Source organism: Phyllobacterium sp. GQ127 (genome assembly GCF_059758635.1).
On sequence record NZ_JCAXDZ010000006.1, the window covers coordinates 1 to 115343 of the forward strand.

Below are 115343 nucleotides of genomic sequence, written 5' to 3' on the forward strand. Positions count from 1 at the left end.
CCAAAGCACAGCCCAACAAGCCAAGTAGCAAGCAACCAGCAGTAATCCAGCTCTATAAGCTGCCAAGTTGCGACACATCACCAGTAACCCCAAAAGACTTGCATAAGAGAACAGTTGACATTTTAATTCTGGATTACGATCCTTGTGGTTCACAACCATAAAGGGAACCCCATGAAATTTCTCAAGAACGTCCAGTCGTTGGCGGTAGGGGCCATTGTCGGTTCACTATGTTTTGCCACTGCGATCGCTGTTGCACAGACACCAGCCTTCTTTCGTATAGGCACTGGCGGGACAGCCGGTACATATTATCCGATTGGGGGTCTGATAGCGAACGCCATATCCGGCGCTGGCGACAAGGGCGTACCGGGATTGGTTGCCACTGCCGTTTCATCCAATGGCTCCGTCGCAAATATCAATGCAATTCAAGGCGGAGCTTTGGAATCAGGCTTTACCCAGTCCGATGTTGCCTATTGGGCGCATAGCGGCACGGGCCTTTATGAAGGCAAGAACAAAGTAGATGATCTGAGATTGATCGCAACGCTCTATCCTGAAACAATCCATTTAGTGGCCAGAAAGGATGCAGATATAAAGTCTGTTGCCGATCTGAAGGGTAAGCGCGTTTCATTGGACGAGCCAGGATCCGGAACAATTGTGGACGCACGTATTGTGCTTGCTGCATATGGCATTACCGAGAAGGACATTAAAGCCGAACACCTGAAGCCCGGTCCAGCAGGAGATCGTTTGCGCGATGGTGCATTGGATGCCTATTTCTTCGTGGGCGGTTATCCCACGGGAGCTATATCCGAACTGGCAACCTCGAGCGGTATCTCGCTTGTACCGATCAACGGCCCCGAGGCTGACAAGCTGTTGTCGGAAAACAGCTTCTTTGCGAAAGATACGGTACCGGCCGGTGCCTATAAGGACGTTGCCGAAACAGAGACGATCTCAGTTGCTGCCCAATGGGTAACGAGCGCAAAACAACCAGAGGAACTTGTCTATAATATTACCAAGGTAATGTGGAATGACGCTACCCGCGCATCACTTGATGCAGGCCATGCAAAGGGAAAGCTGATAACCCTGAAAAATGCAACGACCGGACTTGGAATACCTCTTCACCCAGGTGCCGAACGCTTTTACAAGGAAGCAGGCGTTCTGAAATAGAACGGACACTTCAGTTGCTGCGCATGCGGCTTTAAGCCGTATGCCATGACCTGCCACAGAAAATGCGACGGAGCACGGGATGCCCATTCCTTCGGCTGAGAGACCACCTTTATCTCCAATGGAGCTGGACGAGGCCAAAGCACGGGAACTTGAAGAACAGTTCGATTCTGAGATTCGGTTTCGGCCGCTTGCTCCAATCGCGGCGCGGCTCGTCGGTGGGCTTTTGGTGGCACTGTCGCTCTTCCACTATTATACGGCTGGTTTTGGCCTTCTTTCTGAAATGGTGCACAGGGGCATCCATCTGTCCTTTGTGCTGGGTCTGGTTTTTCTGGTTTTTCCCTTCTCCCGCAAAGGTTACGACAAACCAGTTAGCGCTTCACTGTGGCGCCCGCTCGGTATTTCTGTACTAGACTGGCTTCTTGCTATCGGCGCGGTAGTCGCGGTTGCGCATGTTCCTTTGATACCGCTCGATGATCTAGCATTTAGAGTAGGCAACCCAACCAAGACAGACGTAGTCCTCGGAGCCCTGCTTATTGTGGTACTCCTTGAAGCAACGCGCCGCTCCGTCGGATGGCCGCTGCCAATCATCGCGCTTCTGTTCATGGCGTATGCGCTATATGGGCCCTCAATGCCTGGCATTTTGATACATCCGGGTGCAACCGTTTCCCAGCTTGTCGATCACCTATATCTGACGACGCAAGGTATTTACGGTATCGCCCTCGGTGTCGTCGCCACCTATGTCTTTCACTTCGTGCTTTTTGGCGTATTCGCTACACGAATTGGTCTCGGGCAACTTTTTCTGGATTGCGCGGCGTGGGTTGCCGGCCGCTATGCAGGTGGGCCAGCGAAGGTTTCGATTTTTGGCTCGGCGCTTTTCGGCATGATCTCCGGTTCCTCCGTCGCCAATACCGTAACGGTTGGTTCGTTGACGATACCCGCAATGATCCGTCTCGGATACAAGCGGCACTTCGCAGCCGCCGTAGAATCGGCCTCCTCAACAGGTGGGCAAATTACGCCACCCATAATGGGTGCGGCGGCTTTTCTGATGATCGAATTTTTGGATTTACCCTATACAACGATCATTCTCGCCGCGATTGTGCCTGCATTTATGCACTTTTTCGGGGTTCTCGTTCAGGTACATTTCGAGGCAAAGCGTACGGGTCTCCGCGGTATGCGGGCCGACGAAATGCCCGACTTAAAAGAAGCCTTCAAGAGGGATTGGCCGACGGTCATTCCACTCATCGTCCTGATAGGAATACTTCTGGTAGGATATACGCCCTATTTGGCAGCTTTCTGGGGCATAACGCTGTGTATTCTCGTTGGTCTTTTTAACCCGCGCAAAAGAATGTCGGTGAGCGAGGTTCTGGAAAGCCTTCGCGATGGAGCAAAATATGCACTGGCAGTTGGGGCCGCCGCTGCCACGGTCGGTATAGTCGTTGGTGTCGTAACCTTAACCGGCGTCGGGTTCAAAATATCGTTCATCGTCACATCAACAGCTGCAGAAATGGCAAGCTGGTTCGGTACCGTGTTGCCAACGATGATGTTCGCCCCCCAGTCCCTAACGCTGCTCTTCACGCTCGTCATGACCGGCATTGTTTGCATCCTTATGGGATGCGGAATTCCGACCACTGCCAATTATATTATCATGGCGACCATTGCGGCCCCAGCACTCGGAATACTTGGCGTTGAGCCGATAGTGGCTCACTTTTTCGTCTTCTATTACGGAGTTCTGGCCGACATTACACCGCCAGTCGCGCTGGCGGCCTACGCTGCAGCTGGCATGGCGGGCGCAGATCCGTTCAAAACAGGAAACACCGCGTTCCGGCTAAGCATGGGTAAGGTGTTGGTACCCTTTGTCTTCGTCTTCTCACCCTCGCTGCTGTTGGTTACGGCCAATTTTACCTGGAGCGCTTTTTTCACGGCCTTCCTTGGCTGTATGCTCGGAATAACCTGTCTCGGCGCTGCACTGTCCGGCTTTATGCTGGTCCGGACAAAATTATGGGAGCAAGTATTGCTTATCCTTGCGGCAATCCTGCTCGTAGTACCGGAGCTCTACTCCTCCCTTATCGGGGCCTTGCTGATCGCGCCCGTGCTCGTAAGGCAAATAAGAGATCTCAAACGATCGCCTCCCATGCCAGTTTCTGGTTAGCATACGCGCTCACGCGTATGCAGGACTGGCTACAATTCATGCTTCTTCTTTGCCTGCAAAGTAATTGGCGAGCAGCGCTCCGGAAATATTGTGCCATACGCTGAAGATGGCACTGGGAACTGCGGCAACCGGAGAAAAATAGCTGCTGGCGAGTGCGGCGCCCAGGCCGCTGTTCTGCATGCCAACCTCAATGGCAATTGCCTTGCGTTTCGACAAGGAAAGCCCGCTGGCTTGGGCCGCAAAAAAACCGAGCAGGTAACCCAGTCCATTATGAAGGACAACGACTGCAAAAATCATGAGGCCAGATTGGAGGATGGCGCCCTTGCTTGCACCAACCACCGCTGCAACGATCAATACAATGCCCACCACGCTAACGAGAGGCAATACCGGCACCGCCGATTTGACAATCGATGGAAGAAGTCTTTGCATCAGGAAGCCCAACGCCAATGGCAACAGGATAACCTTGAGAATGCTGATAAACATGGCCGTGGCGTCAACGGGTAGATATTGACTGGCAAAAAGCCAAACGAGAAATGGCGTGACAAGGGGTGCGGTCAATGTTGTGACGCTTGTGCAGGCAACGCTCAGTGCAACGTCGCCCTTGCTCAAATAGGTCATAACATTGCTTGACGTGCCGCCAGGACAACATCCTACCAAAATGACGCCGGCTGCAATTTCAGGGGACATGGGAATAATTCTAGTCAACAAAACAGCCAGCAAGGGCATTATGATGAACTGGGACATCACGCCGATAAGAACTTCAAAAGGACGTTTTCCTACTTCCTTGAAATCGTCCAATGAAAGGGTAAGACCCATGCCAAACATGATGATGCCGAGCAGGGTTACGATATAAGGCGTCAGCTGCTTAAATGTATCGGGAAACAGAAAGCCGAGAACAGCAAATATTATGACCCATAGCGCAAAGGTCTTGCCAATGAATGCCGAAAAATTTGCAAGAATCTTCAAGGTTGCCTCCCGTGATCTGAGCGAAGGCGTTTAGACGTGGAACGCGTTAAGTTCAATACATCGAGATCACAATTTACAATATTCAAAGGATGAAAGCAGATCCTGACCCAAGCGGGGTGGCGACCGGCACCGAGTGCCGGGTCGCCTTGATTATTTATTTACCTGATGCCTGAGCCGTATAAACATAGCTATCATAACTATATTCGGCCACGCGGAACCATTCAAAAGATTCATCACGGAATTTCTTCCACGCAGGATATATTTTAGCCCATGCAGGATTACTGGCGTTGTATTCTTCATACAACTCGAAGGTCGCCTTGTAGGCAGCATCCATCACATCGCGTGGAAGAGGGCGAAGTTGGACGCCCTTGCCCACTAGCGAGCGAATGGCCGTTGTGTTCTTTACATCATACAGCGCCTGCATGTTGATGTTGGCTGCTTTGCAAGCAGTGTCTAGCGCCACTTTATATGGTTCAGGCAGTGCCTCATATTGGCCCTTGTTGATGTAAAAATGGATAGTCAGTCCGCCTTCCCAGTAAGCTGGATAATAATAATAGGGTGCGATTTGATAAAAGCCCAGGCGCTCGTCGTCGTATGGGCCGACCCACTCGGCGGCATCGATCGTGCCACGCTCCAGAGCAGGATAGATATCGCCTCCCGGGAGCTGCTGAGGCACGACGCCCAGCCTTGACATCACTTCCCCGGCCACGCCTGCAATGCGCATTTTGATGCCCTTAAGATCGGCAACGCTGTTGATCTCCTTGCGGAACCAGCCTCCCATCTGGGCGCCGGTACCGCCGCCGGGTTTCCCGACAACGCCGTAATCCGCGAGGAATTCATCGTAAAGTTCATTGCCACCACCATGATAGAGCCACGCGTTTTGTTGTCTTGCGTTCAAGCCGAAAGGAATTGTCGAACCGATAGCAAATGCTGGATTCTTGCCTGTAAAATAATATCCACATGTATGCGCGATCTCGACCGTGCCTCCCTTGACGGCATCAAGTGCCTGTGCGCCAGGGACCAGTTCGCCGGCTTGGAAAACTTGAATTTGGAATCTACCTTCCGTGATCTTGGACAGCGCCTCTGCCATAACAACAGCGCCGCCATAAATAGTATCGAGATTGTTTGGAAATCCTGAGGTCAGGCGCCAACGCAACGTGGGCAATTCCTGTGCGATTGCTGGAGCGGCAAGAGTGGCCGCGGCCGCCGTGGCAGCGCCGCCAATTGCTGTTTTAGTCAAAAAGCTTCTGCGATCTATTTTATGTGTCATGATGTTCCTCCTGGATTTTGCAGATGTTTTTCACAAACGCGCTGCCAATTAATTACTGGGGAGCGTTGGCTGGTGGTTTGACGGGTTGACCAAAACTTGGCGTGGGCGAACCAAAGGCAGGGGGCGATGGGGCTTGTGGCGAGGGCGCTTGGCCACCGAAAGACGGGGCAGGTGCGCCAAATGGTTGAGGTGGCGTTCCAAATGGATTTGTAGAACCGGCACCGGGCATAGGAACATTCAATTGGATACTCGCCGGATCAACCGCTAGCGCATTGGACTTGTAGTGGGTCACAAGCTGTGGAAACACCATGACGAGTCCGACCATCGTCAACTGAATACCGAGGAAGGGCAGTGCTCCCCAGTAAATCTGTCCTGACGTGACGGGCTGAATTGTGGCTCCCGTAACCCTGTCCTTATAGGCGCGCGACGGTGCCACCGATCGCAGATAAAACAGCGAGAAACCGAACGGCGGATGCATGAACGAGGTCTGCATGTTGATCGCCAGCATGACGCCGAACCATATGAGGTCGATGCCCAACGCATCAGCGACCGGTGCCAATAGCGGGATGATGATGAACGCCAATTCGAAGTAGTCAAGAAAGAACGCCAGGAAGAAAACTAAAAGGTTAGCGATGATTAGAAAGCCAATGACGCCGCCGGGCACGGACGTCATCAGGTGTTCAACCCAGATATGGCCGTTCACACCATAGAAAGTAAGCGAAAACACACGCGCGCCAAGCAAAATGAAAATAACGAAAGAAGAAAGCTTGGCTGTTGCATAGAGCGCAGACGTTATCATCGGCATGTCTAACCTTCGATTGAGGCCAGCGAGTGCCAAAGAACCCACTGCTCCCATGGCTCCGCCTTCGGTCGGGGTTGCCAGACCGATAAATATGGTCCCCAGGACCAGAAAAATCAGCACCAGCGGAGGCACCAGAGACGTTATTACCTTTTGAAGTAGCTTCCACCCGCGCAAGGTTCGTGCCTCGGCAGGCAATGCGGGCACTCGTGTCGGATGAATGAATGACATGACAATGATGTAGGCCGAATAGGCGGCGACAAGCATCAATCCGGGGACCAATGCACCCTTATACATGTCCCCTACGGAGCGGCCAAGCTGGTCGGCAAGAATGATCAACACAAGGCTTGGGGGAATGATTTGAGCCAATGTTCCCGACGCTGCAATAGTGCCTGCCGCTACGCGGCGATCATATCCATAACGGAGCATGATTGGCAGCGATATAAGCCCCATGGAAATAACAGAAGCTGCTACCACGCCTGTGGTTGCTGCGAGAATTGCTCCAACGAAAATGACTGCAAATGCAAGGCCGCCACGGACCGGGCCAAAGAGTTGGCCGATAGTGTCCAGCAATTCTTCGGCCATACCGCTTCGCTCCAGTACCAGTCCCATGAAGGTAAAGAAGGGAATTGCCAGCAAAGTCTCGTTGGACATCTGACCAAATATACGGTCGGGAATAGCGCCGAAAAGATTGATGGGTAGAAGACCCATCTCAATTCCGACAAAGCCAAAGAGAAAGCCGACAAAGGCGAGCGCAAAAGCCACCGGATAGCCCAGCAACAATACGACAATCAGTGACAGGAACATGATTGGCGCGAGATTTTCCGCGATGATGGCAAACATGATTGTTCCCGGATTAGAGTATAGCAGCGTCAGCGTCGGCAATTGCCACGGCGTCAGGAATGTGACCCCTGAGGATCGCGATGCGTTTTATCAGCTCGGAAAGCCCCTGAAGAGCAAGAAGGCCGAAGCCCGCGGGTATCAACGCCCATACCGGCCACAAAAGCAGGCCGCCAGTATTGTTTGAGACTTCGCCGCTGGCTAGTTTTGAAAGAACCACAGGCCAGGAGAGGTAAATCGTGATGAGGCAGAAGGGAAAGAGAAAGAAAAGCGTTCCAAAAACCTCAATCCAGAGTTGCGATCTTCGTTTTATCTGACCGTAGATCAGATCGACCTTCACATGTTCATTGTTAAGCAGAGTGTAGCCGGCAGCAAGTAAAAAGACCGCGGAAAATAAATACCACTGCGCCTCTAGCCACGCATTTGAGCTGACATTGAAGAGTTTACGGGTTGTTGCGTTGATCGCACTGATGAGAACTGCGGCGAGAACAAGCCATGATACCGCCTTGCCGACAAAGGTGTTGATCGCATCAATGGCACGCGACACGGACAATAATACTGACATTGGCATCCTCCCGTGACCGAGCGCTTCCCTAGCGTGTTCCGGCCTGGCGAACTCGTATGTCGCGATGTCAGTTGGGACAAGCCATCTAAATAAACAAATGGACTTGTCTACCCACTAATGGGTATCCGGACCCGACTGGCTGACGAGTCCATTCTCAATGGCGTAACGGGTCAGACCTGCCGTGGAGGTAATATTCAATTTTTTCTTGATGTTCTTGCGATGCGTTTCAACCGTTGTTGCTGAAATCCCCAGAGCAAGTGCGATATCGCGATTGCTGTTGCCTGCTGCTATCAACAGCAGTACGTCATGTTCCCGTGTTGTTAAAGGCAGCGCGTTTTCGGCAGTTCTGCGCTCAAGCAGTACATCCGCAACGCCAGATGAAAAATAGGTTTTTCCAGTCGCCACAGCTTCGATGGCCGAGACTATTTCGTCAGTGGAAACGTCTTTCAAAATATAGCCAGAAGCTCCGTGCATGACCGAAGTGGAGATATATTCGCGGCTGTCATGCATGGAGAGCATCAGAATGCGGGTATCCGGCAATTGTTCTTTGAACAATTCAATAGCTTCGATACCGTTTATTTGTGGCATGTTGATATCCATCAAGACCACGGCCGGTAGGGTCGATTGCGCGATTTCCAAACCTTCTCGTGCAAGCCGCGCAACACCCACAACAGCGATATGCGGATAGGTCTCCAGCAATGCGCGCAGACCGTCCAAGACAAGGGGATGGTTGTCAACCAATAGTACTTTGATTGGGTGGGTCTTGTTCATGCAGCATTTGCCGCAGGCTTGGATTTCAGCATGGCGGATCTTGGCAGCATAGCAGTAAGAGTGGTTCCCTCGACATCTGATTTCACCAGGAGCAAACCGCCAAAGTGGGCCATTCGCTCTTGCATGTTGCGCAAACCGAGTCCGCCAAGACGCGGAGACTTGTCTTTGCCGGGGGGCTGACTGAAGCCGTTTCCATTATCGGAAACGACCATTTGTATACGGCCAGCGTTCGTGGAAACAATGATGTCAACGCGCGTTGCGGCAGCGTGACGCTCGACATTGTTCAAAGCCTCCTGTGCCACACGATAAAGTGCCGTGCTCGCCTCCGCTTTAAGCATGTTTTTATAATCGATCGACGAAAAATTCGCCTCGATGCCAGTCCGTTCAGTGAAATTGTGCACCAGTGCCTGGAGGGCAGGTGCCAGGCCAAGATCGTCAAGAACACGAGGGCGCAAATCATGCGAAAGCCTTCGAACTTCTTTGATAGCGCCATTAAGTGCTTCGGCTCCGCGGTTGATTGCTGTTGCCGCATCAAGGCTTTGACTGTTAACCTTCCTGCTTGCCAGATCAATCGCATACCGTACGCCGACAAGATTTTGCGAAATACCATCATGTAGCTCCCGGGCAAGTCTGGAGCGCTCTTCTTCCTGGGCGTTGATGACACGTTGGGTCAACTGCTTGAGCTTGCTGTCAGCCAGCCGCCGTTCTCGAAGGTTCAAGAGCATGCAAGTGGCAAAAACAATAAGCACTGCTGGCAAGGCGATAAGGGCAACGGTCCAAAACGTATTGCCGATACTGCTGCGAAGATCAGCTTTGGCCGCGGCAGTTTGGGTAAAGACATCATCCAAATAAACCCCTGTGCCAACCATCCACTTCCATTTATCAAGGCCAACGGCGAATGAAAGCTTGTCGGCCATGATTCCGGCAGAAGGTTTCTCCCATTTATACTGGTGCAATCCACCCCCCTGCTTTGCTTTCTCGATCAGATTGGCAATCACCTGATCACCATCGGGGTCTAGCAACCTGAGCCAATTATGGCCGGGACGGAATGCTTGGCGCGGATGAACAACGTTGTTCCCGTCATAATCATAGACAAAGAAATAACCGTCCTTGCCGTAGTCCAAACCCGTGAGGATAGCCCGGACCTGCTCCTTGGCATTCTCGTCATCCGGGCCAGCCGACTGATAAATGTTCTGAATTGCTGAAAGAGCGAGATTGGTAAGATTGAGTAGTTCGGTTTTTTTTGCATCAAGCATATTGCGCTCAAATGTATCGATACTGCTTTGCACTAGGTTCGTTGATTGCAAGGTTAGCAGTGTCGTTACTGATAATATGGCCAGAACCAGCGGAACAATTGCCAGTGCGACGATCTGATGCCTTAAGTTCAAGGTAAGTATCTCCTTGCCGGAAAATGAAAGACAGTGATGTCTTCGTAACTCACAACAACTGTAACATATTTTCGCAATTGGTAAGTCTTTGACAATCAATAGAAGTTGCTACGTCCGCTGATCATCGCGGTCATTGAGCTGGTTTCGGGCGCCTAAAGCCCGTGTCTACTTGCCGGTCTCGCAGCGAGCACGTCGGCTTGCTTCATTAGACCGCCCCCCGGGAACCGCGCATTGTGCGGAAGCACATTCCACTGTCTATGTAACGTGGTTGACATGCGGATGGGCTTCTGGTTATTTGCTATTACAAATGTGAATTATTTTCACTTTTGTTGTTTTTAGAAGAGTTCTGGGGAGGAACACCATGCTCAACCGTCGTCGTTTCGTTACGAAAACCGCTGCTTCTGTTTTTACGCTTGCTCTCGCATTTGGTTTGGGAATGCCCGTGCTCTCGGCTCGCGCCGAGGGTTTGAAGATTGGATTTAGCCAGGTAACTCTGCAATCTCCGTTTTATGTTCAATTGAAAACCGGTGCGGAGGCCGCGGCTAAGGCGGGCGGAGATACATTGATATTTCTTGATGCAAACGGAGATGTCAGCAAGCAGAACAATGATATCCAGGATCTGATTACACAGGGCGTCAATGCGCTCATTATCAATCCGGTCAACCCGGATGCGGTCGTTCCATCACTCGAAGCAGCTGTGGCTGCTGGTATCCCGGTGATCACGGTGGATCGTAGCGTTAACGGTACTGGTGTAACTGCTCATGTGGGTCGCGATAACAAGAAAATGGGCCAATTGGTCGGTGAAGCTGTCGTAGCCAGATTGAAAGCGGACGGAGTTGAAAAGGCCAAGATTATTGAAATTCAAGGGGATGCGGGCGGCGCTGTCATGATGGATCGCCGAGATGGCTTTCATGCGGCCCTGGAGGGTACTGGCCACACCATCGTCGAGGGGCCTTATGCTGAATATATTCGCGCCAATGCGGTAACGGCTATGCAGGATCTGTTGCAGGCAAACCCTGATGTTAAAGTTGTCTATGCCCATAATGACGATATGGCGCTTGGAGCTTTGCAGGTACTCAAGGAGAATAACCGGAATGATGTTCTCGTTGCGGGTGTTGACGGCTTGTCTGAAGCGCTGAGCATCATTGCCGATGGTGGCAACTATATCGGTTCAGCTCTCAACGATCCGAAATATCTCGGGGACGTTACGATTCAGGTCGCGCGGGAGGCATCTGCCAAGAAGGAAGTGGCGAAATTCGTCGATGCAGGTTCGACACTTGTCACCTCCAAAAATGTTGCTGATTTCCCGCGTCAGGGACTTTTTGCCGAATATCGCCCGAGCGTTCTCGGTCAGTAATAGCCTCTCCCAAGGCCTGCGGGGCAGGGCACATCCTGCCCCGCGATCTCTTTATCAATTCCAAGGATTACCAGATGCGTGCTGCAGTACTTTATGCCCCAGGCGATATTCGTCTTGAAAATGTCCCGGTTCCACAATTGCTTTCCGGCCATGTGAAAATACGGGTTGCAGCTGTTGGTGTTTGCGGCTCTGACATGCCGCGTATGCTGATCAAGGGCGCACACAAGATGCCGCTCATTTGCGGTCATGAGTTTTCCGGTCATATCACCGAAATTGGCGAGGGCGTTGAAGGTTTCGAAATTGGCGAACTTGTGGCCATTCCACCGATGCTGCCATGCTATAAATGTGACCAATGTCAGCAGGGACAGTTTTCGCGTTGCCGGGACTATGATTATTTCGGTTCACGCCGTGATGGGGCCTATGCGGAATATGTCTGTGTTCCGGTATCCAATTTGTTGAAGACGCCAAAAAATATAGATCCGCGAGCGGTGGCAATGACCGACCCTGCTTCAATTGCGCTCCACGCGATTTGGAAAGCAGGCGGAATGACGATGGGTCAGCGTGGCGGTGTCATCGGTTGCGGTCCCATTGGTCTGTTCGCTATCCAATGGATGCGGCTGATGGGAGCCAGCGAAGTTGTAGCAATTGATGTTTCCGAAGAGAAACTGGCGATGGCGCGGCGTGCAGGCGCCAAGCATACGTTTCTTGCCGGTGCTGAGATTCCAGCTGATTTGCTCTGCGATACAATTGTCGAAGCTGCAGGGCATCCTTCGTCAGTCAATATGGCGGTGAAGTTGGCAGCGCCAAGCGGGCATGTTGTTTTCATTGGGATACCGGTTGCGGAAGTGGCTTTGGAAAACAAAACTTTCCAGCATTTTCTCCGCCAGGAGATATCGCTGCACGGTTCATGGAATTCCTTTGGCTCCCCATATCCTGGTCGCCAGTGGACCGTTACATTGGACAAACTCGGCTCTGGCCAACTCGAATGGGAGTTTATGATCACCCACGACCTTGATCTCGCTGAATTGCCAGGCATGTTTGAAAAATTCCGGACCGACAAATCCATGTTCTTCTCGAAAGTGATGTTCCGCCCATAATGGTGTGGAAAGGGAGGATACAAGAGTGACATTGGTTCTGAACTTTGATCTCGGCACGGGAGGTGTCAGGGCTGGAGTTTACGATGTAGAGGGCAGAGTAATGCTCTCTTTGTCGGAAGCCAGTTATGACACAACCTATCCGCGTGCTGGCTGGGCAGAGCAGCAGGCTGAGGACTGGTGGGCTGCGGTGCTGACAGCCGGGCGTGAGGCAATCGCTCGATGCGGCTCCAACGAAATTGCAGCTGTATGCGCGGCCACAACGGCTTCTTCGGTTGTCGTCTGTGACAAGGAAAGCAAGCCGCTTTATCCGGCAATTCTATGGATGGATTGCCGTGCCAGCGAAGAAGCCCGAGCCACTGAAACAGTAAAACATCCGGTTATGGATTATAGCGGCGGTGGCGACGCTGCCGAATGGCTGGTGCCCAAGGCGATGTGGCTTTCTGCCAATGAGCCTGCGATTTTTGAGAAAGCGGACGTCATCTGCGAAGCGCTGGATTTTATCAATTTCCGGCTCTGTGGGGAGTGGTCCGGCTCGCGCATGAATGCCGCCTGCAAGTGGAACTATGATTCCAAAAACGGCAGTTTCGTTCCGGAAATTTATGATGCGCTTGGCATTTCCCGATTGCAGCAAAAACTACCGCAGCGGATTATTCCAGTAGGCGATGTTATCGGAAATTTGCAACCAGGCATTGCGGATGCCTTGGGTATTTCCGGACAGGCAATCGTTGTGCAGGGCGGTATCGACGCCCATATAGGATTGCTCGGTGCCGGTACAGTTGCCGCTGGCGGAATGCTAATCATTGGCGGAACATCAGTTGTTCATTTGACCCATTTGAATGAACAAAGTGACGTAAGCGGTTTCTGGGGTCCTTATCCAAATGCGTTGGTGGATGGGCTTTGGCTGGTAGAAGCCGGGCAGGTGTCGGCCGGTTCGATCCTTAACTGGTTCAGCCAGAAGCTATTCGGCCTTGATGAGCAAGGACATACCGATCTGATCAAGAAGGCCTCCAATGCATCTGGGGGCGGTTCGGGTTTGTTGACTCTGGACTACTGGATGGGAAACCGTACGCCATACCGCGACGCTGATCTACGCGGTGCCGTACTTGGACTGTCCCTTGGACACGACCGGGCAGACCTATACGCTTCGGCCGTCGATTCCATCGCATTAGGCTCAGCCAATATCGTTGCTGTCCTTGAACAGCGCGGTGTCAACGTCGAGCGGATTGTCGTTGCCGGCGGCATTTGTAAAAATCCACTATGGTTGCAAGCAACAGTGGATGCTCTGCAGCGTTCGGTACATGTTGCGTATGACGATAATCTTTCGCTTGTCGGTACAGCCGTCTGTTCTGCCCATGCTCTCGGTCTGTTTCCGGATTTGATCACTGCGTCTGAAGCCTGTGCTGCTCCGACCAAAGAAATGCTTCCGGATGCGCAACGGTCAAAACGCTATCGCGAGACGATGGAACTTTATAGAAATGCAACGGAATCATTGACACCGGTGCTCCACGCCTTGAGTGCACGGCAAAGGGCAGGAGCCGAACGATGAACGATGCACGTCAAAACCCGTCCGTACGATTGCCCTCCGATGAGCAGCGTGAACATCTCATGGTTCGCGTAGCCAAGCTTTATTATGATCTCGACAAAACCCAGAGCGAGATCGCCAAGGAACTTGGTCTGACCCGCTGGCAGATCGCCCGCCTCATGACTGAGGCGAAGGAATTGGGTGTTGTCCGTATTGAGATAACGCCGCGTGCTTACCGGAAGACGGAACTCGAGGTGAGGTTGCAGCAGGAGTTTGGTCTTCGCGATGCAATTGTCGTTCCTTCGGGCGGTTCAACCGATTCAGCTCTGCTTATGGAGAGTGTTGCCCAGGCTGCCGCGCGGTATTTGGCAGGACTTAATCCAAAGGCAGAACTGATCGGCGTTTCATGGGGTCGCACAATGTCGGCCGTGGCGCGCTTTCTGCCCAATAATTGGAATCCTGGTGTGCATGTCGTGCTGGTTAATGGCGCGACCAATTTGCGCTCGACGGTAACACACACCAGTGCCGTGGCAGAAGAGTTCGCCAAGGCTGGCAATGGCACCGCAACGCTTTTGCCTGTTCCTGCTATTGTCGGGAAAAAGAGCACGCGCGAGGTTCTTGAAGAAGATCCAATTATTGAACGTGTACTGAAGCTAGCCATGCAGGCTGATATTGTCTGCTTTGGCATGGGCGGAATTACCCATGAATCAGTGCTGCTAAGTTCCGGCTATCTGGATGAAGCAGATATAGACCGGCTTAAAGATGCCGGCGCTGTGGGTGATATTCTCGGACGCTTCGTCGATAAGGATGGCAAAATCGTTGATACAGCGATTGATGACCGTACCGTTGGCATGCGCCTTGAACTGCTGAAAAACAAGCAGTGGTCAATTGGTGTGGTCGCGGGAGAGGAAAAATTCAAGATCGCAACCTCGGTGTTAAAAGCCGGCTACGTATCAGTCATTGTTACCGATGAGGCCACCGCCCGTTATGCATTGGGGATAAGCGATGATACGTGACGTTCTGACGGTTAAAAACGTTTCAAAGACATTTCTGCCGAACATTATCGCACTGGAATCGGCATCGCTTGAAGTCCGTGCAGGTGAGGTCCACTGTCTGCTCGGGGCAAATGGTGCCGGGAAGTCGACGCTGCTCAAAATCATAGCGGGAGCTTTTCGGCCAACAGGCGGACAGCTTGCGCTGGAAGGTAATCCTGTAGAATTGCGCAGTCCGGCAGAAGCATCGCGACTTGGCATTTCCATGATCTATCAGGAGTTGGATCTTGTCCCGCAACTAACTGTCGAACAAAATCTATTTCTCGGTCATGCGCCGGGCAAGTTTGGTCTGATTGATCACAAGGCAAGGCGCAAGCGCGCCCACGAAGCTTTGCGGCGGGTTGGTGCAAATTTCGCCGCCGATGCGCGTGTTGAAACTCTATCTGTTGCCAACCAGCAGCTGACCGCAATCGCCCGCTCGCTCACCATGGATGCGAAAATCATTATCATGGATGAGCCTTCGGCATCGCTCAATGAGACTGAGCTGAAGAGCATATTCGAAGTTATCCGCGATTTGGTGAAGCATGGCGTCGCAATTGTTTATGTCAGTCACCGGCTTGGTGAATTGCGTGAGATCGGTGATCGGGTTACGGTTTTGCGCGGCGGCAAGACTATCGGAACGTACGATATTGCTGACACCACCGATGAGCAACTTGTTACCGCCATCATAGGCAAGGAGCGTTCGCTGATTGAACGTAAGGTCCGCAAGCCGGTTACAGGCAAGGTAGCGTTGAAAGTCAACAGGCTGCGTGGTGCAGAGGGTCTCAATATTTCTGGACTTGATGTGCGCTGGGGTGAAGTTGTCGGCCTTACCGGACTTAACGGATCAGGCCGCACGTCGTTTCTGAAAGCTTTGTTTGGAGCGCACCATTTCGAAGGTGAGATATTGCTGGAAGACAAGAACTTCCGTCCACGTCATCCGGCAGACTCTATTCGATGTGGTTTGGGCCTCGTACCGGAGAACCGCAAGACCGAGGGTTTGATACTACACGCGCCCATCTACAAAAACGCGACGTTACCTTCCATGCGCCAGAGCTGGTTGACGCGCCATTCGCTCCAAAAACAGAAGGCAACACCGGTCCTTCAAAGTCTTTCCACCAAGTATGGCAAGCCGGAACAGGCTGTGGTGCAGCTTTCCGGTGGCAATCAGCAGAAAATTGTCCTGGCGAAGTGGATCATCAATGGCGCCCGTGTACTTCTGCTGGATGAGCCAAGCCGTGGTCTAGATATTGGGGCGAAAGCCGATCTCTATAATCTGGTGGATAAATTGGCAGAAGATGGCGCAGCGGTAATTGTTGCCAGCAGCGAACTCGAAGAACTCTATGCTGCCTGCGATGCAATCTGGGTCTTCCATGAGGGCCGCAATATTGGACGATATGATCCGTCCATCACCGACCGCGATACAATTCTGCGGGCTACAATATTGGGTGAACACCATGTCTAAAACAGCAATATCCGCCGCTCAGCTGCCTTCGCCGGGGTTGGGTAAACGGGCCATTGATCTCGGTATCGAGTATAATTTCATTGTCATCTTTTTGGCGGTGGTAGCGATCGCGACAACGTTGTCTGATAATTTTCTGACTTTCGCAAACATAGCCAACCTCTTCCAACAGGCAGCCGTGGTAGGCGTCGTTGCCATTGGGATGACCTTTGTCATTCTCACAGGGAATATTGATTTGTCTGTGGGTAGCATTGTAGCACTGTGCGGTATGCTGGTGGCAGTGCTCATGTCCAACGGTTTCGATCCATTCATCGCAGTTGCAATAACGGTTTTGGCGGGAACAGCCTGTGGCGCAGCCATGGGTGCGACGAGCGCTCTGGCACAAGTGCCGAGCTTCATTGTAACTTTGGCCGGCCTCGTCTCTTTCCGGGGCATTACCTATCTTCTGACCGATGGCGTGCCAGTCAGCGGGCTGCCGCAAGGTTTTGCCGCCATCGGCTCAACGATGGTGCCAATCTTTCCCGGCTTTGCCATTTCGTCCATGGGGCTGATCTTTATAGGCCTTTGCATTGTGGCAGGGCTTGTGCTGCGGCTTACAGTCTTTGGTGAGTATGTGTTTGCGACAGGTGGCAATCCGGAAGCTGCCCGTCTTTCCGGTCTACCCACCCGCTTGATTGTCACGGCCGTCTTTGCTGTTTCCGGCTTCATGGCGGCTCTCGGTGGAATTCTTTTGACATCGCGTTTGCGCATCGGTCAGCCAACAGCAGCGCAAGGCCTGGAGCTTGACGCCATCGCAGCGGTTGTCCTTGGCGGTACAAGCCTTTTTGGCGGTCGCGGTGGTGTTCTCGGCACATTCTTTGCCGTAATGTTGCTTCAAGTTCTTAGAAACATATTCAATCTTCTGGGATTGGGCTCCTTCTATCAGATGACCGTCACCGGACTCATCATAGTTGCAGCTATTTTGCTCAATCGCTTCATAGATCACAGGAAGGGTCGTGGATGAACACGCAAGACTTATCGGTTGCCAAGGGCACGCACTTAGCCGTGCAGAAAGCTCATGCGCGCAACACCGGCACTGAACTGAAACCTGAGTGGTTTGAGGATATTGCTGTCAACCGTTCTGCCACGGAACGCCGTGCTGCCACTCTGACGACACGCCGGACCGTAAAGAAGGAATATCAGGCTGCTTGGCTGGTAAAAGCGATCACATGTATTGACCTCACCACACTGGCAGGTGACGACACGGCAGGGCGTGTTCAGCGGCTTTGCGCGAAGGCAAAACGTCCGGTTCGCATAGACATACTTGAAGCGCTTGGCCTTGGCGATGCCAATATTACGACGGGCGCGGTGTGCGTTTATCCTACTATGGTTGGGCACGCTGTTAAGGCCTTGCGCGGAACGAACATTCCTGTTGCATCGGTTGCGACCGGCTTTCCCGCTGGCTTGACGCCATTGCCGCAGCGCCTTGCCGAAATCAAATATGCGGTAGGCGAGGGTGCCAAGGAAATTGATATTGTTATCAATCGCGAGCAGGTTCTTACGCAGAATTGGGAAGCGCTCTACGACGAGATCGTGCAGATGCGCGAAGCCTCTGGCGAAGCGCATTTGAAAGCAATTCTCGCAACTGGCGACCTCAATACGCTACGCAATGTTTATCGTGCTTCCATGGTCGCAATGCAGGCTGGTGCCGATTTCATTAAGACATCCACAGGCAAGGAAGATGTCAATGCAACTTTGCCTGTCAGTTTGATCATGTTGCGTGCCTTGCGTGATTTTGGCGAATATTCGGGCCAGATCGTTGGATTCAAGCCTGCCGGCGGTATGAAGACTGCCAAGGACGCCATGAATTGGCTGATCCTGATGAAGGAGGAATTGGGCCTGCCCTGGCTGCAGCCGGATCTTTTCCGCCTTGGTGCCAGCTCGATGCTTGGAGATATCGAACGGCAACTCGAACATTATGTGACGGGCCGTTATGCCGCGTCTTCGCGCCACGCGCTCGCTTAAGGAAACAAACATGGGACAGATCAAGGATATTCTTCGCACCATGGAATATGGCCCGGCACCGGAAAGTAATACTGACGTTCAAGCCTGGCTCGATGCCAATAACCAAGGTTTCGGACATTTCATCAATGGTAAGTTCACCAGCATTGAAGGTCGCGATCTGATTGCCGTTATGAACCCTGCAAACGGTTCTCCGTTGGGAAAAGTGGTGCAAGGCACGACCGCTGATGTGGATGCGGCGGTAAAGGCTGCTCGCGCAGCATTCGGAAAATGGTCGGTATTGCCCGGGCATGAGCGGGCCAAGTATCTATACGCCATTGCACGGCATATACAAAAGCGTGAGCGCTTTTTCTCCGTGTTGGAAACAATGGATAATGGCAAGCCTATCCGGGAGACGCGGGATATTGATATTCCGCTTGTCGCCCGTCATTTCTATCATCATGCCGGTTGGGCAGAAATGGTCGAGACAGAATTCGAAGGATATTCTCCGGTCGGCGTTTGCGGTCAGGTCATTCCATGGAACTTTCCCTTGCTTATGCTGGCATGGAAGGTCGCTCCGGCACTTGCTGCCGGTAACACCGTTGTCCTTAAACCTGCCGAACTGACGCCGTTAACGGCTATCGCTTTCGCGGAGATCTGCCATGAGGTGGGTCTGCCTGCGGGTGTGGTGAATATTGTTCATGGCGATGGCACAACTGGTGCTGCTATTTGCGGCCATAAGGATGTGGACAAGGTAGCATTTACCGGCTCCACCGAGGTTGGCCGGATCATCCGCGAGCAGATTGCCGGATCGGAAAAAAAGCTCTCCTTGGAACTCGGTGGCAAGTCGCCCTTCATTGTTTTTGAAGATGCGGATATTGACGGCGCCATTGAAGGGGTTGTTGATGCAATCTGGTTCAATCAAGGTGAGGTGTGCTGCGCTGGATCCCGTATTCTTGTGCAGGAAGGTGTTGCCGAGCGCTTTTACAACAAGCTGCGCAAACGCATGGAGACGCTGCGTGTTGGAGATCCACTCGACAAGACAATGGATATAGGTGCTTTGGTTTCGCCAGGTCAGTTGAAACGCGTGACGTCGCTTGTTGAAAAGGGCAAGACAGAAGGGGGCACACTTTGGCAAGCGCCCGTGAAACTCCCGGCCAAGGGTAATTTCTTTGCTCCAGCTTTCTTTACGGATGTGGATCCGGCATCGACTGTCTGCGAAGTCGAAATATTTGGTCCTGTCGCGACGACGACTACTTTCCGTACACCCGACGAGGCAATTGCCTTGGCGAACAATACAAAATACGGGCTTGCCGCTTCAATCTGGTCCGAGAATATCAACCTGGCCCTTGATATGGCTGCACGGGTGAAAGCTGGTGTTGTCTGGATCAATTCAACCAATCTTCTCGATGCCGGCGCAGGCTTTGGCGGCTATCGCGAATCCGGCTTTGGTAGGGAAGGTGGTCGCGAAGGTCTTTATGAATATCTCACCGCTGATTGGGAAAAGCGCTTGCCGCTAGCAAAGGCCGAACAGCCTTTGAAACTATCGGCGGCCCCGGACGGAGATGCAAAGGTTGCTCAGGGTGGATCCATTGACCGTACGGCCAAGAACTATGTCGGCGGCAAACAAGCTCGACCGGACGGAGGCTACTCCTATTCCGTCCTTGGCAAAGGCGGTCAGATCGTCGGCCATGCCGGCATCGGCAATCGGAAAGACATTCGTAATGCGGTAGAAGCGGCAACCAAAGCTGGAGGCTGGGGAAGTGCAACTGCACACAACCGCGCTCAGGTGCTTTATTATCTTGGCGAAAACCTTGATGCCCGCCGTGCGGAATTCGAAGCACTTTTGGTCGAAAGCACCGGCGTGTCGGCCAAGGCGGCGGCAGAAGAGTTTGATACGGCGCTGCGACGCATCTTCTATTATGCTGCACAGGCCGACAAATATGATGGTGCTGTCCACGCGACCAAGTCACGCCATGTGACGCTGGCTATGAATGAGCCCTTTGGCATTGTCGGTATAGTTTGTCCGGATGAAAACCCACTTCTGTCCTTTGTTTCGCTGGTGCTTCCGGCCATTTCGATGGGCAATCGTGTAGTGGTCGTGCCGTCTGCTCGGCATCCGCTGCTTGCAACCAATCTGTATCAGGTGCTCGACACATCCGACGTGCCCGGCGGGGTTATTAATATCATTACCGGTGAACGCGACGTTCTTGCCAAGACGTTGGCCGAACATGATGAAGTTGATGCGATCTGGTATATCGGCTCCAAGGAAGGCAGTGCCATGGTGGAGCGAGCCTCATGTGGAAATTTGAAGACCACATGGGTCAGCAATGGCCGTCAGCGCGACTGGCTGGGCGGCAAGGCGCAAGGCAAGGAATATTTGCGCCGGGCTGTACAAGTCAAAAATATATGGGTTCCTTACGGCGAGTAAGAAACTTACATAGGCGGACAGTACTGTCGGTAGTGATAGGATAGGAGCCGAATGTTCACATTCGGCTCCCTATTTCAATCACTCGGATTGTTTTGGCCTGTTTATTTACGGCGATAGAGCCAAAGCGTGAGCGGCGCGAGTGTGATGGTCAATAGGACGGGCGCGATCAATGCTGCGCCAATTTGAACCATTGTCGCATTACCAGCCATAAGACCGCGCATAGCTGTCGTCATCAACGATACAGGATTGACCTCGACGAATGCCCTAAGCAGACTGGGCATTGTTGCTGGATCAACCATGATGTTCGATGCGAAAACCAACGGCATGATGCCGGTGAACGCCATTGTCATGACCGTATTGGGCGTACGCATGACCAATCCCAGCACCAGAAATATCCAGCCAAAGCCAAAACCTATAACAATAAGCAACAGCAAAGCCTCGACGATACCTATAATCCCAGCTTCCGGCCGATAGCCAAGAATAATCCCTATTATCAGAATAAGCAGGGACGCGATGAGATGGCGCAGGATATCGCCGACCATCAGACCGGCGAAAGGCGAGAGAGACCAAATTGGCAATGAACGAAACCTGTCAAACAGACCCTTGCCAAGATCTGTACTCAGACCCATTCCCGAGTACATTGAATTGAACACCACGGTCTGTACGAGGATGCCTGGCAAAAAATACTGCAAATAGGCTGATGTTGACCCTGAGAGCGCGCCGCCGAAGACGAAGGTGAAGAGCAGGGTGAACATGATCGGCGTCATCACCAGATCAAAGAGCTGCTCAGGGACATGTTTAAATTTCAATACTGCCCGCCAGCCAAACACAAGCGCATTGGAAAATGCTGAAGGTTGAGGAGGGCGGGCAGCATGGATAAGTGCAACCGTTGCCTTATTATCGTCCATCACGCTTCTCCGTCAGTAATCTGAGGCTCGGTAATCTGGCCAGTCAGAGCGAAAAACACTTCGTCAAGGCTTGGCGCACCCATAGAGAAATCAGCAAGTTCGATGTCGGCTTTTATTAAAGCGGCCAGAGCACGATTGGCATTTTGAGGCGTATCAATCATCAATGATAAGGCCGCACCTTCCGAGCTTCGCTGGGGCTTGTTACCTGTTATTTCTTCAAGCACCTGCTCCGCTTCGTCAATGCGTGAATGCTCAACCAATGTCAGGTGCAGAAAGCCGGAGCCAGTTGCAGCTTTCAATTCGCGGCTGGTGCCCTCGGCGATCTTTTTGCCATGATTGATGACAGCTATGCGAGCAGCGAGCTGGTCAGCTTCCTCAAGATACTGCGTGGTCAAAAGTATCGTAACGCCCGCCTCGGAAAGAGAGCGGATCATACGCCAAACACTCTTGCGTGCCATCGGGTCGAGACCGGTTGTTGGTTCATCGAGAAAAAGAACCCCGGGAGTAACAACAAGCGACGCGGCGATGTCCAGCCTTCGGCGCATGCCTCCAGAATAATCCTTTACCTGCTTGGTAGCCGCCTCCATCAGGTCGAAAGCTGTTAGCAAATCATCGGCACGTTTCTTGGCGTTGCGTCCGCGGAAGCCCCATAGTCTTGCAAGCAAGATCAGATTCTCACGTCCCGTCAGATCTTCGTCAAGCGAGGCAAATTGACCGGTCATGGCAATCGATCCGCGCACCTCGTGAGGCGAGTCCTTCAAATCAAAACCCAGCACCTTTGCCGATCCCGCATCTGCCGGCAGCAACGTCGCCAGCATGCGCAACAAGGTGGTCTTGCCAGCACCATTTGGTCCGAGGATGCCAAAGATCATGCCGCGCGGCACGGTAAGATCAATACCGTCCACGGCGCGGACATTGCCAAAATTTTTGGTTAGCCCATGCGCTTCGATTGCTAAAGATGAAACGCCATTGTTCGGCGCAGCGGTGTCGGCCATCGTCACAGTCCTTAAATTGGCGAAATGTCAGGTAGGGATCAGCGGCGGCAAGAGCGAACAGATATCAATGCCAGCATTTTCTGTCAAAGTTGCACGAGCTGCTCACAATTCATTCCTGACAGATACTGCCAAGTCTTTTTGCAAATCATTCGCACTTGCAATAATTGATGATCCTCGCTAAGGATGCAGTTGCAACTCAATTGCAATAAGGAGAGGCTATGCTGGATGGAGTGAGGCGGTCCGTGTTGACCGGAATAATGGGCGCGTTCTTCGGAATGATCTTGGCGATCATTCCCGCAGCGGCACAGGACAAATTCAAGGCGGTGACCACATTTACGGTTATTGCCGACATTGCGCGCAATGTTGCTGGTGATGCGGCGATTGTTGAATCTATTACCAAGCCAGGCGCGGAGATTCATAATTATCAGCCAACGCCGGGCGATATCCAGAAAGCGCAGGGTGCCCAACTTATTTTATGGAATGGCCTCAATCTCGAGCTCTGGTTTGAAAAGTTCTTTGCCAATTTAAAAGACGTTCCAGGAGTCGTTGTTTCGCAGGGTGTGGTGCCGATGGGCATTGCTGAAGGGCCCTATACGGGTAAACCAAATCCGCATGCCTGGATGTCCCCGACAGCGGCGCTGATTTACGTTGATAATATCCGCGACGCTTTTGTAAAATATGATCCGGCTAATGCTGAAACCTATGAGGCAAACGCCGAGACCTACAAGGGACAAATCAAGGCAGCGATTGATCCGATTAAGGACGAGCTTGCAGCCATTCCAGCAGACAAGCGCTGGTTGGTGTCCAGCGAGGGCGCGTTCTCCTATCTGGCTCGCGATTTTGATCTGAAAGAAGTTTATCTCTGGCCTATCAATGCAGATCAGCAAGGCACGCCTCAACAAGTACGCAAGGTGATTGATGCGGTCCGGGCGAACAAGATCGGCGTGGTTTTCTCGGAAAGCACGATCTCGGCTGATCCTGCCAAGCAGGTCGCACGGGAAACCGGCGCAAGTTATGGCGGCGTTCTTTATGTGGATTCGCTTACCGACGCGAGTGGTGAAGTCCCAACCTACATAGATCTCTTACGCGTCACATCCAGCCGGGTTGCGGAAGGCCTTGCCAAAGGTATCACGCAATGAACGCCCAATCGTTTCAATCGGCTCGCAGATATTCACCCGTGTCGTCTGACGCGGGTGGGGGCATTTCAGTAAAGGGCGCTACGGTAATCTATCGCAACGGTCATACAGCGTTGCGCGATGCGACGTTTGAAATCCCTACAGGCACTATCACTGCGCTGGTGGGAGTTAATGGTTCCGGCAAGTCAACGCTTTTCAAGGCAATCATGGGTTTTATAAAGGCTTCCGAAGGAACGATTTCAGTTCTTCGTCAGTCAGTAAATGAAGCCTTGAAAAAGAACCTTGTTGCCTACGTTCCTCAAAGCGAGGATATAGACTGGAATTTTCCGGTCTTGGTGGAAGATGTTGTCATGATGGGCCGTTATGGCCACATGGGCATGATGCGTATCGCCAAGGCTGCAGATCGGCAGGCAGTATCGGATGCCCTCGCGCGCGTGGGAATGACCGATTTTCGCAAACGCCAAATTGGCGAGCTTTCGGGTGGCCAAAAGAAACGGGTATTTCTTGCTCGCGCATTAGCACAAGATGGACGGGTCATTTTGCTGGATGAGCCATTCACCGGCGTGGATGTGAAAACGGAAGAGGCGATTATTATATTGCTGCGTGCCCTGCGCGACGAGGGGCGGGTAATTTTGGTTTCAACGCATAATCTTGGTAGTGTCCCGGAGTTCTGTGACCGCACTGTTCTACTCAATCGCACCGTACTTGCTTATGGTCCGACAGCCGAGACATTCACACAGAAAAATCTGGAACGGACATTCGGCGGCGTGCTGCGTCATTTCAAGCTTGATGCCCCGCACGCAGGTGAAAGACGTCCTGTCGGCGTGATTACCGATGATGAGCGGCCCTTCGTGCTCTACGACAATACCGTAAATCCCAAAAGCAATGGACCACTTTAGATGACATTGCTGCTCGAACCGTTCTCTTATCAATATATGATCAATGCCATGTGGGTTTCGGCGTTGGTGGGCGGTGTCTGCGCCTTCCTGTCGGCCTATCTCATGCTGAAAGGTTGGTCTCTTATCGGGGATGCGCTTTCGCATTCCATCGTTCCGGGTGTGGCTGGTGCCTATATGCTTGGGCTGCCTTTCTCAATTGGTGCATTCTTTTCGGGAGGACTGGCCGCCGCTGCGATGTTGTTTCTCAACCAGCGTACGAAGCTCAAGGAAGATGCCATCATCGGTTTGATCTTCTCATCCTTTTTTGGTCTCGGCCTGTTCATGGTGTCACTCTCTCCGACGTCCGTGAATATCCAGACAATTGTTCTGGGGAATATCCTGGCGATTACACCGGAAGACACACTCCAACTTGCTATTATCGGTTTCGTTTCGCTGGCTATTCTGCTGGTAAAATGGAAAGATCTTATGGTTGTTTTTTTCGATGAGAGTCATGCACGCTCTATCGGTCTCAATCCAACAGCGCTCAAAATCATGTTCTTTACGCTTTTATCGGCGTCGACCGTAGCAGCTTTACAGACAGTCGGCGCATTTCTGGTTATTTGCATGGTCGTGACGCCCGGCGCCACCGCTTATCTTTTAACGGATCGATTTCCGCGGCTGCTCGTCATCGCTGTTGTCATCGGTGCAATGACAAGCTTTGCCGGTGCCTATATTAGCTATTTTCTCGACGGGGCTACCGGCGGAATCATTGTCCTGTTGCAGACGCTTATTTTTCTGGTCGCTTTTATCTTCGCGCCCAAACATGGACTGATCGCAGCCCGGCGCCGCGCTGCAGAAATGCAGGAGGTCGCATTATGAGCGTCTTTGAAACCCTGCTTTTGCCCTTTCAGTTCGAATTCATGATCAATGCGTTGATCATCTCAGTACTCGTAGCAATTCCGACAGCTTTGCTCTCCTGTTTCATGGTGCTAAAGGGCTGGTCGCTGATGGGCGACGCCATTTCGCACGCTGTTTTTCCAGGAGTAGTCATCGCTTATATTGTTGGTTTGCCCTATGCGGTCGGAGCCTTTGTGGCAGGCATGTTCTGCGCAATTGCCACCGGGTTTTTGAAGGAAAACAGCCGTATCAAGCAGGACACGGTTATGGGCGTCGTTTTTTCCGGCATGTTCGGCCTTGGTCTCGTGCTATATGTGAAAATCCAGTCAGACGTTCACCTCGACCATATATTGTTTGGTGACATGCTCGGTATCAGCTGGAGCGATATCGCCCAGACGGCGATCATCGCAACGATCACAGCCGGAACTATCGTGTTTAAATGGCGCGATTTCTTGCTTCACGCATTTGATACGGTGCAAGCCCGCGCAGTTGGATTACGTGTGGGATTGCTGCATTATGGGCTGCTTTGCCTGATTTCCCTAACGATTGTGGGCGCTCTAAAAGCTGTTGGCATCATATTAGCAATTGCCATGTTGATCGCGCCGGGAGCAATTGCTTTTTTGCTTACCCGGACATTCAGTAAAATGCTTCTCGTCTCCGTCTTCGTTGCGGTATTGGCCTCTTTCTTAGGTACTTATTTTGCTTTCTTCATTGACAGCGCGCCGGCGCCGACCATCGTTCTGTTGATGACGGGAACTTTCATCGGTGCGCTGGCGCTGGTGTCCTATCGGCAAGCTCGAACCGAGACGCAGCCGATGTAAATCAGTGCATTGGGCTGGGAAATATTAGCGATTGATGTGCTGAAACCCCCGCCCTAGCGCCGTCGCCCACGGCAAAGGAGACCGAACCGGCCATAAGGGCTGTATCACCGCAGGCATAGACACCAGGAACCGACGTTAGTTTGCTTGCGTCCGTTTGAATGAATGTTCCGAGCGGTCCATCTTCCAGCGCGCACTTCAATTGTTGCGGGAGTGGACCAGTGACAACGGTGCGCGAAAGAGTAAACAATCCGGTAAGCGATAGGGCACGACCATCAGAAAACTCTACAATCGGCTGTGCCTCTTCGCCCGATATGGCGGCAATCGTCCCATAATCGAGCGTCACATTACGCGCAGCCAGAGCCGCCAATTGGTCGTCACTAGGCTCAAACATGTTGTTGACAAAAAGCTTGGTGTTGCCCCAGTCGGCAAGCATTAAAGCTTGATGGGCAGACAAGGAACTTGTCGCCAACACGCCGATATCGCCGCCACCTGCTTCATAACCGTGGCAATAGGGACAATGAAAAACGCTCTTGCCCCACCGTTCGCGAAGACCGGGTATTGTTGGCAATATGTCCGTGACACCTGTTGCCAGAATAAGACGCCGGCCCTTGTAATCTGCTCCGGATGAGGTGCCGACAGTGAAGGCATCGAGGATACCTTCGGCATTTTCCGCACGGGCATCAACCCAGGTGACATTCGGATAAGCCAATAGCTGCTCGCGCCCGACATGCGCAATCTGTACAGCCGAACTGCCGTCTTGTGTCAGGAATCCGTGAGAGGTTTCAGCAAATCGGTTGCGACGCTCGCCTGCGTCCACAACAAGTACATTGCGACGTGAACGGGCGACTTGCAACGCTGCTGCAAGACCGGAATAACTTCCCCCAACAACAATAACGTCATAGGTCATGGGATTTTCTCTCCTTTCGGATCGCATCAAAACGCCGGTGAAAATCAGCGGCGAGATCGGCGAGTGTTATCGTGCCGAGCCGTTCAATGATAAGGGCTTCGGCTTCTTGAAATGCAGTGTCGAGCGCATGATTGACCGACTGTTCCACAAGGCAATCGGGTGCGTCGGCTCTATTGCCCAAAGCAAAGAAGTCAGGGGAGCCAAGCGCGTCGTAAATGTCGCGAAGAGTTAAAGTGTTGAGGTCGCGTGCGATAATCCAGCCACCACCATGGCCCTTCTCGGATCGCACAAATCCGGCATCTCGCAATCCCGCCATTGTCCGGCGGACGACAACGGCATTTGTATGCATATGTTTGGCCAATTCCTCCGATGTCATGGGTTTGGCGCGCTCTGCCATGTGGAGAATGACGTGGAGGACGGCGGAAAGGCGGCTGTTTCTTTTCATGTAACAGAATATGATACGTGACATAGCGCACGTCAAGATTGCGTGAAATAAATTCGTCAACTCATCTTGGACAGTGAGCAAAAGCGTCTACATAAGGTCAAACGGTTATCCGGAGATGTGCATGTTGATCAATCCGCCCAACTTACTTCTGCTGCGGAGCGAGCAGACATGAACAGATACTCCGGAGGATTTTGGATATTCATTCTGTGCGTCGTTTCCATAAGCGGCGCACTTTTTAGCTGGGCCTTTTACGGAGAACCATCAATTGTAGGTTCCGTTTTTGCGCTTTTTACTTGTGTACCCATTATCGCACTCGAGCGTGGGGCATTGTTTCCTCGACTCTATGCAAGAATTGCCGCGCTTTCGACCCCGCTTTATCTGATTTCCATGCTCATCGTTACATACATATTGATGTATGTAGGCTCCGCATTATGTCGACTCCTGTTGGGATTTATAGGTTACCAAACTTACGAATCCTGGCGTGAAATCGCAATTTTGCCCGCTAGCGCCATGTTCGCCGCGCTGGGTGTTTCGCTCGTCGTCAGTTTCGTTGCGCGGGTACGCGAATTGTTGGGGCGTGACGTCTTTTCAAGTCTTCTTATCGGGCGTTACCGCAAGCCCATCGAAGAGGAGCGGGTATTCCTGTTTATCGATCTGGTTGGGTCGACTTCCTTTGCCCAGGAATTTGGTGATCTGCGGGCCCAGCAGTTCCTTGGAGCGTTGTTCGCAGCCTTTGCCGAGCCAGTACGCAGATATAGGGGGACCATTGACGATTATATTGGCGATGCCGCCATTATTACTTGGCCAATGGCGAGAGGCACCAAGAATGGCAATAGCGTAAAATGCGTCTTCGCTATTCTCGATTCCATTGAGGCAGACCGGGAAAAGTGGCTGAAAAATTTTGGACGTGTTCCACAACTTCGCGCAGCCCTTCACGGTGGTCCCATCATTACTGCGGAAATAGGGGTCGATCATCACAAGATTACCTATTTTGGTGACACGGTGAACACCACTGCGCGGCTGGAAACGCTTTGTCGGACACTTGATGCACCAGTATTGATTTCCGGAGATCTCGCAAAGCGAGTGGAGTTCGAAGGCGATATTCAGCCGGAATTTCTTGGAATGCATGCCGTAAAGGGTAGGGGGCAGACGCTGGGAGTCATGGCGTTGAAGCGTGCGGCAAATATCCCCACTTCGACAAATTTTGTTCATTAAGCGCCAAATTTGCCATTTGTGCGGATGACAGGGTCGTTGTGCTAGGCTATGGTCCGGGCTTGTCGAGGGCCTTGGGATTGAAGAATCATAAGGCCCTGTCAGTTTGCGGGAGAGTGTTCTGTGCAGTGATGTGCAGAGCCACCGAAGGGGAAATCGCCCGAAATCTCTCAGGTATCAAGAACCGCAAACGGGTAAGGCAACTCTGGAAAGTCGGGGGAAACCTCGCGCCGAAGGTGTAAGTTCAGCTGGGACCAAGGTCCCGTAACGGCTGTGCGAGTCTCTCAGGCTTCCGACAGAGGGGCAAAGAAACATTCCGTCGTTGTGGCGGAGGTCTTTGCGCGACTCTGGAGAAGTAATGGGCAACGAAGAAGAACAACTAAAATCACTACCACTTGATGATCTGCATAAAGCTGCCGGTGCGCGCTTTGGTGGATTTGCCGGATGGTCAATGCCTATCACCTATCCGCTGGGGGTGATGAAGGAACATCTTCATGCGCGCGAAAACGCCGGGCTTTTTGACATTTCCCATATGCAATTGTTCGATGTTTCGGGTCCAGGCGCAACAGCGCTTTTGTCACGTGCATGCCCGCTGGATGCAGGGGCATTGCAACCGGGACAATCCAAATACACGTTTTTTCTCGACGAGCAGGCAGGCATACTCGACGATCTTATCGTAACCCGTTTGGGTGCCGCTCATTACATGGTGGTGGCCAATGCCGGCAATGCGGCGGCCGACGAGGCGCACCTGCGCGGTGTCGCAAAAGATTTTGACTGCAAGATCGATGCGCTAGACCGTGTTTTTCTGGCCATTCAAGGCCCGCAAGCAGCCGATGTTCTGCATAAAGCAGGGATTTCGGGGACCGAGCTAGCTTTCATGCATGGCTTTGAGCCGAAGCCGGGCTGGTTCATGAGTCGCTCAGGCTATACGGGTGAAGATGGTTTCGAAATTGCACTGCCTGCGCCCGATGCCGGTGAGCTTGCAGAGACGCTCTTCAAGGATGAGAGAGTGGCTTGGGTCGGACTTGCGGCCCGTGACAGTCTTCGGTTGGAAGCCGGTCTTTGTCTGCATGGTCACGACATTACCCCTGACTTTAACCCGGTGGATGCAGGCCTTACTTGGGCAATTGGAAAAGCTGTCCGTGAGAAGGCCGGGTTTATCGGCGCCAAAGCTCTGCTTGAAAAGATTGCCTCGGGTAGCGCGCGAAAGCGGGTTGGCTTGAAACCCGATGGTCGCCAACCGGTTCGCTCTGAGACTGTCCTCATTGATGCAGACGGAAAACATGTCGGCATTGTCACTTCGGGCGGGTTCGGTCCCTCCGCTGGTCATCCGGTGGCGATGGGATACGTCAATAAGGACATTCTTGCCGCAACGGTGCCGATTTTTGCTGAAGTGCGCGGAAATCGCATTCCGGTCCACATTCATCCACTTCCCTTCGCGCCACATCGCTACCACAAAGGATAATACAAATGGCAACCACTTACTTTACCGAAGATCATGAATGGGTACGCGTTGATGGCGATATCGCAACGGTCGGTATTACGGATCATGCACAGGATCAGCTCGGCGATCTCGTTTTTGTTCAGTTGCCCGATATCGGCACCAGCCTTTCCAAAGGTGATGCAGCTGTTGTTGTTGAATCTGTCAAGGCTGCCTCCGATGTATACGCGCCGCTGGATGGTGAAGTCACAGAAGTGAACGAAGCGACCGCAAGTGATCCGGCCCTGATCAATTCTGCCGCTACCGGCGATGGCTGGCTTTGGAAGATGAAGCTTTCCAACACTGAACAATTGACAGGCTTGCTTGATGAAGCCGGTTACAAAGCGATTATTGGTTGAACATCATGAACAAGAGCATATTCCCATTTGCCGACAGGCATATCGGCCCTAGTACACAAGGCTCGCGCGCCATGTTGGCTGCGCTTGGTATTCCTTCACTCGATACGTTGATTTCACAGGCTGTTCCAAAGTCTATCCGGCTCGAAAAACCCCTTGATATTCCCGAGGCGGTTAATGAAGCCGAAGCACTCGCCGAACTGGCCGCCAAGATGGGCCACAACAAGACCTTCAAAAGTTATATTGGCCAAGGATATCACGGTACCCATGTTCCGACAGTGATCCAACGCAACCTCTTTGAGAATCCGGCGTGGTATACGGCCTACACGCCATATCAGTCTGAAATCAGCCAAGGCCGTCTTGAGCTCCTGTTTCACTTCCAGACGCTGGTGGCCGAGCTGACAGGACTGCCCGTCGCTTCCGCGTCGCTCCTTGACGAGGCAACCGCTGTTGCGGAAGCCGTAGGGATTGCCTATCGTCATCACCGCGAAAAGCGTACGCGAATTGTCCTTGCCGGAGATGTTCATCCGCAAATCCTGGACGTGGTCAGAACTCGTGCTGAACCCCTGGGCATGACGGTCAATGGCGGCGAGATCGATAATACTGCAGCCGCTGTCATCGTACCTTGGCCGGATACTTACGGGGTCTACAGGGATCACTCTGCTGTTATCAAGGCTGCGAAGGCTGCAGGCGTACTTGTTATTGCAGTTGCCGATCCGCTTGCTCTGACGGTCACTGCATCACCTGCGTCGCTGGGTGCCGACATTGCTGCGGGTTCCATGCAGCGCTTTGGCGTTCCCGTAGGTTATGGTGGGCCCCATGCCGCTTACCTCGCGGTGACTGAAAATCTAACCCGGCTTATTCCAGGTCGGCTGGTCGGCCAATCGGTCGATAGCAAAGGCAGGGCGGGATACCGTCTCGCATTGCAGACACGCGAGCAGCATATTCGCCGCGACAAGGCTACGTCGAATATCTGTACAGCGCAGGCACTGCTTGCGAACATGGCGGTATCCTATGCCATCTGGCATGGTCCGCAGGGGCTTCAGGCTATTGCCAGCCAAGTTCACGCAAAGGCTGCAAGATTGGCGGCTGCACTTGAGGCTGTGGGCCTTGAATTAAGTGGGTCGCAATTCTTCGATACGGTCACGGTCAGCGTTCCGGGTAGAGCAGATGCTATTGCGGTCAGCGCCGAAAAAGGCGAACGACTGCTCCGCCATATTGATGCGGACAGACTAGGTATCACTGTAGATGAGACAACGACGGACGAGGATCTGGTAGCGCTTGCCGGTTTGTTCGGTGCCAAGGTGCTGAATGATCCCGGCTCAAAGTTGCCAAGCTCGCGGCCTGCCGAGGGTTTCATGACCCAGGCTGTCTTCCATCAACAGCGTTCGGAAACCGAGATGATGCGCTTCCTTCGTCGGCTTGCCGATAAGGATCTGGCGCTTGACCGTGCGATGATTCCGCTCGGTTCCTGTACGATGAAGCTGAACGCTGCAGCAGAAATGCTTCCCGTAAGCTGGCAAAGCGTTGCCAATGTGCATCCTTTCGCACCGGCAGATCATGCGCTGGGCTATAAGTCGCTGACCGATGATCTTGAAGCTTGGCTCTCAGAGATCACAGGCTTTGATGCCGTGTCACTGCAACCAAATGCCGGTAGCCAAGGCGAGTATGCCGGTCTTCTTGCAATCCGTCGCTATCATTTGGATCGCGGCGATGATCATCGCGATATTTGCCTCATCCCTGAATCGGCCCATGGCACCAATCCTGCCAGTGCGCATATGGCGGGGATGCGGGTGGTCGTTGTTGCTTGCGAAGAGGCAGGCGACATTGATCTCGATGATCTGAAAGCAAAGGCTGAACTACACAGCGCCAATCTTGCCGCATTGATGATTACCTACCCGTCAACACATGGCGTATTCGAGGAGGGGGTCAAAGATATTTGCGCTGTCGTTCATGAACATGGCGGTCAGGTCTATTTTGATGGCGCCAATTTGAACGCGCTCGTTGGGCTTGCACGTCCCGGTGATATTGGCGCGGATGTCTGCCACATGAACCTGCACAAGACCTTCTGCATTCCGCATGGAGGCGGGGGACCCGGTGTCGGCCCGATTGGTGTTAAGAAGCATCTGGCTCCATTCCTGCCTGGACATGTGATGAATGGCACCGGCAATGCGGTTTCCGCCGCACCATTCGGCAGCGCATCAATTCTGCCAATCACATGGATGTATATCCGTATGATGGGTGGAGCAGGCTTGAAGCGCGCAACCGAAATGGCGATTCTCAATGCCAATTACATTGCTGAACGATTGAAGGATTATTACCCTGTGTTGTTCAAGGGCCGTAATGATCGCGTGGCACATGAGTGTATTCTTGATACTCGGGTACTTAAGGAAAGTGCCGGAATTGGTGTTGAAGACATAGCCAAGCGTCTGATTGATTATGGGTTCCACGCCCCTACAATGTCCTGGCCAATTGCTGGAACGCTGATGGTTGAACCTACGGAATCAGAATCGAAGCGCGAGATTGATCGTTTCTGCGATGCGATGATCGCAATCGCGGGTGAGGCTGCAAAAGTTGCGAGCGGAGAGTGGCCGAGAGATGACAATCCACTTGTCAACGCTCCGCATCCATCGGGCGATGTTCTGGCTGATGACTGGTCGCACCCCTATAGCCGCAAGGTAGCAAGTCTGCCCGGCGGAGAATCGGAGGATCTGCTGAAATATTGGCCACCGGTTTCCCGGATCGACAATGTTGCAGGCGATCGCAATCTGGTTTGTTCTTGCCCGCCCATGACGGCGTATAATTAAAGAAAAAGAGCGCTGGCATGTCCGGCGCTCTTTTTTGCTACCAGTCAGGTGTCAGGCTTGGAGGTGCATTTTTAACTGCAGCCGAGTCGAACTCCGAGGCAAGCTGGCATAGGGCAAATGGTAAAGCCTGTAGGTCGCTCGATTGGAAGGAGAGGTGGGCAAGGTATTTATTGATAAGCTCGGCAACGACACGTGCCTGCTGCTCATCCCGCAAACGTTTGGCTGCATCTCGATCCGAACGACGTGAAAGCCACAATTTGTGGAGTGCGAAGGCTCTAGGGTCGGGACAGGAGAAACTGACTGGATATCCTCGTTCGTCTATCACTGTCTCGGATGCTTTGGGACTGTTAACCAGCCAAGAAAGCCCCTCAATCTCTATCGCCTGCAAATCTTCGGCATCGGCGCTGAAGCGGTTTTTCTCGTTGGAGGAGAGAATATCTTTTGGCATAGGCTTGATAAGGTCAACCAGAAACCCATCACGGTTTGCCGCCCGGTATCCATTTTTGGCAAGAGGGCGAAAAGAGTGATCAATTTTCTGCAATAGTCCGATCAGGCCTTTGTTAGAGAAATCCTTAACGATGAGCCTTAAACTGAAATGCGAATCCATCAACAAGTCGACGTCCTGTGTTGACAATAGCCCGCTGCTGATATGAACAGCAGCCATGCGTTCATAGAGGAACAGGGCGTTGGTGCCAACAACGTCGACTGCTGTTCCGATAAGGCCAAGTTTGTCGAGCGCCCGAATAATACGAGCTGTCAGTAGCGGGACGCGCCCAAGGGACATAGCCCGGTTCACGGGCGCAAGCTGGTCAAGACGCTGTGCCAACCGCGACATACGATCCTTCGAGTCGTCGCGACCCGAATGAAACTGGTTATGTATCAGTTCTGTTGCGGCTGATTTTGGACCCAAAGATTTCCAGATGCCATTGGTCTTCTTGTAAAGATAAGTCTTGTTATTGGTGCTTTTCTTCCATGACATAGACCCAGAAAACCGCTGTTCATAGTCTTTCGCGCTGGTTCGATAAACATCATAAACCTGCGCTGTATCAACCTGTTGGCGAATTTGTTCTGATGATAACGTTTTGAATTTAATCATGTTATCCCTAGAATGTTCGATGAACTTTAGAATAGGGATAATAGCATATTATGCAAATTTAAAACTATGAAAATAAACGAATTATCCCTTTAATGATGTTTTCTTGGTGCGCAAGGGATAATGGTAGTTCCATAACTATTATTACGTGATTTTCTGCTTTTAGCGGGTGGGTTCAAGGATGAAGTGCGACTTGCAATAGATAACAGTGGCTTATCGCTTGCAAGGAGTTGCCCATGAAATGCACCTACTCCCAGATTGATATGGATGAACGCCGTAAGATCGCTCGAAGGACTGAACCCCTACAAAAATGATAACCGGTGGGCAAAAGCAGGAATCCCAGTTTGACAGTCGACGCGGCGCAATAATGGCGTCAGATTTACGAAGTTGCCAAATCAAATGCGGAGGCGCATAGGTTGTGAAAATGACTACAGGCGTCCAGACCTGGCTCGATCAAGGGTAAAGAGCTCCTGGGCACGTCCCACTCCCCGCAACGCATAACGCCCGACGGAGACGAGTTGGTCTCGCAATTCGCTTGGCAAAGCTTCGGCAAAACTATCGGAAATCAATATGTCCTGGTCAACCGAGCGACACATTGATGCGATGCGACTGACTTCGTTTACCGCGGGACCGACAACTGTAAAGTCGAGGCGCGTATCACTCCCAATATTACCGTAAAATACCTCTCCGATGTGAAGGCCAAGATAGACATCGGTTGCTGGAGCACCATCCGCGTGGCGAACTTGGTTAAGCGTGACAAGGCGTTTGCGTAGCAAATATTCAGCTTCTAGCGCTGCTGCACAATCCTGAGCAGAGTTGCCGTTGGTAAAGATTGCAAGAATACCGTCTCCCATAAGCTTGAGTACGTCGCCGCCCGTTTCGTGTATCGAGGATATGACTGCTTCCGCATAATCATTCAGCATGGGAATGATTGCATCGGGCGATGCTGTATCTGAAATGCGTGTATAGCCTCTCAGATCCGAATACCACAGGACCGCTTCAATACGCTCCGCGGCACCTCGATTGATGCGTCCGGCAAGGACACGCTTAGCGGCATCATGACCTAGATAGACATCGGCCAAGGTCTGGACGATACGGGTCAGCGAGGCGCACTTTATGGCCAATCCCAGTCCTCGCACCATTCGACGGATCGCCACCAGATCCTCTGCACGGAAACCCTGTGGGTCATCGGTAGACCAGGAGGAATAAAAGCAATCCATTTCGCCGATAGTGCCTTCAGAAGAGAAGCGATTTATGAGCGCGAGATAATCAGTGCAGCCTTCGCCTTTGAGCGTGAGTAAATGCGGGAATCCCAAGTCTTTTTCCCGTCCCAGCTGCACGCGCATTTCATCGTCGCCCGCATTCAACATGCTGTAAAAGGTTGATGTCTGCCAGTTGCTTGCGCTTTCACCCTCCTGCGAAGAACCATATTCAATGATGGCGCGCTCGACCTGCCCTTCCCTGCGCCATAGAAAAACTCGGCCTTCGTAGATGGGGTGCAGCGTGTCGACAAATGCATTTGCTCGCTCAAGCCGGATTCCAGCATCAAGACAGCGCTGGCAAAACCCATTCATAAGTTCTGTTTCGCTGGTGCCGGAGAGCCCTTGCATGTCCAGCCAGGTTTCAATTTCTGCGATCTTGGCTTCGTTCATTGCCATACCTGCCTACGAGATGCGCGATGGTTAGCACTGTTACGCGATTTTGACAAAGACAGACCTGCTTTTGAACTGATTTATGGGCAGCTACATGCGGAGGCCAGCACAGGTGAGGTTCAGGGCAGAAAAGCCGCGGGTATCAGGGATAGCAATTGTCAAATACTCAACCTGCCTTGGCAATTGACCCAATCAAAGCTTTTTGACGTGTCAGACAATCCGTAAGTTGGAAGCGATGTTCGACTGTTCTGCGGGCAGCGATACGCAATGGCATATAATCGTCTGGCTTGTGCAAAACACGTAAAATGGTGTCGGCCAAAGCGTCGGTATCATAAAACGGCACAAGTAAGCCATTTTTCCCCGATCGAATGATCTCCTGCACCGGAGGAGTGTCCGAGCCAATGATCAGAGCGCCACAGGCCATGGCCTCCACCACGGACCAGGAGAGAACGAACGGGTAGGTTAAATAGATATGCGCTGTGGAAATTTGATACAGCTGACGAAGAAGATCATGTGAGATTGGACCAGTAAACAAGACTCGGTCAGCCGGGACATTGTGCTGCGCCAGCATAACCTCTTTCCATGTACCTCCACCTGGCGGCGGCTTGCCATAGCTTACGCCATCGCCGCCCACAAAGATAAAAAGAGCGTCGGAATTCTTGGCCAGAACCTTCGATGCCGCTTCAAGTGCTTGCGGGAAGCCGCGATAAGGTTCCAGATCGCGGGCGACGAATGTGATGATCGGCGGATCCCCTGCCCGCAAAACGCGCCCGTCGGGAAGACGCAGCGAGGCGTTGCGGTCTGGACGAAAGCGTTGAGTGTCAACGCCTTCGTGGCAGACCGCGATGCGGTTTTGTGCAGACGCGGGATAGAGGCTCTTTTGCCATTGTGTAGGGCTAATGCCGCCATCCAGGGCTTCGAGCGAGATGAGCTGGGCGATATTGCGCAGACGCAAGCGCTTGCGTGTATCCGCGTCGGGTAAGTCGTCGGGTGCAAATCCGACATCAGCACCCTCTGCCCTGTAGAAAAACTCGCAATATCCTATCGCAGGTACCTGTGGCAGCACGTCTTTTACAAACATCATGCTGCCCCAGCCTATGTGACCGACAACAATGTCTGGTCGCTGGTCATGACGTATCATGGCCTCAAATGTTTCAGCAACCCGGTGCCCGATCCGAACATGGTGATCCGGTATACCCAGATGTTTTGCCATCTGAGTATCCGATCGAGGGCCGGGTTCTGCCCTGTGTCTGACTACGCGGACCGATGGGAGGCGTCGGTCTACAGTTTCACAAACGAGGCTGACATCATGCCCACTGGAAGCAAGATTTTCAGCCAGAGCAGAAAATTGACCAAAGCCACGTCTGTGCACGAATGCCACATGCATGATTTCAGTCCTTTCCGACCGTTACGGCACACCACTTGATTGTTAAATGCCGTAACGTGCAGCATTACCCCATACCAGTTCAAGCCGATGCAATGTTTGAAATGCAATCTCTAGATTGCGCAGGTCACTATCATCCCGCGCAAGAACCCGATTATAAGCACCGCCAGCGTCGCGCAAATTGGCGCAAAGCTGTTCGCCTTTTTCAGTCAAACGAATCCTTGCGGATCGCTTGTCGCGCTGTGATGCTACCCTGTCGATATATCCACCATCGGCAAGCTGCTTCAGGTAATAGGAGATGTTGGAGCCGACATAATGGCCGCGGTCCAGTAGTTCTCCAACCGAAAGTTCAACGTCGCCGATGGCAAGAAGAACCATTGCCTGAGCTGGCCCAACATCTTCAACGCCGAGTTTTGTCATCTCTGTCCTGAGCAGACTCGCGAACCTCCGATTGACCCTCTCAATCATTCTTGCCAGTTCAAAATGCGTTACAACCACTGTATGAACTGGATGTCTATGTCCCTGTTTTTCTGCGGTAATTTCGGGGAAATTGGCGGCATCATAGCCGTCAATAGATGTTTCGACTTCCACTTCTTCGTGCAGAAGTTTTTGTATCATCTTGGTCTCCATGATCAAGTTTACTTCAAAATTTGAAGTAAGTTACAAGTATGTTTTCGGTTCTCCTTCGAATATTTCCCCACCGTAAGAACTTTTTTCTGTCACATTCTGCGCAGTATTACTTTACTAGTCTATGGCCTTAGACCAAGGTCGTAGGAGCTAAACCGCGGCTGTGTCATTTCCAAGGCAGAAGTGTATGGTAGATACTCGTCAAATCAATGAGAATGGCAATAGCAATGTTGGAAAAAAAGCGATGACACCTACGGTGCCCACGCCTCAAACCCTTATTTTCAAAGCCCGCCGGGTATTCTTGGCGGGGCTGCTTTATGCTGTTTTGCTCAGTGCATGCATCAACATTTTGCAGCTGACAGTACCGCTTTATATGCTGCAGGTTCATGACCGTGTATTGAACAGCCGCAGCACAGATACGTTGTTGATGCTAACGATTCTTGCGATTGGCGCGTTGATTGTTTTCGGTATTTTGGAGTTCATCCGCGCTCTCTCATTTCAGGCAATGGGCAGCGCATTGGTTCGTCGGCTCAACCTTCCGGTTTTAACCGCAGCGGTACAAGCCTCGGTTGATCAGGGGCTTCCAAAAGCAACGCAATCCCTGCGTGACTTGACCGAGTTGCGTTCGTTTCTGACATCGTCAGCGGTAAGTGCTCCGCTTGATGCAGCTTGGTCTCCTATTTTTCTTGGAGTCCTGTTTTTGCTGCATCCCGTCTTTGGCATTATTGGTATTGTGGCGGTCATCATTCTGATCTGCTGCGGTGTCGTGACAGATTTGATGACACGCAATCTGGTGAAAGACGCCAATCAGGCGAATATCGAGGCAATCTCCAAGATCGGTGCAACATTGCGCCATGCTGAAGCGATTGAAGCCATGGGTATGCTACCTGCTTTGGCCCGTCGCTGGCGTGGCCTGCAGATGAATGCCCTGGATTTGCTTGACCTTGGCGGCAGCCGCAGCCGTGCCATGACATCCATCACTCGCACATTACGGTTCATGATCCAGGTGGTAACGCTCGGCGCCGGCACATTGCTGGCCATGGAGCAAGAAATTTCGCCTGGCGCGATGATCGCCACCAGTATCATTGTCGGACGACTTCTCATGCCGTTTGATCAGGTCGTTGAGACCTGGCGGCAATGGGTAAACGCAATTGGAAACTGGCAGCGGATTCAATCCTTGCTGGCCCAGAATCTCGCAGTGCGACAAACAATGCCGACCCCCAGGCCCCATGGAGATCTTATCGTGGACAGGCTGGTCTATGCCGCGCCTGGTGTCGAAATGCCAATTATCAAGGGCATCTCATTTGCTCTTTCACCCGGAGAGGTTCTCGGTATTGTCGGGCCTTCGGCTGCCGGCAAGTCGACGCTTGCCCGGCTGATGATCGGCATCGTGAAGCCCACGTCAGGAGGCGTCTTCCTCGATGGCAACAACGTGTATTTGTGGGAGCGCGGCTCATTTGGCGAAATTGCCGGCTACTTGCCGCAGTCAGTGGCGCTGCTTGAAGGAACGATCAAGGACAACATCGCACGCATGGGCGACAGTGACCCCCACCGTGTTCTGGAGGCCGCCAGGCTTGCAGATGTTCATGAGATGATCGGAAGACTGCCGCTGGGTTATGATACGCCTGTGGGCGACGGGCGTTTAACGCTGTCAGGTGGTCAACGCCAGCGGATTGGCCTCGCTCGCTGCCTTTACAACCGCCCCCGCCTTATCGTGTTGGATGAACCCAATGCCAATCTTGATGCCGTGGGCGAGAGAGCATTGATGCGGGCCATAGAACAGGCGCGCGATGATGGTGCGATCGTGATCATGATAGCTCATAGACCCACGATTATGCAGGTGGCGGACAAGCTTCTCGTCCTTGAGGACGGCCGTATTACCCAGTTCGGGCCGCGCACGGATGTTGTTGCCTCGATAACACCGACCGGTCCTAAGAGAGCGACTGCATCATGACCGACAAAATCAATCTGCCCAAACGGGTTTCCCAATTGCTTGCCCCGCGCGCCGCATCGACCGGCGACAATCTGCCTACGAAATTTGGCACGGTTCGCCCTGAATGGGTCACCGACCTCGAGCAGGAAGATGCAAAGAGCCCTCTACGCAGGCTGATCATTGCCGGTGTTGCAACGATAGCCATCGCATTTGGTGGTTTTTTTGGCTGGGCTTACTCGGCTGAGCTTGGCAGCGCTGCTGTTGCGCTTGGAACGGTAATCGTTGATTCAAAGCGTAAAACCATCAGTCATTTTGAAGGTGGTATCCTTGATCGCTTGTTGGTCCAGGAAGGCGACGTCGTCAAAGTTGGGCAGCCGCTGGTAAGGTTGGACAACACAAAGGCCCGCTCGGAGTTGCAATCTCTGCAAAGCCGCCGCGTTGGATTGATCGCGAAGCTTGCTCGCCTGCGGGCGGAGCAGGCGGGCGCTACTGAAATCGAGTTTCCAAAAGATTTTGGTGCAGCTGATGATGTCACGGCACAAAATGCCATGAAAGCCGAGCAGATATTTTTCCAAAAGCGCTCGTCCCAAAAGACAAGTCGCATCGATGTTCAGCAAAAAACCATTGAACAATATACCGAGCAGGCAAAGGCATCAGAGGCACAGATCGTAGCCACAGATCGACAGATTGCCCTTATCACCGAACAGCGCGATGCAATCGCCAGCCTGGTCAAAAAGGGTTTTGCCCAAAAATCCAAACTTACGGAGATCGATACCCGGCTAAGCGAACTTGCCGGCCAACGTGGTGAATATGCCGGCGATAAGGCCAAAGCGGAACAGGCCAAAGCAGGTGCCGAGTTTTCGCTAACCGGCATTGAAAGTGATGTGCAATCAGAGATTGCAGGTGAAATTACCACCAGCCAGACTGATCTTGCTGACACCGAAGAGCGAATTGTCGCTGCCAAAGATGTCATGCGCCGGGTCGAGATACGTTCGCCACAGGCCGGTATCGTCGACAATATTCGTCTGCGTACACCGGGCGGTGTTGTTGCAGCCGGCGAAGCAATTCTTGATATTGTTCCGGAAAACGAGCCGATGGTGGTCGAAATGAAGATCAGTCCACGCGATATTGATGGCGTTGCTGTGAATTCTGCAGTTCAGGTCAAATTGACGGCGTTTAATCAACGATCCCTTTCGCCGCTTGATGGAAAGGTGACCTATGTTGCCGCTGACCAGCTTATCGATGAAAAAAGCGAAACGGCCTACTTTGTGGCACGGGCGGAAATTTCTCCCCAGTCGCTGACAGCCAATCCGTCCATCAAGCTCTATCCAGGCATGCCTGCAGAAATCCTGATTGTGCACAAGTCACGTCGAGCGATTGATTACATCGCTGGCCCAATCACCGATAGTTTCAACCGTGCCTTCAGGGAAGATTAGCCGGAAAGCGCTGGTACAGCTGATGTTTTTGAGGGTACTTCAAAATTAAAAATAATTTACGCCTAATAAGGATGCATAACTAAAGTATATTGAGTTTAAAGCGCAATTATAAGTCTAATATAAATATGTCGTAATACATTCATGTAATAAATTGTTACTATAGATTGCCACATTTATATTCATAACATATGTTGCATTTCGATTTGGTGCAGCGCACAATCGTCAAAGCACTCGATCGCCGGGGTATTTTTCCGGCAATGCATAAACTCAATGCAGGACAACAAAGGAGAAGCAGATGGCCACTTTAGAAGGCGGCGCCTACGACGACGTTTTGTTTGGCTCCCGTTTTGATGACTTCATCCACGCCCGTGGCGGTGATGACGTTGTTTTTGGTGGGAACGGAAGTGACACAATATTCGGCGATGATGGGGATGATCTCCTGTTCGGCGGCAACGGAAATGACTCCATTTTCGGTGGCGCCGGTAGTGACATCCTGTTCGGCGATAATGGCAACGACGTCTTGACCGGCAATGACGGCAGCGATGTTCTGTTTGGCGGTCGTGGAGACGATGTTCTTCTCGGCGGTGCAGGCAATGACATTCTGTTCGGCGGGCAAGGTGATGACATCCTTTCTGGCGGTGCTGGAAACGATATCCTTTCTGGCGGTGCTGGCGATGATACACTCATCGGTGGTGCAGGCAGCGATACGTTTGTCTTCAATGGCGGCGGCGGCAACGACGTCGTGCTCGATTTCACTCCAGGTCAGGATCATCTCCAGATTTCGAGTGGCATTAATGGAACGGATATCCACTCGGCTGACGATGTGGCTTCCCATGTTACCCAGGTTGGTGGTGACGTAGTTGTCGATCTCGGCAATGGCGACTCTGTCACACTGGTTGGTGTGAACGCTGACGATGTACTCGCAAACCCAGGCGATTTCTTCGTCGTTCATTAATATCGATTTATGGCGTGCCCTGTCTCCCACAGGGCACGCTTTTTTTCTCGCGTTGCGCAGTGAGTGAAAGGGCAATTTGTTGCACCTAGACCATTCAACGGAAATTGAAGATTACCCACAGGACCTTTCGATCTCGCGCCTTTGCGCCGACGTGGCTGTTGTAATATGGGATATTCCAGCTTCCTCCAAAGCGCTGACAAAATGCACTATCGAAGCATCAAATCCTTTGGTGCCCCTCGTCAGCCTCAGCATGCCGCTCGAAACGGGCGGTCAGCGTATGTTCTGGGCAATGCGGACGAAGGCCGATCCCGTTTCGCTGAGGCTTTCCAATGGCAATTCGACCTCAGACCAGGAAGTAGTGCTCTATCCAGCTTCCGAGCTGGGTGCCTTTGATATAGAGCGTGCTTTGAGCAATATCGGCTCGGGCGGACAGGTCAAACTCCTCAACAACCTGCTCGGCACGTGGCGAAGTGCCTTTCGCCTTTCGCAGAATTCAATTTTTGCCGGCGTCGCTCGCGAGGTCACAGTGGCACTTACACCCGAGCCGCGGGAAGTGCGCAGTTGTGGACAGCCAATTGATGGCCTCCATTTGCTGGAGACCGGTCTCAACCCGGACCTTGGAGCTGTTACCGCCATATATGGTATCAGCGGCAATTCGGTCATTTCACTGCCGGTGAAGCTGGTTATTGGCCCTGCGGTCAAAAAGGGCCTGCAACAATGCCACCTGCTGGTGGAATCCGCCCGCGCCCTTCCCCAATCGTTTCGACTGGTTATTTCAGGCAAGAATGGCGTTGCCGTGCGCAAGCTCTCCGACAATGCCAGTGCCTCGGATTTCCAGAAGTGGTGGGGAAAAAAACAGGGGGATGCAAGTTTGCGCGCCTTTCTGGTACGCCATCTTGCAAAGGTGCCTGGCGCCGGCATCGCGACCGCAATCGACATGCAGATAAGGGCTCCGCTCCCTGCCCGTCAAATCGGTAAATCTGCTACTCAGCCTTCCGGCGAAATTGATCTGGCGCTGGCACTGGATGGCGGCTTATTGGTTGGGGGCTGGACGAACGATCCGTCCGGTATGCTCGCCGGTATCGAATACGTAACCGAAGATGGAACAGCCCTTCCACTGAAGCCAAACTTCTACAGTTTTCCAGGCAAAACTGGAAAAGGTGAGGACGGATCACGGTCTGACGTGACAGGTTTTGCTGCCTGGCTTCCGCAGGTCAACAATCTTGGGCCGCTGTTGCAGCCGCGGTTCCAAATGCGGCTGATTTCGGGTGCAACCTCTGCACTTGTGCCACAGATGCAGCCCTTTGAGGCTGGTGCTCAGCGCAACTGTATATTACGCGCTGTCCCGCCACAGCATGCCAAGGCGCAGGTTTTTGAAAGAATTCTGGCGCCAGCCCTGCGGGAGGTCGAGCAAAAGATAGGAAGAATGGTCAAGATCGCCGACGTGAAGGATTACGGTATTATGCCGGAATCACCGTTGGTTTCCCTTGTTATTCCTTTGTACCGGAATCTCGATTTTCTGCGTTTCCAACTTTCCGCTATGGCAACAGATCCCTGGCTCGTCGAGAACGCCGAAATCATTTTCGTGCTCGATTCCCCTGAAATTCAGGACGATACCGAGCACATGCTGGGTGGACTGCACATTCTTCACGATCTGCCCATGAAGCTTGCAACGATGAACCGCAATGGCGGTTATGCGCGGGCATGCAACGCCGGCGCCAGCCTTGCCAATGGCACGATACTGGTGATGTTGAATTCGGATGTCGTTCCCTGCAAGGCGGGGTGGCTGGATGAACTTATCAATCCGCTATTCAAACAGAAAAAACTTGGCGCTGTCGGACCCAAATTGCTGTTTGAAGACGGTTCTTTGCAACATGCAGGCCTTTATTTCGCCCGGGATCAGCGCGGAGTATGGCTCAATCACCATTTTTACAAAGGAATGCCGGGGGACTATGCGCCAGCTCGGGTCGCCCGCTTTGTGCCAGGTGTAACAGGCGCGTGCCTCGTTACGCGAAAGGATATTTACGACCTCGTTGGAGGTTTTACGGAAGACTATGTGATCGGCGATTACGAGGACAGCGACCTTTGCCTTAAAATCCGCCAGATAGGATTCCAGATTGCCTATGAGCCGAACGTCGCACTTTACCACTTCGAGCGCCGGTCAATACGCCGGAGTTCTGATTATATGCGGGGCTTGGCCAGCCAGTACAATTCATGGCTGCATACGCAGCGCTGGAACCGCGACATTTCAGAATTGATGACGAGTTATCTCGACGAGACTGACGAGGATACGGTCACACCTTTTGTTAGTAACAAGTCGGAAAGGAGCGCCGCTTGACCGAGGTCATCGCACTCAAACAATCACCAGCCGATCATGTCCGGGTCTATGATAATGATTACGTTGAATGGCTGATGGAGACCGTGTTGAAGAACCGGTTTCTCCCCTCCCCCGAGCTTGAGAGCATATTTGTTGGGGACGGCAGTTATCAGGCCGTTGGCGCTGAATTTCTCGGCCATTTCATTCGAAAGGGCGGACTGGAAAAAACAGACCGCATATTGGATATCGGATGTGGCATCGGACGCATGGCGGTGCCGCTCACGCAGTATCTCGACTACGAAAAAGGCACTTATTGCGGTATTGATCCCGTGGCTGGCGGTATAGAATGGTGCAATCAAAAACTTAGCCCCATCTATTCAAACTTCGAATTTCGCCACGTGGATATTGCGCATAACCTGTACAATCCAAAAGGCGCGATCGACGGCCTTGAGCTTGTCCTTCCTTACGATGGAAATCAGTTCGATTTCATCATCATGACCTCGATCGTCACCCACCTGCCAGATGAAGAAGTCAGCGCTTATTTGCGCGAAATCGAGCGCCTTCTTGCTCCTGGTGGCCGTCTCTTCATGACCGCATTTGTCGTCGACAAGGTGGCACAGGAAAATGTTTCCAAGAAACGTGACGCTCGGCTTGGGTTTCAACGCTATGACAATGGACCGTGCTGGTTCGTACCGGAACTGCCGCCGCTTGCAGCTGTGGGTTTCGATGATGGCTTTCTGGACCGAGCGATTACTGGCGCCGGTTTGAACACTGTCCTTAAATCATTCGGTCATTGGCGCGGTGTTTCGTCGGATCATTATCAGGATCTGTTTGTTGCAGAAAAAGACGGGATCCGCCGATGAAGGTTCTCGTTGCTGCCCACAATCATCCCTCCCTCCATCCTGGCGGGACGGAGATTTTTGCGCACGATTTGTTTCGGGCGTATCAGAGGGCTGGCTGCGACGCGCTTTTTTTGGGCGCAACCAATCATATTCACCGTGAAGCTCGCCCTGGAACCAGTTTCCAGAGTATCGGCACCACTGGCGACGAAATTCTTCTTTGGTCCGGTCATTTCGACCGTTTCTTCATGAGCCAAGTCGATCTTTATGGAATTGTGCCGGATATTGTGGAACTGCTTCGCGATTTTCGGCCAGATGTCGTTCATCTGCATCACCTGCTGTTGCTCGGTGCCGAATTTCCGCACATCGTCAGACGCACACTTCCCGATTGCCGTATCGTCATGACGCTGCATGATTATTACCCAATCTGCCATCATGATGGTCTGATGGTTCGGACCACAAACAAAGAACTTTGCTACGGCGCAAGTCCTGACCGTTGCCATAGCTGCTTTAAAGAGATCGCGCTCGACAAGTTTGTTTTACGGGAGCGGCATTTGAAATCGCTGCTAAGCACAGTGGACAGCTTTGTTTCACCAAGCGCGTTTCTGAAGCAGCGTTATGTTGATTGGGGTTTGTCAGAACATCTTATTAGCGTGATACCGAATGGACAGCCCGAACGTGCGCCGGTCAAACCATCAGAGACAGCCCGCCCCAAGCCGGTCTTTGGTTATTTCGGCAACCTTAATCCGTGGAAAGGCACCACGGTTTTGCTTGAAGCAGCAAAGCAGCTGATTTCCGAAGGATTGGACTTTGAGTTGCGGGTCCATGGCGCGGCGCCATTCCAAAGTGAGACCTTTATTGCTGACATAGACCGGTTGTTCGCCGAGACGTACCCTTTCGTCCAGCGACGTGGAGCCTATCGGCGCGAGGATATTGGCAAGCTCATTGCCACTGTTGATTGTGCAATCATGCCTTCGATCTGGTGGGAAAATGCGCCTTTGGTCATCCAGGAAGCCCAGGGCCTCAATTGCCCGGTGATTACCAGTAATATCGGAGGCATGGCCGAGGCAATCGAGGACGAAGCAAACGGTCTGACCGTCACTCCCAACGATCCTATGGCCCTGGCTTCAGCTATCCGGCGTATCGCGGAAGACGGCGATCTGCGTCAGCAGCTTTCCAGTCGCGCACGCCATCCCGACACCATTGCCACATCGGCAGCGAAGTATCTCGACTTGATCGGGACATTGCGCTCGGATCGTGTGGCAGCCGCCTGAAAGGAAGATCATGTCTATAGCGACACAAGTCCCAGCGCAGGCTTTACCACAGCCTCCTGCTGCACCCGTGCAAGATAATGCGCGACCACTGAAGACAGAACCGATGAAGGGCCGGGTCGACGCCGTCGACGATGGACGTCTTTACGGCTGGGCCTTCGATCCATCTGCACCCACCGCGCGGGTGACCATCCGGGTATTGCTGGATGGGAAACCAATCGCCGAAGCAACAGCTGATCAGGATCGCCCAGATTTGAAGCGAAGCGGCATCGGTGATGGCGCGCATGCCTTCAATGTCATGTTGCCGCAATTTGCTTCGATAAGGGCGGCCGAACTGGTAGTGGTTGCTATCAGTGCCTCAGGGGTCGAACAGGCTTTGCGTGTCCCCAAACCCGCCGAACAGGCAGCAGAGGCACTTATCGCTGCGCCAATGACGCGGATATTGGACAAGCTCGACATGCTGATGGCAGCGCAACGTCAGCTGCAGGTTAACCAGAGGTCTCTGCAACGTGCTGCGCCTGTGCTTGATGGCAATAGCGGTAGCTCGTCTGTCGAAGGCCTGGATATTGGCGGTTCAATTGAAGCGATGCGGGGCGACGTAAATAATCGTCTGACCGAACTCGATGTACATTTGATGCGTCTTGACGGTGTGGTCGGAGGCTTGGAAAAGCGTATTGAATCGCTGCAGAAGCGGTCCAATGGTGATGTGAAGCCGCTGTTCCTTCTGCTTTTTGTTCTTGTCGGTTTTGCCGCGGGAGCCCTTGTTTCCTTGACGATACTCCACTGAACTCGGGAGTAATGCACTTGCGCGATGACAGGAACATATTACCGATAACCAACGCTGCCAAACCAGCGGGAAACCATTCCATTGTCATGGAAGGCGAAATGGTTGTTGGTTGCCCTGTTGACGATACGCTGGTGCTCGTCATGGGCATAGGGAATTTCAACCTGGAGCACGTGGCGGTGTTCCTCAATGGCGACCCTGCTTTAAGTCTCAAGGCGACCTTGGTGTGCTGGCCATTGAAAAATGCCTCGCCAGCAGGAACCCATGGTTTTGTAGCAGTTCTTCCTACAGGCATACTGCGTCGGGCTTCGCTCAAAACCATCATGTTCCAGCATAAGGCAAAGGTAACGCGCTATACTTTTGCCAATAGAGGGGCATCGGTTGGCGATCTGATTGCCATGATCGCAGATCTGGCAGGGGCGAATCTCCCGTCCGTCATTGACGGGCTTGTGGAGGCCCTGATCTCCGGTCCCATAGGACGAAAGAAGCTCGCGGCGATTACGGTCTTGCTACAGGCGGGCGCGCGGTCGGATGGATGTGTCGAGCTTATCGGTGGCAGTGATGAAGGTGAAATCTTTGTACAAGGCTGGGCTCAAGACCTCACGCCATCAGTGACGCGGCTTTTCATCAGCGGACGCGCTTCGTCTCTGGCAGAATGTGTGATATCGGTGTTTGCCCGCCCGGATCTGAACGACCAAGCTTCGGGCTTTGCTGGACTGTTGCTTGCCAATGAAACTGTCGAAGCAAGTGATATCGAACGCCTGCTCTTTCGCGGACGGCGCGGATGGCGTTTCACCGAAGTCTATGATCGCCGTCTGATTGTCGGTTCGCGGGAAACGCCAAGTCATGTGCGTGCAATTTTGCCGCGCGTTAGAGGTTCTACAGAAATATTGCTTCGAATGCGTTCGGCTGCCAACCGCTTTGACGGAACTGAGACCGTTTCCGGTTTGCCGCTTCCGGTGCGCGCTGGCATTGATAATGTCCTGCGTGTCGACGGCAGTGGCCTCCTGGTTTCTGGCTGGTTGCTTGATCCCGACGGTCATGTCGAAAGCGTAAAATTGCGTCGTCATCGCGGCGAGTGCCAGCTTGATGGCAACTGGACCCGTATCGACAGGCCAGATGTCACCGCCGAATTCGACAATCGGGCACCTTTCAATGCTGGTCTTGATCCAAATCGGCATGCTCACGGATTTGTTGCCTTTGCGCCGGAACTGTCAGGAGACAGCACCGCCCCGTTTTATCTCGAGCTTTGCCTCAGCGATCAGCGGCGCGCCTTTCTGCCTTTGACACCGATCCGGGTCACATCACGAGAAGCTGTTGTCAGACAGATCCGTGCGATTGACCCAAATGCATGGGCACTTCGCCACGTAGTCGACCAACAGCTTGTACCACTTTTGCGCAATGTGAGCCGTCCTGCACCGGAAATCTTCGGTGTCGCGGATGTCGGAGCATTTGATGATATTGAGGGTCCGGCGCTAATCATTGGTATCGATGAGAGAGTTGAAGAAGTTGGACCGCTTATAGCTTTGCTTGCGCTTGATCCCGAAACCCGGGGTTTGCCTGTCGTGATTGCCGGGGCAACTGACGTTATAGACCGTATTGGTGTGCGGGTGCGCAGACTGGCGCAGTTCTACAAGCTAAGTGTCCGGCTGGTTTCGGCAAGCGGCTCGGAGGATCTCTATGATGCACTTGAAGTTGGTGCGCGGGCAGTGTCCTGTGAAACAGTTGTGTTTCTTGCCGCCTCGTTGCTCCCCCGGAACAAGGGCTGGTTTAACAAATTGCTGACGGCTTATGAGATGCGCAAGAATTGCGTCCTCTCTCCCACCCTCGCATATGAAGATGATTCCATACGCTGGGCCGGAACATGGGTGGCTGGTGCGCATTCGGATCGCGCCTTGATCAGCCGGTACGCAGGCTATCCCATTGATGCGGTAACCGGCATGGCCACGACGGAAGTGGCAACGGCGACATTTGAATGTTGTATCATGCCCCGAGAAGCGCTGTTCTCAGTGGACGGCTTTACACGCGGTTACATGGGAACGCATGAAAAAGGCCTGGACCTTGGGCTCAAGTTGAAGCAGTCAGGTCTTAAATCCTACTGGTTGCCATCGGCCCAGATGCTGGGCTCTGACGATATTATAGTCTCTGAAAAAGCTTCCACGGTTGCGCTGATAGAGCGGATTGACAGACAGATTTTTGACAGCCGATGGGCCAGGAGTTTCGGGAAAGAAAACACTTTGAAAACGGAGACCCCGGCATGACCGAACAACTCCGCGTTCTGGTAATTTCTCATGCGCATCCGAGCATTTCGCTGGGTGGTGGTGAAATTGCATCGTATAATCTGCACAAGGGCCTGAATGCCCTGCCACGGGTTCAATCCGTATATCTTGCCCGCGCGGGACACCCGATACCGCGTCACGGAACGACTGCACTTATGAGCCTGCGGCGTTCCAGCGATGAAATCCTGTTTCATTCGGACGAGTACGATCATTTTTATCTGTCGAACAACAACACAGACGAAATTCATCGCGACCTTTTACGTTTTGTCGGCGATCTCAACCCACATGTGGTGCATTTCCACCATGTATTGGGCCTTGGTTTGGAAACTCTTTATGCTATTCGCGAGGCGCTTCCCAAGGCAATCATATTGATGACATTTCATGAATACCTTTCCATTTGCAACAATGACGGACAGATGGTCAAAGTTGGTACGTCCAAACTTTGTCATGAAGCGTCCCCTATCGACTGTCACGCCTGTTTTCCTGATATTCCGCCAGCTCGATTTTTGAAACGGGAAAAGTTTGTGCGCGGAATGCTCGAACTGGCAGACGCCTTCGTTTCACCAAGCGGTTTTCTCGCCGGCAAATATGCGGAATGGGGCCTGGATCCGAAAAAACTGCACGTCATTGAAAATGGTGTGGCGATCGATAGCGTCACACCGCCGCGGGAACTCTCTGGACCGAAGCCACGCCGGAACCGCTTCGCTTATTTCGGCCAGATCACACCATTTAAAGGCATTGATGTGCTTATCGATGCGGTCTCGCGAGTGCCAGAGGAAGTCTGGGGCGAAGATACAAGGCTGATGATATTTGGCGGAAATCTTGAAAAGCAGCCCGCAGAATTTCGAACGCGCATGGAAAAGCTCATTGCAGATGCAGGATCTCGTGTGCGATTTCACGGAGCTTACCAGAATAACGAGATGCCTCGGCTGATGCAGTCCGTCGATTGGGTGTTGATGCCCTCCATCTGGTGGGAGAATTCTCCGATCGTTATTCAGGAAGCCTTGCATCATCGTCGGCCTATTATCTGCTCAAATATTGGCGGCATGGCTGAAAAGGTGCGGGATGGGCAAGATGGATTACATTTCCGCGTGCGGAGTGCCGAAGACCTTGCTGACCGATTCACCGAGGTTTTGAGCGACCCGCTCATTTGGGATCACTTGCATCACTCAATTCGACAGCCGACCAACTATGTCGATTGTGCGGAAGAGCACGTTGCCCTTTATGCAAAATTGCTCCGATCTGTTCATCAAGGCTCAACCCAGACAGTGGCAGCGAACGAAGTCGTTCTTTCACAAGCAAGCTGATTGCTTTCAAAGTTACAAAAAGGAATACTCTATGGCACGTGTACTCGTAATGAGCCCATCAGGCGAAGTTTACGACCACGATAATGTTCGCTGGTACCAGCACAGTGATATTCAAAAATATATCGACCATTATCACAATATCGGCGATGCCTTTGTCTTTGACTCATCGCTCAAGCTGATGAACTTCGAAAAGCTGCGGGAATTGCCGCTCGGTGAGCCAAATTTTGATCAAATCGATCGGTTGAAAGAAGAATATGACTACGTGATTCTGCGTGGGTCGAACTACATTCATCAGCATATGGGCTGGCCACATGCGATTGCGGTTTTGAAGCGCCTTGGACTGCCTGTAATCGCCTGGGGCATTGGAGCACAGGCTCCTGTTGAAGGACAGATACAACTGCCTGAAGATCTCAAGACGCTCCTGAAGATCATGGCAGATTCAACGGCATCCATTGGCGTGCGAGGGGCCTATTCTGCGCAGGTGCTCAAAGATATCGGCATTGACAACGTTCGGATCGTTGGCTGTCCCACTGCATTTCGGCGCAATGATCCCACGTTGAAGGTCACTTTGCCCCTGCTTGAAGATGTCCGCAATGTTGGCCTGACCGTGCGCCGGGAGGTCTCACCAGCCTATGCCCGTAATATTGAGCGATATCTGACATTTCATCGCGATTTGATCAAAGATACCGCAAACAAATTCAACGTTACGCTGATGGCGCAGGGCGAGATTGAGGAAAAAAAGCTTGTATTGGGAACTGATGAACAGAAGGAAGATGCAATCGCGGCGCTGAAGGCCAATCGATGGGCTTCCGACTGGTATCTCGACGATACAATCGAGAAGCTTTACCGCGAGCGACTCTTCTATTCGGACGTTGTGGCCGACTATGAGAAACTGGTGCAGACAAAAGATCTCGTATTGGGTTACCGGTTGCACGGCAATCTTATGGCTTTGGCGAATGGGGTGCCATCTATCTATTTTACCTATGACAGCCGCACAGTTGAGTTCGCTGAAACCTACCAGATACCCCGCTTCGATGTCTTCAGCGGAGATAGGTTTCGCCTTGAAGATTATTGGGATCAGACATTGTTCAATAAATACAATGACGCCTGGTATCGAACATATGGCGAAATGCGCAGATTTCTTGATGAAAACCATGTCGACCACAAGATGGTCGACACAAAAGAGAACATACCGGATTCCGTCCGGCGTGTGGCTTAGACAAAATTCACTAATTGGCAAAAGCCAGAATCTTCAACAAAGCTAGAAATAACCTCCCAGGAGTTATCAATGACCGTTCTTGTTACAGGTGGCGCAGGCTATATAGGCAGTCACATGGTTCTTGCCCTGAAAGATGCGGGAAGAGATGTTGTTGTCCTCGATGACCTTAGTTGTGGGTTCGAGTGGCTGGTACCAGAAGGCGTTCCCTTTATTCGGGGCGATGTCGGTGATCAGGCCCTGGTTGCTGACACGATCCGCAGGCACAGCATCACGGCAATCTTGCACTTTGCAGGCTCGATTGTCGTGCCGGACTCCGTTAGTGATCCCCTATCCTATTACCGTAACAATACGGTACAGTCGCGAGCATTGATGGAAACCGCCATCGCGGAAGGCATCCGGCATTTCATTTTTTCGTCGACCGCCGCCGTTTATGGCGAACCCGAGCGGACACCGATCACCGAGGATATGCCGCACCAGCCAATTTCTCCCTATGGAACATCCAAGCTTATGACCGAATGGATGTTACGTGATGCCGCTGCCGCTCATAAGGATTTCCGGTTTGTTGCATTGCGTTATTTCAATGTGGCTGGCGCTGATCCGAAGCTGCGTTCTGGCCAATCATTTCCTCGCGCAACCCATCTAATCAAGATCGCCAGCCAGGCCGCCACCGGTGACCGGTCCCATATCGAAGTCTATGGCACGGATTATCCGACCGCCGATGGAACCTGTATCCGCGATTACATCCATGTCAGCGATCTGGCGGAAGCTCACCTGTGCGCCCTCAATTATCTTGAGGCAGGCGGTGCGAGCACAACAGCAAATTGTGGTTATGGATACGGCTACTCGGTTCTGGAAATTATTGATGCTGTTAAGCGTGTATCCGGGGTGGATTTCGCCGTAAAAATGGCTCCCCGCCGTGCAGGGGATCCGGCAATATTGGTGGCCGCAAATGATCGTGTCCGTAACGACTTCGGTTTTGTGCCAAAGCGTGCAGATCTTGATACAATTGTAGGTGATGCGCTTGCCTGGGAACGTCAGCTGCAGGCAATGCGGCTTGAAGAGCAGGAACGCGTGGCCGTCTAAGCATATCGACCTGAAGGCCGAACCCGGCAGTCGATTGCCGGGTTTGGCAAGCTATTGTCCGGAAAATAATATTTCAAATATTGAAGTAAAGTCCTATTATAATATAGTCAAGTTATGTCCATAATAATACCAGTTTTGTTTTAGAATAATGCCAAACAGTTGAAATAATTTTATTGTTGCACTGCAATAGAAATATGTGACAATCTTCATGAAGTTGCCATTTTATATGTATAGAAATTCAAATTCCAACACATCAATCGATCAAGGGTCCAGAATATGACGGTTCAGACTTCGTACAAGCTTTCGCCGGCTACGAAATCTTCGAAAAACATTGATCTGTTAAAAGAACCGATCCTATTACGCTTGGGCATCGAACATGATGATTTGCCGAGTGAGCTATCCAATGCGGTAAAGATTCTCGGATTCGAAGGGGTCAAGGATGAGGCCGCCATTTTCTCCGATGCAGTGGGGGTCAAAACAGAAGCCTTTGAGGCGCCTTTGTGCATCCTGGCTGTTCTTTTAAATCCAGCACACAGAGGGCGCGAGAAGCGATTGCTCGATTGGCTGAAGGGCCGAGGTATTATTGAGGAACCGGTGATCCTTGAGTGGCGAACGGGCAAGGAAATGGAGACGGCCGGTGTCCTTATCAGGAAACTGTCGGGAATGCTGGTTTCTGATGCACGGCGAATGGTCAAATCAAACCGGGAGCTGTTGGCGTTAAGGACTTTGAACGATAACCTTCAAAATCGTTTTGCCACTGTCGAAAGCTTTATTGATCGCAAGGGGATGCAACCCTTTGAACTTGCTTTCTCCAACGAGCCTGTAACCAGCTCATCTCGTTCAAACGTATTGGCAGATGCTTCCTTTGATGGCGTATCACAGGTGCTTCCTGTCGCAAGCGCGGGCGTTAGTGCCATTGCCATACATTTCGATCGCCTGTCACATCGCGATGACGCTACGTTGAATGCGCAACTCGTGACTATGGAAGACATGGCTATCGTCGAGAGCTGGGTCATTCCGCTGGGCAAGCTCAAGCATGGTTGGAATTACCTTGGTCTTTCCAGAACTCTTGCGGGATTGCGGCGCACGCTGAACTTGCGGGTGCAGGTGGACGGCGCTGATGATGAACTGCCCCTCTTGTCGCTCGGCGGGCTTCAGCCGCTGGAGATGTTTCAGGTGCGCGATGCCGCCAATGATGTGCCGCTGCTAAAGAACAGTTTGGCTATCCAGGTCTGGTGCGGAATGCCGGGTGTTGTTCTGCCCAGTTGGGCCAATTATTTGCCGGCTCAGTCGGAAAAGGTTCGCGAAGGCGGATTTAGGGAGATGCCGCTTGCGTCTGGTATCCTTGATCTTGCCACATTGGCAAACACCGATGAAATCTCTTTCGAGTTTGCCGCCATCCTTCCTTTGCCGGAAGAAAAAGCGGTGGGTTGTCACCCTCCGTCAACAGGAATGACAATCGGCCAGATTCCCGCCGCGTGCCCTCCTAAAATATTGAGGATTTCTTCGGATGTCGTCGTCGACAACGAAGAGTCGCAGGATGTCGAATTTGCGATTGTCGTAGCCGCGAGCCTCGAGAATGCGCGGCCGCTATTTGCCGAACAACGGACGGTGGACCCGGGAGAAGGGTTCTCTGGATGGGTGAGTATTGCGCCGGGAGAAAATAATCGGATCAGCGCTTTCATCAATGATCAGATTGGTGTTTGGCAGAATATCTATTTCGCAACGCGGATGACGACACCGGGTGACAACAGTTTCGCGTGGGCCAAATTCCGCAATGTCAGTCTTATGGTCAACGGGTAGTTTCATGCTGGACCAGATAAACCGTTTACGGGAGCAAGTCGTGGATCAGTTGCCTTCGGGTGAAGAGCCGGAACCACGTTTTTCGCCTAAGGTCGCCGTCATCATTCCCGCTTATAAACATTCGGTATTGTTGGCAGAAGCCATTGAATCGGCGCTGGCACAACAGGCACCGTTTGAGATTGCTGTACTGGTTATCGATGATGGCTGCCCCTTTCCCGAGACTGGCGAAATCGGGCGAACCTATGCCATGGCGCATTCAAATGTCTTTTATCTGCGCAAGGCAAACGGCGGATTAAGTTCAGCGCGCAATTACGGGATTGAATTTGCGCTACGCAATTTCGATGGCATCGAGGCTGTTTACTTTCTTGATGCTGACAATCGGATTACGAGCACTGCCCTTCGCGACATTCTGGCTTTCATGCAGGCCGATGACAAGGTTGATTGGGTATACCCCAACATCGACAAGTTCGGGATTGAATGGAATGGGAACTATACGACCCAATATTCACGCCTGTTGCATTTGACCTTCGATAATATTTGCGAGGCTGGAAGTCTGGTCTCAAGGCGCATGCTTGACGCAGGCATTCGCTTCGATGAAAGCATGACATCCGGGTTTGAAGACTGGGATTTCTGGCTACAGGCCATCGGTCGCGGATTTCTTGGTGCCAACTATCCCTTCTTCGGGTTCGAGTACCGGCAGCGTGCCGAGAGCATGCTTCGCGATTCCAATCGCACCCGGGAGGGCATTCTCACCTATATCCGCCAGAAGCATAAGAAACTCTTCGCCACGGAAACATTGTTGACCTGGGAGCATCAGGAGGCACCCCGATATGCTGCAATCGGCATGGGGGCTTATGCAGTCGATATGTTTACCGACCCGACGGTGGACCATGCCAAATGCAGCCTCGAAGATTTTGTAACCCGCTTTTGGGCAGCAAAGACGGAACCGGAAACATTCGGAGTTCCGCCGTTCATGCTTTGGATGACCGCCGCCCATCGCGAAGCTCTAACCCGCCTCGGCCTCATTCATAATCTGTTATGGTTGAGTGAACGCATCGCTGAGAAGCATCATTTCGTGGCGATACGCTTCGAACGGAATAATGCCAGGATGGGAATAGATATCCGCACCATTAATGATGGTGAGCCTCTTGCCGACAAGCCCTTCGGCTGGATGTGCACATTCGATATTTTCTCTACCTGTGCAGATGACACCTCCGATGATTGGATACGCTCGCTGCACAAGGCTGTTCCATCGCCCAATGTTGTGGAAATTGTTGTGAGTGGACCATTTACAGCACGCGAAATGCAAAGCACGGCTTTATCGTCAACAAATGCACTTTTAGCCACGCTTGGAGCATTGCGTGACTCAGGATATCGCTCAAAGACCAGGAATCGTTGGCTTTGGCGATCCGTTTATTTTCCCAACCGGAGCCGCTATTTCGAGCTGTTGCGCCATGCGGTGGGCGCAAGGCCAGTCATGCCACGATTGCCGCAGGCTTCGAACCCGCTGCGCGTCGGTTTCCTATTGCCAATCGCCAGTTTTGGCGGCGTGGAAAAGGTAGCCTATGCGGTTGCCAACGCTTTGAAGAATGCCGGATGTGAAGTGCATCTCTTCCTGTTTGGAAAAGCGATCTACAATCGCGTCCCGGAAAATGACGGCGTGTTCAAATCGGTCAACTTTTTGTCCGACGATTACCCACTTTGGGGTGGGCCAAACAAATTTGCGGGCCATGACCTGATGATGGGGCATGACGAAGCAGCCAAGGCTGAGCAGATCATGGGTTTTCTGGCTGGGCTTGACGTTGTCATCAACAATCAGGTGGCACCCGTAAACGCCTTGCTGGGCGATCTGCGCCGCCGCGGTGTCAAGGTTCTGAACTATGTCCATGTGCTGGATAAATCCAGAATGGGGCGTGATGCCGGTCATCCTTATCTCACACTGGCATTTGAGCATGTCTATGACGCGATTCTTACCTGCTCGAACGATATGGTCGAATGGTTGCATGGCATGGGTGTGCCAATAGCAAAGCTCACGCATATACAAAATGCAGCAAGCTATGCATTGGCCGCCAAAGAGCGAGACACCATACTGTCGGCACGGCGGGTAAAGTCCCAAAGGGACAAGCTCAACGTCCTGTTTCTTGGCCGGTTAGATGCACAAAAAGGAATTGAGCGCCTATTTGCATCAGTTCGGGATTTGCGTGAACGCGGAGAGCCCGTTGATTGGAAGATTATTGGCAGCGACGTGATGGATGCCGGTGCGGGCGGATCGTGGAAGGACCGGTTTGCCGAAATTGGCGTGCAGGTTGAGCCACCGGTGTATTCAAGCCGTCATCTTAACAAGGCCTTCGCATGGGCGGACGTTGTTGTATTGCCATCGCGCTGGGAGGGCGCTCCACTGACAATTATTGAAGCCCAGCGGCTTGGCTGCGTGCCGATTGCGACAGCTGTCGGTGCTGTTGATGAACTTATCGATCACGCTGTGGATGGGCTGCTTATCCGGTCTGAAGATGACACAGTAATTATCCGCGAACTCACGGAAGCTATTTCCGCCTTGGCGGCCGACCGTGATGCCTTGCAGCGTCTTTCGGAAGCGGCAGCCATTCGCGGCGGCGCCCTCGCCTGGGAGGAAAGTGTTTCACCGCTGGTCAAGCAGTTGAAGGCATGGTTCCCCGACCGGTTACCGCAGAGCGTTGAGCAGGCTCCGAAAGTTCTGGAGCAGACCGTTGTACCAATCTCGACCAGTCGGATTCACCGCGTGGACGCGGAAGCAATCGACGAAGATCAAGAAGATCGTAATGAAATTACCGAAATCAGGCCGTTGCAAATCGCTGCTGCCGGGTCAGCCAATATGAATAATTTGAGGAACTAGCGATGAAGAAACTTTTCGTTCTGAATGGTGGTGCTGCGGTCAAGCCCGGCAACAAGGCAGCCTATCTAAAGTTTGAAGATCCGCTTGCGGCCTTCAACAAGGGCGGCATCAACACAGGCGACGTTCTCGTCTATGACGCTACGCTCAAGGCGCTAGCCTATGATGAAATCAGGAACGTGCAGTTTTCCCATGCGGGAAATGAAAAGCTATGGCCTCAGGATGACAGCTATGAAGCCACTGTTGTGCGTGGATCGAACTATCTGACCGAGACCGTTGATCTTGGTCACGTTGTACCTTTGCTGAAGAAGCTCAAAGGTCCGGTCGTTGCTATCGGCGTTGGTGCGCAGGCTGGCAAATACAAGAAGCTCAATGTTCCAAAGGGCACGGTTGAAGCCTGGAAGATCATCGCTGACAAGTGCGAAACAATCGGCGTTCGCGGCTTCTACAGTGCCGAGATATTCAACGATCTTGGTATCAAGAACGTGCGCGTTATTGGCTGCCCCAGTTTTTACCGTTCCTTGCGTCCTTCAATTGCGATCAAGTCGATTGATCCGGAGAAGGCACGTATTGGCCTGACCCTGAACAAATATCTGTCTGCTGATTATGCAAGTAATGCGACGAAGACCAATCGGATGCAGCGGGCTTTGATTGATGCCGTTGCCAAACGCCCATCCAGCAAGCTCTATTCACAGGGTGAGCGGGAAGAGACGCTGGCGATCTTCTCTTCGGGCAAAGAAAAGCAGGATAACGTCAAGGCCATCCTGACCAAATTCGGTTTGCTGGGCCATCCTGAAGCTGAGGAAATGCTCAACAACCGCATGAGCGCGTTCTTCGATATCGACGAGTGGGCAGCAGACGCGGCTGCAAATGTCGATGTCATGGTCGGCTTCCGTCTGCACGGCAATGTTATTGCCCTGCATCAGGGCATACCGGCAATCTTCTTTACCTATGACTCACGCATCCGCGAATTGTCCTCACTCTTTGCTATTCCTTCAATAGAGATCGAGGACTACCTTCCGATCAACCTCGAGAAACTGCTTGAAAAGGCTGATTTCACCAAGGTTCAACATATCTACCGCCAGAACTTTGCCGAGTATCATCGCTTCCTGACGGAGAACAAGCTCAACCACGTACTGCCGAAGCCAGTGGCAGCGCCAGCTGACAAGCCCCAGTCTGTACCTAATCTGGTACAGGTACCGCATAACATTCATGAAGCGGTTTCGTGGTTCCGTAGCGAAATCGATTTCATGACCGGTGAAGTTGAAGTGCTTCGCAACCGTGCATGGAATCTTGAAACCAGCTTGCGCAGTCTTAAGGAAACACCGGCAGCAAAGGTGGCTGCTGAATGAATGAAGGCCGTGCACAACTCAGCCGACGCTCCTTTCTGACCCTTGCAGGGTTTGGTGTTGCATCGGCTGGTTTGCTTGCACGGCCCGCTCTTGCCCGTGCGCTTTGCCCCAATCTGCCGTCTGCTCTGCAGCGCGCCTCCGGGGATTGGCAATTGTCATTCACCGATAATTTTACCGACAATGCGGGTTTTGATCAGCGGTGGGTCAAGGTTACCGATAGCGGCGGCGAAACAAAATCTGTCCGGCGGCCGGAAAATGTCACGATCTCCGGTGCCGGGCTTTCGCTCAATCTGGGGCGAAATCGCGACAACCGGGGCGGTAATCGACCCTTCGTTGGTGGCTATGTGCGGACAAAAGATTTTCGTCAGCGCTATGGCTATTTTGAATGCGAGATGAAAATTGCCAATGAAGCGGGCGTCAATAATGCATTCTGGCTGACCTCAGTGCCGGATAGCGAGGGGGATAAACGTTTCGAACTCGATGTAGTTGAAGCCAAATTCCCCAATCTCGTGCATGTGACAGCTCGCCAATGGCTGCCAGTGAAAAAGGTGCTCTCAAAGAGTTACCGCCCGCGGCTCAAGCTTGCAAACGAGTTTCACCGTTATGGCATGCTGTGGAGTGAAGACAGCTTCAAATTCTATTTCGATGAAAAGAAAATCTTCGAAGCCGTCAATGATTTTGCGCATACGCCAGCGCAGTTACTGTTCAGCAATGCAGTGGCATCTTTCGCAGGGAAAGACGATGGCGATGTCGATGGGGCTGCGACCTCGATTAGAAATATTCGTGTCTTTCAAAATACCGAATGGCAGGAATTGAAAGTCAGGAGATGTTCATGACCGATGATTTTACCTCAACGTCGCGCGCCGACAAAAGCAAGAAATATCTGTTGGGCAAGGATGGTTGGATATTTCTCGATCACGATTCCAATCGCGTTATCGACCAGATTACCGGGCGACATATTCTTGACCAGAAAGGCATCGAAGCTTGGCGTAAATTGATCCTTGAGCGTGACGCCTATGTTTCATCGCTTGGCGCACAACATTTGGTTTTCGTCGCGCCAAACAAGGAGCTCGTCTACTCCGAGCAATTACCGGACTGGGTGGAGATTGCCGATACCAGGCCGCTGCACCAGATCATGACGGCGCTTGGACCGCGCCGTGCATCAAAGATAGTCTATCCGCTTGAAGCAATACGTGCAGGCAAGTCCAAAGGACTTACCTATCCCAAAACAGACACGCATTGGAGCGGTTTTGGGGCCTATATCGGTTATCAGGAGTTCTGTCGGGGACTGTCGCAAAACGGCATTGAACCCCTGCAGATCGAACCATCGCGCATTTCCTTCGAAGAAGTTCCCTATGTTGGCGATCTCGGCATAAAGTTCGAGCCGGCAGTGTCAGCGCCTACTCTGTCTGCCAGAATAGATAACGCGGCCGGGAAGCTGTCTTTTGACAATCGGATTCCAAATCGTGGCCGTATCCGCGTTTTCACCAATAAGGACACGACATTGCCGCGTTGCGTCATGTTTGGGGATTCCTTCGGTGGCAATCTCCTGCCATTTCTGAAGGAGAGTTTCAGTACGCTGGTCTATATTTATGGCAAATCGTTCGACCGGGAACTGATTGAGGCCTACAAGCCCGATGTTGTACTGTCTGAATTTGTCGAGCGTTTTCTGATCGATCCACCGGTCGATACGCCACATTTCAGCTATGCATCCGTGGTCCGCTCGAAAATGAAACTCCTGTCACGGGATGATCTTGCGGAGGCCACCAAACAAACCTTGCAGGTGCCGCTGGAAGTCTTCCCAGTGCGGCCGATCTATGAGGCATTGATTTCGACTCATAGCGGCAAATCGGTCAGCGCCGCACTGATCGAGCAGCTGAAGAAGCACCATCCGGACAATCCGGAAGCTCATCATCTGATTTCGGCGGAATTGTCCCGCTTGGGTGAGCGGTTGGATGATGCCAAAGTCTATGCCGAACGTGCCGTTGCAGCCGAACCCTGGAATGCCCGTGCCCGGCATCAACTGGCTCTTACACTAATGCGGCTTGAGCAGCCGGAAAAAGCCGAAGAGCAGCTTCGAAAAGCAATTGAATTGGATAGCAATGTTGACTGGTGGAACTACCAGCTTGCACAAGTGCTGTTCCGGCAACAGAAACATGCTGAATCTGTAGAGATCATGAGAGACTATCTCTCACGGCGCCCTGATTCTGCAGATGCCTGGCAATTGCTTGGCCGGTGTCATGAGGCACTTGATAATATCGAAGAAGCTGCCGAAGCTTTTGTACGCGCGTCGGATGCCAAGCCTGAATGGACGTGGCCCTTGCTCAAGCTCGCCAATTTGCGCGTTCACACCAAAACCAATCCAGAGCAGGGTCTCGTTGCCACCGACCGATTGCTTGAAACACTTTTTCATGCCCGGCAAAGAGCAGAAATTTATATGCTGCGGTCGCAATTACACGAGGTCAATGGCGATAGGGTCAAAGCCACTGAAGCTGCCATGCGAGGTACCGAGTTAGCGCCTGATTGGGATTGGGCTCTCAAAACTCTTGATCGGCTGAGCACGCAGAAGGTCGCTGCCCGCTCGTCATAATCGTCCATTTTGTCAAAACGCGGATGTGGCGATCCCTTGCCATGCCCGCTCTTATGTTCGCAGGGGCGCGGGCTAAAGAGGTTAAAAGAACCACACTCGCTATGACCGTCAGAAGACTGGTCGCCTCAATATACCGGACGGCGGATAGTCGATACGGTGTTGTGGCCAAGCGCCGGCTGCTTGACGCTGGCCGATGTCTTTGATCACTGGCATTGTTGACGCTAACCGAACCTTACCTTGCATGACATTGCCGCTCAAGGTGAAGCCACGCCCGAGCGCACTCCAAAGAACTGGCAAATCAAGTAGCCTCATCGTCGAACACCTGTTCGATCGAAAAAAATCGTTGACCTGGTCTCGGTTAGCGATTTAGGCGTCTGGCGTAATCAGCGTCACAGTTGGAAAATAAGTTCGGTATCGACCGATATCGCGGGTTAAAAGAGTAAATCCACTGACAGCGGCTTGAGCGCCGATGAAGAAGTCTGGAAGAACACCGGTTCGCGAGCCACCAGATTTGCGATACCGTGTAAATATCTTTCCAGCCAGATACAGGGCTGATCGGGGTATTGGCTGAATGTCGAGGCCCGCCGCATCCACGAATGCGTCAAGTTCCTCAATTCTTTTATAACGCACTGCTAGCTCGGCATAGACAACATCATTAATTAAGAGCGGGCCGCGAAACGAAGCGGTTTCCAGTTGTGCAATCGACCAATCCGCCCAATTCGGATCGTCTGTAACAAGGTCCAGCAGCACGTTTGTATCGATAAGCGTCATCATTCTCCGCGTGTGAGAGCCATGATCGCGTCCGTATTCAATCCCTCACCGGCATGACCGCGCAGATTGTTAAACCGGCTCTTCGGTTGATGTCGGTCAGCGCGAGTAATCACAACGCTTCCGTCGCTCGCCCTATGAAATTCGACTTTGCTGCCAGGTACGATTCCAAGGAAATCACGCACGGGCTTGGGGATGGTGACTTGGCCCTTTGTCGTCACGGTCGTTGTCATTTCTGCCTCGGTAATGATTGTTTTGCAAAAGGTATTACCTTTATGGCATGGTTTCAAGCATTCTCTTGGCTCCTTGGCGCGCACTGACGTCATCGGCTCAAGCCTTACGTGTCAGGAACGGATCAGCGAATCTGCTTTCCGAGCCCCGGTGCCATCGATGACCCATGCCGTGTTCATTTCAAGATGCAGCCAGGCGAGGGAAAGCTCGAAGATATTTTGTTTTCCGACCCGGCTGATCTTTAGGCGCTGGTCCCACGTTTGGACGGCATTGCAGTTCATTCTTTACTGCACGTGGCCCCAAGTCTGGCACCCCAGGCGATGGCCCACTCGTCGAGCGGCATGATAAGGCGGACCAACGCTTTCCCATCTTCTGTCAAATCATACCCGCCAGTATGATGGACTACGATGGCAGCGGCTCGCAATTCCTTGAGGCGTGTATTTAGGAGGCTGGGATTCGTTTCGGCGACAGCCTGAAGCTCCCGAAACGTTAGGGCTTGTTCTGCATGAGCAAGCTCCCATAACACGCGCAAACTCATGCGCCGCCCCAGTAGGTCGAGCAATGCCATAGTTGGTTGACCGGTTTTCGAGCCGCGCACGGGTTGTCCAGGCTGAGGAAATTTCATGCTATACTTTTCATAGTGACCCATGTACTCATTTGCTAAGAAAATAATAGCAGAAGGATATCCGAAATGATACCTCGCATCGGCCCGGCCAAAATGACCACACGGAAAGACGCGGTGGATCAGGCAGCTGGTTTTCCTTCATCGCTCGCGGCTGATGATACCTTGCGGAAACCCGGGCATAGAATCAAAGCCCGTGCGGTGCGTATGCCGTCCGATAGTGTATTGGCGCCGTTTTATGTGGGCGCAGACCTTATTGATGCTTACGCGATTCAGTTACCTATACAGGCTGACGACAATATCGAAGTGCTGGCTCGTGCTGGGTTCGAGCGGCAGGCGTGGTGGATTCGCGCGTTGACGCGGGTACGCGACGTGGTGATGGCGACAGTCGGCGTCAAAACGTCTCGTGCGGTTGGTGTTGCCGCAGCGGCGCAAGGCCCGGTGATCGGCTTCTTTCCACTGCTATCAAAAAGTGCGGAGGAGCTGGTGATGGGTGCGGATGACCGGCATCTCGACTTCCGGCTCGCGATCCTGTTGCGGGCAGCAGGTGCAGCGGGCGACCGGGAACTCGTCGTGGTGACCGTGGTGCATTGTCATAACTGGCTGGGACGGACCTACTTGGCGGTAATAGCGCCGTTTCACCGCGTGATCGCGCCGGCGAGTCTGGAACAGGCGGCAAGGTCGATAACAGGGTAGTTTGGATCCCAGGAATGCGGAGAATGGGCCGCCGCCCGATGACGGAGGGCTGACTTGTGGTTAATGTTTTGCTTGAACCGAAGAGGCCGCATTTTCTTTTTGTCCTGAGTTTATTATTACCGTATCGCGCTGCTTCAGGGACGGTAAATGTCGCCCGCGGGTTTCAAATTGACCTTGCCGTCCGGCACCGCAGCTGCCAATGATATTGTCGAACCCAGCATCCGTGCCCGCCCGCATCAGGCGCGCATACTGATGCGGCAACTGCTTCATCGTCCGTGCTTCTGTCGCCAGGCAGCAAAATCGGCCTTGGGTTTTTCGCTAGTGGCCGGGTAAAGCCCGATGATCGTCGCACCGTTCATAACTTGTTCTGTGACAAAATCTTCATAGGCCGTCATCTCGACCGTTTCGGTGGCAATCTCGTCGGCGAGATGGGCGGGAATAACGATGACACCTTCATTGTCCCCAACAACTACATCTCCCGGAAATACCGCAACATCGCCACAGCCGATTGGGACGTTGATATCGCAGGCCTGGTGGTGGGTAAGGTTGGTTGGAGCCGAAGGACGTTTGTGGTAGGCGTGAATGGCTAAATTGGTAATCTCAGGACTGTCGCGGAAGCCTCCGTCAGTGACGATACCTGCCACACCCCTCACCTGCAGCCTTGATATCAATATGGAGCCGGCCGAAGCAGCCCTCGCATCCTTGCGGCTGTCCATCACCAGGACAGCTCCCTCCGGACATTGTTCTACCGCGGCGCGCTGCGGATGATCGGGGTCCTTGAAGACCTCGATCGTGTTAAGGTCTTCGCGGGCTGGGATGTAACGCAACGTAAAGGCTTGCCCAACCATGTTGGCCCCCTTGGCGGACAGCGGTCGCACATCTTGGATGAACTGGTTGCGGAGCCCACGTTTGAACAGAGCCGTGGCAATCGTTGGTGTAGCCACGCCCATCAGCTTTTTGCGCGTTCCTTTACTTAGATCATAGTTGGTCATTTATTGTCCTCGGATGTCAGTAGATATCTGGTTCAGGAGCGGATGGTCCAAACCGTGTTTCGAGAAAGTCAAAATCCGCGCCCGTGTCGGCTTGGCCCACATGTTTGGCGAACATCCATCCGTAGCCCCGACCAGCCTTGTCTGCCGGTTTCTTCCATTCGGAGCGACGGCGTTCAATTTCACCGTCGTCCACCAGCATGTCGATCCTGCGCTCCTTCAGGTCGAGCCGCACTATGTCCCCCGTTTTCAGAAGCGCCAACGGACCGCCGACATGCGATTCTGGCGAGACGTGCAGAACGCAGGCTCCATAGCTGGTGCCGCTCATGCGCGCATCGGACAGACGCAGCATGTCGCGATATCCCCTCTTGAGCAGGACCTTCGGCATCGGCAACATGCCCCATTCGGGCATGCCCGGGCCGCCTTGGGGCCCGGCCCCGCGCAGCACCAGAACATGATCGGGCGTGACGTCAAGATTTTCGTCGTCGATCGCTGCTTTCATTTCAGGGTAGCTGTCGAAAACCAATGCCGGGCCCTGATGCTGATGCAGCCTTGGATCGCATGCCGCTGGTTTAATGACCGCGCCAGTAGGAGCGAGGTTGCCCTTAACGACCGCAAGCGAACCTTCCTTATAGACAGGATTGTCGAGCGACCGGATGACGTCGTCATTGAAACATTTGGCTCCCTCCAGCGTCTCTCCGAGCGTTTGGCCGGAGATAGTAATCACCGAAAGATCGAGCTTTGATGAAAGTTTTGCCATGAGCGCACGCAATCCGCCGGCATAGTAGAAATCTTCCATCAGGTAGGTTTCGCCCGTTGGTCTTATGTTTGCGAGAACCGGAGTCGTGCGGCCCGCTTGATCAAGATCGTCCATTGTCAGGTTGACCCCCGCCCGGCGCGCCATTGCAACGAGGTGGACGATGGCATTGGTCGAGCATCCGGTGGCCATAGCGACAGAAACGGCATTGCGTACGGATGCATCGGTCAAGATCTTGCCTGGTACGAGGTCCTCCCAGACCATGTCGATGATCCGGCGCCCCACGGCAGATGCCATCCGGATATGATTGGAGTCGGCAGCGGGAATCGAACTCGCGCCCGGCAACGTCAGGCCCAGGGCTTCCGCGATCGCCGTCATAGTGCTTGCCGTGCCCATGGTCATGCAATGTCCGTAAGACCGCGCAATACCCGCCTCGACCTCTACCCATTCGTCGGTCGACAGATTACCTGCCCGCCGGTCATCCCAGAATTTCCAGGCATCCGAACCGGAACCCAAGGCTTTGCCACGATAATTGCCGCGCAGCATGGGGCCTGCCGGCAGATAGATCATAGGCAGGCCGGCGCTCACGGCGCCCATCACCAAGCCGGGTGTGGTCTTGTCACATCCACCCATCAATACAGCACCATCGACCGGGTGGGAGCGCAGCAGTTCCTCGACTTCCATCGCCAGCATATTGCGATAGAGCATCGTCGTCGGCTTGACATAGCTCTCCGACAGAGAAAGCGCTGGCAACTCGAGGGGAAACCCACCCGCCTGGAGCACTCCGCGCTTCACATCTTCGACGCGGTGTTTGAAGTGTGCATGACAGGGATTGGCATCCGACCAGGTATTCAGAATGGCAATGACAGGCTTTCCTGTCCATTCTTCCGGTGCGTATCCCATCTGCATTGTTCTGGAGCGATGACCGGAACTGCGCAGGTCGTCCGGAGCGAACCAGCGGGCGCTTCTCAATGTTTCTGGAGTTTTTTTCATAGCCATTGCTCAATTGGAAAATGCGACGGAAAAGGAAGCCTCAACTGCTCATTCCTTCATGCCCCATTTCTGAATGGTGTGGCGTTCGATCGTCTGGAACACCAGGTTTTCAACAATAAGGCCGATGATGATCACGGTGAGAAGGCCGGCAAAGACTGCGGGGATGTCCAGAAGGTTGCGGTTCTCAAAGATGAACCAGCCAAGCCCGCCCTGCCCCGAAGAAACACCGAAGACAAGTTCGGCGGCAATCAGCGTTCGCCAGGCGAACGCCCAGCCGATTTTCAGGCCGGTCAGGATCGAGGGGAAGGCAGCGGGAACCAGAATCCGCATCACATAGGACAAACCTGTCAATCCATAATTGCCTCCGACCATGCGCAGCGTTCGAGATACGCCAAGAAAGCCCGCATGGGTGTTGAGCGCGACCGCCCAAAGCACCGAATGGATTAGCACGAAGACAAGGCTAGAGGCGCCGAGCCCAAACCAGATCAAAGCAAGTGGCAGCAATGAGATGGCAGGTAGCGGATTGAACATCGCCGTCATTGTTTCCAGAAAATCGGTGCCGATCCGTGTGTTAATGGCAAGGATTGTCAAAATGGCTGCAAGCACAGTGCCTGCCACATAGCCTGTTATCAGTACCTGAAGTGTCGTCCAGATGCGCGACGGCAATGTACCGTCGACAAAACGATCATAAAGCGTGACCAGCGTGTCGCTCAGCGTCGGGAAGAGCAGTGGATTGTCGAGATAGCTTGCATAGACCTGCCAAATGACGGCAAGGACGATTATCAGCACCGTCTTACGCACAGCGCTGATGCCCAGGATCAATTCGAGGGAACCGAGCCTCTGCTCGACCTCGGCTACATTGGCGTGCCGCCCGTTTGTCGTGACATCGGCTGCAAGAATGATCTGCGGATTTTTCATTATCGTCACTCCCTGTGGCCCGCCTCGGAAAAGAGCAGATTGTGGATATCGCGTTCGAGCGCGGCGGCGCTGCCATCGTCCTGACGGGCGCGATCAACGTCGATCACTTCAGCCTTCACGCGCCCTGGATGAGGCGACAACAGCAAAATGCGGTTGGAGACCTTGATGGCTTCGGCAATGGAATGTGTAACGAAAATCACCGTAAACCTGGTGTCTTCCCAAAGCTGCAGCAGTTCGTCCTGCATCTGACGCCGGGTCAAAGCGTCGAGCGCTGCAAATGGCTCGTCCATCAGCAAAATGTCGGGCTGCATGGCCATGCCGCGGGCGATCGCCACGCGTTGCTTCATGCCACCCGAAAGCGTGTGTGGATAACTGTCAATGGCGCGTGTGAGCTTTACCTTGTCGATATATTCCTTTGCCCGAGCCTCCGCCTCCCTGTGCGGCAGTTTGCGCGCCACGATTAGCGGAAACATGACGTTTTCCAGTACCGTCTTCCAAGGCAAAAGCTGGTCGAACTCCTGAAATACCATCATACGATCGGCCCCGGGCTTTTTGACCTGCCGTCCGTTGATATGAATTGATCCACTCACCGGGGCCATGTATCCGCCGACGGCTTTCAACAGCGTGGACTTGCCGCATCCGGACGGTCCAAGAAGAACAAAACGATCGGATCGTTCGACTGAAAAACTAACGTCTTCCGTCGCGGTTATCAGTAGATTCGGGGTCTTGTAGCGAAGCGTCACCTTGTCCACGGTGAGAAGAGACCTGCCCTCACTTGCCGCCTTGACATCGGGAAAACCTGCTGTTGGATCTGTTTTTTGTTGTATGGCCTGTAGCATATGGGCCTCCATAAGATAGTCAGAAGACCCGGCATCTCTGCCAGGTCGTTGGCTCGTTGCCGACAGTCAGTTGCCTTTCAGTTCGGCGGATTCTGGTAGATAATAGTCTGTCCATGCCGCAGGCATCGTCTTGAGCGTTCCGATCTTGTGCAGATGGGTGGCAAACTTCATTGTTCCCTGAGGATCGGTGCGAAACTCCATCATGTCCGGCTGTTCGAGGATCTTGACCAGTATATTAAGATCGGTTTTGTCACCGGAAACCTGCTTGTAGGCACTCAATGCGTCGCGCGGGTTCTTCTTGATCATGTCGATTGCCTCGACCGTGGCTTCGCGCACGGCCCTGATGATGACAGGATTTGCGTCGGCAAAAGTCGTGGTCGTGAAAAACGTCGCTTGTGTTAACGGACCGCCAATGATGTCCTTGGAATTGACCACGATGTGGTTGCCGGCGTCGATCTCCAGATACTGGAAAGGCGGTGCGGAGAAGTGACTTGCCACCTCGTGGCTCTTGTTGGCCAGCGCCGCCATCGCATCGGGATGCCCGAGCTGCACGGTGTTGACATCGAAATGCTTCAGATCGCTGTCTCCAAACATCTGACCCGCTGCCATTTGCAACAGGATCGCCTGCGTCGAAACGCCAACCGTTGGCACAGCAATCTTGTCGCTCGGACCGATGTCCTTCAGTGATTTGATTTTGGGGTCACGCGACACCATGATGACCGGCTGCGCCGAACTGGTGATGATCCCTTTTACTTTGCCACGTGTTCTGTCCCACAGCAGAAGCAGGTTGCCCGTCCCGGTATTGACGATGTCGACATTCCCGGAAAGAAGCGCATCAGTTTGTGCGCCGCCACCGCTGAACGTGCGCCAATTGACGGTAACATCTTTGAGGCCATCCTCCGCCGCATGCTTCTCAATGAGCTTTTGTGTCTCCATGACGTGGCTGGCCAAGTAAAGGATGCCTGGCTGGCGGGTGATGGAGATATCGGTCTTGTCCTGAGCATAGCCAGACGAGCTTAGACCCAGAATGATAGCAAGTGCGGCAACACTGCCCTGAAACAATCGCATATTTTCCTCCCGATAATTCTCTTTATGGTTCGCGAACGGCGATGACCCTCCGACATCGCTGGTTTTTATTAAAGCACTAATGCATCAGTGCATCAACTAAATAATTGTGGTAGTGCAATTGAGACAGACAACGAGAGAGCAGCAATCATGAGTGGTAGGGTTAATAATAGCGTTCTGGACCGCACACGGCAGGTCGCCCATCAGATTCACGAAATATTGAGGGACCGCATTCTCTCTGTTGAACTTGTGCCGGGAACAATTCTTTCCAGGGCATCGCTTCAGATGGAGTTTGGCGTCAGCCAGACCCCGGTCCGGGACGCTCTGATGCGCCTTGAGGAGGAGGCCCTCGTTGAAGTCTATCCACAATATGCCACGGTCGTGGCAAGGATCGATATTGATCACGCAAGGCAGGCACAATTCCTCCGGCTCTCGATTGAACTTGAAGCGGTTCGCCGTCTGACAGCCGAGTGTCCGGCCGAGACCGCAGCAGACCTTGAGGAATTGCTGGCAAGGCAGCGGCAAGTTGCCTCTCCGCAGACATATGATCTCTTCGACGCGCTGGACAAGGATTTTCATCGGAAAATCTATGAGCGCTCAAACATCCTCAACCTCTGGTCGACCGTGCGTCGCCAGAGCGTCCATCTTGACAGGTTGCGCCGCTTGAATCTGCCGATGCCCGGCAAGATGCAAACTGTTCTTGAGGATCACCAAGAGATCATCAATGCGATACGATCGGAACGCGCACATACCGCTGAAATCGCCCTGCGCAAACACTTGTCTGGGACACTGTCCATCATTGATCTTATAAGCGAACAATTTCCAGAGTATGTTCGCAAGTGAGGTCGCAAAGCGAGGCGAGCAGGGTGGTCCGGTCTCCGACGTGTTCAAGGCAGGATTGGTCCTGGAGTTGATCCGGCCACCAACCAGGCTGGTCTTGTCTCCAACCGTAACATCAAAACCTTCAGCATCAGTATGAATTCTTGATTGCTTGCCAACAGGGGGCTGCGTCGCCATTGGTTTTCTGCAACGCCCCCGCTGAACCAAGTCGCCAGGGCTTGTGATCCGTAACGCCGCCCGGTTCAGAACCATGAACTGCGGTGAACATGTGATCCAGGTCAAGGGTGTCCAGAACCCTTCAAGCAAACGACGCGTTTTGATGTAGCCGGAAACAGTCTCATCCTCGTATCACGAAGAGAGTTTAGCGTTGCAGGAATCCGGGCATGAAGCGTGCTCATGAGGAGCCCGTGAGTACTGTAGTCGCTCGATATGCGTCCACAGGAGGGCCAATTATCGATTGAATATCCATAACCTCGGGTGGCTGATTCCCTGGTGCGCGTAGGGTAACACGGCAGCTCGATAAATACCGGGTAAGATTTGATCGACGTGCCGTCCATGTCCAGGAGAACGGAAAGATTAGAATTCGGGTTCCGGATTGTTTCCTATCTGCTTTTCTAAGTGTTGGGTGCAGGTACCATGCGATCTGCATTTACGATTTGACGGCTTTGACAAGCCAGCCTGCCCCGGCGGCATTCTCGTCTATCGGGACGGGACCAGTTGCGATTAAACAAGCGCCAGAATACGAGCCGGGCCACCTGTCCCGCCTCGGTGGGTTGGTGCGCCGACGACGATTGTCGCTCCTTTGAGGGGCAACGCTTCAAGGTTGTTCAGACCTTCTATGCCGTAGCGGCCCGCCGGAAGCCACGAATTATGCACCGCAAAATCGGCAGAGTTGCCCGGATCCAATGAGAGCGTGTCGACGCCGATTGCGACGGTGTCGATCTCGAGCAGTAAATCCGTTGCCGACTTGCTAAAGCCGGGGAAGGCGAATTTTCCAGCATCGTCATTACGGAATGCGGGGCTTTTTACTTTTGTCGCCCAGCCAGAGCGCAAGGCCACGACAGCACCTGCGGGAATCTCGCCATTTGTGCTGATCCAGCGTTCTATATCCGCCGCCTCAATGGTCGAATTGGCATCCTCTTTGGCACGATCTGTGATGTCGATGACAACCAGCGGCGCGACCAGCTTTTGTGGTTCCAGCTGATCAACGCTGGCGCCATCGGCGCTGAAGTGGAAAGGGGCGTCGATATGGGTTCCAGTGTGCTCAAAAACCGTCAGTTTATGGAGTTGATATCCGTCCTTGGCGATATTGGCGGCCCATTCAAACTCTATTCCGGGCTTGCCATCAAATGTTGGAAACATTGAATCATACACATGAGTGAGATCGACAACTTTGCCAGCTGTCTGAGCAAGCACCGGTGTCGCCAGGTTTCCCGCGCCCATTGCCATTCCCGCCAGAGCCGCACCCTTGAATAGCATACGACGCGACAGCATGTTCTTCTTCACGTCCTCTATCACGCAGTGATTGCACATCCGCTCTTCCCCTCGTTTCAAAACTCTGTTCATGAGGGTATCTCAAAACTGTGATGAAGCAAGATTGGACGATTTTTAAGGTTGCAGCTCCAGTAGAAAGACATGCTACCGTTTCACCGGACGGCGTTCGCTTCTGCCGCTATGGCCGGGAAAACGGGTAGATGGTGCATATCCGTTATCTGGCTCTCCCGCCAATTCCAGATAATAAGTGTACCGGACCTCCGCTCATTCGAGGTGATCGCAGATAGTCACAGCACTCGAGCTTCGACCCCCCCGGTGAGATTTTTTTAAGCCAGCACTGCGTAGTAATGCTGCAATCGGCATAGATTTTATCACCAAGTGGTGCTATTTTCCGCACTTCAACTACGGAGCTACATCATGCGATCGACTATTAACCTCGATGACACGCTCATGGAGAAAGCTAGGTTCTTGACCGGTACAAATGAAACTGCGGCCCTAGTGCGCCAGGCGTTGGAAACGCTTGTCCGTGTGGAGTCCGGAAAGCGCCTCATCGCATTGGGAGGAACTATGCCCGATGCCCAGGCAGGCCCGCGCCGCCGGAGCGCAGCGGCCAAGTGATACTCGCGGACACCTCGATCTGGATTGATCATTTTCGTCATGTTGATGCAGAGCTGCGCAGGATTATTGAAGCCGACCTCCTACTTTGCCACCCAGCCGTGATCGGTGAGCTGGCGCTTGGCAGCCTTAGGGATCGCGGCAGCGTGATCGCTTTTCTGGCGGCTCAGCGCGCGGCGGTCGTCGCCACGCACGACGAAGTTATGACAATGATCGATCGCCACAGTCTTTTCAGCATCGGCATTGGCTACACCGATGCTCACTTGCTGGCATCCGTCCTTCTTGACCAGCGAGCGACCTTATGGACCAGAGACAAGCGCCTGAAAATAGCGGCCGAAAAGGCAGGCGCTTCACTGCACCTACCCGTAAATCGTCCAAACTAAAATTGCCAAGCCAAAGCCCTTATTTCCAGGCCCCGGTATGAGACAACACTCGGTGTGGTTGGAATGACCCAGTGTGCAGGAAGCGGTCAGTCCGCATTCACGACCAAAACATCGATAGCGGCCATTTATCCACCAATCGGAGACAGGGCAAGTTCTGCCAATTGCGTGAGAGCGCTCATTAGCCAGCTATCGAAGGCCGAAACAGGGATGCCAAGCGAGGCCGCCGCTTCTCTAACTGGCCAACTTTTCAGGAGATCCTTCGTCAGTGATCGTCGTCCGACTCCGGTCTCATAACCACTTCGATAAGCAGGTCTAGTTGGTCAGGCCACTCCCTTGCCGCCTGTCACGCCATAGACTTCGCCATTGATAAAGCTGGCTTCCTGCGAGGCAAGCAAGACAAAAACTGGTGCCAGTTCGACCGGCTGCCCGGGACGACCGAAGTCACTATCCTTGCCAAAATTCTTCACCTTCTCATCCGGTTGTCCGCCACTTGGCTGCAGCGCCGTCCAGACCGGGCCGGGTGCTACAACGTTGGCGCGAATGCCACGTTCAATCAATTGCTTGGCGAGCGCTTTGGTATAGGCAACGATGCCGGCTTTCGTCGTGGCGTAATCGAGCAGGATCGGCGATGGCTGATAAGCCTGGATCGAAGCGGTTGTTATCACCGACGACCCAACCGGCATATGAGGAACGGCAGCCTGGACGATCCAGTGCAGCGCATAGAGATTGGTCTTCATCGTCTTGTCAAAATCGTCGGTCGACAACTCCTCAATTTTCTCTCGATATTGCTGCCGGCCAGCATTAACGAGGAGAATGTCGAGACCACCGAGCTCAGAAACAGCCCTCTCGACCAATGCTCGGCACCACGATTCTTCCTTGATATCGCCCGGCAGACCGATTGCCTTGCGTCCTTCTTCTTCAACAAGCCGGATCACCTCTTCGGCATCCGCTTCCTCATCTGGAAGGTAGGCGATGGCAACGTCGGCGCCCTCGCGCGCGAAGGCGATGGCCGCAGCGCGGCCGATCCCGGAATCACCACCGGTAATGAGCGCATTCCGTCCCGTCAGCTTTCCCGATCCGCGATAGCTTTGCTCACCGTGATCCGGTGTGGGATTCATCTTACGTGCGAGGCCAGGCGCGGGCTGCGGCTGGTCGGGAAATGGCGGTGTCGGATAGAGACCGCGAGGATCGTTCAGGGAAGACTTTTTGCTCATGATAACACCCCATGTTTTTACGGAATTGCTGGTAGTGACTGTTGGCGAACGTCCGTTTCACCGCTTTGTTCCAGTGACGCTGCTCCTCCAAGCACCGATCTTCGTCTTCCACGGCTTCTTCGCAATTCCTTCTGAACGCGTTATTTTCTTTTCCGAGGGGTGTTGGATTGATACGAACTCGTTGCCCTGGCCCGGCACTGTCGTGATGGGTGTACCGGGACACGGCACCAGAGACTTCTCAGCCGCGTTACGGCCCTCCTTGCGGTTAAACTGCGGTAAGAAACGCCAGGCGCGATGAGTTGCAGTCGGGCCGTCCGCAGCGCCGCCTGCTCAATCGGCAGCGTCCTGGCGACTTGACGTTGCTGGTGCCCGCGCCTGCCGCGTCAAGTTTCCCACTAGCGATGGCATGGCGTCATGGATCGCGGCGAGCGTGCTCGTGACTCCAGGTCCCTGTTGCTGGCATCCAGTGCAAACTGAAATCCAGTGCTGCTGGATTATTCCATAGGCCAATGACCTCAACAAGATGCCTTCCGCTCCGCCGAAAACCGAAGGCATATGAGGATGATCAGTTCATTGTCTTCACCGCGGTCAAATGTTCCGTAAGCGTAGGCAAGGTTTGAGTAGCGAATTTTTTCAGCTCACCGGCCTCCCCGTTTGCCGCGTAGACGGAGAAAAGAGCAACGGCGGCTTCGTGCGCCTTCAACTGCTCGGATTTGTAGATTTTGTCGAAGCTCGATTTGTCGGCGGCTTTAAGTGCATCCAGCTTTGCTTGATGTTCTGCATCCAATTTCGTCGGAACTTCGACCTTGTCTGCTTTGGCAGCCGGCATCATTTTTTCGCCTGCTTTGGAATGATCCGATATCATATGTTCAGCGAATTTCTTGACAGCAGCATTGTCGGATTGGTTCAGAGCCAGTTCGCTGGATTGAATCTCAAACATATTCGAGACTGTCGCCATCTTGGCGAATTCAGCCGGCTTTGTGATCTCCGCCGCAAATACAGAAGTAGTGAGTACGAGATTTGCAGCAGCAGTTAAGATGAGCAGATGCTTCATTGTTTCCTCCAGTGTGTGAGAAGAGGAAACTGTCGCCGCCAATGAACGTTCCATTGTAAAACCGGCGCATTTCTGCGCCCGCCAAGCAAGTGGAGCAACGCATGATCTGCCAAGAGCTTCGGTGTCGATAACGCTTTACGAAGGCGAATTAAACCAAAAGGGCTCGCGCGCGCCAATCTGCTAAAGATCCTAAAAAGAGCGCCATACATGGACCCGTCCTGGATCAATCACGTTTTTCGTTCAGCTGCGATGTTGAGGACTGCCGTCACCCTTATTCACACGGTGGGAATGAAAGCAAACACGTGCCGACTACCTGCTGCGCTTTGTCCGCAGCAGTGTTCAACAGTCAGACTGCGATGGCCAGCACTTCGAAAATCCTGCGCTACATTGCTTTATGCAGTCCTAGCGGAACCCAAAGAATCCGAGAATTGCAAGGATGATCACGATAGCACCGACCCACCATATTATACTGTTCATAACGTTCTCCTAGTCGAAAGTAACATTGTTGCAACGCGCTTCTTCCCGGTGAGTTCCAGCGCTTGTTGTCGAATCGACGAAGCATCGAACTGGCCGCCCCCGACTCTGGCAAATGTAAAGGAACCTCATGCGATTGTTTATCCAACGTTCCGCTTGAAGGCAGAGTCCTTGCTTTCCTTGCCTGTGAGCCAAAAGCGCTCTCGGGCCAATCCACGCCAAGGATTAGCCGGCCCTTCGAAACCATTTCGCGATCGGCGCCCGATCGGGCTTCCCGAACGCCTTCTCGATTTCCTTTCGCGACCGATAAAATCGGTCTTGGACCGGGAAGTGGCCCTCGCCTCGAACCATCGCCGACGCTGTTCCGCGTCGGGCTCGATCCCGATTAAGGTGAGTAGTGCCAAAGGGCATGTGTGCAAAGTGTAGGAACATGGTACGAAATTTAGCACCTGAAAAGATGCGGACGTCCGGGGCGCAACAACCCTCACCTCATGCGCTGGGTCAATCGGAGGGTACAAATCCCGGTTAACGCATGCTGTGAAGCAGTGCTATCAGGTTTGAAGCATTCAGGATAAAATAACATGGCGATTTCGGGTGTGCTGCAACTTGCAGCGTCAACATTAGTATTCTTGCTTGCTGCCTTCGGAGCAAAACACTGGGCGATATCGCCTACACTTTTGAAGATGGTGCTTACGCTGATTTTATACACCATCGGCAACCTGATCATGCTGCGGCTGGTACGTGACTGTGGCATGGCGTCGGCATTTACTCTATCGGCGCTCCTGCAACTCGTAGCCGTTAATGCGATCGCCATATTCTACTTCAGTGAAAAACTGCCGGCAGCTCAGCTCGCCGTGATATTGCTGGCAATCATTGCCGTCGGGCTTATCACGCTCTCACCGTCAAAATAGGTGGATTCAGGAATAACGATCAGTCTTGCGGTTTCTCCCAACCGAAAACACTGCGGCCGCCCCACTGTGTTGATTGCTCGAATTCCCCGGCAACAATTTCCTTCAGATCAGGTTCGGTCACATACCGTTCCAACTGCCTGGACTGGTTGTCCAGCCGCGCCAGTGCATCCAGTTCTTCGCGCTGACCCAGCTTGCCATTTTTGACAGCGGATTTCAGAACGTTGATGGTTTCGTCGTAAACCTTGAGGGGAACGGGAAATGGATGGCGGTCCTTACCGCCATGGGCAAGCGAAAATCGCGCGGGATCGGAAAAACGGCAAGGGGCGCCGTGCATCACCTCGGCAACCATTGCAAGCGCCTTGACGGTACGAGGTCCGACTCCGGGAACGAGAAGCAGATTCTCGAAATCAGCTGGAGCCGCCTCGACTGCCGCAGCGATATTGCCGTAAAGGCGATGCATGATGATGTCACCCTCCCGAACATCATGGTGCTCCGGCATGACAAGATGCGGCAGGAGCATTTGGTCTGAAAGGGTCGGCTTGACTGCAGGCGTCCCCTCGAGAGTTGCCACCTCCTCGACAATCCGGCCAGGATTCAATGTCTTCAAAACCTCGATTTGCTTTACCCGCGAGTCCGATGCGCGACGATCAGCAAGGTTGATAATATTTCCGACTTGCTGACCTTCGATTGCGGCATGAGGAGCATCGACAAAGCTGGTCAGCCCTTCAGACAGCCAGTGATAACGTCTTGCCTGCCGACTATTCCCATTCATTCCCTGCTGGACAACCACCCACTTTCCATCATCAGCAACAATGAAACCGTGGAGATAAAGATCAAATCCGTCCTGCAAGGCGGCACTGTCGACTTTTGCGACCAGTCTGCTTGCCTGTCCCAGAGCTCTTGCGTCAATTCCTACACGCTCTCCAATCGCATTCAGCTCCGAAGGCGTTTTTCGCGAGTGAGAGCCGCGCCCGCCGCAAACATGAATTCCCAATTCATTCGACATTGGGGTAAGGCCACGTTTCAACGCGCCGATCACACTGGTTGTGATACCTGAGGAGTGCCAGTCCATGCCCATCACTGCACCAAAGGACTGAAACCAGAATGGGTGAGAAAGCCGACGTAAAAGTTCATCCCGGCCGTAATGGTGAATGATCGCTTCGCACATGAGTGCTCCGAGCTTAGTCATCCGATCGCCCAGCCAGCGGGGAACCCGTCCTCCGTGCAGCGGTAAATCCGCACTGCCAGCTCGTCTTGCCATCGGTTGTTTTTACCCTTCGTTCAAATGTTCGGCCTACTAAATATTCCAAGACGGAATGTGGTGACACTGGTCCCAAAACACAACTGCGTAGCGGTTGCCTGGATATGAAGCGCCAAAGTCAGCTTGGATTAGTGCCGAAGGCTGGCTGATGGGTTCTGTCCGGGAGGGACATCTTGTCACTCGGCGGATGGTGCCTGCACCCAACTGACAACGTGACCTGACGAAAGAAGGAGTAAACTCATGATCCACAAGCTTAGTAGTTCGCTATAGCATTAATCGAGCTAATGCCTCTCCAAGGAGATTGATCTGTCAGTCCTTACTGCATCGAATATTCCGCTAGGGCGTTACCCTATAGAGGCTAGGCAATTGTGCCAAGGTTTCTAGTTTGCCCTCTTCCAAATTAACGGGGCATAACGTGGAGAATTAAAGCATGCAGATTCCAAAAGGGGCAACTGTTGCAGTTGCGGATGGCGAAAAATTCAACCTTTTTCAGAACATAAGTGATAACACCGAACCGACTCTGAAAGCACTTCCTGACACCGATGTTGATACCGAGAGCAACAACGCAAGCGGAGGACGCAAAAGCAGTTCGGCGAATCCTGACCAAGGTCAGGCTGACGAGGATAATTTCGTGGGAGGAATTGCCGACGTCTTAAACCGACGGGTGCTCAACGGTAAGATTACCGGCTTGGTGGTGATCGCGGCTCCCAAGGCGCTGGGAGAGTTGCGAAAGCACTATCATAAGGAATTGGAAGCAATCTTAGTTGGCGAGATTGCAAAAGATCTGACCGGACATTCGATCCAAGATATCGAGAAATCTATCGCGGCAGCTTAACCGATTTCTGAAACCACTGGAGCTCCTGCTCCAGTGGTTTCGTCCAATATTGAGAGCAGCGCCGGCTTTCGCTAAACCGAGGGATTAATGATGCGAATTATCGTCTTTGGACTGGGAGCAATCGGTGGAGTTGTGGCCGCAAAGCTTGGCCTGGCTGGACATTCGGTTGTTGCAATCGCCAGAGGGACACAACTTCAAGCTGTAAGACGATCCGGCCTTACACTGCTGTCACCGCAGGGGACCGAAACAACGACCTTCCCCGTCTATGCAGATCCAAAGGAAATTATATTTAATAATGACGACATGATATTGCTGGCAATGAAAGGACAGGATACCGCACAAGCGCTGTTTCAGCTCAAGGCTGCCGGTGTGGTCGAGCAGCCGATATTCTGTTTTCAGAACGGCGTAGCCAATGAACGAACTGCGTTGCGGTTTTTCAGGAATGTCTATGGCGTTACTGTCATGCTTCCGGCTGATTTCGAGAGGCCAGGTGAAGTAGCAGCCTATTGCATTCCCAAAATCGGAATCTTCGATATCGGCCGCTACCCGGCGGGCGTCGATGCAGCAGTAGAGCATTTATGTGAGGTTCTGAATTCATGCGGGTTCGTGGCAAATGCAAGAAGTGATGTGATGAACAGCAAGTATCGCAAACTGCTCGCCAACCTGGAAAATATCATCGAAACTGCTTTCAGCGATAAACAGCAACAAGCCGACTTGTATCGAAAAGTCCGCGCCGAAGCAGAAGGCGTTCTGACTGCCGCGGGTATTGACTGGGACAAGTCGGAAGCGGAGGCTCGCAACCAAATGATCATGACGGCCATTCCGGGAAGAGATCGGATAGGGTCGTCCACCCTGCAAAGTGTAGTAAGAGGTACGGGTTCTCTGGAAACAAGCTATCTCAACGGCGAAATCGTACTTCTCGGGCGTCTTCATAACATAGAAACTCCATATAACTCTGCTCTCTGCCACCTCTCTGAAAAGCTTGCTGATGGTCGACTAGCGCCAAAATCGTCAGAAATTACAAGTCTGCTCCAAAATCGTACAGCTAGGCAAGGCTGATGCTCATCGAGCCAAAACGTGTTTTTTGTTCCGCTAAGATCTGACACCAGGCTTGGCATCAGATCTGTGCTGCGGGTCGCCCCTCGCCGTAGTTGCGGTCAGAATGGAAGATTGATGGCACAAGGCCATAGTGATCAGGACGTCGGATGAACGACGCTACCAAAGCGCCGTCCTGGAAGATCTCCACAATCTCACAGGGAAAGCCACTTCAGCCTCCCCGTTGATGTCTGGTCGTGCGTGCAGCGCGTTAATAGTTTAGTTGCCCGATGAGCGGCGTCAAACCCGTGCGATGCCAGTGCCATAGCCATGCCTGTCTGCATTGTCGAAAAGACTGTCCATGAAGGCTCTGAAGGATGGTGCCAGCCAGCCGCAGAACCACCGCTTAATGGAGGAATGGGACACCAACGATCGGGCGACCTATATGGTTGCGAATTTAATGAAGAGAAGTTTTTTATACCCTCCAACGAGGCCGATGCCCGATTGGAAATCGTTGCAGCCAAACCTCAACATGAAAGACCGCTTGTTATCAAGGGGACCTCCGTTAAACGCCGCCTGCCGCCCCCTGTAGCAAAGTCATGATTTCCATCACACTGCTCCAATGACCGCTTGCGATGGCCAGTAGAGTATGACTCCTTCGGAGAGAGTGATCGAATGTCGAACATCAGCGGCCTACGAAATAGTAGCCACCGGCTCCCGCTGGTCGAAACGGATAACATCCCTGGCGCTGAGGCGGAACGGATAATCGGAATGCTCCGACTGGCGTCCAGCCACTAGCTAGCGTCCCAAGTCGAGAAATCCTCCATGCAAATCCGCGCGGCAATACGCTGGACAAGTTCTCACCGATTTGCTGCCAGTAGATTGTTCCGAGAGCATTTAAGGCGCAATTGTTGTGCCACGAGCAGCGTTGCACTCCATGCCTGGACGTTTCAGTGTCTCTTCTAGTCAATTGGATGGCAAATATGCCTTGCACCGTGACAGAGATAGACGCGATGCTGTAGTGTCCGGGTGAAACTAACACGCACCGTGCGGGAGCGGCAATGAAGCGCCGTCTTGCAGCCATATTAATCGCAGACGTCGTTGGCTACAGCCGGTTGAGCCAGATTGACGAAGAAGGCACGCGCGCACGTTTCCAACTCGACATGACAGATATATTCGATCCATCCATCGCTCACCATCGGGGCAGATTGGTGAAGACCTTAGGTGACGGCCTCTTGATTGAGTTTCAAAGCGTGGTTGATGCTTTGCGTTGCGCAGTGGATATCCAGAAGAAGAAGGCCGAACGCAACTCCGGTGCGTTGCCGGAGCAACAGTTGGTGTTCCGCATTGGCATCAATCTTGGGGACATCATTGTTGAAGGCGAGGATATACAGGGCGATGGTGTAAACCTTGCGGACAGGATTCAGGGTTTGGCAGAGCCCGGCGGCATTGCGATCTCCGGTTCTGCTTATGACCAGGTGAAATCAAAACTCGCATTGGGTTACATTTCCTTAGGCGAGCGGATGGTGAAGAACATCGCCGATCCCATTCGAGTCTATCGTGTTGTCGCCGATCCGGCAGCCAGAATCAATGCCAAACCAGTTCCGCCACCGCGCCGTTGGCCGCCCCGCAAAGCCCTTGGCTTGATCGTGTTCGTTTTATTAGCCGCTGCAGGAGTTTGGTGGCAGATAGGCGCAACTTTCCTGCCTGCATCGCCTGGGCGCTTTGCCTATCCTCTGCCAGAAAAGCCGTCGGTAGCAGTGCTACCCTTTATTAATGTGAGTGGTGCGACGGAACATGACCATCTTGCAGCCGGTCTAACCGATGATCTCATTACCGAACTTTCCAAAGTATCCGGCCTTTTTGTAATTGCCCGCCATTCCGTTTTTGCAGTACGAAACAAGGATTCATCGATTCAGGACGTTGCAGCAGAACTGGGCGTGCATTTTGTGCTCGAAGGAACGTTGCAACGAGCCGATACGCGCCTGCGGATCAACGTGAAATTGATAGACGCGCTAACGGGATTATCCCTCTGGGCGGAGCGGTATGACCGGCAATATATGGATTTGTTTGCGGTCCAAGATGACGTAATTGGCAAGATTATCTCAGCGCTTGAGGTCAAGCTCAGCAAGAATGAACGCGAGCAGCTGGCACGTATCCCCACGGATAATCTGGAGGCTTATGATTATTTCTTGAGAGCTGAGCAGGAGGGTTTTTTCTACGGCGACGTTCAGTCCTTTCGTCGAACCTTGGCATACTACCAAAAGGCAATTGATCTTGATCCAGACTTCGCCAGTGCTCATGCGGGTATTGCCCGCGTCGCCGTTGATGTATGGCGTAACGACTATAATTACTTATGGTCAGGAGCTGTTGCGCGCAAAGTAGCCTATGACGCGGCAGGACAAGCCTTGAAGATTGATCCCAACAATGCGCGTGCTCAAACGGTCCTCGCCCTGCTGCAACTGGTAGACGGCCGCGCCGTGGAAGCGAAGGATTCCGCTTACAGAGCAGTCGCGGCCCAACCGAACGACGCGGAGATCGTTGCAAATCTTGCTTTGATCCTGGCGTACTTTGGCGATTCTAAGCAGGCGATCATTGAGATGGACAAGGCATTGCGGCTAGATCCAACACCGCCACCAAACTTGCAGCTGCTGGCTGGCATAGTCTTCTACACCACACGGGAAAATGCACGCGCGATACCACTGATAGAAGCAGCACGATCCGCCCTTCCAAAGGTCGAGCCCGCTCGGGAATATCTGGCAGCGGCCTTTGCCTATGCAAACGAAAAACAGCAAGCTGAGCAAGAAGCAAAGCAATTGCTGGCAATCTTTCCCGATAGCAATTTGACCTACTACACCTATCTATATGATTATTGGCGTGACAGCGATCTACGCTACCACCTGTCAGGCCTTAGGGCAGCTGGCATTCCGCAATGGCCTTTCGATTTTCAAGGGAATCCTGCCGATCAAATCCGTGGAGCAGAACTACGCGAGCTGACGAACAACAAAACCTGGACCGGAAAGCACAGGAACGGGACTGAATTTATCCAATATTTTGACAAGAGTGGAGGCACTGCCTATCGCAGCGCCAATACGAGCATTACGGGCACCGTGGAAATCCGGGATGATCGCCTCTGCGAACAATTTACGGGCTATTTTCTAGATCGCATGGTTTGCGGCTATGTCTACCGCAACACCTCAAAAGAGTGGGAACAAGACAAGCCATTTATTCATGTCACCCCGCGAGCGGTAATGTCGTTCTCGGTTACACCCTGACTGACGGGCGGTCGGTCGTGATTAGTTTGGCGGTGTCTCACGCCAGTTCTTCCCGGTTTTTTCCGAAGCCAGCATGTGTTCAACCTCGGACCAGTGCTTTTTCGAGTCAGCAAGTTTGGCTGGTATTTTTTCAAACCCGTCAGCCGCTCCCGGATCGTAACTGAGATAAAGTTTGCCTTCGATGATGCGCCAAGCTTTGGGGTCAATGTTTGTGGTAACGGTTCCAAATGAGACACCATCAGCGCAATACCCCCCATATTGAGGGGCATATTTGGTTGGCTCGGCGATAAAAAGATCGCGATTTTCCGCACTGGTGAATTGCCAGTTGGCTCCAAGCCATCGATAGGAATATTCCGGCGTTCCCTGCATTGCCTTGTTTTGAGTGAAGTATGCGACGGGATCGTATCCCTTGATCGCCACATCTCCGAAATAGCCAGTATTGATAGGCTCATCTGCGTCAACCGCCGAGGACAATGAAACCAGTGCGCACGCCGCTCCTAGGATCACCGCGGCCCAGACGCCACCTTTGTGTTTGTTACCAATCATAATGAATCCTCCTTTACCGGGCGGCACCTGTCGTGAAGGATCATTTTCGCTTCAGGCACTCGTTATAAAGCGGTTCTCCGACGATGTCGGCCGCCTGGCATACCGCTCCAGCTTTAAGCAGCAAGTCTGCCGCTTCCCAATGCGACCGCCAACCGGCTTGGGTAACCGGCGTATAGCCGTTGCGTTCCTTCGCCTCGATATCGGCCTTGTTGGCCAGTAGGAACGCTACAACCTCCGCGTGTCCTTCTTCAGCCGCGGCGTGCAATGGTGACATATGGTAGAAATTCTTATCGTCATTCACCGGAGCTTTTTTCGACACAAGCAATTTTACGACGTCAAGGTTTCCTGCATATGCCGCAGCATGCAATGCCGTCAGCCCTCCCTTGTTGCGACTTTCAACACTGACACCCTTATCAAGAAGAAACGCAACAATATCTGCGTGTCCTGCGAGCGATGCGATCAGCAGCGCCGGTTCACCCGAGCTATCAAAATCGGTTGGGTTCGTTCCTTGGTCCAGAAGCTGCCTTGCAAGCTTCAAATCCCCGTTCTTGGCCGCGTCGTGCAATGGGCCAGCGACGGTGGACGAAGTACCCATGAGAACCAGCATTATGGGCAAGAAAACATTCACCGCACAATCTCACTTTCGCTGCGGTTCTTCGTTCAAGAGCAAAATACATTATCACAGCGGCATTTCCCCCACAATCAGAGCAATCTAAGATATCTGATTAATGATCCAACTACTTTTGTTTACCTGGACACCATGCCCATCGCCGCCCCCCCCCCCGAAACAGAGGTGGTCGCTGTCGCCGGTCGAACCCGTAGGCGGCGGGTCCGACCGGCAAAGACGTGGCTCACATGGGAGGAAGCACGCCATTTTTGCCGACGACCACCTGATGGGCGACCGGGCCGGTCGCAGCCATTTCGGCCGCAATGAAGACGACGGCACCGGGAACAAGATCGTCCTTGGTTGCCTCAGCAATGGTCACGGCAGCCGTCCGGAATGGCGATCTTCTTTTCCTGGCCATGATAGGTCACGGTAACGGTCCGACCATCGACGCCTTTGACGGGGAAATTGCTAACAATGTACTCGGCGCGGAACTCTTCCTTTGCCCCGGCGATTGGCACCTGTTCGCTGACAATGCGCTCGCGGGCTATGAGGGCGAGGCAGCGGCGCTGTCCGGCGCTCGCTTTCTCGAATTCCTGGGTCGCGTCTGAACATGACGATATCATCGGCATTCGGACGGTGCCCTAAGCCTGTTTTGCTCTACTTCAGGTCGCTCCAGAGCCGAGGCTTGTCGAAGCATGAAGACACCGCCCATCGATCTCTTGAAAGCGGCCTCGAGCTCTCTTTACCGAAAGCCGATCGATCGTCCCGCGCAGCGATCTGCAAGGCTTCGTCCACAGTATGTGCTTGGTCGCGATATGGTCGAATCCTTTCGGCGATCTCCTCGAAATTTTTCCTATCCTGAGACTGCCTGGCAGGGCGCTCATACCAGCGCGCGATAATCTCATCAAATTCGTCAAACGACAATTCGCGGCGCCGTTTCTTGATGGCGTACGGCGACTTCGTAGCTCCCGACCATCCCCCTGCTTGCGTCCAGGTCAGGGCGAGGACACGGAATAGTCATTGATGGAATTCTGATAAAATCAGTCAACATATGGAAAAGATTGATGAATTTTGATCCAACAATATATTAGAATTCTTCTAATATATTGTTATTGCTTCGTTTTTCGCGGCGGTCTATGACTCCGACGGCTTTGCTTGTCATCTGGATGAGACAGGCATGAGGCGCTGAGGTTATTTAATGCTCGTTCCATTTCTGATAATGCTACGCGAAGGTATCGAGGCGGCTTTGATCGTCGGGATTGTTGCAAGTTATCTAAAACAGACCGGACGTGGCGCCTGGATGCCTGCGGTATGGGTTGGTATATTTCTCGCGGTTGCACTCTCGCTTTTTGTCGGCGCGGGTCTTCAGCTGGTAAGCGCCGAGTTCCCCCAAAAGGCACAAGAGTTCTTTGAGGCGATTGTCGGCGTTATTGCAGCTGTCGTATTGCTGTCCATGGTATTTTGGATGCGCAAGGCCGCGCGGTCGATCAAGTCCGAGCTTCACGCGTCCATCGACAATGCGCTCGCGCATTCATCAGGCCAGACCACCGCCTTGATTGCCATGGTATTCTTTGCTGTGGCCCGTGAAGGCCTGGAATCGGTATTTTTCCTGCTCGCAATATTCCAGCAGAGCACAAGTAATGATGCTTCGCTTGGCGCATTGTTAGGCATTCTCGTCTCGATTGTCATCGGTTACGGAATATATGCTGGCGGTATCCGCCTCAATCTTCGCCGGTTCTTCTACTGGACCGGAATTTTCATCATTATCGTCGCTGCGGGCATCCTATCAGGGTCACTGCGTCATTTCCATGAGGCCGGTGTCTGGAACAGTTTTCAGACGGTTCTTTTCGATTTCAGCGGTGTTTTGCCGGTTGCCAGCCCGCTTGGCACTTTGCTGTCAGGCATATTCGGTTATCAGGATGCTCCGACACTTGGCGAAGCGATTGTCTATATAGGTTTTCTGTTAATCAGCCTTTTCTTCTTCCTGCGCCCTGCAAGTGCTCCCGCGCCTTCAGCATCGCCAAAATTTTCCCGTTGATTGAAAGAACCAGCGAATGACGCGCAATACCGGCCCTTCCGCTCCCTCCTCGAAACTGATGAAACTGGCCGTTGCCGCTGCTGCAATTCTGGCGGTCGCGGGAGCTGGCGCTTTCTATTTTGCGTCAAAGAACATGAAGTCAGGGGCGTCTGACAATGCAGTCGTCGTCACGATTAAAGATGGTGCTTGTGACCCTAACGCCATCACCGTTCCTGCTGGCCGTTCCACGTTCAAGATAATCAATAATTCCGACCGTGCGCTTGAGTGGGAAATCCTTGATGGCGTTATGGTTCTGGAAGAGCGCGAGAATATCCTTCCAGGCTTTACGCAAACTATGCAGGCAAAGCTGAAGGCCGGGGATTATGAAATCACCTGCGGGCTTCTCAGCAGTCCGCGCGGGACATTGCACGTCACGCCATCAGCAGAATCCGAGGCAGAAGCAGCGCGCCCTCCCCTCGTCTCTTTTGTTGGTGCACTTGCCGAGTTTCAGGTGTTTTTGATGTCCCAGACAAACAATCTGGTAAAGGCGACAACCGCATTGGACGCTGCAATTCAATCGGGTGATCTCGATCAGGCGCGCGTGCTTTATCAAAAAGCGCGGATTCCTTATAAGCAGATTGAGCCAATGGCCGATCTGTTTGCCGATTTGCATAACGCCATTGACCCCATTGCCGATTATCTGGAAAAGCGCGAACAGGATCCGGCATTTACCGGCTTTCACCGGATCGAATATGCTCTTTACGCTTCCAACAGCCTTGATGGGCTGGCACCGGTTTCAGCCAAATTACTGGCTGATGTCACGGCGCTAAAAGACCGGGTGCGTGGCTTGCGCATACCACCGGAGCAAATAGCCAAGGGTGCCGCCCGTCTTATGGGCTCAATCGCCGATACGAAAATAGCCAATGGCGAGGACCATTATTCCCAAACCGATCTGGTCGATTTTGAAGGCAATCTGGCGGGAACTTCGCGCATGATGGCGCTTTTGAAGCCGGTGGCAATTCAGGCAGCGCCGGCAGTCGTGACTGATATTGAAACCCGGCTCGCCGACGCCAACACGACATTGGCCGCCCTGCGCGGCGCTGATGGCTACCCGTCCTATGACAAAGTTACAAAAGAAGGTCGGGACTTGCTGGCTCAGAAGATCAGGGCTCTGGCCGATGCTATCGGCAAACTGAATATTGCGGTTGGTTTGGAGTAATTTGAAATGGGCAAGGATATTGATAAATTTACGACGACGCGCCGCAGCGTGCTATTTGGCGCGGGTACCGCCGTGGTTGCAGGATTAACAGCTGCCAGCGCCGCACAAAAGCAGGGTGAACAGGTTACCGACGCTCCTGTCAGCGACAAGACGCAGGAACGTCAATCGTTTTACGGCGTCCATCAAGCCGGTATTGTCACCCCGCGGCCCGCAGCAGGGATGATTGCATCTTTTCACGTTCTCGCCAAAACGCCTGAAGAAGTTGAACGGCTGTTCAGAACACTATCACAGCGCATCGACTTTCTGATGAAAGGCGGCAGGCCACCAGAGTTTGACGACAAACTGCCGCCGTCGGATTCAGGTATTCTGGGCCCGGTTATCCCGCCGGATAATTTGACGATCACCGTGTCCTTGGGCTCTTCGTTCTTTGATCAGCGCGATTGGCTCATAAACCATAAGCCGAAGCAGCTCTCGCGCATGAAAGCGTCGCGCAACGATGCTCTCGACGCTGATTTATGTCACGGCGATCTGAGCTTGCAGATATGCGCAAATACACCGGACACAAACATTCACGCCCTGCGGGATATTTTGAAGAATTTGCCGGATCTGATGGTCCTGCGGTGGAAGCAGGAGGGCTCGGTTCCGGTTCTTCCGCCAAAAGCCGATGGCACTCACGAAACGGCGCGAAATTTTCTGGGATTCCGCGATGGAACCGCAAATCCCGATGGCAATGATGCTGCGCTCATGGACCAACTCGTATGGGTGCGCCAAAGCGACGAGCCTTCATGGGCCCAGGCGGGTACTTATCAGGTGGTGCGGATCATACGCAATTTCGTTGAGCGCTGGGACAGGACGCCGCTGGCCGAGCAGGAAGCAATTATCGGACGAAAAAAAGCCAGTGGAGCGCCCTTCGGTGGCACCGCGGAATTTGACGTTCCGGACTACTCAAATGATCCGGAAGGCAAAGTCACCGCGCTGGATGCCCATATCAGATTGGCCAATAAACGCACAAAAACATCTGACGAGAATCGCATTTTGCGCCGCCCGTTCAACTATTCAAACGGCGTGAGCAAATCAGGCCAGCTTGAACAGGGCCTGCTTTTCATCTGCTACCAGGCCGACCTTGAGAAGGGCTTCATCACCGTTCAGCGACAGCTCGATGGTGAGCCACTCGAAGAATATATCAAACCGATTGGTGGCGGTTTCTTTTTTACACTGCCCGGCCCAGCGAACGAGGACGACTTCGTAGGCCGGACACTTCTTGAAGCATCGGGCCATCAGATGACCCGCATCAAATCCTAAGGAACTCACGATGAAGTTGAAGATAACTCTCTCTGCAAGCCTCTTTGCGATCACAGCTGCATTCCTGCCGCGCGTAGCGTCAGCCGAAGTTGCTCCACTCGATCTGGTTGGCCCAATTGCCGACTACAAGATCTATGTATCAGAAAATTTGGAAAAGCTGGTCGCGGATACCAAGGCATTTACCGATGCGGTAAAGGCTGGAGATGTTGACAAGGCCAAGTCGCTCTTTGCTCCGACGCGTATGAGCTATGAAGCAATCGAACCAATCGCAGAACTTTTCAGCGATCTTGACGGATCAATCGATTCTCGCGCAGACGACCATGAGAAAGCGGAAAAGGATCCCGAATTCACGGGCTTCCACCGTATCGAATACGGTCTGTTTTCCGAAAACAGCACAAAGGATCTGGCTCCTTTTGCCGAGAAGCTGATGGCAGATGTGACAGAGCTCAACAAGCGCATTACTGAGCTGACGCTGCCACCCGAAAAGGTCGTGGGCGGCGCTGCAGCCCTTATGGAAGAAGTTGCAGCCACCAAGATTTCCGGCGAAGAAGATCGTTACAGCCACACTGACCTTTGGGATTTCAAGGCGAATTTCGATGGTTCGCGCAAGATCTTCGATCTCGTGCGGCCTTTGATCGAGAAAAGCGATGGTGAGTTCATCACCAAGGTTTCAGGCAATTTCGACAAGGTTGATGTCACGCTTGCAAAGTACAAAAAAGGTGATGGTTATGAGCTTTATGACAAGCTGACTGACGATGACCGTGCCGTGCTGGCAGCGGCAGTTAACACGCTTGCAGAAGACCTTTCCACATTGCGTGGCAAGCTTGGTCTAAACTAAGTCATCACATCGTCAATTTGAAGCCCGGCCAGATCAAGTGATCTGGCCGGGCTTTTTTTGTTTTAACGGGTAGAGGAGCACAATCGTCGCACCTTGACGAGTGGCGTTGAAGAAGGAGTTTTCATGTAGTATCGTTATTTCAGTAATTACTGAAATAACTGATGAGACGAAAACATGATGAACCTGCCGCCCCTTGTCCAATCTTTTGTGCTTCATTTTGGGGAAATGGGCAGTCGGTGGGGTATCAACCGGACCGTGGGTCAAATCTACGCCCTGCTTTACGTCTCGCCCGAGCCGCTGAATGCCGAGCAAATCGTTGAATCCCTAGGTATTTCCCGCTCCAATGTTTCTATGAGCCTGCGTGAACTGCAAGCCTGGAATTTGGTGTTGCTCAAGCATCTTCCAGATGACAGGCGCGATTTTTTCACGACGCCCGATGATGTCTGGCAGATTTTGAGGACGCTTGCCGAAGAGCGAAAGAAGCGTGAAGTTGACCCGACATTGTCGGTTTTGCGTGAAATCCTCATGCAGAAACCCGCAAGCGATGCTGAGCGCCACGCACAAGTGCGCATGGGAGAAATGCATAGCCTGATCGAGCAGCTGACAACCTGGTATGAAGACGTCAAGCAACTTGAAACGGATCGCCTCGCAACACTGCTCACGCTTGGCGCAAAGGTCACAAAGCTTCTGGAAGCCAAGGACAAGATCGTTTCTCTTGGCCGGTCAAAACGTACCAACGACAAGGGCTGAGTATGAGCTCTTTGCACCCATCCACCATAGCGCTTACCAGAGAAGGGTTGGCAGACACTGATGCGTCAGTGCGCCCCAATCCCGTTGATGGCGAGGCTCGGATCTGTGTAAAGAAGAATTCCGAGAATGAACGCGGTGCTGCCATTATGCAGGTACTGGCATCGCTGCTTTGGCTACCGCAGGCCGCCCTGCTGGCTAAAGGTGCAACGATCATCATCGCCGGCAGCATGGCGGAAATTCACTGGATCGTCACAGCTATAATCATTGTAGGCGTATTACGAGCACTGCTGGATGCTTTCGGCGCAAGACTGACCTTCCGCAAGGCACGGGAAACATTGTCGGAAAAAAGAAGGCAAGCAATCCTGGCATTGTCCCAGCGCTCTCCCCTCGACATCGAGAAGCCAGCATCTGGCCTCGCAGCCAGCGTCATCGCCGAACAGGCGGACGCCATTTTGCCCTATCTTGCCCGTTTCCGCCCTGCAAGGATGAAGGCCACAATCATACCCTTGGTTATCCTGATCTGCATCTTTCCACTGTCCTGGGTTGCAGGGCTGGTTTTGTTGATGGCGGCGCCATTAATCCCGATTTTCATGGCTCTGATCGGATGGCGTGCAAAGGCGGCAAGCGAGCGGCATCTGGCCGAAATGGGCGATCTGAACGCATTCCTGTTAGACCGATTGCGTGGTCTTGCGACGATACGCTCGCTCGGTGCAGTTGATTTCACAGCTCAAAGACTGCGTGCCAATGCCGATGAGCTTAGAACGCGAACGATGGCAGTTCTGCGCATCGCATTCCTGTCCTCGGCCGTTCTTGAGCTTTTTGCGGCACTGGGTGTTGCCATGGTCGCCGTCTATGTTGGGTTTCATTTTCTTGGACAGCTTGAATTCGGCGCCTGGGGCCACCGCCTTGGTCTTGGCGAAGGCCTGTTTATACTCTTGCTGGCACCAGCCTTTTTTGAACCGCTGCGTGAATTGTCAGCAGTCTGGCACGACCGAGCCGCTGGAGAGGCCGCAATCGATGCACTGGACAGCCTCTCAGTGACGGGTTTGCCCATTACGGATAATTCTATGCAGTTGCAGGCGGTGAGATGGTCGGGAGCGCCTGTGGCGCTAACGGTAGAAAACCTGTCATTTAGCCATGCAGGATCGCATTCTCCGCTATTTGATGGCCTCAATCTTGAAGTGCGCCCTGGCGAGCATATCGCACTACTGGGTCCAAGTGGCGCGGGCAAATCTACCCTGCTGGCATTGATTGCAGGATTAGCACCTGTCACGGCAGGAACAATCAGGATCGGTGATACGGTGCTTGATGCAAACACCAGTGGGATCTTGCGCGCGCGCATAGGCTGGATGGGGCAAACGCCGCATATTTTCGCAGGTACAATCTCCGACAATCTATGCTTGCACCGCCGCGGCTTGACCAAAGATGATATTGACGATGCATTGCGTGTCTCTTCCTTGCACAAAGTCGCCAATGCGCAACGCCACAATTATCTTGGCGAGGGTGGCTCAGGCTTGTCCGGGGGCGAGATCCGGCGGCTTGCTCTGGCCCGCATGGCCATTGACCGCGACGCTGGTCTAATCCTTGCGGATGAGCCGACAGCACATCTCGACAAAGCAACAGCAGATGAAATCGCAGATCGTTTACTAGCGGTTGCTGCCGGAAAAACCTTGATCGTCGCGACACATGACCCGGTGCTGGCCGCGCGCATGGGCAGGACAATCATCATTGGAAATAAGACCTGCCGGGAGGAACATCCATGACTCTCTGGCGTGTGTTTAAACCTGTTATCGTTCTCTTTTTTGCCGAACGACGCGTAATGCTCCTGGCTGGCGCTCTGCTTGCGGCGGGTACTGTCTTTGCAGGCATTGCTTTGCTGGGCGTGTCTGGCTGGTTCATTACAGCGACGGCAATTGCTGGTACCTCGGTAGCAACGGCCCTCGTTTTTGACGTGTTCGCTCCTGCGGCGGCCATAAGGTTTCTGTCGCTTGCCAGAACTGCTGCCCGCTACGGCGAGCGGTTAACAACGCACGAGGCAACGTTGGGTGTGCTTGCAGCGTTGCGTGAACGGCTCTTCAGGAACACCGCCCAACCTGGCGCAGCAAACAGATTGGCACTTCAACCTTCCCGACTATTGTTTCGGCTGACAGCCGATATTGATGCGCTGGATTCCCTGTATCTGCGGATATTGGTTCCGACGGCAGTAGCGCTCTGCACGGCTTTGGCTGTTGCCGTCGTATTTGGCGTGATGCATCCATTGCTTGGTCTGGCGGTGGCGGCTTGGCTCCTTGCAACAGGATTGGGAATTCCTGTTCTTGCAGCGCGCGGGAGTATCGTGCCAGCGCGTCGCCGCGCTTACAGGCTTGAAGCGCTTCGGTCGCGCACGATTGACGTGGTGGCGGGCCAAACCGAACTGGTTATGGCAGGGCAATTATCAGCTTTTAAAAACTCGGCTCTTACTGCAGACACCCAGCTAGCTCTGTCTGATGGCACTCTGAACCTTATCGAAACCAAGGTAGCCGCAGGTTTCGGCATTGCCTCAGCCGTTTTGCTCGGTGCTGTCTTGTACGGCGTTGCTTATCTAGCGAGCCTGGGAACTATCAGTGGCCCTGTGGCGGTGATGGGGATTCTGGTTGCTCTTGCAGCGCTGGAGCCTTTTGCCGCTTTAAGACGTGGCGCCATCGAGCTCGGCAGAACGGTCCTTGCCGCACGAAGGCTTGGACCGGATTTGGTTACCCCAGCTAACCCTCTCCCCTTGCAGGTTCCTGCGGAAAATTTGGCGGTCGAACTGCGTGAGGCCTGTGTAACCTACCCAGGGTCTGCCCTGCCCTCTTTGCAGAATGTGTCGCTGACACTTGAGCGCGGTGATCGTGTGGCCATCATTGGTGCAAGCGGTTCGGGTAAAACGACATTGCTCGCATTGCTGGCAGGTGAAATCGAAGCTGTGACCGGGATTGCAAGGGGCATTGCCTCAGCATCGCTGATCCAAAGGACGGAGCTTTTTCAAGATAGCCTGCGCGATAATCTGCTTTTGGCGGCTCCCGGCGCAACCGACCAGCATCTGCTGGACGTTTTATCGGTTGCCGGATTAGCCGAGTTGATTGCGACGCTGCCCGAGGGACTGGACACGAAGCTCGGCGAAGGCGGAATTGGCCTTTCTGGAGGACAAGGCCGACGCTTTGCATTGGCCCGGCTTTTGTTGAGTAGCGCACCTGTCTGGCTGCTGGACGAGCCTTCGGAAGGGATCGACGGCGAAACTGCCCGCGATGTTCTGCAACGCCTGGCCGGTCAAATGAAGAAAAAGACAGTTGTCATCGCAACACATATCAGGCGGGAGGCCATGCTGGCCGATCAACTGCTGGTTCTTGAGCATGGGCGCATCAAAGCGGTGTGTTGCAAGGGCGAACCTGAATACCAGTCAATCCTCAACAGTCTGAGGCCTGATTAGACGCTTATTTCTATTGGCTCGTATGAGACGAGCCAATCAACAGGGGGTCGGATAACCCGACGCAAAGCAATGGAACTCGACATAGTAGCGCTCTCGCGCCTGCAATTCGCGATCACAGCTCTTTATCACTTTCTGTTCGTACCGCTAACGCTGGGGCTTTCTGTGCTGCTGGCAATCATGGAGACGGTTTATGTGATGACCGGCCGTGTGATTTGGCGACAGATGACCAAATTCTGGGGGACCTTGTTTGGAATAAACTTCGCTATCGGCGTGGCAACAGGCATCGTCATGGAGTTCCAGTTTGGCATGAACTGGAGCTACTACAGCCATTATGTGGGCGACATTTTTGGTGCGCCACTGGCGATTGAAGGTCTAATGGCGTTCTTTCTGGAGGCGACCTTCGTTGGTCTCTTCTTCTTCGGTTGGGACAAGCTGTCCAAGGTGGGCCATCTGGCCGCCACCTGGGCCGTTGCCGCGGGATCCAATTTCTCCGCACTATGGATATTGATCGCAAATGGCTGGATGCAAAATCCTGTAGGCTCGGCATTCAACCCGCAGACAATGCGCATGGAAGTCTCTGATTTCTTTGAAGTTTTATTCAACCCCGTTGCTCAGGCCAAGTTTGTGCACACGGTTTCCGCAGGCTACGTCACAGCCTCTATCTTCGTGCTGGGCGTATCCGCGTGGTATATCCTGAAGGGGCGGCATGTCGAGCTTGCCAAGCGGTCAATGACAATCGCCGCGTCATTTGGATTGGCCTCTGCTCTCTCAGTTGTCGTTCTTGGGGACGAAAGCGGATATCTTTCAACAGAGCACCAAAAGATGAAGCTGGCTTCAATCGAGGCCATGTGGAAAACGGAGCCCGCCCCGGCCGCCTTTACGGCATTCGGTTTTCCGGACCAGGAAGCGCGTGAGACACATTATGCAGTCCACATTCCATGGGTAATGGGCCTGATTGGTACGCGATCGCTGACGACGGTCATTCCCGGCATAGAAGAGCTTGTGCAACACGCGGAGGTCAGAATCCGGAAAGGCATGATCGCCTATGATGCACTTCAGAAGATTCGTGAGGTAGGCAGTACCACGACAGTTGGCGCGGATGTCCGCGAGGCTTTCGAAACAAACGGCGCCGATCTTGGTTATGCGCTGCTGCTAAAGCGTTATGTCGACGATCCGAGGGAGGCTTCTGACGAGCAGATCGCGAAAGCCGCCTGGGATACTGTTCCACATGTACCCACGCTGTTCTGGTCATTCCGTATAATGGTCGGGCTTGGCATGTTCTTCATTCTGCTGACTTTCACCTTTTTCATACTTTCTGTTCGCAGAAAGATTGATGCCTATCCCATCCTTTTGCGTATTGCCGTCTTTTCGATTCCGCTGCCCTGGGTCGCAGCGGAACTCGGATGGATCGTTGCAGAGTTTGGACGGCAGCCATGGATTATCGAGGGCGTACTACCCACCGCTGCTGCGGTTTCCAACCTCGGCGCCAAGTCTTTGCTTATCACGATTGCAGGCTTTGTCGTCATCTACACGACGCTTTTCATCATCGAGATGGGCTTGATGTTGAAAGCTATCAAGGGTGGACCTGAGCCAGACCATGAGCCGGAAGCCGCCCTCATTTCCACACATATTGTACCAGCGGAGTAGACGATCATGATCCTGCATCAACTTCTTGACTATGAAACGCTGCGTCTCATCTGGTGGGTACTGCTCGGAACTCTTCTGATCGGGTTTGCCGTCACTGATGGTTTTGATCTGGGAATTGGAACGCTCCTCCCCTTCATTGCGAAAAATGATATGGAGCGGCGGGTCGTCATCAATACAATTGGCCCTATCTGGGAAGGCAATCAGGTATGGCTGATCGTGGGCGGCGGCGTCATATTCGCCGCATGGCCTCCACTCTACGCCGTCTCTTTTTCCGGCTTCTACCTCGCCATGTTCGTTATACTTGCAGCACTCATCATAAGGCCCGTAGCGTTCAAATATCGCTCCAAGAGAGAAAGCCCGCTCTGGCGCTCTGCATGGGACTGGGCACTTTTCGTGGGCGGCTTTGTGCCGGCGCTGATTTTCGGCGTTGCTGTAGGTAATGTTATTCAGGGTGTGCCGTTCCGGTTCAACAATGAATTGCGAATATTCTATGAGGGATCATTCTTCGGCCTGCTTAACCCCTTTGCACTCTTATGCGGCATCCTTTCCGTAGCGATGCTCATCATGCATGGCAGTGCTTGGCTGATGATCAAAACATCTGGTCCTGTCGCAGACAGGGCGCGGCGCTGCGGAATGGTTGCGGCACCCTTAACGGTGGTGATTTTTGCCCTTGCAGGATTATTTCTCTGGTTGGGCATTGACGGGTACAGGGTAACAAGCCTTCTCGACAAGGCCGCTCCTTCCAACCCCCTGATGAAGACGATTGTAATCGAGCAAGGCGCCTGGTTCGCCAATTACAGCGCCCAGCCTTTGCTTTTGGCAGTCCCTGTTTTGGCTGTTCTTGGGGCAATCGCCGCATTTTTTGGCCTGAAGGCGAGGCGTGAAGGCACCACGATACTGTCGAGCGGCCTGTCTGTGGCATCGATCATAGCAACGGTCGGCGTTTCAATGTTTCCGATCATCCTGCCATCATCGCTCGATCCCGTATCGAGCCTCACAGTCTGGGATGCTTCATCAAGCCACCTGACACTGTTTATTATGCTGGTTGTATCGGCAATCTTCATTCCTTTGATCGTTGCCTATACAAGCTGGGTCTACAAGGTTCTTTGGGGCAAGGTGGATGAAGCAACGATTGGCGACAAAAGCGGACATGCTTATTAATCAGGAGAACTGTCATGTGGTATTTTGCCTGGCTTTTGGGATTGCCATTTGCGGCAGCCTTCGCCGTATTGAATGCAATGTGGTACGAGCTTGTCGATGACGACAAATCCCGCGTCAACATTGAGAATTCAGACGCACACTCATCTGGTTTGAGAGAGAAAGACCGATATTTACTGTAGTAAATTGTCGGCCCTTTTGTTGCCGGCGGCGTCTGTTCGCCGTTGGCGACGGCAAAGACAGCATCTGCCACCAGGCTAATCTTCTTGCTGTCATGTGCGAATCGGAGCCTAATGGCGGTTAGCGGGACAATTGTTCTCAAAAAGCGCTATTAGAGGTTTCGGTTTCGATGAATATCGCAGTGCCTCTGCCCAAGTTCGAGTTCGATGAAAAGATACTTGATCAGGGTGCAGAGATCTCACGCCGGTTGAACCAGCTCCGGATGGAAAAATTTCCACCGGATGCCAGAAGGACTTTGCGCGAATTTTCGATGGCGGAAGTAGCGCATTATCTGGGCGTGACACAGAACAATCTCAAGCGCCTTCATCTTGAGGGCAAAGGCCCTGTGCCTGCTCAGCTATCGTCCGGGCGTCGTTTCTACACCGCCGATCAAATGCTCGACTTACGCCATTATCTTGACCGCAATGGACGGACCGGGTTTAAAAAATACGTTCCGCATCGCAGAGTCGGTGACAAGCTGCAGGTCATCGCCGTGGTCAACTTCAAGGGTGGATCGGGCAAGACAACGACAGCTGCCCATCTGTCCCAGTATCTGGCGTTGACCGGGCATCGCGTGCTTGCAGTAGATCTCGATCCTCAGGCTTCTCTCTCTGCCCTGCACGGCTTCCAGCCGGAGCTGGATCGCAACTTGTCGCTCTATGAGGCCATTCGTTACGACGAAGAGCGCAAACCCCTATCCCACATTATCCTGCCCACCAATTTCCCTGGACTCGATATCATTCCGGCAAATCTTGAATTGCAGGAATATGAGTATGATACGCCGCTGGCCATGCAGGATAGATCCTCGCGTGAAGGACGCCAGTTTTTTACCCGCATTGCTGCGGCCCTGGAGGAGGTTGACGCCCGCTATGACGTCGTCATCATCGATTGCCCGCCGCAGCTTGGCTATCTGACGCTGACTGCTATGTCTGCTGCAACGTCCGTTTTGATAACGGTTCATCCTCAAATGTTGGACCTGATGTCAATGTCGCAGTTTCTCCTGATGCTCGGCGGCATTTTGAAGACCGTCAAGCAGGCCGGCGCAAAAGTCGAACTGGACTGGTTCCGTTATCTGATTACCCGTTATGAGCCGTCAGATATACCCCAGGCACAAATGGTCGGCTTCATGCAGTCTATGCTTGCAGAAGAAATCCTTGCCTGCCCCATGTTGAAATCAACAGCTGTTTCCGATGCAGGTCTGACGAAGCAATCCTTGTACGAAGTCGAGAAAACCAGTTTCACCCGGTCAACCTATGAACGGGCAATTGAATCGCTGAACGCCGTGAATTCCGAGATTGCCGCTTTGGTCCATCGTGCGTGGGGACGTAAATAATGCAGAAATTTACTGCGGTAAAAACCGACGTCTTAGGTACAGACGGACAGCTGTTTGCGAGGCAGGCAGATGGCTCGTAAAGACATTTTCCGTAGCGTTATGAACGTCACGCCAGCCAGCGACGATCGCAATGATGTGGTCTCCTATGCCGCCAGCGGCGCATCGCGCTCTATAAAAAGCTCTTTCGAAGAACTGGCAAAAGGCAGTGTGGTCGATCTTGATCCTGATGTTATCGATGGATCATTCGTAACTGACCGGATCAATGACGATGACGACGCGCTTCAGGATCTTGTGGCAGCGATAGGAGAAAGAGGACAAGACACGCCAATTCTGGTGCGTCCGCATCCAACGGTTTCCGGACGTTATCAAATTGTCTTTGGCCATCGCCGGACCAAAGCTGCGCGTGTGCTCGGACGGCCTGTTCGTGCCATCGTCAAGCCGCTTGCAGATCAAGACCATGTCATCGCCCAGGGACAGGAAAACGCTGTGCGTTCAAATCTGTCCTTTATTGAACGCACATTGTTTGCCAAACGGCTTGCTGACTTGGGCTATGACCAGACAGTTGTGAAATCAGCACTTGCGCTCGATGCAACGACTTTCTCAAAAATGCTGACCGTATCTGGCTCGGTTCCAGAAAGTATGATCCTGGCGATCGGGGCAGCCAAGGCAACGGGCAGGGACCGCTGGTGGCAACTTTCTAAGTTTTTGCAAATGCCAGGAAGCATTGAGAAAGCTTACACGGTTCTTTCCGGTGCCGAAGCAACGTCCGCCGATGGCGATACGCGCTTCAACATGGTTTTCAATGCACTAAGCAAAGCCACGGGGCCTGTGAAGAAAAAAACATCGACTGCGCAAACCTGGCAATCGACTGACAAATCCATCAAGGTTGATATGACGAACAGCGGGCAGGCATTCACCCTGGCACTAAAAGCCAAGAATGCCTCACGCTTCGGTGCATATCTTGCCGATAACCTCGAAGAGCTCTACCGGGCCTTCAAGGAATCGGAAACTGTAGCAAAAACAGGAGATTAACCCGCAAAAGAAAAAAGCTCCCGAACGTTGCCGTCGCGGAAGCCCTTCTCATGTCTAGCAACTAGAGAATCGCATTTCCTCGAATCACTGTCAAGACTTTTTGGCGCCGTTTGAGCGAGTAGATTTCTTTTGCCTTTGAAGAAGGTAAAAGACAATGCAGACCGGACATGCAGTAACGACGCCCTTCGGGCGGCGATCGCTGTCGCTTGGCATGTTGGCCACGCAAGCCTTGGCGCAAGACGTTGATTGCGAAGCATCAATCGATAAATGGAAGCTGTTTCGCAACCTGTGTGAAGCGCGGCAAAGCCTTGGCCTATCAGATCGGGCGCTGATTGTGCTCAACGCCTTGCTCACATTCTATCCGCAAACCGAATTGAAAGAAGAGCACGGCTTGGTGGTTTTCCCGTCAAATGCGCAGCTCTCACTTCGCGCCCATGGGATGGCACCCGCAACACTGCGCCGGCACCTGAGCGCTCTGATTGAGGCCCAACTAATATTCCGCAAAGACAGCCCAAATGGCAAACGCTACCTGCGTAAAATCCGGGCTGGCGAGAACGGAGAGGCATTTGGCTTCTCATTGGCACCATTGTTGGTGCGTTCAACCGAGTTGGAAGCACTTGCCAACCAGGCAAAGACGGAGAGATGGCAGTTAAAGCTTTTGAAAGAACGTATAACCTTATTACGCCGCAACATCGTCAAGCTCGTAGAACTCGGCATGGAAGAACTGCCGCACCTTGACTGGAACAGCCATTATGGACGGTTCAGGATGGTTATAGAAGGCATTTCCAGGCGGTCGACTGCACCGGATCTGGAGCCGGCGATTGACGGACTGGAATGCATTGAAATCGAAATACTCAGCCTGTTGGAAAACAAGGTAAATTCTCGAAAAACAAGCGCCAATGAATCTCATTTTGAGCGTCACAAACATAATTCAAACACACAACATAAACTTGAATCTGAACCTGGCCCAGAAAACAGACCAGAGGAGAAATCCGAGCCAGATTGGAGGAGCGCCGAGATAAACGCAGGGGAGAATCTGCCGGCAATAGCTGCCGCATCTGAACGCTTGAACGCGCAAATTGCGGCCCAGGACGTGAGGCCGATTCCACTCGGCCTGGTTCGGCAAGCCTGCCCGGAGATAGAAGCCTACGCCACAAATGGAATTACAACATGGTCCGATTTAATGGGGGCTGCTGTCGTGGTACGGTCGATGTTGGGCGTCAGTCCGTCGGCCTATGAAGAAGCTTGCGATATTTTGGGTCAGGAAAATGCAGCGGTTGTCGTGGCTTGTATTTTGGAGCGCGCAGCACAAATCACTTCGGCCGGAGGATATCTGAGATCCCTTACGGACAGAGCTTTCAAAGGAGAATTCTCGGTTTGGCCGATGCTGTTGGCTCAATTGAGAGCTCATGGCACGCACTTGAATTTGGTGCCGGATCGATAGCCGGGAATTGCCAAGTGCATAAATGCCAGAAAAGGAACGATTGCGTGTCGGAAATGGCGGGGACAATTCGCCGGATCGAATAAAATGCTCATTAGCGTCAAAACGGAAGGATCTTCGCAGCTTGCGCCCGATTTTATCGCGTCCTGCAAACTTTCAACGAAGGCAAAATGCAGTGTTTTGCGTGACAAATTCAAACAGGCATGACGCAGGGCAGCGCTCAGCTTGACCTGCTCTTGCGTGGCCTAAAGCCTGTTCTCAGCTGAGAACGTATTACCAGCTGAGAACGACTTTGCCGGAGCTGCCCGAGCGCATGGCATCAAATCCCGTTTGAAAATCATCAATCGGGAGCCGGTGTGTGATGATCGGAGTAAGATCCAGTCCACCCTGTACAAAGGCAATCATCTTGTACCAGGTTTCGAACATCTCACGTCCATAGATGCCTTTGAGATTGAGCATCTTGAAAATCACTTTGTTCCAGTCGATCTCAAATCCGGTGGGAGCAATGCCAAGAATGGCGATCTTCCCGCCATTGTTCATCTTGTCAATCATGTCCCGGAATGCCACTGCTGCACCAGACATTTCAAGGCCAACATCAAAGCCTTCAGTCATTCCGATTTCTTGCATCACATCGGCGAGATTTTGTGTGGAAGCATCGACAACATAGTCAATTCCCAACTTGGTGGCGAGCGCCAGCCGCGAAGGATTGATATCTGTAATGACGACTTTGCGAGCGCCAGACCGTTTTGCGACGAGCGCTCCCATAATGCCGATGGGGCCAGCGCCGGTGACAAGCACGTCTTCGCCAACAAGGTCGAAACTCAAAGCAGTGTGAACCGCATTGCCGAAAGGATCAAAAATGGCAGCGATTTCGTCAGGCACGTCGTCAGGTATTGGAACAACATTGTACTCGGGAATACAGACATATTCACCAAATGAGCCGGGGCGATGAACACCGACGCCTAGCGTATTGCGACAAAGGTGACCACGACCGGCACGGCAGTTGCGGCAGACACCACAGACGATGTGGCCTTCTCCTGATACCCGTTGTCCGACTTTATATTTGGTTACGGCAGAACCGACATCAGCGATTTCGCCGCAAAACTCGTGACCGACAACCATAGGTACGGGAATTGTCGCTTGCGCCCATTGATCCCAATTATAAATGTGAACGTCTGTGCCGCAAATGGCGGATTTCTTGACTTTGATAAGAACGTCATTCGGTCCCGGTTCAGGTACCGGCACACGCTCCATCCAAATCCCCGGCTCTGCCTTGGCCTTCACCAGTGCTTTCATCATGTTTGACATGTTCATTTTGCTCCAATGACGCCGAGCTCGCGCCCAACTTCTGCAAAGACTTCGATAACACGCGCTACATCCTCACTCGTATGTGCCGCAGACATCTGGGTACGGATACGCGCCTGGCCTTTTGGCACAACAGGAAATGCAAAGCCGACGACATATACGCCCTTCTCCAGCATCCGTGCTGCCATTTCTTGTGCCAGTGTCGCTTCACCCAGCATAACCGGTATGATGGCGTGGTCCGCGCCTGCGAGCGTAAAGCCAAGCTTGGTCATGTCGCGACGGAAATGTGCGGCATTCTCAGTGAGCCGGTTACGGAGTTCAGAGCCCTGTTCGATAAGATCGAATACCTTGAGCGATGCAGCCGCGATAACCGGCGCGAGCGTATTGGAAAAAAGATAGGGGCGCGAGCGCTGGCGTAACCAGTCTATTACTTCGGCTTTGCCGGATGTGTAACCGCCCGAAGCGCCGCCAAGAGCCTTGCCGAGCGTGCCGGTGATAATATCGATCCGGCCCTCGACTCCACAATATTCTGCAGAGCCACGGCCATTCTTGCCAACAAAACCGACCGCATGGCTGTCGTCGACCATAACCATTGCACCATACTTTTCGGCAAGATCGCAAACGCCTTGCAGATTGGCAATGATCCCGTCCATGGAGAACACGCCATCGGTCGCAATCATCTTGAAGCGGCTTCCCTCAGCCTTTTTCAGTTCTTCTTCCAGCGCGACCATATCATTATTGGCATAACGGAAGCGCTTGGCCTTTGACAAACGCACCCCGTCAATAATCGAGGCATGGTTCAGCGCATCGGAAATAATTGCATCTTCTTCACCAAGCAGGGTTTCAAACAGGCCACCATTTGCGTCGAAACAGCTGGAATAAAGAATGGTGTCCTCAAGACCAAGAAATCTTGAGATGCGGGCCTCAAGCTGTTTGTGTTCTTCTTGCGTGCCGCAGATAAACCTGACCGAAGCCATGCCGTAACCGTAGCGATCAAGAGCGGCTTTGCCCGCTTCGGCAAGCTCGTCATTATCGGCAAGACCGAGGTAATTATTCGCGCAGAAATTGAGAACCTTGGCGCCGGACGCGATCTCTATCTGCCCTGCTTGTTTGGAGGTGATGACGCTCTCGGATTTGTAGAGCCCTGACGTCTTCAGTCCCTCGATTTCGTTGATAAGGTGATCGATAAATGGATTGGTCATGACGGATCCTGCTCTGGGCTGGTGTTGTCAGTTCATCTCACGATCAGACAAATGTCTCAAGCCCTCGCATGAAACCTGCGGAAAACCGCACGATAAGGAACGGTTACTCGGTCATTCTGGCAATATTTCTTATGAAACGCTCTCGGCTCCGGCAATTTGCTGAATTGTTCTAGGCAACTTGAACAATGTGCCCGGTGGAAACTTCCTTATATTGTCTCACCGGCGTGACGAAATCGGGTGTGCGTACAGGGCTTTTAATTTCGTCATTGGAAACCGGCCGCTTTATACCGCGCCGGGAAGGATCTGGCACGGGTACAGCCGATATCAGCTTCTTCGTGTAGGGGTGCTGGGGATTTTCGAAGATCGCCGAACGGGGTCCGATTTCAACGATCTCCCCAAGGTACATAACAGCAATGCGATGGCTGACGCGCTCGACGACAGCTATATCGTGTGAGATGAAAAGATAGGCAAGATTGAGACTGGATTGCAGGTCGAGCAGGAGATTAATCACCTGCGCTTTGATGGAAACATCCAGTGCAGAAACGGATTCATCTGCCACAATAATCCGGGGATCGAGGGCCAGGGCGCGCGCAATGCACACGCGCTGGCGCTGACCGCCGGAGAATTCATGCGGGTAGCGTGCCGCCATATCGGCATTCAGGCCAACCCGCTCCAAAAGATCCGCAACCCTGTCGCGGGCCTGTGCGCGCGTTCCAAGTTTATGCTCGAGATAGGGTTCAGCGATCGCTGCGCCGACTGTCATACGCGGATTGAGACTAGCGAACGGGTCCTGAAAGATCATCTGCATGGTGCGTCGCATATCGCGAAGCTGTTTTGGTTCCATCATCAAGACATCTTTGCCGTTAAGAAGCACCTCGCCCGATTGCGGCTGTACAAGCCGCATGATGGAACGACCCGTTGTCGACTTTCCGCAGCCAGATTCCCCGACCAAGGACAGTGTTTCACCAGGTTGCAGGCTGAAGGACAGGTTTTCCACTGCATGAACCCTCCCCTCCAATTGGCCGAACATGCCGGAATGAATGTTGAAGCGCGTCGTGAGATTGCGGACTTCAAGTAATGGCGGCTTTTCGGTCTGGACCGTGTCTGCGGCCTCGACAGGCGTATCTGACGTGCCGGTATTTCGGTCTACAACTGGAAACCGCAGCGGGCGCTCGCGGCCCTGCATAGAGCCAAGGATAGGCACCGCCGACAGCAATGAGCGGGTATAGGGGTGCCGGGGCCGGGCAAAAATGTCTTCAGTGGGACCCGTTTCAACCGCTTCGCCATTGTACATAACCACCGTGCGGTCCGCAATTTCGGCAACAACACCCATATCATGGGTGATGAAGAGGACCGAAGCGCCCTCCTCATCCTGCAGAAGCTTTATCAGGTCCAGAATCTGGCCTTGAATCGTAACGTCGAGCGCCGTGGTCGGTTCGTCGGCAATGAGCAGTTTCGGTTTGCTGGCAAGCGCCATGGCGATCATCACACGTTGACGCATGCCACCGGAAAAACGATGCGGATACTCGTTGAACCGCGATTTTGCTGCCGGGATACGGACTTTTTCCAACAGTCGGATCGTCTCGGCCCGTGCATCGGCCCGAGACATATCGTGATGGCAGAGCAGGGCCTCGCTGATCTGCTGGCCGATGGTGAACAGCGGGTTGAGACTGGTCATCGGCTCCTGGAAGATCATTGCGACATCGTTGCCCCGGACCGAGCGCATCTGGCTTTCAGGCAAGCTAAGTATGTCCTTACCATCAAGCAATATCCTGCCTTCGATGCGACTTTTGTCTTTCTGCAGAAGCCGCATAATCGACAAGGAGGTTACGCTTTTACCGGAACCGGATTCACCAACAATGGCAACTGTTTCGCCGGGGGCGACATCGAATGAAACATTGCGCACCACGGGCCGCCATTTGCCGTCAGCCAGAAATGACGTTGTCAGGTTCGAAACTGACAAGACAGGGGAAACGGATTTATCCATGGATTGGTCCTTTCAGATGTGCGATCAATCGGGCCAGCGCATCAAGGCATCAATGCGCGCCTGATATCGCTCCTCATAAGGCGAGGAGATAATCTGGTTGGAAGCGCGGGCCTTGGCCAACTCTTCCTCAAGACGGCTTGCGACGATTGTCTCTTCACCAGGATGCAGATTGCATGGGTCCAGATAAAAATAGCCATGTTCCGCCTCATGATCACGCACGATGACCGGGCGTGATCCTGCTGCCAGTGCATCAGCAAAATCCCAGGCAGTTATATGGGCTTCGTGTGCATTGATGGTTACCCGGAGCCGATCAAGGGGGTTGTGCGTCGGATCCGCTTCGATCTCGGCAGTGACACCCGGTTTACCGGTCAGTGTCTGCTTCCATAGGTGGAGATAGCCCGTTTCCCGCTCACGAGTACCGATATGGTCACGCTTTTCCCATGCTTCCAGTGCCGCAATCGTACCAAGAATACTCTCTTTGCCGATCTTCATGCCGCGTCCAATGCCGCGATTTTGCAGGAAGGCATCGCGTACAAGCTGCTTCTTTCCGGCAACAATACCGCCTGTTGGACCGCCAAGGAACTTGTGCGACGAATAGAGTGCAATGTCTGCGCCCTGTTCAAGGAATATCTTGAAATCATATTCCGAGGCCGCATCAACAATAACTGGAACACCGCGAGCATGGCAAATTTCGGCAAATTGCTTCAGGGCAATCAGACCATACTGGACCGTATGGTGGGACACGACAAAAACGGCAGCAGCGGTGCGCTCATTGATCGCCCCATCCAGGTGATAAGGGTAGCACGAGGTTGCCTGACCAATCAGGACTGCCTTGGCACCAGCTAAACGAATGCCCTGATCGACAGGCGCACCATAGCTGACAACGTGACCGGTTTGGATAATCACTTCGTCCTTGAGGCCAGTGGCATCCGGCAACCGTTCAATGGCGGCCAGATCATTGCCCGTCATGGCTGCCGCTACCGCAAGCGTAATTCCTGCAGAGCATGAGGCCGTTACAAAGCCCGCTTCTCCGCCGGTCAGACGGGCAATAACGGGGCTGGCAAGTTTGTGCAGATCGTTAATTTCCACAAACTGTGGAAGTATGGCGGTCATCGCTGCCACCGCTTCAGGCACAACAATCGATGCGCCCAATGCCGTCATTGTTCCCGAAACATTGATTACCGGTCGCAACCCTCGCGATGCGCGAATGTCAGTCATAGTATTCTCCTTGCATTCCATTTTCTTGGCATATATGCCGCTATAATGTAATAAGAGTGGTGTAACCCAAACCAACCAGCAGGAGCTGCGAACGTGACCGCCAAAATATCAGACATGGACACATCCGGCGGTTACGAGAAGGCAGAGTCGACCGGAAAACGCTCGCGCGTCAGCGGTATGGACCGCGCGTTGCAGGTGCTTGACTATCTTTACGAGACGGGTTCTCCAGCAGGCATTTATGCTATCGCAAAAGCTATCGGCGCTCCGCTTTCGACCGTCTATGTGATAATCGACGATTTGGTTGAAAAGAATATGCTTTCGCGCAACAGCGACAGCACGGTCTGGCTGGGGGCTCGCCTTTATCATTATGGCCTTGCCTATGCGCGGTCTTTGGATTTCCTGAATGTGGCAAATCATGAAATGCATAATCTGAGCCGCATATCCGGCGAGACTGTTCAGGTATGCGGACGCGATGGCGACCATATGATGGTGCTGGCCATGGCAGATGGTCCTGGTCATTTCCAGGTGACATCCCGCGTCGGCACGCGTGTTCCGCTGAACTGGACCGCTTCGGGGCGTCTGCTTGTCGGGCACCTTCCGGAAAAAGAACGGCTGGATCTTTTCGAGCACTGTGCAAAATCTTCTCCCACCGGACGTGCGGTCATTGATCCCTCGGCCCTGTCGGCGGCAGCCCGAGAAGCTTTGAAGGCTCGCATTTCCATTCAGGCGGGTGAATCCGACTATGCAGTGGCCTGCGTTGCTTCGCCGATCTGCGATGATAAAGGTGTATGCATCGCGACTATTTCCATAGTCCTTGCAGAACAGAAAATTGCGGACAACCCGGACCGCTACGCCAGCGAGGTCAAAGCCTCTGCGGACCGTATCGAAACCATTATGGGTTGGCGCAGTCATTCCTGATTCCTAATCCTTCAAGGCGATGATCGCCTCGATCTCGACTGTGATATTGCCTGGAAGTGACCCGAAGCCGACCGCAGAGCGGGCGTGATTGCCTGCTTCGCCAAAAACACTGATCAGCAAGTCCGAGCAGCCATTGATAACAAGGGGATGGTCGGCAAAGTCCGAAACGGCATTGACCATTCCAAGCAGTTTCACGACGCGCTTGACCCTGTTCAGATCCCCGAGTGCTGATTGCATGACGGCCAGGAGATTGATGGCCGTCAGTCGTGCATGTTGGTATGCATCTTCAACGCTGACATTGCCGCCGACTTTTCCCGTATGCATGAAACCGTCGGCCTCACGCGGTCCTTGCCCTGACAGATAGAGCAGATTGCCTTCCTGAATGTGGGTGACAAAATTTGCTATCGGGTTTGGCGCCGGGGGCAACGTAATTCCAAGCGCCCTTAACCGCTCATAGGGCAAGGTTTCGCTCTGTAGTGCTGTAGGGATACTGTGACTCAAGACGAAATCCTAACGGTACGAATAGGGCGCAATGGCGCCGGAGGTCTCCGGCACGACTGGCTGATAACGGCTGGCCGCAATCGTCTCGGTGCCCAGAACAACCATACGTGGTTCGAATAATTTGCTGAGGTTGGCCTCATAGCCCATGGAGTCGATGACCTTGAGGTCTGAATCGGCAAGATCAAAGATCGTAAAATCTGCGCGTTTGCCAACAGACAAGAGATTGTCCGTCGGCAGACCTATGGCAGAGGCCGGCGAGAGCGTGACCGCCTCGACCACCTTATCAAAAGGCATGCCCACACTCAGCAATTTGGACATGGTTGTGCCAAGGTCCCATACCGAAAAGTTCAGGCTGCGCAAGTGAATGTCGGTTGATATGGAAAAAGGCAAAAGTCCGCGCTGAATGGCAACTTCCGCGACGCGGAACGAGAATGAGGCACCGCCATGGCCGATATCGAGACGAATGCCCTCGCCTGCGCAACGTTCAGCCAACTCAAACAAATCATCGTCTTCAATAATGCTGCTGCCAACCTTGCCGTTGAAGCAATGGGTGATGATATCGCCTGGCCCCAAGATCTCTAGAACCTCCTCATATAGAGCTGGAGGCTCGCCGACATGAACCATCATGGGAATTTTAAGGATCTTGGCGATTTTCTTGCCAAGTTTTACCGGAGTAACGCCCCATGACCCGGTGATGACATGGCTTGCGCGCACTTTCAGACCCACGATGTGATCGCGGTTTTCATTGACGCATGCAACGGTCCGGTCAATATCAATGGAGCGAATATCGCTCAGCTCGCTCACGCGGTTACAGGCTACGAGGCCAATTGAGCCCAGATTGAGAAATGCCTTGATCCGTTCCTTTGCCGGATCGATGATATATTCGCGGAAGCCATGAAAGTTGGCTTCGCCTGCTGAGCCTGCATCCACAATCGTCGTAACGCCACGTTCAACGCCGCATACTTGCGGCCGAACGGAGATATCGGTGCCGCCATGCCAAATATGGGCATGCAGATCGACCCAGCCTGGAGAAATCCACGATCCTTTGGCGTCGACTCGTTGCACGTCGCCGGTAACGTTCAGCGAAGAACCAAACTGCGCAATATTTCCATCAGCGTCGATCAAGATATCGATTTTCGTTGCGGGGGTATTCGGGCCGAATGCTACCGGATTTACGTTGGTCAGAAGCAAGCGCCCTTCCCTTTGAGATGAAGCAGCGGTTGCAAAAGTGGCAGGCATGATCACAGATCCTTTCTGAGACGGGGGTCTAACAGGTCGCGAAAGCCATCGCCGACCATTTGCAGGGAGAGAACGGCAAGCACGATCGCAATACCGGGAAACAAAGTCATCCAGTCTGCGGTGCCGATATATTGGCGTCCTGACGCGATCATCGTTCCCCAGGTGGGTACTTCGGGGCTGACGCCAAGACCGAGGAATGACAAGCCGGCTTCTGCCAGCATCGCATTGGCAAAGAGGAAGGTTCCCTGAACAAGGATCGGAGACAGAAGATTTCGCAATATATGCCGCGTCATGATGTGCCATTTGGAAATACCGAGCGATGTTGCAGCTTCCACATAGGGCAATTCACGGATGACAAGTGTCGACGCCCGCACAACACGTGCCAATCGTGGTGCATAAACAATACTCAGCGCCACAATCACGGTTGTCAGTGATGGCCCGAGCGCGGCTACAAGCGCAATGGCGAGCAGAATATCGGGAAACGCCATCATGGCGTCGATAAGCCGGGTGATCGGCGCATCGAGCCTTTGGAAGAAGCCAGCCAGAATACCCAACGTCACGCCTATCACTGAGGCAAGGACAACCACTGCGAAGCCTACGAGCAGTGATAGCCGTGCGGAAAAAATTGTGCGGGAGAAGACATCACGCCCAAACTCGTCGGTGCCAAAGAACCATCTGGCGTCGGGTGGTTTTAGCCGGTTAACGATTGAGAGCTTGTTAGGCGCATAGGGCGTTATCAAAGGCGCAAAGATCGCCAGCGTTACGAAAACTGCAAGGACAATCAGGCCAAAAAGTACGGTCTTTCGCTTGATCAGCACATGGAAGAATTTGGAGCGCTCGCTTTGCGGCGCGGTCGAGACAATATCGGTCATCAGTAACGCACCCTTGGATCAACGACGAGGTAGAGCATGTCGATTGCGAAATTAATGAGCACGTAGAGTGCCGCGATAATAAGCAACGCACCCTGGATGACGGGATAGTCGCGGCGCAAAACCGCCGATACAACCAGGCTGCCGACCCCGGGAAGACCAAAAACCGTCTCTGTAACAACCGCGCCGGAAATCAGCACGGCAGCGGTCAGGCCAATGACAGTGAGGATGGGGATCAACGCATTTTTGAAGGCATGCTTTAGCACCACGCGGCGCTCATCGACGCCCTTGGCGCGCGCTGTGCGGATATAATCATCGCCAAGTACATCGAGCATGGAGGCTCGTGTAAAACGCATGATCAATGCGGACGAGACGATGCCCAATGCAAAGGCCGGCAGCACCAGATATTCAAGCCGCTCGAGCAGCGATGTGCCAGGCCCCCCATAGCCGGAAACAGGAAACAGGCCGAAGCGCACAGCAAAAATCTGCATTAATATGAGGCCAAGCCAAAAGCTTGGGATGCTTGCCGCAAGCATGGCAAGGGCTGTTGCAGCCTGATCAAACACCGAGCCACGGCGATAGGCAGCGTAAATTCCAATCGGTATTGCAATGATACTTGCGATCAGTAGCGAGAATATGGTCAGGAAGAAGGTGGGTTCTGCACGTTGTACAAGCGCTTCAAGTACTGGCTGATTAAGGAAAATCGACTGACCGAGATCTCCCTTCAGCAAATTGCCGATGAAGTAGAAGTACTGCAACAAGATCGATTGATCGAGCCCAAGCTGTTGCCGCAAGGCAGCGATATCAGCGGCCGTGGCCTCCGGCCCGAGCATGACAGCCGCCGGATCGCCGGGTGTAACACGCACGATGACAAATACAATCGTCACCACCAGAAACATGACGATGATCATACCGATAAAGCGTTGGATAATATAGCGAAGCATCAGGCGTCCTGTCAGAAGGAACAAAATCCGGTTTGGCAGCGGAAGGACGTTCGTTCCGCTGCCATTGAAGTCTTACAGGTCCTACTGCTTGAGCGAGACGTTCCAGAAATAGGGCCACGGCGCTGGTGTAAAGCCTTCCAGCTTCGGTGATTTTGCTGAGAGCGCGTTGAAATCACCGATCTTGATGATCGGTACTTCGGCATAGATCACCTTCTGCACCTCTGCCCAAAGAGCCACACGTTTTGCCGGGTCCACTTCGGAATTGAATGCATCCACTGCGACTTTACGCGCAGGCGTATCCCAATTGCCTGGTGCGCTTGTTGACATAGCACCAATGAGCGCGGGTTCTGGCAAGAACGGACTATGGCTGATGTAAATATCCCAGAGCTTCGGGTCAGCTCGCCGCTGTGTCAGTGTCGCCCAATCGACAACCTGCATATCCACTGTAAAGCCCGCAGCTTTCAGATATTCGGCGGCAACTTGCGCCATTTTATAATGGAACTCATACTGACGACTGGTAAGAATGCGGATCGGTTCACCGTTATATCCGGCCTTTTTCATCAGTTCCGCAGCTTTTTCCGGATCAGCAACATTATAAGCGCCTTCCGTTCCTGCATCTGTTTTCCAGCTGTAGCCATCAGGGTAAAGTGAAGCATCCAGAGAATAGAAATCGGTACTTCCAAAGGCCGCGGCGAGCATGTCTTCCATGCTCAGTGAGTCACGGATAGCCAGGCGGATATCCTGATTTTTGGTGATGCCTGCGCTTGTATTCATGACAAAAACTGGCCAGCCAAAAGGTTTCAGCAGCACGGCTTCAGTCGTTTTTTGATCTTTCAATCGGGCATAGGCTTCAACCGGCAGACTGTCGACATAGTCGAACTGGCCAGCCACGGCACCTTCAACCCGCGTATTGGCATCTGGAACGGGTACGAAACGAATTTCGTCGAGATATTGATGACGCGCGCCGCCATAGCCGGTTTCTTCGCCTTCAGGGGACTTGTAGTCATCAAAGCGTGAAAGTTGGATATATTGATCGGCCTTACGCTCTTTAAGCTTGTAAGGTCCGGTGCCAACAGGTTCGGTCATCGGGCTTTGCTGTTTTTCGCTCGGGAGGATGATCGCGGCTGCATTGTTGAATGCCAGCAGCGAGAGAAGCGGCGCATGAGGTGCATTGAGTGTTATCTTGATGGTGGCCGGATCAACAACGTCAATTGACGTGATCAAGGAGGCGACCTGTTTTCCGCGGGACGCGATTTGGGTCCACCGCTTTAAAGAGGCTACGACATCGGTGGCATCCATGTCTGTTCCGTCATGGAACTTAACTCCGGTGCGCAGCTTAATTGTGTAGACTTTGCCGTCTGGCGATACTTCGGGCAGGCTTGCCGCCAGCAATGGCGTGGCGTTCCAGTTTTTGTCAAACGTATAGAGCGTTTCGAAGATGTGCTGCGAAACAATGCCGACCAGATCGGCCGTTGATGCCATTGCATCCAGCGTTGGCGGTTCGCCGATCGTGGCGACGTTGATCACGCCGCCTTTTGTTTGGGCAAAAGCAGATGGGCTCAGTGCAATCAATGCGGAACCGAGAAGCAGTGCTAGCTTTAATGGTTTCATGGTCATTCCCCTATTATTCTATTATTATGGATTAGAATTCTTTATAATAGAATAAGAACAAATGTTGGGGATGCTGTCAATTCAAAAAATAAGGGCAGCGCTTGAAGGCGCTGCCCTTATTTTTTTCTAATAGATGATACGGATTAGATGATGCCGCCACCGCCTGCCAAGCTGGCAGGGCGTTCCTTGCCGATTTTCAGCCGGTACTGGCTTTTGCGATAGGTAGCGATAGGATCAATCGCACCACCCGCCCGCAGTCTTGCTTCAGCAAGAATGGGCTCAACGTCAGTCCGGTAAGCCCGCTTCAGCGAGTCCGAAGCCATCAGCGCGTCGTTATCGTCCTGGAAGGCGCCGAGCGCTTTGCGATCTACCAGCAAAGCCTGCGCATAAGCGCGGCGAATTTCATTGGCGCTTGAGATCAGGCTTTCGATAGGATCGGTGACATTGTGCGATTGGTCGATCATGTGCGCGGGGTGGAAATCTGGCACACCACGATCCTCGGCATCAACAAGTTCATTGAAGACAAGGAACAACCGGTAGGGATCGATTGATCCCGCATCAAGATCGTCATCCCCATATTTGGAATCGTTGAAATGGAAACCACCGAGCTTTTTGAATTGGATAAGCCGGGAAACTATCATCTCAATATTGGTGTTGGCGGCATGGTGACCGAGATCGACGAGACAGAATGCTTTCGGCCCCAAAGTTTGCGCAATGAGGTAATTTGTACCCCAATCCTGCACGACCGTTGAATAGAAGGCAGGCTCATACATTTTGTGTTCGGAGAAGATGCGCCAGTCATCGGGCAGAGCTTTGTATATCTCCGCCATTGATCCGAGATACCGCTCAAATGATTTGGCAAAATTGCTTTGACCTGGAAAATTGGAACCGTCGCCAACCCACACCGTAAGCGCTTTCGAGCCAATCGCAACGCCAATGTCGATACATTCGATATTGTGATCAATGGCTTGACTGCGCGTAGCCTGATCTACGTGGCTAAGTGAACCATACTTATAGGAATGCTTCTGATCGGCGGCATCCGAGAACGTGTTGGAGTTCATTGCGTCGAAACCCAGACCGAGCGCGTCCGCGTGGGCTTTCAATTGCTTTGGATCGGCCTTGTCCCACGGGATATGCAGCGACACATTTGGCGTAGCCCGGGTCAACTGCTGTATCACCGCGCAATCATCAAGCTTATCGAAAATACCCCGTGGTTCGCCATGTCCTGGAAAGCGCGCAAAGCGCGTGCCGCCGGTGCCGACTCCCCAGGAGGGTACGGCAACGAAAAACGCCGCCACTTTGTTGGTAATCGTTTCGATGTCGACGCCGTGCCGGTCAAGACGTGCGCCCAGCGCATCATAGTCGCTCTTTTGGGCAGTTCGTACTTTGTCGTTTTCACTCGCGATCAGATCGCCTGAAATCTGCAGTTCAGCCATAATATCCTCCCCGGACAGCTAACGTGTAAAGCTTTGCGCGTTACCCGCGTCGACATTGATGATGTTGCCTGTCGATTTGGCGGACGCGTCGGAAGCCAGGAAGTAGATAGCTTCGGCAATATCCTCCGGGAACACGTTCAGCTTCAACATTGAGCGTTTGCGATAATGCTCCTCCAACTCATCAACCTGCAAATTCGACGAAGCTGCGCGTTGCTCGCGCCATTCCCCGTTCCAGATTTTTGAACCTCGAAGAACTGCGTCAGGATTAACGGTATTGACACGAATTCCGGCATCCGCTCCCTCCAGCGCCAGGCAACGTGCAAGATGAATCTCGGCAGCTTTGGCTGCACAATAGGCGCTGGCATTCGGCGATGCGGCAAGACCATTCTTGGAAGCGACAAACACAACATTGCCGCCGATCTTCTGCCGGCGGAACAGACGGAAAGCTTCGCGTGACACGAGAAAATAGCCGGTTGCCAAAATGTCGATATTGCGGGTCCACATGGAGAGTTCAGTGGTTTCAATGGGCGCAGACGACGCGATGCCAGCATTGGAGACGAGAATGTCTATTCCGCCAAATTCAACTGACGCTTCGGCAAAACCAGCAATGACGCCAGCTTCATCGGTAACGTTCAGCTGCACACCGCGCACAGCATCAGCTGTGTAACGGTTGGCGAGGTCCTCACTGGTCGCTTTTAAGGCTTCAGCATCTATATCAGCCAGCACAACGCAAGCGCCCTCCCCGAGCAACCGCTCAGCGGTTGCTCGCCCGATGCCACCGGCCCCACCGGTGACAAAAGCGACACGGCCAGCCAATGATTTCGGCTTCGGCATACGTTGAAGTTTGGCTTCCTCAAGCAGCC

At 53.0% G+C, this 115343-nt stretch carries 96 protein-coding genes, 2 pseudogenes and 1 riboswitch (1 of these 99 running past the window's edge); of the genes and pseudogenes, 56 read left to right on the forward strand and 42 right to left on the reverse strand.

The genetic code is table 11. From position 1 onward, the window contains the following. The first annotated feature begins 171 nt into the window (after window positions 1-171). Both AC6CHM_RS19390 and AC6CHM_RS19395 read left to right on the forward strand, forming a co-directional pair. Window positions 172-1161, forward strand: a complete 990-nt coding sequence (locus AC6CHM_RS19390; protein WP_337355045.1) for a TAXI family TRAP transporter solute-binding subunit — start codon at window positions 172-174, stop codon at window positions 1159-1161. Between the two features lie 79 nt (window positions 1162-1240). After that, complete coding sequence (locus AC6CHM_RS19395; protein ID WP_354346978.1) at window positions 1241-3310, forward strand: TRAP transporter permease; 2070 nt, start codon at window positions 1241-1243, stop codon at window positions 3308-3310. Between the two features lie 36 nt (window positions 3311-3346). On the opposite strand, the gene AC6CHM_RS19400 is transcribed toward AC6CHM_RS19395, so the two are convergent. The 6 genes from AC6CHM_RS19400 to mctS form a co-directional block, all read right to left on the reverse strand. Then, window positions 3347-4276 carry a bile acid:sodium symporter family protein gene (locus tag AC6CHM_RS19400; protein WP_307277601.1) on the reverse strand — a complete coding sequence of 310 codons (930 nt, stop codon included), beginning with the start codon at window positions 4274-4276 and terminating at the stop codon, window positions 3347-3349. Window positions 4277-4430: 154 nt separating this feature from the next. Then, the gene (locus tag AC6CHM_RS19405) at window positions 4431-5546 is read right to left on the reverse strand and encodes a TRAP transporter substrate-binding protein (protein WP_307277603.1); all 1116 of its coding nucleotides are present in this window, start codon (window positions 5544-5546) and stop codon (window positions 4431-4433) included. A gap of 52 nt (window positions 5547-5598) precedes the next feature. Then, window positions 5599-7188 (reverse strand): TRAP transporter large permease, encoded by a 1590-nt coding sequence (locus tag AC6CHM_RS19410; RefSeq protein ID WP_307277607.1) that lies wholly within the window; start codon window positions 7186-7188, stop codon window positions 5599-5601. A gap of 13 nt (window positions 7189-7201) precedes the next feature. After that, a complete protein-coding gene (locus tag AC6CHM_RS19415; protein ID WP_307277609.1) occupies window positions 7202-7750 on the reverse strand; it encodes a TRAP transporter small permease subunit in 549 nt (182 codons plus the stop codon). A gap of 114 nt (window positions 7751-7864) precedes the next feature. Next, window positions 7865-8521 carry a two-component system response regulator MctR gene (gene mctR, locus AC6CHM_RS19420; RefSeq protein WP_307277614.1) on the reverse strand — a complete coding sequence of 219 codons (657 nt, stop codon included), beginning with the start codon at window positions 8519-8521 and terminating at the stop codon, window positions 7865-7867. Continuing rightward, window positions 8518-9909, reverse strand: a complete 1392-nt coding sequence (mctS, locus tag AC6CHM_RS19425) for a two-component system sensor histidine kinase MctS (RefSeq protein ID WP_354346983.1) — start codon at window positions 9907-9909, stop codon at window positions 8518-8520. Before mctS ends, mctR begins: the two co-directional genes overlap by 4 nt. Window positions 9910-10270: 361 nt before the next feature. On the opposite strand from mctS, the gene AC6CHM_RS19430 reads away from it, so the two are divergent. The 8 genes from AC6CHM_RS19430 to AC6CHM_RS19465 all read left to right on the forward strand — a co-directional run bounded on the left by AC6CHM_RS19430 (window position 10271) and on the right by AC6CHM_RS19465 (window position 20789). Continuing rightward, a complete protein-coding gene (locus AC6CHM_RS19430) occupies window positions 10271-11266 on the forward strand; it encodes a substrate-binding domain-containing protein (RefSeq protein WP_354346985.1) in 996 nt (331 codons plus the stop codon). A 74-nt stretch (window positions 11267-11340) separates the two neighbouring features. Continuing rightward, window positions 11341-12363, forward strand: coding sequence for a galactitol-1-phosphate 5-dehydrogenase (locus AC6CHM_RS19435; protein ID WP_498174208.1), 1023 nt, complete (start codon window positions 11341-11343; stop codon window positions 12361-12363). A gap of 25 nt (window positions 12364-12388) precedes the next feature. Beyond that, the gene (locus tag AC6CHM_RS19440) at window positions 12389-13909 is read left to right on the forward strand and encodes an FGGY-family carbohydrate kinase (RefSeq protein WP_498174210.1); all 1521 of its coding nucleotides are present in this window, start codon (window positions 12389-12391) and stop codon (window positions 13907-13909) included. Continuing rightward, window positions 13906-14901 carry a sugar-binding transcriptional regulator gene (locus AC6CHM_RS19445; RefSeq protein ID WP_115054074.1) on the forward strand — a complete coding sequence of 332 codons (996 nt, stop codon included), beginning with the start codon at window positions 13906-13908 and terminating at the stop codon, window positions 14899-14901. The genes AC6CHM_RS19440 and AC6CHM_RS19445 overlap by 4 nt, the downstream gene beginning before the upstream one ends. Beyond that, entirely contained in the window at window positions 14891-16381 is a 1491-nt protein-coding gene (locus AC6CHM_RS19450; protein WP_498174212.1) for a sugar ABC transporter ATP-binding protein, read from the forward strand. The genes AC6CHM_RS19445 and AC6CHM_RS19450 overlap by 11 nt, the downstream gene beginning before the upstream one ends. After that, window positions 16374-17381, forward strand: coding sequence for an ABC transporter permease (locus AC6CHM_RS19455; protein ID WP_115054072.1), 1008 nt, complete (start codon window positions 16374-16376; stop codon window positions 17379-17381). Before AC6CHM_RS19450 ends, AC6CHM_RS19455 begins: the two co-directional genes overlap by 8 nt. Then, complete coding sequence (gene deoC / locus AC6CHM_RS19460; protein ID WP_498174215.1) at window positions 17378-18382, forward strand: deoxyribose-phosphate aldolase; 1005 nt, start codon at window positions 17378-17380, stop codon at window positions 18380-18382. Before AC6CHM_RS19455 ends, deoC begins: the two co-directional genes overlap by 4 nt. Window positions 18383-18392: 10 nt before the next feature. Then, window positions 18393-20789, forward strand: coding sequence for an aldehyde dehydrogenase family protein (locus tag AC6CHM_RS19465; RefSeq protein WP_498174217.1), 2397 nt, complete (start codon window positions 18393-18395; stop codon window positions 20787-20789). A gap of 101 nt (window positions 20790-20890) precedes the next feature. On the opposite strand, the gene AC6CHM_RS19470 is transcribed toward AC6CHM_RS19465, so the two are convergent. Both AC6CHM_RS19470 and AC6CHM_RS19475 read right to left on the reverse strand, forming a co-directional pair. After that, window positions 20891-21697 (reverse strand): ABC transporter permease, encoded by an 807-nt coding sequence (locus AC6CHM_RS19470; protein ID WP_115054071.1) that lies wholly within the window; start codon window positions 21695-21697, stop codon window positions 20891-20893. Then, on the reverse strand, window positions 21697-22692 hold the full coding sequence (locus AC6CHM_RS19475; RefSeq protein ID WP_336442214.1) for an ATP-binding cassette domain-containing protein: 996 nt from the start codon (window positions 22690-22692) through the stop codon (window positions 21697-21699). The genes AC6CHM_RS19470 and AC6CHM_RS19475 overlap by 1 nt, the downstream gene beginning before the upstream one ends. Window positions 22693-22910: 218 nt before the next feature. Between AC6CHM_RS19475 and AC6CHM_RS19480 the strand changes: the two genes are divergently transcribed. Genes AC6CHM_RS19480 through AC6CHM_RS19495 form a run of 4 tightly spaced genes read left to right on the forward strand, consistent with a single transcriptional unit; the run spans window position 22911 to window position 26424 of the window. Continuing rightward, window positions 22911-23831 carry a metal ABC transporter substrate-binding protein gene (locus tag AC6CHM_RS19480; protein WP_498174220.1) on the forward strand — a complete coding sequence of 307 codons (921 nt, stop codon included), beginning with the start codon at window positions 22911-22913 and terminating at the stop codon, window positions 23829-23831. Next, window positions 23828-24727 (forward strand): manganese/iron ABC transporter ATP-binding protein, encoded by a 900-nt coding sequence (locus AC6CHM_RS19485; protein WP_498174222.1) that lies wholly within the window; start codon window positions 23828-23830, stop codon window positions 24725-24727. Before AC6CHM_RS19480 ends, AC6CHM_RS19485 begins: the two co-directional genes overlap by 4 nt. Then, entirely contained in the window at window positions 24728-25585 is an 858-nt protein-coding gene (locus tag AC6CHM_RS19490) for a metal ABC transporter permease (RefSeq protein ID WP_115054066.1), read from the forward strand. Continuing rightward, complete coding sequence (locus AC6CHM_RS19495) at window positions 25582-26424, forward strand: metal ABC transporter permease (RefSeq protein ID WP_498174225.1); 843 nt, start codon at window positions 25582-25584, stop codon at window positions 26422-26424. Before AC6CHM_RS19490 ends, AC6CHM_RS19495 begins: the two co-directional genes overlap by 4 nt. Before the next feature lies 1 nt (window position 26425). On the opposite strand, the gene AC6CHM_RS19500 is transcribed toward AC6CHM_RS19495, so the two are convergent. Together AC6CHM_RS19500 and AC6CHM_RS19505 are read right to left on the reverse strand one after the other, a co-directional pair. Continuing rightward, window positions 26426-27331, reverse strand: coding sequence for an NAD(P)/FAD-dependent oxidoreductase (locus AC6CHM_RS19500; protein ID WP_498174227.1), 906 nt, complete (start codon window positions 27329-27331; stop codon window positions 26426-26428). Next, on the reverse strand, window positions 27321-27776 hold the full coding sequence (locus AC6CHM_RS19505) for an RrF2 family transcriptional regulator (RefSeq protein ID WP_498174229.1): 456 nt from the start codon (window positions 27774-27776) through the stop codon (window positions 27321-27323). Before AC6CHM_RS19505 ends, AC6CHM_RS19500 begins: the two co-directional genes overlap by 11 nt. 168 nt (window positions 27777-27944) lie before the next feature. On the opposite strand from AC6CHM_RS19505, the gene AC6CHM_RS19510 reads away from it, so the two are divergent. From AC6CHM_RS19510 to gcvP, 4 genes are all read left to right on the forward strand, one after another. After that, a complete protein-coding gene (locus tag AC6CHM_RS19510) occupies window positions 27945-28991 on the forward strand; it encodes an adenylate/guanylate cyclase domain-containing protein (RefSeq protein WP_498174231.1) in 1047 nt (348 codons plus the stop codon). Window positions 28992-29087: 96 nt separating this feature from the next. Beyond that, a riboswitch (glycine riboswitch) is annotated at window positions 29088-29185 on the forward strand. Between the two features lie 161 nt (window positions 29186-29346). Beyond that, window positions 29347-30453, forward strand: coding sequence for a glycine cleavage system aminomethyltransferase GcvT (gene gcvT, locus AC6CHM_RS19515; protein ID WP_498174233.1), 1107 nt, complete (start codon window positions 29347-29349; stop codon window positions 30451-30453). Between the two features lie 5 nt (window positions 30454-30458). Beyond that, window positions 30459-30827, forward strand: a complete 369-nt coding sequence (gcvH, locus tag AC6CHM_RS19520; protein ID WP_115054060.1) for a glycine cleavage system protein GcvH — start codon at window positions 30459-30461, stop codon at window positions 30825-30827. A gap of 5 nt (window positions 30828-30832) precedes the next feature. Further along, window positions 30833-33631: an aminomethyl-transferring glycine dehydrogenase gene (gene gcvP / locus AC6CHM_RS19525; protein ID WP_498174235.1), complete on the forward strand. Its 2799-nt coding sequence runs from the start codon at window positions 30833-30835 to the stop codon at window positions 33629-33631. A gap of 37 nt (window positions 33632-33668) precedes the next feature. Here the strand turns inward: gcvP and AC6CHM_RS19530 are convergent, their stop codons facing one another. The 4 genes from AC6CHM_RS19530 to AC6CHM_RS19545 all read right to left on the reverse strand — a co-directional run bounded on the left by AC6CHM_RS19530 (window position 33669) and on the right by AC6CHM_RS19545 (window position 38375). Next, entirely contained in the window at window positions 33669-34727 is a 1059-nt protein-coding gene (locus AC6CHM_RS19530; RefSeq protein ID WP_498174237.1) for a GSU2403 family nucleotidyltransferase fold protein, read from the reverse strand. A 425-nt stretch (window positions 34728-35152) separates the two neighbouring features. Further along, a complete protein-coding gene (locus AC6CHM_RS19535; RefSeq protein WP_440810976.1) occupies window positions 35153-36376 on the reverse strand; it encodes an adenylate/guanylate cyclase domain-containing protein in 1224 nt (407 codons plus the stop codon). A 166-nt stretch (window positions 36377-36542) separates the two neighbouring features. After that, window positions 36543-37763 carry a glycosyltransferase family 4 protein gene (locus AC6CHM_RS19540; protein ID WP_498174240.1) on the reverse strand — a complete coding sequence of 407 codons (1221 nt, stop codon included), beginning with the start codon at window positions 37761-37763 and terminating at the stop codon, window positions 36543-36545. A 42-nt stretch (window positions 37764-37805) separates the two neighbouring features. After that, on the reverse strand, window positions 37806-38375 hold the full coding sequence (locus AC6CHM_RS19545) for a MarR family transcriptional regulator (RefSeq protein ID WP_336442282.1): 570 nt from the start codon (window positions 38373-38375) through the stop codon (window positions 37806-37808). Window positions 38376-38631: 256 nt separating this feature from the next. Between AC6CHM_RS19545 and AC6CHM_RS19550 the strand changes: the two genes are divergently transcribed. The 16 genes from AC6CHM_RS19550 to AC6CHM_RS19625 all read left to right on the forward strand — a co-directional run bounded on the left by AC6CHM_RS19550 (window position 38632) and on the right by AC6CHM_RS19625 (window position 62424). Beyond that, the gene (locus AC6CHM_RS19550) at window positions 38632-40341 is read left to right on the forward strand and encodes a type I secretion system permease/ATPase (RefSeq protein WP_336442225.1); all 1710 of its coding nucleotides are present in this window, start codon (window positions 38632-38634) and stop codon (window positions 40339-40341) included. Beyond that, window positions 40338-41756, forward strand: a complete 1419-nt coding sequence (locus tag AC6CHM_RS19555; protein WP_336442226.1) for an HlyD family type I secretion periplasmic adaptor subunit — start codon at window positions 40338-40340, stop codon at window positions 41754-41756. Before AC6CHM_RS19550 ends, AC6CHM_RS19555 begins: the two co-directional genes overlap by 4 nt. A 295-nt stretch (window positions 41757-42051) precedes the next feature. Then, entirely contained in the window at window positions 42052-42711 is a 660-nt protein-coding gene (locus tag AC6CHM_RS19560) for a calcium-binding protein (protein WP_115054044.1), read from the forward strand. Window positions 42712-42790: 79 nt separating this feature from the next. Beyond that, window positions 42791-45049, forward strand: coding sequence for a glycosyltransferase family 2 protein (locus tag AC6CHM_RS19565; RefSeq protein WP_498174243.1), 2259 nt, complete (start codon window positions 42791-42793; stop codon window positions 45047-45049). After that, window positions 45046-45891, forward strand: a complete 846-nt coding sequence (locus AC6CHM_RS19570) for a class I SAM-dependent methyltransferase (protein WP_115054043.1) — start codon at window positions 45046-45048, stop codon at window positions 45889-45891. The genes AC6CHM_RS19565 and AC6CHM_RS19570 overlap by 4 nt, the downstream gene beginning before the upstream one ends. Further along, a complete protein-coding gene (locus tag AC6CHM_RS19575) occupies window positions 45888-47141 on the forward strand; it encodes a glycosyltransferase family 4 protein (RefSeq protein WP_307277681.1) in 1254 nt (417 codons plus the stop codon). The genes AC6CHM_RS19570 and AC6CHM_RS19575 overlap by 4 nt, the downstream gene beginning before the upstream one ends. A gap of 10 nt (window positions 47142-47151) precedes the next feature. After that, complete coding sequence (locus AC6CHM_RS19580; protein WP_337352807.1) at window positions 47152-47925, forward strand: hypothetical protein; 774 nt, start codon at window positions 47152-47154, stop codon at window positions 47923-47925. A gap of 17 nt (window positions 47926-47942) precedes the next feature. Further along, window positions 47943-50183, forward strand: a complete 2241-nt coding sequence (locus AC6CHM_RS19585; RefSeq protein ID WP_337352808.1) for a hypothetical protein — start codon at window positions 47943-47945, stop codon at window positions 50181-50183. After that, entirely contained in the window at window positions 50180-51508 is a 1329-nt protein-coding gene (locus AC6CHM_RS19590; protein WP_337352809.1) for a glycosyltransferase family 4 protein, read from the forward strand. The genes AC6CHM_RS19585 and AC6CHM_RS19590 overlap by 4 nt, the downstream gene beginning before the upstream one ends. Window positions 51509-51539: 31 nt before the next feature. Next, window positions 51540-52727, forward strand: coding sequence for a polysaccharide pyruvyl transferase family protein (locus AC6CHM_RS19595; RefSeq protein ID WP_354347034.1), 1188 nt, complete (start codon window positions 51540-51542; stop codon window positions 52725-52727). Window positions 52728-52796: 69 nt separating this feature from the next. Beyond that, window positions 52797-53810, forward strand: coding sequence for a UDP-glucose 4-epimerase GalE (gene galE / locus AC6CHM_RS19600; RefSeq protein ID WP_336442233.1), 1014 nt, complete (start codon window positions 52797-52799; stop codon window positions 53808-53810). Window positions 53811-54086: 276 nt separating this feature from the next. After that, complete coding sequence (locus AC6CHM_RS19605) at window positions 54087-55613, forward strand: DUF6212 domain-containing protein (protein ID WP_336442234.1); 1527 nt, start codon at window positions 54087-54089, stop codon at window positions 55611-55613. A 40-nt stretch (window positions 55614-55653) separates the two neighbouring features. Then, a complete protein-coding gene (locus tag AC6CHM_RS19610) occupies window positions 55654-58485 on the forward strand; it encodes a glycosyltransferase (protein ID WP_440810965.1) in 2832 nt (943 codons plus the stop codon). A gap of 2 nt (window positions 58486-58487) precedes the next feature. Beyond that, a complete protein-coding gene (locus AC6CHM_RS19615) occupies window positions 58488-59834 on the forward strand; it encodes a polysaccharide pyruvyl transferase family protein (RefSeq protein ID WP_115054035.1) in 1347 nt (448 codons plus the stop codon). Continuing rightward, entirely contained in the window at window positions 59831-60670 is an 840-nt protein-coding gene (locus AC6CHM_RS19620) for a glycoside hydrolase family 16 protein (RefSeq protein WP_498174250.1), read from the forward strand. Before AC6CHM_RS19615 ends, AC6CHM_RS19620 begins: the two co-directional genes overlap by 4 nt. Then, complete coding sequence (locus tag AC6CHM_RS19625) at window positions 60667-62424, forward strand: tetratricopeptide repeat protein (protein WP_336442237.1); 1758 nt, start codon at window positions 60667-60669, stop codon at window positions 62422-62424. Before AC6CHM_RS19620 ends, AC6CHM_RS19625 begins: the two co-directional genes overlap by 4 nt. Window positions 62425-62790: 366 nt before the next feature. Here AC6CHM_RS19625 and AC6CHM_RS19630 read toward each other — a convergent pair whose 3' ends face one another. The 4 genes from AC6CHM_RS19630 to AC6CHM_RS19645 form a co-directional block, all read right to left on the reverse strand. Next, on the reverse strand, window positions 62791-63195 hold the full coding sequence (locus AC6CHM_RS19630; RefSeq protein WP_336442283.1) for a type II toxin-antitoxin system VapC family toxin: 405 nt from the start codon (window positions 63193-63195) through the stop codon (window positions 62791-62793). Beyond that, a complete protein-coding gene (locus tag AC6CHM_RS19635; RefSeq protein WP_307277706.1) occupies window positions 63195-63425 on the reverse strand; it encodes an AbrB/MazE/SpoVT family DNA-binding domain-containing protein in 231 nt (76 codons plus the stop codon). The genes AC6CHM_RS19630 and AC6CHM_RS19635 overlap by 1 nt, the downstream gene beginning before the upstream one ends. 111 nt (window positions 63426-63536) lie before the next feature. Further along, window positions 63537-63704 carry a hypothetical protein gene (locus AC6CHM_RS19640; protein ID WP_498174253.1) on the reverse strand — a complete coding sequence of 56 codons (168 nt, stop codon included), beginning with the start codon at window positions 63702-63704 and terminating at the stop codon, window positions 63537-63539. Next, on the reverse strand, window positions 63701-64072 hold the full coding sequence (locus AC6CHM_RS19645) for a winged helix-turn-helix transcriptional regulator (protein ID WP_498174255.1): 372 nt from the start codon (window positions 64070-64072) through the stop codon (window positions 63701-63703). The genes AC6CHM_RS19640 and AC6CHM_RS19645 overlap by 4 nt, the downstream gene beginning before the upstream one ends. 42 nt (window positions 64073-64114) lie before the next feature. Between AC6CHM_RS19645 and AC6CHM_RS19650 the strand changes: the two genes are divergently transcribed. Continuing rightward, complete coding sequence (locus AC6CHM_RS19650; protein WP_307277713.1) at window positions 64115-64741, forward strand: DUF2867 domain-containing protein; 627 nt, start codon at window positions 64115-64117, stop codon at window positions 64739-64741. Window positions 64742-64801: 60 nt separating this feature from the next. On the opposite strand, the gene AC6CHM_RS19655 is transcribed toward AC6CHM_RS19650, so the two are convergent. The 6 genes from AC6CHM_RS19655 to AC6CHM_RS19680 form a co-directional block, all read right to left on the reverse strand. Continuing rightward, on the reverse strand, window positions 64802-65011 hold the full coding sequence (locus tag AC6CHM_RS19655; RefSeq protein WP_498174258.1) for a hypothetical protein: 210 nt from the start codon (window positions 65009-65011) through the stop codon (window positions 64802-64804). After that, the gene (locus AC6CHM_RS19660; RefSeq protein ID WP_498174260.1) at window positions 65008-65733 is read right to left on the reverse strand and encodes a ribonuclease activity regulator RraA; all 726 of its coding nucleotides are present in this window, start codon (window positions 65731-65733) and stop codon (window positions 65008-65010) included. The genes AC6CHM_RS19655 and AC6CHM_RS19660 overlap by 4 nt, the downstream gene beginning before the upstream one ends. A 16-nt stretch (window positions 65734-65749) precedes the next feature. Continuing rightward, window positions 65750-67486, reverse strand: a complete 1737-nt coding sequence (araD, locus tag AC6CHM_RS19665; RefSeq protein WP_336442240.1) for an L-arabinonate dehydratase — start codon at window positions 67484-67486, stop codon at window positions 65750-65752. A gap of 42 nt (window positions 67487-67528) precedes the next feature. After that, on the reverse strand, window positions 67529-68398 hold the full coding sequence (locus tag AC6CHM_RS19670; RefSeq protein WP_337352813.1) for an ABC transporter permease: 870 nt from the start codon (window positions 68396-68398) through the stop codon (window positions 67529-67531). Between the two features lie 5 nt (window positions 68399-68403). Continuing rightward, window positions 68404-69237, reverse strand: coding sequence for an ABC transporter ATP-binding protein (locus AC6CHM_RS19675; RefSeq protein WP_336442242.1), 834 nt, complete (start codon window positions 69235-69237; stop codon window positions 68404-68406). 66 nt (window positions 69238-69303) lie between these two features. Next, window positions 69304-70305 carry an ABC transporter substrate-binding protein gene (locus AC6CHM_RS19680; protein ID WP_336442243.1) on the reverse strand — a complete coding sequence of 334 codons (1002 nt, stop codon included), beginning with the start codon at window positions 70303-70305 and terminating at the stop codon, window positions 69304-69306. 147 nt (window positions 70306-70452) lie between these two features. Here AC6CHM_RS19680 and AC6CHM_RS19685 point away from each other — a divergent pair, with 147 nt between their 5' ends. Beyond that, a complete protein-coding gene (locus AC6CHM_RS19685) occupies window positions 70453-71145 on the forward strand; it encodes a GntR family transcriptional regulator (protein WP_336442244.1) in 693 nt (230 codons plus the stop codon). Window positions 71146-71865: 720 nt separating this feature from the next. Here the strand turns inward: AC6CHM_RS19685 and AC6CHM_RS19690 are convergent. Beyond that, the gene (locus tag AC6CHM_RS19690) at window positions 71866-72675 is read right to left on the reverse strand and encodes a cyclase family protein (RefSeq protein WP_336442284.1); all 810 of its coding nucleotides are present in this window, start codon (window positions 72673-72675) and stop codon (window positions 71866-71868) included. 378 nt (window positions 72676-73053) lie between these two features. Here AC6CHM_RS19690 and AC6CHM_RS19695 point away from each other — a divergent pair, with 378 nt between their 5' ends. Beyond that, the gene (locus AC6CHM_RS19695) at window positions 73054-73254 is read left to right on the forward strand and encodes a type II toxin-antitoxin system VapB family antitoxin (protein WP_498174264.1); all 201 of its coding nucleotides are present in this window, start codon (window positions 73054-73056) and stop codon (window positions 73252-73254) included. Then, window positions 73251-73634: a type II toxin-antitoxin system VapC family toxin gene (locus AC6CHM_RS19700; RefSeq protein ID WP_498174267.1), complete on the forward strand. Its 384-nt coding sequence runs from the start codon at window positions 73251-73253 to the stop codon at window positions 73632-73634. Before AC6CHM_RS19695 ends, AC6CHM_RS19700 begins: the two co-directional genes overlap by 4 nt. Before the next feature lie 320 nt (window positions 73635-73954). Here the strand turns inward: AC6CHM_RS19700 and AC6CHM_RS19705 are convergent, their stop codons facing one another. Both AC6CHM_RS19705 and AC6CHM_RS19710 read right to left on the reverse strand, forming a co-directional pair. Beyond that, complete coding sequence (locus tag AC6CHM_RS19705; RefSeq protein ID WP_336442247.1) at window positions 73955-74848, reverse strand: SDR family oxidoreductase; 894 nt, start codon at window positions 74846-74848, stop codon at window positions 73955-73957. A gap of 565 nt (window positions 74849-75413) precedes the next feature. Next, window positions 75414-75902 carry a DUF4142 domain-containing protein gene (locus AC6CHM_RS19710; protein WP_498174269.1) on the reverse strand — a complete coding sequence of 163 codons (489 nt, stop codon included), beginning with the start codon at window positions 75900-75902 and terminating at the stop codon, window positions 75414-75416. A 1055-nt stretch (window positions 75903-76957) separates the two neighbouring features. Between AC6CHM_RS19710 and AC6CHM_RS19715 the strand changes: the two genes are divergently transcribed. After that, window positions 76958-77287, forward strand: coding sequence for a hypothetical protein (locus tag AC6CHM_RS19715; protein WP_498174271.1), 330 nt, complete (start codon window positions 76958-76960; stop codon window positions 77285-77287). 19 nt (window positions 77288-77306) lie between these two features. Here AC6CHM_RS19715 and AC6CHM_RS19720 read toward each other — a convergent pair whose 3' ends face one another. After that, window positions 77307-78548, reverse strand: coding sequence for a DUF763 domain-containing protein (locus AC6CHM_RS19720; protein ID WP_498174273.1), 1242 nt, complete (start codon window positions 78546-78548; stop codon window positions 77307-77309). A gap of 430 nt (window positions 78549-78978) precedes the next feature. Between AC6CHM_RS19720 and AC6CHM_RS19725 the strand changes: the two genes are divergently transcribed. The 3 genes from AC6CHM_RS19725 to AC6CHM_RS19735 all read left to right on the forward strand — a co-directional run bounded on the left by AC6CHM_RS19725 (window position 78979) and on the right by AC6CHM_RS19735 (window position 83693). Then, window positions 78979-79383: a host attachment family protein gene (locus tag AC6CHM_RS19725; protein WP_307277748.1), complete on the forward strand. Its 405-nt coding sequence runs from the start codon at window positions 78979-78981 to the stop codon at window positions 79381-79383. A 90-nt stretch (window positions 79384-79473) separates the two neighbouring features. Then, window positions 79474-80442 (forward strand): ketopantoate reductase family protein, encoded by a 969-nt coding sequence (locus AC6CHM_RS19730; protein ID WP_498174463.1) that lies wholly within the window; start codon window positions 79474-79476, stop codon window positions 80440-80442. 1037 nt (window positions 80443-81479) lie between these two features. After that, complete coding sequence (locus AC6CHM_RS19735) at window positions 81480-83693, forward strand: adenylate/guanylate cyclase domain-containing protein (protein WP_440810688.1); 2214 nt, start codon at window positions 81480-81482, stop codon at window positions 83691-83693. 21 nt (window positions 83694-83714) lie between these two features. Here AC6CHM_RS19735 and AC6CHM_RS19740 read toward each other — a convergent pair whose 3' ends face one another. The 3 genes and pseudogenes from AC6CHM_RS19740 to AC6CHM_RS19750 form a co-directional block, all read right to left on the reverse strand. Next, window positions 83715-84239, reverse strand: coding sequence for a YHS domain-containing (seleno)protein (locus AC6CHM_RS19740; RefSeq protein ID WP_307277754.1), 525 nt, complete (start codon window positions 84237-84239; stop codon window positions 83715-83717). Window positions 84240-84279: 40 nt separating this feature from the next. Beyond that, complete coding sequence (locus AC6CHM_RS19745; RefSeq protein ID WP_307278965.1) at window positions 84280-84846, reverse strand: ankyrin repeat domain-containing protein; 567 nt, start codon at window positions 84844-84846, stop codon at window positions 84280-84282. 244 nt (window positions 84847-85090) lie between these two features. Continuing rightward, a pseudogene (locus AC6CHM_RS19750) lies at window positions 85091-85304 on the reverse strand (hypothetical protein); the annotation flags it as partial. 740 nt (window positions 85305-86044) lie between these two features. Here AC6CHM_RS19750 and efeU point away from each other — a divergent pair. The 13 genes and pseudogenes from efeU to repC all read left to right on the forward strand — a co-directional run bounded on the left by efeU (window position 86045) and on the right by repC (window position 101253). Then, window positions 86045-86884 (forward strand): iron uptake transporter permease EfeU, encoded by an 840-nt coding sequence (gene efeU, locus AC6CHM_RS19755; RefSeq protein WP_336441282.1) that lies wholly within the window; start codon window positions 86045-86047, stop codon window positions 86882-86884. Between the two features lie 16 nt (window positions 86885-86900). Then, a complete protein-coding gene (gene efeO, locus AC6CHM_RS19760; RefSeq protein WP_498174277.1) occupies window positions 86901-88082 on the forward strand; it encodes an iron uptake system protein EfeO in 1182 nt (393 codons plus the stop codon). A 6-nt stretch (window positions 88083-88088) separates the two neighbouring features. Further along, the gene (efeB, locus tag AC6CHM_RS19765) at window positions 88089-89384 is read left to right on the forward strand and encodes an iron uptake transporter deferrochelatase/peroxidase subunit (protein WP_498174279.1); all 1296 of its coding nucleotides are present in this window, start codon (window positions 88089-88091) and stop codon (window positions 89382-89384) included. A 10-nt stretch (window positions 89385-89394) separates the two neighbouring features. Then, window positions 89395-90222 carry an iron uptake system protein EfeO gene (gene efeO / locus AC6CHM_RS19770; RefSeq protein ID WP_307277764.1) on the forward strand — a complete coding sequence of 276 codons (828 nt, stop codon included), beginning with the start codon at window positions 89395-89397 and terminating at the stop codon, window positions 90220-90222. A gap of 177 nt (window positions 90223-90399) precedes the next feature. Next, on the forward strand, window positions 90400-90972 hold the full coding sequence (locus tag AC6CHM_RS19775) for a GbsR/MarR family transcriptional regulator (RefSeq protein WP_115054105.1): 573 nt from the start codon (window positions 90400-90402) through the stop codon (window positions 90970-90972). Between the two features lie 2 nt (window positions 90973-90974). Continuing rightward, the gene (cydD, locus tag AC6CHM_RS19780; RefSeq protein ID WP_498174282.1) at window positions 90975-92735 is read left to right on the forward strand and encodes a thiol reductant ABC exporter subunit CydD; all 1761 of its coding nucleotides are present in this window, start codon (window positions 90975-90977) and stop codon (window positions 92733-92735) included. Then, complete coding sequence (locus AC6CHM_RS19785) at window positions 92732-94420, forward strand: amino acid ABC transporter ATP-binding/permease protein (RefSeq protein WP_498174284.1); 1689 nt, start codon at window positions 92732-92734, stop codon at window positions 94418-94420. The genes cydD and AC6CHM_RS19785 overlap by 4 nt, the downstream gene beginning before the upstream one ends. A gap of 69 nt (window positions 94421-94489) precedes the next feature. Next, window positions 94490-96067 (forward strand): cytochrome ubiquinol oxidase subunit I, encoded by a 1578-nt coding sequence (locus AC6CHM_RS19790; protein WP_498174286.1) that lies wholly within the window; start codon window positions 94490-94492, stop codon window positions 96065-96067. Window positions 96068-96073: 6 nt separating this feature from the next. Further along, a complete protein-coding gene (gene cydB / locus AC6CHM_RS19795) occupies window positions 96074-97228 on the forward strand; it encodes a cytochrome d ubiquinol oxidase subunit II (protein ID WP_498174288.1) in 1155 nt (384 codons plus the stop codon). Between the two features lie 14 nt (window positions 97229-97242). Then, window positions 97243-97341 (forward strand): annotated as a pseudogene (gene cydX, locus AC6CHM_RS19800) (cytochrome bd-I oxidase subunit CydX); the annotation flags it as partial. Between the two features lie 233 nt (window positions 97342-97574). Beyond that, window positions 97575-98777 (forward strand): plasmid partitioning protein RepA, encoded by a 1203-nt coding sequence (gene repA / locus AC6CHM_RS19805; RefSeq protein ID WP_498174290.1) that lies wholly within the window; start codon window positions 97575-97577, stop codon window positions 98775-98777. 69 nt (window positions 98778-98846) lie between these two features. After that, entirely contained in the window at window positions 98847-99809 is a 963-nt protein-coding gene (gene repB, locus AC6CHM_RS19810) for a plasmid partitioning protein RepB (RefSeq protein WP_498174292.1), read from the forward strand. Between the two features lie 154 nt (window positions 99810-99963). After that, window positions 99964-101253, forward strand: coding sequence for a plasmid replication protein RepC (gene repC / locus AC6CHM_RS19815; RefSeq protein ID WP_498174294.1), 1290 nt, complete (start codon window positions 99964-99966; stop codon window positions 101251-101253). A gap of 270 nt (window positions 101254-101523) precedes the next feature. Here the strand turns inward: repC and tdh are convergent, their stop codons facing one another. The 4 genes from tdh to AC6CHM_RS19835 form a co-directional block, all read right to left on the reverse strand. Continuing rightward, window positions 101524-102558 carry an L-threonine 3-dehydrogenase gene (gene tdh / locus AC6CHM_RS19820; protein ID WP_115054023.1) on the reverse strand — a complete coding sequence of 345 codons (1035 nt, stop codon included), beginning with the start codon at window positions 102556-102558 and terminating at the stop codon, window positions 101524-101526. Between the two features lie 2 nt (window positions 102559-102560). Continuing rightward, window positions 102561-103757: a glycine C-acetyltransferase gene (locus tag AC6CHM_RS19825; protein WP_498174297.1), complete on the reverse strand. Its 1197-nt coding sequence runs from the start codon at window positions 103755-103757 to the stop codon at window positions 102561-102563. 169 nt (window positions 103758-103926) lie between these two features. Further along, window positions 103927-105744 (reverse strand): ABC transporter ATP-binding protein, encoded by a 1818-nt coding sequence (locus tag AC6CHM_RS19830; protein ID WP_336441264.1) that lies wholly within the window; start codon window positions 105742-105744, stop codon window positions 103927-103929. A 24-nt stretch (window positions 105745-105768) separates the two neighbouring features. Then, a complete protein-coding gene (locus AC6CHM_RS19835; RefSeq protein WP_498174300.1) occupies window positions 105769-106962 on the reverse strand; it encodes an aminotransferase class V-fold PLP-dependent enzyme in 1194 nt (397 codons plus the stop codon). Window positions 106963-107076: 114 nt separating this feature from the next. Here AC6CHM_RS19835 and AC6CHM_RS19840 point away from each other — a divergent pair, with 114 nt between their 5' ends. Beyond that, window positions 107077-107880 (forward strand): IclR family transcriptional regulator, encoded by an 804-nt coding sequence (locus AC6CHM_RS19840; protein ID WP_498174466.1) that lies wholly within the window; start codon window positions 107077-107079, stop codon window positions 107878-107880. 3 nt (window positions 107881-107883) lie between these two features. On the opposite strand, the gene AC6CHM_RS19845 is transcribed toward AC6CHM_RS19840, so the two are convergent. The 7 genes from AC6CHM_RS19845 to AC6CHM_RS19875 all read right to left on the reverse strand — a co-directional run. Continuing rightward, on the reverse strand, window positions 107884-108381 hold the full coding sequence (locus tag AC6CHM_RS19845; RefSeq protein ID WP_498174302.1) for a RidA family protein: 498 nt from the start codon (window positions 108379-108381) through the stop codon (window positions 107884-107886). Between the two features lie 9 nt (window positions 108382-108390). Further along, on the reverse strand, window positions 108391-109620 hold the full coding sequence (locus AC6CHM_RS19850; RefSeq protein ID WP_307277792.1) for an amidohydrolase/deacetylase family metallohydrolase: 1230 nt from the start codon (window positions 109618-109620) through the stop codon (window positions 108391-108393). Window positions 109621-109622: 2 nt separating this feature from the next. Further along, the gene (locus AC6CHM_RS19855) at window positions 109623-110492 is read right to left on the reverse strand and encodes an ABC transporter permease (RefSeq protein ID WP_336441261.1); all 870 of its coding nucleotides are present in this window, start codon (window positions 110490-110492) and stop codon (window positions 109623-109625) included. Further along, on the reverse strand, window positions 110492-111433 hold the full coding sequence (locus tag AC6CHM_RS19860) for an ABC transporter permease (protein ID WP_337352842.1): 942 nt from the start codon (window positions 111431-111433) through the stop codon (window positions 110492-110494). The genes AC6CHM_RS19855 and AC6CHM_RS19860 overlap by 1 nt, the downstream gene beginning before the upstream one ends. An 81-nt stretch (window positions 111434-111514) precedes the next feature. After that, window positions 111515-113044, reverse strand: coding sequence for an ABC transporter substrate-binding protein (locus AC6CHM_RS19865; protein WP_440810648.1), 1530 nt, complete (start codon window positions 113042-113044; stop codon window positions 111515-111517). Window positions 113045-113187: 143 nt separating this feature from the next. Then, on the reverse strand, window positions 113188-114480 hold the full coding sequence (rhaI, locus tag AC6CHM_RS19870) for an L-rhamnose catabolism isomerase (RefSeq protein ID WP_337352844.1): 1293 nt from the start codon (window positions 114478-114480) through the stop codon (window positions 113188-113190). Window positions 114481-114498: 18 nt separating this feature from the next. Further along, on the reverse strand, window positions 114499-115343 hold the final stretch of the coding sequence (locus tag AC6CHM_RS19875) for a bifunctional rhamnulose-1-phosphate aldolase/short-chain dehydrogenase (RefSeq protein ID WP_498174306.1). It continues 1252 nt past the right edge of the window; only the last 845 of its 2097 coding nucleotides appear in the window; the start codon falls outside the window, past its right edge — the gene reads right to left on this strand; it ends in the stop codon at window positions 114499-114501.

Excerpts from the sequence above, each read along its gene's own strand:
- AC6CHM_RS19470 (WP_115054071.1), bottom strand. The coding sequence starts at position 21,697 with ATGGACGATAATAAGGCAACGGTTGCACTTATCCATGCTGCCCGCCCT.
- AC6CHM_RS19595 (WP_354347034.1), top strand. The coding sequence starts at position 51,540 with ATGGCACGTGTACTCGTAATGAGCCCATCAGGCGAAGTTTACGACCAC.
- AC6CHM_RS19850 (WP_307277792.1), bottom strand. The coding sequence starts at position 109,620 with ATGCCTGCCACTTTTGCAACCGCTGCTTCATCTCAAAGGGAAGGGCGC.
- cydD (WP_498174282.1), top strand. The coding sequence starts at position 90,975 with ATGAGCTCTTTGCACCCATCCACCATAGCGCTTACCAGAGAAGGGTTG.
- repC (WP_498174294.1), top strand. The coding sequence starts at position 99,964 with ATGCAGACCGGACATGCAGTAACGACGCCCTTCGGGCGGCGATCGCTG.
- AC6CHM_RS19860 (WP_337352842.1), bottom strand. The coding sequence starts at position 111,433 with ATGCTTCGCTATATTATCCAACGCTTTATCGGTATGATCATCGTCATG.
- efeO (WP_498174277.1), top strand. The coding sequence starts at position 86,901 with ATGACGCGCAATACCGGCCCTTCCGCTCCCTCCTCGAAACTGATGAAA.
- AC6CHM_RS19775 (WP_115054105.1), top strand. The coding sequence starts at position 90,400 with ATGAACCTGCCGCCCCTTGTCCAATCTTTTGTGCTTCATTTTGGGGAA.
- rhaI (WP_337352844.1), bottom strand. The coding sequence starts at position 114,480 with ATGGCTGAACTGCAGATTTCAGGCGATCTGATCGCGAGTGAAAACGAC.
- AC6CHM_RS19630 (WP_336442283.1), bottom strand. The coding sequence starts at position 63,195 with ATGACGCTTATCGATACAAACGTGCTGCTGGACCTTGTTACAGACGAT.
- AC6CHM_RS19740 (WP_307277754.1), bottom strand. The coding sequence starts at position 84,239 with ATGATTGGTAACAAACACAAAGGTGGCGTCTGGGCCGCGGTGATCCTA.
- AC6CHM_RS19680 (WP_336442243.1), bottom strand. The coding sequence starts at position 70,305 with ATGCGATTGTTTCAGGGCAGTGTTGCCGCACTTGCTATCATTCTGGGT.
- AC6CHM_RS19580 (WP_337352807.1), top strand. The coding sequence starts at position 47,152 with ATGTCTATAGCGACACAAGTCCCAGCGCAGGCTTTACCACAGCCTCCT.
- AC6CHM_RS19395 (WP_354346978.1), top strand. The coding sequence starts at position 1,241 with ATGCCCATTCCTTCGGCTGAGAGACCACCTTTATCTCCAATGGAGCTG.
- AC6CHM_RS19455 (WP_115054072.1), top strand. The coding sequence starts at position 16,374 with ATGTCTAAAACAGCAATATCCGCCGCTCAGCTGCCTTCGCCGGGGTTG.
- AC6CHM_RS19745 (WP_307278965.1), bottom strand. The coding sequence starts at position 84,846 with ATGCTGGTTCTCATGGGTACTTCGTCCACCGTCGCTGGCCCATTGCAC.
- AC6CHM_RS19410 (WP_307277607.1), bottom strand. The coding sequence starts at position 7,188 with ATGTTTGCCATCATCGCGGAAAATCTCGCGCCAATCATGTTCCTGTCA.
- AC6CHM_RS19500 (WP_498174227.1), bottom strand. The coding sequence starts at position 27,331 with ATGACCTATGACGTTATTGTTGTTGGGGGAAGTTATTCCGGTCTTGCA.
- AC6CHM_RS19445 (WP_115054074.1), top strand. The coding sequence starts at position 13,906 with ATGAACGATGCACGTCAAAACCCGTCCGTACGATTGCCCTCCGATGAG.
- AC6CHM_RS19715 (WP_498174271.1), top strand. The coding sequence starts at position 76,958 with ATGGCGATTTCGGGTGTGCTGCAACTTGCAGCGTCAACATTAGTATTC.
- AC6CHM_RS19435 (WP_498174208.1), top strand. The coding sequence starts at position 11,341 with ATGCGTGCTGCAGTACTTTATGCCCCAGGCGATATTCGTCTTGAAAAT.
- AC6CHM_RS19575 (WP_307277681.1), top strand. The coding sequence starts at position 45,888 with ATGAAGGTTCTCGTTGCTGCCCACAATCATCCCTCCCTCCATCCTGGC.
- repA (WP_498174290.1), top strand. The coding sequence starts at position 97,575 with ATGAATATCGCAGTGCCTCTGCCCAAGTTCGAGTTCGATGAAAAGATA.
- AC6CHM_RS19480 (WP_498174220.1), top strand. The coding sequence starts at position 22,911 with ATGCTGGATGGAGTGAGGCGGTCCGTGTTGACCGGAATAATGGGCGCG.
- AC6CHM_RS19685 (WP_336442244.1), top strand. The coding sequence starts at position 70,453 with ATGAGTGGTAGGGTTAATAATAGCGTTCTGGACCGCACACGGCAGGTC.
- cydB (WP_498174288.1), top strand. The coding sequence starts at position 96,074 with ATGATCCTGCATCAACTTCTTGACTATGAAACGCTGCGTCTCATCTGG.
- AC6CHM_RS19535 (WP_440810976.1), bottom strand. The coding sequence starts at position 36,376 with ATGAACGAAGCCAAGATCGCAGAAATTGAAACCTGGCTGGACATGCAA.
- AC6CHM_RS19645 (WP_498174255.1), bottom strand. The coding sequence starts at position 64,072 with ATGGGTCACTATGAAAAGTATAGCATGAAATTTCCTCAGCCTGGACAA.
- AC6CHM_RS19830 (WP_336441264.1), bottom strand. The coding sequence starts at position 105,744 with ATGGATAAATCCGTTTCCCCTGTCTTGTCAGTTTCGAACCTGACAACG.
- AC6CHM_RS19415 (WP_307277609.1), bottom strand. The coding sequence starts at position 7,750 with ATGTCAGTATTATTGTCCGTGTCGCGTGCCATTGATGCGATCAACACC.
- AC6CHM_RS19635 (WP_307277706.1), bottom strand. The coding sequence starts at position 63,425 with ATGACAACGACCGTGACGACAAAGGGCCAAGTCACCATCCCCAAGCCC.
- galE (WP_336442233.1), top strand. The coding sequence starts at position 52,797 with ATGACCGTTCTTGTTACAGGTGGCGCAGGCTATATAGGCAGTCACATG.
- AC6CHM_RS19790 (WP_498174286.1), top strand. The coding sequence starts at position 94,490 with ATGGAACTCGACATAGTAGCGCTCTCGCGCCTGCAATTCGCGATCACA.
- AC6CHM_RS19835 (WP_498174300.1), bottom strand. The coding sequence starts at position 106,962 with ATGACTGACATTCGCGCATCGCGAGGGTTGCGACCGGTAATCAATGTT.
- AC6CHM_RS19510 (WP_498174231.1), top strand. The coding sequence starts at position 27,945 with ATGAACAGATACTCCGGAGGATTTTGGATATTCATTCTGTGCGTCGTT.
- AC6CHM_RS19505 (WP_498174229.1), bottom strand. The coding sequence starts at position 27,776 with ATGAAAAGAAACAGCCGCCTTTCCGCCGTCCTCCACGTCATTCTCCAC.
- efeO (WP_307277764.1), top strand. The coding sequence starts at position 89,395 with ATGAAGTTGAAGATAACTCTCTCTGCAAGCCTCTTTGCGATCACAGCT.
- AC6CHM_RS19865 (WP_440810648.1), bottom strand. The coding sequence starts at position 113,044 with ATGAAACCATTAAAGCTAGCACTGCTTCTCGGTTCCGCATTGATTGCA.
- AC6CHM_RS19485 (WP_498174222.1), top strand. The coding sequence starts at position 23,828 with ATGAACGCCCAATCGTTTCAATCGGCTCGCAGATATTCACCCGTGTCG.
- AC6CHM_RS19670 (WP_337352813.1), bottom strand. The coding sequence starts at position 68,398 with ATGAAAAATCCGCAGATCATTCTTGCAGCCGATGTCACGACAAACGGG.
- AC6CHM_RS19640 (WP_498174253.1), bottom strand. The coding sequence starts at position 63,704 with ATGAACTGCAATGCCGTCCAAACGTGGGACCAGCGCCTAAAGATCAGC.
- mctR (WP_307277614.1), bottom strand. The coding sequence starts at position 8,521 with ATGAACAAGACCCACCCAATCAAAGTACTATTGGTTGACAACCATCCC.
- AC6CHM_RS19475 (WP_336442214.1), bottom strand. The coding sequence starts at position 22,692 with ATGGCCGACACCGCTGCGCCGAACAATGGCGTTTCATCTTTAGCAATC.
- AC6CHM_RS19855 (WP_336441261.1), bottom strand. The coding sequence starts at position 110,492 with ATGACCGATATTGTCTCGACCGCGCCGCAAAGCGAGCGCTCCAAATTC.
- AC6CHM_RS19660 (WP_498174260.1), bottom strand. The coding sequence starts at position 65,733 with ATGACCAACTATGATCTAAGTAAAGGAACGCGCAAAAAGCTGATGGGC.
- gcvP (WP_498174235.1), top strand. The coding sequence starts at position 30,833 with ATGAACAAGAGCATATTCCCATTTGCCGACAGGCATATCGGCCCTAGT.
- AC6CHM_RS19725 (WP_307277748.1), top strand. The coding sequence starts at position 78,979 with ATGCAGATTCCAAAAGGGGCAACTGTTGCAGTTGCGGATGGCGAAAAA.
- AC6CHM_RS19530 (WP_498174237.1), bottom strand. The coding sequence starts at position 34,727 with ATGATTAAATTCAAAACGTTATCATCAGAACAAATTCGCCAACAGGTT.
- AC6CHM_RS19675 (WP_336442242.1), bottom strand. The coding sequence starts at position 69,237 with ATGCTACAGGCCATACAACAAAAAACAGATCCAACAGCAGGTTTTCCC.
- AC6CHM_RS19390 (WP_337355045.1), top strand. The coding sequence starts at position 172 with ATGAAATTTCTCAAGAACGTCCAGTCGTTGGCGGTAGGGGCCATTGTC.
- AC6CHM_RS19450 (WP_498174212.1), top strand. The coding sequence starts at position 14,891 with ATGATACGTGACGTTCTGACGGTTAAAAACGTTTCAAAGACATTTCTG.
- deoC (WP_498174215.1), top strand. The coding sequence starts at position 17,378 with ATGAACACGCAAGACTTATCGGTTGCCAAGGGCACGCACTTAGCCGTG.
- AC6CHM_RS19490 (WP_115054066.1), top strand. The coding sequence starts at position 24,728 with ATGACATTGCTGCTCGAACCGTTCTCTTATCAATATATGATCAATGCC.
- AC6CHM_RS19555 (WP_336442226.1), top strand. The coding sequence starts at position 40,338 with ATGACCGACAAAATCAATCTGCCCAAACGGGTTTCCCAATTGCTTGCC.
- AC6CHM_RS19730 (WP_498174463.1), top strand. The coding sequence starts at position 79,474 with ATGCGAATTATCGTCTTTGGACTGGGAGCAATCGGTGGAGTTGTGGCC.
- AC6CHM_RS19735 (WP_440810688.1), top strand. The coding sequence starts at position 81,480 with ATGAAGCGCCGTCTTGCAGCCATATTAATCGCAGACGTCGTTGGCTAC.
- AC6CHM_RS19620 (WP_498174250.1), top strand. The coding sequence starts at position 59,831 with ATGAATGAAGGCCGTGCACAACTCAGCCGACGCTCCTTTCTGACCCTT.
- AC6CHM_RS19710 (WP_498174269.1), bottom strand. The coding sequence starts at position 75,902 with ATGAAGCATCTGCTCATCTTAACTGCTGCTGCAAATCTCGTACTCACT.
- AC6CHM_RS19695 (WP_498174264.1), top strand. The coding sequence starts at position 73,054 with ATGCGATCGACTATTAACCTCGATGACACGCTCATGGAGAAAGCTAGG.
- gcvT (WP_498174233.1), top strand. The coding sequence starts at position 29,347 with ATGGGCAACGAAGAAGAACAACTAAAATCACTACCACTTGATGATCTG.
- AC6CHM_RS19495 (WP_498174225.1), top strand. The coding sequence starts at position 25,582 with ATGAGCGTCTTTGAAACCCTGCTTTTGCCCTTTCAGTTCGAATTCATG.
- AC6CHM_RS19705 (WP_336442247.1), bottom strand. The coding sequence starts at position 74,848 with ATGAGCAAAAAGTCTTCCCTGAACGATCCTCGCGGTCTCTATCCGACA.
- AC6CHM_RS19540 (WP_498174240.1), bottom strand. The coding sequence starts at position 37,763 with ATGCATGTGGCATTCGTGCACAGACGTGGCTTTGGTCAATTTTCTGCT.
- gcvH (WP_115054060.1), top strand. The coding sequence starts at position 30,459 with ATGGCAACCACTTACTTTACCGAAGATCATGAATGGGTACGCGTTGAT.
- AC6CHM_RS19405 (WP_307277603.1), bottom strand. The coding sequence starts at position 5,546 with ATGACACATAAAATAGATCGCAGAAGCTTTTTGACTAAAACAGCAATT.
- AC6CHM_RS19605 (WP_336442234.1), top strand. The coding sequence starts at position 54,087 with ATGACGGTTCAGACTTCGTACAAGCTTTCGCCGGCTACGAAATCTTCG.
- AC6CHM_RS19550 (WP_336442225.1), top strand. The coding sequence starts at position 38,632 with ATGACACCTACGGTGCCCACGCCTCAAACCCTTATTTTCAAAGCCCGC.
- AC6CHM_RS19560 (WP_115054044.1), top strand. The coding sequence starts at position 42,052 with ATGGCCACTTTAGAAGGCGGCGCCTACGACGACGTTTTGTTTGGCTCC.
- AC6CHM_RS19615 (WP_115054035.1), top strand. The coding sequence starts at position 58,488 with ATGAAGAAACTTTTCGTTCTGAATGGTGGTGCTGCGGTCAAGCCCGGC.
- repB (WP_498174292.1), top strand. The coding sequence starts at position 98,847 with ATGGCTCGTAAAGACATTTTCCGTAGCGTTATGAACGTCACGCCAGCC.
- AC6CHM_RS19625 (WP_336442237.1), top strand. The coding sequence starts at position 60,667 with ATGACCGATGATTTTACCTCAACGTCGCGCGCCGACAAAAGCAAGAAA.
- AC6CHM_RS19840 (WP_498174466.1), top strand. The coding sequence starts at position 107,077 with ATGGACACATCCGGCGGTTACGAGAAGGCAGAGTCGACCGGAAAACGC.
- efeB (WP_498174279.1), top strand. The coding sequence starts at position 88,089 with ATGGGCAAGGATATTGATAAATTTACGACGACGCGCCGCAGCGTGCTA.
- AC6CHM_RS19655 (WP_498174258.1), bottom strand. The coding sequence starts at position 65,011 with ATGAAGCAGTTGCCGCATCAGTATGCGCGCCTGATGCGGGCGGGCACG.
- AC6CHM_RS19825 (WP_498174297.1), bottom strand. The coding sequence starts at position 103,757 with ATGACCAATCCATTTATCGATCACCTTATCAACGAAATCGAGGGACTG.
- tdh (WP_115054023.1), bottom strand. The coding sequence starts at position 102,558 with ATGTCAAACATGATGAAAGCACTGGTGAAGGCCAAGGCAGAGCCGGGG.
- AC6CHM_RS19650 (WP_307277713.1), top strand. The coding sequence starts at position 64,115 with ATGATACCTCGCATCGGCCCGGCCAAAATGACCACACGGAAAGACGCG.
- efeU (WP_336441282.1), top strand. The coding sequence starts at position 86,045 with ATGCTCGTTCCATTTCTGATAATGCTACGCGAAGGTATCGAGGCGGCT.
- AC6CHM_RS19590 (WP_337352809.1), top strand. The coding sequence starts at position 50,180 with ATGACCGAACAACTCCGCGTTCTGGTAATTTCTCATGCGCATCCGAGC.
- AC6CHM_RS19785 (WP_498174284.1), top strand. The coding sequence starts at position 92,732 with ATGACTCTCTGGCGTGTGTTTAAACCTGTTATCGTTCTCTTTTTTGCC.
- AC6CHM_RS19430 (WP_354346985.1), top strand. The coding sequence starts at position 10,271 with ATGCTCAACCGTCGTCGTTTCGTTACGAAAACCGCTGCTTCTGTTTTT.
- araD (WP_336442240.1), bottom strand. The coding sequence starts at position 67,486 with ATGGCTATGAAAAAAACTCCAGAAACATTGAGAAGCGCCCGCTGGTTC.
- AC6CHM_RS19465 (WP_498174217.1), top strand. The coding sequence starts at position 18,393 with ATGGGACAGATCAAGGATATTCTTCGCACCATGGAATATGGCCCGGCA.
- AC6CHM_RS19720 (WP_498174273.1), bottom strand. The coding sequence starts at position 78,548 with ATGGCAAGACGAGCTGGCAGTGCGGATTTACCGCTGCACGGAGGACGG.
- AC6CHM_RS19690 (WP_336442284.1), bottom strand. The coding sequence starts at position 72,675 with ATGTGCAATCACTGCGTGATAGAGGACGTGAAGAAGAACATGCTGTCG.